We start from the raw sequence: 112,477 nt of genomic DNA, 5'->3' as shown, positions 1-112,477 counted from the left end.
CAGCGCGAACTCGTGCACCTGCCGTCCCGGGGCCCGCATCGCGGCCAGCAGCCGCCGCTCGATCTCCTCGGCGTCCGCGCTGCGCACCGCCCAGCCGGCGAACCCCCGCCGCCCCACCGCCTCGGCTGCCGTCCACCCGAGGATGCGCTCCGCCTCGCGGTTCCAGTGCGTCACCACACCGTCCGCGTCGAAGGCGCACAGCGCCGCGTCCATCCCGTCCAGCAGCGCGGCCAGCAGGTCCGCGCCCTCCCGCTCGGGCTGCTCCGGCTCGTCCGGCCCCAGCTCGTCGGTGGCCCCACTACGCCGGGAAGCACTCATCCGGACCCCCCTGCGGACTGCGTCCGCCGTACGGCACGTCGGTTCACTCACTCACTGAATGCGCTCACTGGCCTTCATTCAACTCGAACGTGACCCAGCACACAGCGGGTTCCTGCAAAAATGCAGAAATCGTTGTACGGCGGAAATCAGCCCCGCCCCGTCTCCCGGGTCACAGCAAAAACGGTTGAACGGACGCCGGGGCGTTCTTAGGGTGGGCCGTACACGAGAAGGGAGGTGGTTCCGCAGATGTACGAGAACCGGACGCGTGAGGTGGCCGCGGGCTGACGGCCCGGCACCACAGCGAGTGCGGTGCCCGGCCGGCGCGTGACAGAGGCGTGCGGTCGGCCCAATCCCGACGCGGTCACCCGACCCGCGAGTCGCCGGTACGTCCGGCCGGCTCCTCCACGGAGGAACCTGACTCGCGGGTCGCCCGCGTGCGGGGGACCCGCTCGTTCAGCGGGCGATGCCCTCGTAGCCCTCGACCTCGCGCAGGTCGCGCGGGCCGGGGCCCAGGTAGCGGGCGGAGGGGCGGACCAGGCGGCCGGTGCGCTTCTGTTCCAGGATGTGCGCGGCCCAGCCGGCCGTGCGGGCGCAGGTGAACATGGACGTGAACATGTGGGCCGGGACCTCGGCGAAGTCCAGGACGATGGCCGCCCAGAACTCGACGTTGGTGGCCAGGACCCGGTCCGGGCGGCGGTTGTGGAGTTCGGTCAGGGCCGCCTTCTCCAGCGCCTCGGCGACCTCGAAGCGGGGGGCGCCCAGGTCGCGGGCGGTGCGGCGCAGGACGCGGGCGCGCGGGTCCTCGGCGCGGTAGACGCGGTGACCGAAGCCCATCAGGCGCTCGCCCCGGTCCAGGGCGCGCCGGACGTAGGCGTCGGCGTCGCCGGTGCGCTCGATCTCCTCGATCATGCCGAGCACCCGGGAGGGGGCGCCGCCGTGCAGCGGGCCGGACATGGCGCCGACCGCGCCGGAGAGGGCCGCGGCCACGTCGGCGCCGGTGGAGGCGATGACGCGGGCGGTGAAGGTGGAGGCGTTCATGCCGTGTTCGGCGGCGGAGGTCCAGTAGGCGTCCACGGCGGCCACGTGCTTGGGGTCGGGCTCGCCGCGCCAGCGGATCATGAACCGTTCGACGACGGACCGGGCCTTGTCGATCTCGCGCTGCGGCACCATGGGGTTGCCCTGGCCGCGCGCGGACTGGGCGACGTAGGAGAGGGCCATCACGGCGGCGCGGGCGAGGTCGTCGCGGGCCTGCTCGGCGTCGATGTCCAGGAGCGGTTTGAGGCCCCAGACGGGGGCGAGCATCGCCAGCGCGGACTGTACGTCGACGCGGATGTCGCCGGAGTGGACGGGGATCGGGAACGGTTCGGCGGGGGGCAGGCCGGGGTTGAAGGCTCCGTCGACCAGGAGGCCCCAGACGTTGCCGAAGGAGACGTGGCCGACCAGATCCTCGATGTCGACGCCCCGGTACCGCAGCGCGCCGCCCTCCTTGTCGGGTTCGGCGATCTCCGTCTCGAACGCGACGACTCCTTCGAGTCCGGGTACGAAGTCGGACATGAGGCGGCTCCTCGTGGTCGTGTGCGTGATGTGTGGCCGCGGTCACCCCCGTGGTGCCCCGTTCGGCCCGGGGGCGGCCGGCCGGGACGGTCTCTGCACGATATCCCTGAGTGCCATTTATGGGGAGGGTTTGCGGCACTCAGTGCCACGGAGTGAGCGGGACCACCCGTGGGCGGTCCGGATACGGCAGGATGGTCCGCGTGACCGAGCCAGACGCCGTGCCTCTCGATCTCGCCTCGATGCGCCGGCAGTACCGGGCCGCGGGGCTGTCCGAGAACGGGGCGGCCGCCACGCCCGTGGAACAGTTCGCCCGCTGGTTCCGGCAGGCGGCGACGGCGGGCGGCCTCTTCGAGCCGAACGCCATGGTCGTCTCGACCGCCGACGCCGAGGGCCGGCCCAGCTCCCGCACGGTGCTGCTGAAGCACTTCGACGAGCGGGGCTTCGTGTTCTACACCAACTACGAGTCGCGCAAGGCCCGCGAGCTGGCGGTGAACCGGCACGTCTCGCTGCTGTTCCCCTGGCATCCGATGGCCCGGCAGGTGATCGTGTCGGGGGTCGCGGAGCGCACCGGACGGGACGAGACGGCCGCCTACTTCCGGACCCGGCCGCACGGCTCCCAGCTCGGCGCGTGGGCCAGCGCCCAGTCGTCGGTGGTCGACTCCCGCGAGGAGCTGGACGTCGGCTACGCCAAGCTGGCCGCCCGCTATCCGGAGGGCGAGCGGGTGCCGGTGCCGCCGCACTGGGGCGGCTTCCGGGTGGCGCCGCGGGCGGTGGAGTTCTGGCAGGGCCGGGAGAACCGCCTGCACGACCGGCTGCGGTACGTCACCGACGAGGCGGGCGGCTGGCGGGTGGAGCGGCTCAGCCCCTGAGCGCTCCGGGCACCTGGGCCACCTGGGCCGGCCGACGGCTCAGCCGAGCGTCTCCTCCATCAGCGCGGCCCACTGGTCCACCACGCGTGCGCGGCGGACGGTGTCGTCGGTGAGGAGGTTGGCGAGGCCCAGGCCGCGGGCCATGTCCAGCAGGCCCTGGACGGTCTCGCGGACGCCGGGGCGGCGCTCGTCGGCGGTGAGCAGGTCGACGGCGATGCGGTGGGTCTCGCGGCCGACCCGGGCCTCCAGTTCGGTGACCCGGCCCCGGAGCTGCTCCTCGTTGGAGGCGGCCACCCACAGGTGCAGGGCGGCGCGGAAGAGCGGGCCGGTGTAGAGGTCGACGAGGGCGGTGACCACCGCAGGCCGGTCGGCGGCGGTGGTGCCCTCGGGGAAGAGGGCGCGCAGGGCGAGGGAGCGTTCCTCGGCGACGTACTCGACGGCGGCGGTGAAGAGGTCCTCACGGGTCGGGAAGTGGTGCTGGGCGGCGCCCCGGGAGACTCCGGCGCGTTCGGCGACGGCCGAGACCGTGGAGCCCGCCCAGCCGTGTTCGGCGAGGCAGGCCACCGCGGCGGCCAGCAGCCGCTGCCGGGTGGCCCGGCTGCGGTCCTGTTTGGGGACGCGGTCGGCTGTCGTCACAGCACCCATGGAGGTTCCCGTCGTTCGAGGAAGGCCGTCATCCCCTCGCGGGCCCGCGGGGAGGCGAACAGCCGGGCCGAGCGGGCGGTGAGGTCCGCCGCGTCCCGGTCGAATGCCTCCAGCACCCTAGCCGTGAGCAGCCGTTTCGTCTCGGCCAGGCCCTGTGGGGCGGACTTGCGCAGGCCGTCGAGGACGGGTTCCAGTACGGCGTCCACGTCGTCGCCCGCCGCCGTCAGCAGACCGGTGCGGACGGCCTCGGCGGCGTCGAAGCGGGAGCCGGTGAGGTAGTGGCGGGCGAGGGCGCGCGGGTCGGCGCGCGGGACCACGGTCAGGGAGATCACGGCCGGCGCCACCCCGATGCGTACCTCGGTGAAGGCGAACGTCGACTCGGTGGCGGCCACCGCGAGGTCGCAGGCGGCGAGGAGGCCGAGGCCGCCGGCCCGGACGTGCCCGGCGACCCGGGCGACCACCGGTTTGGGCAGCTCCACGATCTGCCGGAGCAGGCCGACCAGCGCCTCGGGCGCGGGCGGGTCGCGCAGGTCGGCGCCGGCGCTGAAGGTGGTGCCGGTGTGGGTGAGGACGACGGCGCGTACGCCGGAGTCCGCGGCGCAGTCGGCCAGCGCCCCGGCGAGTGCGTCCACCAGGGCGGCGGAGAGCGCGTTGCGGCTGCCCGGCGAGTCCAGGGCGAGGGTCTCGACGCCCCGGACGCGGGCGCGGGCTATCAGGGGGGCGGTCGTCATGTGCGCTCCCGGAGCTGTCGGCGCAGGATCTTGCCGGAGGCGGCGCGGGGCACGCCGTCGATGAAGGTGACCCGGCGGACCCGTTTGTACGGGGCCACCTGTCCGGCGACGTACGCCATGACCTCGCTCTCGGTGAGGGCGGGCGCGGTGGGCCGGCGGACGACGTGGGCGTGCGGGATCTCGTTGCCGTTCTCGTCGTACCCGCCGATGACGGCGGCGTCGGCGATGTCGGGGTGGGTGAGCAGCAGGGCCTCCAGTTCGGCGGGGGCCACCTGGAAGCCCTTGTACTTGATGAGTTCCTTGACCCGGTCCACGACGAAGAGCCAGCCGTCCGCGTCGACGTGTCCGACGTCCCCGGTGTGCAGCCAGCCCTCGGGGTCGATCATCGCGGCGGTGGCGTCGGGCCGGCCGAGGTAGCCCTTCATGATCTGCGGGCCCCGGATGAGGATCTCGCCGGACTCGCCGGGTCCGAGGTCCGTGCCGGGGTCGTCCAGGGAGACCAGGCGCATCTCGGTGCCGGCGATGAGCTTGCCGACGGTCCCGGGCGGGGCGTCGGCCGTCGCGTCCATGGGGACGACATGGGTGCCCGGGGAGAGTTCGGTCATGCCGTACGCCTGGCCGACCGGCGGCAGGCCGAGCCGCGCCGAGCAGGCGGCGGCGAGGCGGGCGTCGAGCGGGGCGGCGGCGCTGGTGACGCGCTTGAGCGACGACAGGTCGTACTGGGCGACCAGCGGGTGCTTGGCCAGGGCCAGGACGATGGGCGGGGCCACGTAGAGGTCGGTGATGCGGTGGTTCTGGATGGCGGCGAGGAACTGCTCCAGGTCGAAGCGGGGCAGGACGACGACGGTGGCGCCCTGGCGCAGCGGCCCGTTCATGAGCGCGGTGAGGCCGTAGATGTGGAAGAACGGCAGCACCGCCAGGACGCGGTCGCCGGGGCCGGTGGTGACGGCCGGTTCGAGCTGGACCAGGTTGGTGGCGATCTGCCGGTGGGTGAGCATCACGCCCTTGGGCAGGCCGGTGGTCCCGGAGGAGTACGGCAGGACGGCGATGTCCTCGACGGGGTCGATGGCGACCACCGGCTCGATCGCGGTGGAGCCCAGCATGTCGGTCAGGGAGCGGTGGCCGGGCGCGCTGTCGCAGACGAAGACCTCCCGTACACCGCCCGCGAGTTCGGCGGCCCGGCGGGCGGTTTCGAGGAGCGGTGAGACGGTGACGATCCAGCGGGCGGCGCAGTCGGTGAGCTGCTTGGCGAACTCCTCCGCCGTGGCCAGCGGGTGCACGGTGGTGACGGAGGCGCCCGCGCGGGTGGCGGCGTAGAAGGCGAGCGGGAAGGCGACGGTGTTGGGGCTGTGCAGGGCGAGGACGTCGCCCTTGCGGACCCCGGCCTCGGCGAGCCCGGCGGAGACCCGCCGGTGGAACCGGTCCACCTGCGCGTAGCCGAGGGTGGTGCCGTCGGTGCCGTCGATCAGCGCGGGCGCGTCGCCGAACTCGGCCGCCCGGCCCAGGACGGCCTCGTGGATGGGCAGGTCGACGGGGTCTACGTCTGCGTACTCGCTGCGGAACACGGTTCCTCCAGTGGCGGCTGGTAGCCGGTGCGGGCTAGTACGACTTGGGCAGGCCGAGGGTCTGGTGGGAGACGTAGTTGAGGATCATCTCCCGGCTCACCGGGGCGATCCGGGCCACCCGGGACGCGGTGATCAGCGAGGCGAGTCCGAACTCGCGGGTGAGGCCGTTGCCGCCGAGGGTGTGCACGGACGTGTCGACGGCCCGTACGCACGCCTCGCCGGCCGCGTACTTGGCCATGTTGGCGGCCTCGCCCGCGCCGATGTCGTCCCCGGCGTCGTACAGGTGGGCCGCCTTCTGCATCATCAGGCGGGCCAGTTCGAGGTCGATGTGGGCCTGGGCGAGGGGGTGGGCGATGGCCTGGTGGGCGCCGATGGGGGCCTTCCAGACGGTGCGGTCGCGGGCGTACTCGACGGCCCTGCCGACGGCGTAGCGGCCCATGCCGATGGCGAAGGCGGCGGTCATCACGCGCTCGGGGTTGAGCCCGGCGAAGAGCTGGAGCAGCCCCGCGTCCTCTCCCCCACTGCCGAAAGCGTGGGAGGGGCCCCCACCCACCAGTGCCTCGGCGGGCAGCCGTACGTCGTCGAAGGTCAGCTCGAACTGTTTCTCGGTGGCCTGGAGTTCCATGTCGATCTGGCGGCGTTCGAAGCCGGGGGTGTCCCGGGGGACGATGAACAGGCAGGGCTTGAGGCGGCCGGTGCGGGAGTCTTCGGTGCGGCCGACGACGAGGGTGGCGTCGGCGAGGTCGACGCCGGAGATGAAGACCTTGCGGCCGGTGAGCAGCCAGTCGGTGCCGTCGCGGCGGGCGGTGGTGGTGATGCGGTGGCTGTTGGAGCCGGCGTCGGGTTCGGTGATGCCGAAGGCCATGGTGCGGGTGCCGTCGGCGATCCCGGGGAGCCAGTCGCGTTTCTGCCGCTCGGTGCCGAAGCGGGCGATGACCGTGCCGCAGATCGCCGGGGAGACGACCAGCATGAGGAGGGGGCAGCCGGCCGCGCCGAGTTCTTCGAGGACGATGGAGAGGTCGGCGATGCCGCCACCGCCTCCGCCGTACTCCTCGGGGAGGTTGACGCCGAGGTAGCCGAGCTTGCCGGCCTCGGACCAGAGGGCTTCCCGGTCGTGGTTGCGGCCGTGCCGGGTACCGAGGGCGGCCACCGCCGCGCGGAGGGACTTGCGCTCGTCGGATTCGATGAGGGTGGGCATCGGGGGCTCCTTGGGGTGCGGGTTTCGTCGTGCCGGGTCGCGCGGTTCTCCGCGTTCCTGGGGCGGTGTTTCGCGCCTTGGTCGTTCCTGAGGGGGGCGCGCCCTGGTCGTTCCTGGGGGGCGCGCCCTGGTCGTTCCTGGGGGGCGCGCCCTAGTCGCCTTCGCCCCGCACCACCGCCAGCAGGGAGCCGACCGCGACCTGCTGTCCCGGCACGGCGTGCAGTGCGGTCAGCGTGCCGGTGACCGGGGCGGTGATCCGGTGTTCCATCTTCATCGCCTCCAGCCACAGCAGGGGCCGGCCGGCCTCGACGGACGAGCCCTCCCGCAGGCCCTCCGCCACCCGGACGACCGTGCCGGGCATCGGGGCGAGCAGGGAGCCGGGGGCGTGCTGGGCGGTGGGGTCGGGGAAGCGGGGCAGCGCGGTGAGGCGGGTGGGGCCGACGTGGACCTGGTCGCCGTAGCGGGCGACCTCGAAGCGGCGCTGTACGCCCTCCACTTCGAGGACGACCAGGTCGGGGGCGGTGTGCAGGACACGGACGCCGTCCGCCCGCGGGCCGGTGCGGGTGTGCCGGTAGCGGACCTCGTGCTCCTCGCCCGCCATGACGTACCGCTTGACCTGGGGCTGGGCGGGCAGGTTGCGCCAGGCGCCGCCGAAGCGGGAGCGGCTGCTCGCGTCGGCGAGGGCGGCGGCCAGCGGGGCGTACGGGTCGGGGGCCGGGGTGGTCAGGGCGGGCAGGTGGCGGCCGTAGAAGCCGGTGTCCATGCGGGCGGCGGTGAACTCCTCGTGGCGCAGGGAGCGGACCAGGAGGTCGCGGTTGGTGACCGGGCCGTGCACGGCGGCCCGTTCCAGGGCGCCGGCCAGGCGGCGGACGGCTTCCTCGCGGGTGGCGGCGTGGGCGACGGCCTTGGCGAGCATCGGGTCGTAGTGGACGCCGATGTCGTCGCCGTCGGTGTAGCCGGTGTCCAGGCGGACGCCGTCCGGGAGGTCGAGGCGGTGCAGGCGGCCGGTCTGCGGGGCCCAGCCGGCCGCCGGGTCCTCGGCGTAGAGGCGGGCCTCGACGGCGTGGCCGCGGGCGCGGGGCGGTTCCGGGCCGAGGGGGCGGCCCTCGGCGACGCGGAGCTGGAGGGCGACCAGGTCGATGCCGAAGACGGCCTCGGTGACGGGGTGTTCGACCTGGAGGCGGGTGTTCATCTCCAGGAAGTGGGCGCGGCCGTCGGCGACGAGGAACTCGACGGTTCCGGCGCCGGTGTAGTCGACGGCGCGGGCGGCGCGGACCGCCTGGTCGTACAGGTCCCGGGTCAGCTCCTCGGACAGGCCGGGCGCCGGGGCCTCCTCGATGACCTTCTGGTGGCGGCGTTGCAGGGAGCAGTCGCGGGTGCCGAGCGCCCACACCGTGCCGTGGGTGTCGGCGAGGATCTGCACCTCGACGTGGCGGCCGTTCTCGACGTACGGCTCGACGAAGACCTCGCCGTCGCCGAAGGCGCTCTGGGCCTCCGCGCGTGCGGCGTCCCGTTCGGCGTCGAGGTCGGCCAGCCGGCGGACCACCCGCATGCCGCGGCCGCCGCCGCCCGCCGCGGCCTTCACCAGGACCGGCAGGTCGGCCTCGGTGACGGTGTCGAGGGGCGCGATGCCCAGGAGTTCCTTGGCGCGGGTCTTGGACGCCATCGCCTCGATGGCCTCCGGGGGCGGCCCGATCCAGGTCAGCGCGGCGTCGGTGACGGCCCGCGCGAAGGCCGCGTTCTCGGAGAGGAAGCCGTAACCGGGGTGCACGGCGTCGGCGCCGGCGGCCAGCGCGGCCTTCACGATCGCCTCGCCGCGCAGATAGGTCTCGGCGGGCGTCGACCCCGGCAGCCGTACCGCCGCGTCGGCCACGCGCGCGTGCAGCGCGTGTTCGTCGGCGTCGGAGAAGACGGCGACCGTACGGATGCCCAGCTCACGGCAGGTACGGAAGACGCGGCAGGCGATCTCGCCCCGGTTGGCGACGAGTACGGAAGTGATCACTGGTCCCTCACACCTCACATTCGGAAGACGCCGAAGCCGCCGCGCGCGCCTTCGTAGGGGGCGGTGTGGATCGCGGACAGGCACAGGCCGAGGACGGTGCGGGTGTCGCGCGGGTCGATGACGCCGTCGTCGTAGAGCCGCCCGGACAGGAACATCGGCAGCGACTCGGACTCGATCTGCTGCTCCACCATGGCGCGCAGCGCCGCGTCGCCCTCGTCGTCGTACGGCAGTCCCTTGGCGGCGGCCGACTGGCGGGCGACGATGGACAGGACACCGGCGAGCTGCTGCGGGCCCATGACGGCGGACTTGGCGCTGGGCCAGGCGAACAGGAAGCGCGGGTCGTAGGCGCGGCCGCACATGCCGTAGTGGCCGGCGCCGTAGGAGGCGCCGAGGAGGACGGAGAGGTGCGGGACGCGGCTGTTGCTCACCGCGTTGATCATCATCGCGCCGTGCTTGATGATGCCGCCCTGCTCGTACTCCTTGCCGACCATGTAGCCGGTGGTGTTGTGCAGGAAGAGCAGCGGGACGTCGCGCTGGTTGGCGAGCTGGATGAACTGGGCGGCCTTCTGCGACTCCGCGCTGAACAGGACCCCCCGGGCGTTGGCGAGGATGCCGACGGGGTAGCCGTGCAGCTCGGCCCAGCCCGTCGTGAGACTCGTCCCGTAGAGCGGTTTGAACTCGTCGAAGTCGGAGGAGTCGACGATCCGGGCGATCACCTCGCGCGGGTCGAACGGTGTCTTCAGGTCGCCGGGGACGATGCCCAGCAGTTCCTCCGGGTCGTACTTCGGTGGCGCGGCGGGTCCCGGGTCGGGGTGGGCCTTGCGGTGGTTGAGGCGGGCGACGACCCGGCGGGCCTGGCGCAGCGCGTCGGGCTCGTCGGCGGCGAAGTAGTCGGCGAGGCCGGAGGTGCGGGCGTGCATCTCGGCGCCGCCGAGGGACTCGTCGTCGCTCTCCTCGCCGGTGGCCATCTTCACCAGCGGCGGGCCGCCCAGGAAGACCTTGGCCCGCTCCTTGACCATGATGACGTGGTCGGACATGCCGGGGATGTACGCGCCCCCGGCGGTGGAGTTGCCGAAGACGACGGCGACGGTGGGGATGCCGGCCGCCGAGAGCCGGGTGAGGTCCCGGAAGATCGCGCCGCCCGGGATGAAGATCTCCTTCTGGGACGGCAGGTCGGCGCCGCCCGACTCCACCAGGCTGACGCAGGGCAGCCGGTTGGCGAGCGCGATGTCGTTGGCGCGCAGGGCCTTCTTCAGGGACCAGGGGTTGCTGGCGCCGCCGCGCACGGTCGGGTCGTTGGCGGTGATCAGGCACTCCACGCCCTCGATCGTGCCGATGCCGGTGACCAGGGAGGCCCCCACGGTGTACTCGCTGCCCCAGGCGGCCAGCGGGGACAGTTCCAGGAAGGGCGTGTCGGGGTCGAGGAGCAGTTCGACGCGCTCGCGGGCGAGCAGCTTGCCGCGCTCGCGGTGCCGGGCGACGTACTTCTCGCCGCCGCCCGCGAGGGCCTTGGCGTGCTCGGCGTCCAGCTCGGTGAGCTTGCCGAGCATGGCCTCGCGGTGCGCGCGGTGCTCGGCGTCGGCCGGGTCGAGGGCGCAGGACAGGACCGTCACCGAAGGGCCTCCGGTATGTCGAGGTGGCGGGCGCGCAGCCATTCGCCGAGCGCCTTGGCCTGCGGATCGAAACGGGCCTGCGCGGCGACGCCCTCGCCGAGGATGCCCTCGACGACGAAGTTCAGGGCGCGCAGGCGGGGCAGCGGGTGCCGGGTGACCGGCAGGTCGCGGGTCTCCGGGAGCAGCTCCCGGAACCGGTCGACGGTCAGCTCGTGGGCGAGCCACCGCCAGGCCGCGTCGGTCCGGACCCAGACGCCGACGTTGGCGTCGCCGCCCTTGTCCCCGCTGCGGGCACCGGCGACGAGACCGAGGGGGGCGCGGCGCGTGGGTCCCGGGGGCAGCGGGCCGGGCAGCGGCGGTTCCGGCACCGGACCGGGTACGGCGGTCTCCTGGGCGGGCGGCACGGGGACCCGGCGGCCGTCGGGCAGGACGGCGACGTGGGCGACGGCGTCCTGCGGGACGTAGGCGCTCTCGAAGACCCCGTAGGGCGCGCCCTTGCCCGGCGGGGCCGTCACGTGGAAGCCGGGGTAGGAGGCGAGGGCGAGTTCGACGGCGGCCCCGCTCAGCGCCCGCCCGACGACTTTCTGGTCGGCGTCGCGGACGACGAGCCGCAGCAGGGCGCTGGCCGTCTCCTCGGTCGGGGCGTCGGGCCGGTCGGTGCGGACCAGGTCCCAGCGGACGTCCGCGGCCTTCTTGAGGGTGCCTTCCATCTGCTCCCGCACGAGCGCCGCCTTGGCCTCGATGTCCAGGCCGGTGAGGACGAAGGTGACCTCGCCGCGGAAGCCGCCGAGGCGGTTGCGGCCGACCTTGAGGGTGGGCGGCGGGGCCTCGCCGCGCACGCCGGTGATCCGGACCCGGTCCGGGCCGTCCTGGGTGAGGGTCACGGTGTCCAGGCGGGCGGTGACGTCCGGCCCGGCGTACCGGGCGCCGCCCGTCTCGTACAGCAGTTGCGCGGTGACCGTGCCGGTGTCGACGAAACCGCCGGTGCCGTCGTGCTTGGTGATGACGCTGTGGCCGTCGGCGTGCAGTTCGGCCAGCGGGAAGCCGGGCCGCCGCACGTCGCCCTCGCCGAAGAAGGCGTAGTTGCCGCCGGTGGCCTGCGCTCCGCACTCCAGGACGTGCCCGGCGACGACCGCGCCCGCGAGCCGGTCGTACTCCGTCGGCGCCCAGCCGAAGTGCGCGGCGGCGGGCCCGGTGACCAGGGCCGCGTCCGTCACCCGCCCGGTGACCACGATGTCGGCCCCGGCGCGCAGGCAGGCGGCGATGCCGAAGCCGCCGAGGTAGGCGTGGGCGGCGAGCGCGCCGGGGTGGTCGGCGGTGAGGTCGTCGCCCTCGACATGGGCGACGCGGACGGGGATGCCGAGCCGGTCGGCCAGCTTCCGTACGGCGTCGGCGAGTCCGGCCGGGTTGAGCCCGCCCGCGTTGGCGACGACCTTGACGCCCCGCTCGTGGGCGAGGCCGAGGCACTCCTCCAACTGGCGCAGGAAGGTGCGGGCGTACCCCGCGTCCGGGTTCTTCAGCCGGTCCCGGCCGAGGATGAGCATGGTCAGCTCGGCGAGGTAGTCGCCGGTGAGGACGTCCAGGGGGCCGCCGGTGAGCATCTCGCGCATCGCGTCGAAGCGGTCGCCGTAGAAGCCGGAGGCGTTGCCGACGCGCAGCGGGCCGGGCCCGGTCATCGGGCCTCCCCCTTCGGCGCGCGGCCGGCTCCGGGCGGCCCGGCGAACGCCTGGGCGATCTCCAGCCAGCGGCCGGCGTCCGGACCGACCGCGCACAGGGCGACGTCGGCGCGGTGGACGCGCTGGGTGACCAGCAGACAGAAGTCGACGGCGGAGCCGGTGACCCGCTGGGCCGCGTCCTTGGGGCCGTACTCCCATACGCCGATGCCGTCGGGGGCGGTGAGTTCGACCCGGAACTGCTCGGCGGGCGGGGTGAGTCCGCGGGCGGCGAAGGCGAAGTCGCGGGTGCGGGTGCCGATGCGGGCGATGTGCCGGAGCCGGTCGGTGGGCGGGCGGCGCACCCCGAGGGCCTCGGCCACGTCCAGGCCGTGCGCCCAGGTCTCCATCAGCCGGGCGGTGGCCATGGAGGCGGCGGCCATCGGCGGCCCGTACCAGGGGAACCGGGCCCCGGGCGGGGCCTCGCGCAGCGCCTGGTCGAGGGCGGTACGGGTCCGGCGCCAGGCCGTCAGCAGTTCGGCGGGCGGCAGCAGCGCGCCCTCCTCGGCGCCCTCGTCGACGAAGGTGTCGGGGGCGGCGAGGGCGCCTTCCACCAGGACGCGGAAGCCGTCCTCGTCCGTGACGGCCAGCAGGGCCGAGCGGTCGGTCCAGGCCAGGTGCGCGATCTGGTGGGCGACGGTCCAGCGCGGCGCGGGGGTGGGCAGCGCCCACTGCTCCTCGCTCAAGTCGGCGACCAGCGCGTCGAGTTCCTCGCCCTCCTCGCGCAGGTCGTCGATGACGGGCGTCGGATCGGACACGGAACGCTCCCCTCGGGCACGGTGGCGCGCGGCGGTGTGGCGGTGACGTACGGCGGTGGCGCGGTGACGATGTGGTGAGGAGCATGGCAGGGGACGTAATAACAATCAAGCACGCTTGCATGATTTTATGGCCGAGGCCGCCGGGTCGTGGTCGGGGTCGGGGTCACGTGGTCGTGGAGACGGTCGCCCCGTCCGTGCGGCCGCCCTGGGGATGCGGGGGCGGGAACCCGGCAACAGAATCGGCCTCGGAGGGACACCGCGCCCCCGCGAGAGGAGACCTGTCGTGAGCCCGAGCCCCGCCGCCTCGCAGACCTCGGTCGACCACCCCGAGCCCGAGCAGGATCTGTCGCCGTTCGTGGGCAACCACTTCATCTACACGTACGCCAACGGCTGGCAGTACGAGTGGTACGCCCGCAACGAGAAGGAGTGCGACTACCGCATCCACCACGGCCTGGTCGGCGGCCGGTGGGTGACGAGGCAGGCCGTGTCCGTCGTCCGGATCGCGGAGGGCCAGTACAAGACCGACTGGCACGAGCCCACCGGCACCTGCGTGAGCCTGTTCTTCGACCTCACGCGCCGCCTGGTGCACGGCACGATCTTCTTTCCCCAGTGGATCGCGGGCGAGGGGCAGCACCCGGAGAAGACGATCTGCTACCAGAACGACTTCCTGGACAGCATGCGCGACTTCCGGGACGAGGGCCCCGCCTACCCGTACGTGATCATCCCCGAGTTCGCGAAGATCACGTTCATCGAGCAGTGCGGCCGCGACAACGACACGGTCATCGACCTGGCCCCGGGGCAGCTCCCCGACGGCTACGCCGACCGCACGAACTGACGGGACCGTCCCGGTCCCGGGGCCTGTCCGACCGGTCCCGGGCCCGTCTGGCGAACCCTAGGGAAGGGGCTGCGGGAGTGCCTTGGCGCGGCGGCGTCCCATCTGGGTCCGGACCGCTCCCATGCTGGCCACGATGACCAGGGCGATGGCGGCGGACTGGGTGGCGGTCAGGGCCTGGTCGAGGATGAGGAAACCGGCCGCCGCGGCGATGGCGGGCTCCAGGCTCATCAGGATGGCGAAGGTGGGCGCGGGCAGGCGGCGCAGGGCGAGGAGTTCCAGGGTGTAGGGCAGCACGGAGGAGAGCAGGGCGACCCCGGCGCCCAGCCCGAGGGTCACCGGGTCGACGAGTTCCGTACCCGACTCGGCGATGCCCAGCGGCAGGAAGAGCACCGCGCCGACCGCCATGGCGAGGGCCAGCCCGTCGGCCTGCGGGAAGCGGCGGCCGGTGCGGGCGCTGAACACTATGTACGCCGCCCACATCGCGCCCGCTCCCAGCGCGAAGGCGGCGCCGGCCGGGTCGAGGCCGTCGAAGCCGCCGCCGCTGAGCAGTACGACACCGGCCAGGGCGAGCGCGGCCCAGACCAGGTTGACGGCCCGGCGGGAGGCGAAGACGGAGAGGGCCAGCGGGCCGAGCACCTCCAGGGTGACGGCGGGGCCGAGCGGGATGCGGTCGACGGCCTGGTAGAAGAGGCCGTTCATGGCGGCCATGGCGACGCCGAAGACGACGACCGTGCCCCAGTCGGCCCGGGAGTGGCCGCGCAGCCGGGGCCGGCAGACCACGAGCAGGACGACGGCGGCCACGGCCAGCCGCAGGGTCACCACGCCGAGCGCGCCGGCCCGGGGCATCAGGCTCACCGCCAGCGCGGCACCGAACTGCACCGACACGCCCCCGGCGAGGACCAGGCCGACCGGCCCCCAGGCGCCCTTCTGACCGGGGGCCGGGGCACCGCCGTCGGCGGTGGCGGTGCCGGAAGCGGTGCCGGGGGCGGGCACCGGCGGCAGGCCGGTCGCGGGGGCGGCCGGGGCCGGGGCCGGGGTGCCTGGGCGGGCGCTGGGGGTGGTCACGGGGTCTCCGGGGACGGTCGCGGGAGGGCAGGGGCGCGGGTGGGCTGGAGCATATGCGGGCAGGGGCCGTATGTCAGTCGTATAACCCTGCCATGCGACTGTCACGGGCGGGGTAGGCGGCTGTCAAAGGACGACCGGTGCGCGGACCGCCCTCCCGTGCCGGGTAGCGTCCGCAGCGGCGGAGTTCCACCCGCCCGCGCCGCGTACTTCCCGGAGGTCCCGTGAGACGACTCCTCGCCCGGCTGTGGCGCGCCCTGCGCCCGGTGCAGAACCGCCTGATGTGGTTCGTGAACGCCAAGGTCGTGGTCGGTGTGACCGGGGTGGTCCGCGACGACGAGGGGCGGGTACTGCTGCTGCGGCACCGGATGTGGCCGCCCGGCCGCCAGTGGGGCCTGCCGAGCGGCTACGCGCACAAGGGCGAGGACTTCCGGCAGACCGTGGTGCGCGAGGTCAAGGAGGAGACCGACCTCGACGTGGTGGCGGGCCGCCTGGTCATGCTCAACAGCGGCCTGCGCAACCGCCGCCTGGAGGTGGCGTACGAGGCCCGGCTGCTCGGCGGTGAGCTGCGCATCGACCCGATGGAGATCCTGGAGGCCCGCTGGTGCCGCCCGGACGAGCTGCCCGAGGACATCCAGCCGGTGTGCCACCCGCTGATACAGGGCGAGACCACGCCCTGAGTGCGCACGCCCTGAGTGCGCACGCTCTGAGTGCGCACGCTCTGAGGACGACGCCGGGCATCCGTCAGCCGTCCCCCTCCCGGGGGCGGCTCTCCAGCGCCTGCGCCAGCACCTCGGCGAGGTGCCGCCCCCGCACCCCGGCCAACTGCTCCAGTTGGGTCCGACAGGAGAACCCGTCCGCCAGGACCACCGCCCCCTCCGGGGCCTCGCGCACCCCGGGCAGCAGCCGGTCCTCCGCGCATGCGGCCGAGATCTCGTAGTGGCCGTCCTCGAAACCGAAGTTGCCGGCCAGTCCGCAGCAGCCGCCGCTCAGTTCGCCGGTGAGGCCGGCCGCCGTACGCAGCCTGCGGTCGGCCGCGTCGCCGAGTACCGCGTGCTGGTGGCAGTGGGTCTGGCCGGCGACCGGGCGGTCCAGGACGGGCGGGCGCCAGCCGGGGGCGTGCCGTTCCAGGGCCTCGGCGAAGGTGACGACCCGGGCGGCGAGGCCGGCCGCGCGCGGGTCGTCGTGGAGCAGCTCGGGCAGGTCGGTGCGGAGTGCGGCGGCGCAGCTCGGTTCCAGGACGACGACCGGGGCGGTGCCCGCGAGCACCGGCGCCATCAGGTCGAGGGTGCGGCGCATGACCCGGCGGGCCCGGTCGAGCTGGCCGGTGGAGACGTACGTCAGTCCGCAGCACACCCGGCCGCGCCGGGCCGCGAGCAGGGCGGCCGGGGTCCGGGTACGGCCGTCGGCGAGCGCGCCGCGCGGCAGCCGCAGCGTGGGCGGCAGCGTCACCCGCAGCCCCGCCGCCTCCAGCACCCGCACCGCCGCCCGGCCGACCTCCGGCGAGAGGTACTCGGTGAAGGTGTCGGGCCACAGGACGACCAGGGGGGCGGGGATGGGGGCGGGGGCGAGGCCGAGGTCGGGGATGGGGCCGGAGCCGGAGCCCGAACCGGCGGGTGGGCGGCGCGTACGCCACCAGCGGCTGAACGTGCGGCGGGCGAGGCGCGGGATGTCCCGCTCGGCCGCGAGTCCGCCCGCCCGCTTGGCCAGGGCGGCGAGCGGCCGCACGGAGGCCAGCGCGTTCAGGACCGGGACCGCTCCGGTGCGCGCGGCCCAGCGCAGCCACACCGGCAGCCACCCCATGGCGTAGTGGGCGGCCGGGCGGCGCCGCCCGGCCCAGTGGTGGTGGAGGAACTCCGCCTTGTACGTCGCCATGTCCACCCCGACCGGGCAGTCCGACCGGCAGCCCTTGCAGGACAGGCAGAGGTCGAGGGCGTCACGCACCTCCGTGGACCGCCAGCCGTCGGTCACGAGTTCCCCCGCGAGCATCTCGTGCAGCAGCCGGGCCCGGCCGCGCGTGGAGTGCTCCTCCTCGCCGGTCGCCCGGAACGACGGGCACATGACGGCCGCGTCCGCCGCCGACGCCGTACGGCACTTGGCGACCCCGACGCAGCGCCGGACCGCCGCCGCGAAGTCGCCGCCGTCGGCCGGGTAGCCGAAGGCGACGTCGACCGGGCGGCGGGGCAGGACGGCGAAGCGGAGGTTCGCGTCGAGCGGGGCCGGGCGGACCAGCATGCCGGGGTTGAGCAGGTCGTCCGGGTCCCAGACGGCCTTGACGCGCTCGAACAGGGCGACGGTCCCGGCGCCGTACATCCTCGGCAGCAGCTCGGCGCGGGCCTGTCCGTCGCCGTGCTCGCCCGACAGCGACCCGCCGTGCGCGACCACCAGGTCCGCCAGCTCCTCCGAGAACCGCCGGAACCGGCCGACCCCCGCCGCCGTCAGCAGATCGAAGTCGATCCGGACATGGACGCAGCCCTCCCCGAAGTGCCCGTACGGCGTGCCGCGCAGCCCGTGCGCGGTGAGCAGCCCCCGGAACTCCCGCAGATAGGCCCCGAGCCGGGCGGGCGGCACCGCGCAGTCCTCCCAGCCCGGCCACGCCTCCGACCCGTCCGGCATCCGCGTGGCCGTCCCCGCCGCGTCCTCCCGCATCCGCCACAGCGCCCGCCGCGCGGCCGGATCGGTGACGACGAGGGAGCCGGCCGTTTCGGCGCCGGCCGCGCGCACCACCGCCTCGGCCCGCGCCCGCGCCTCGCCGTGCGACTCCCCGCCGGTCTCCACGAACAGCCAGGCCCCGCCCCTCGGCAGCCCGGACGGGTCCGGCACCAGGTCCGCCGCCATGCCCTCGACGGTCAGCGGCCCGAGCGGCAGCAGACCGGCCGCCGCCTCGGCCGCCGCGCTCTCGTCGGCGTGACCGAGCACGGCCAGCGCCCGCGCGCGCGGCGCCTCGACCAGCCGTACGACCGCTTCCGTGAGGATGCCCAGCGTGCCCTCGGAACCGCAGAAGGACCGGGCCACGTCGGCACCGTGCTCCGGGAGCAGGGCGTCCAGCGCGTACCCGGAGATCCGGCGCGGCAGCTCGGGGAACGTGGTGCGCAGCCGTGCCGTCTCCCCCTCGACGAGCGCCCGGAGCCCGTCCGGGGCCCCCGCCCACTCCCGCCCGAGCCGCAGCCGCTCACCGCGCGCGGTGCGGACCGACAGCCCGGCCACGCTGTCGGCGGTCGTCCCCCACGCCACGGAGTGCGGGCCGCAGGAGTTGTTGCCGATCATGCCGCCGAGCGTGCAGCGGCTGTGGGTGGAGGGGTCGGGCCCGAAGCGCAGACCGTACGGGGCGGCTGCCTCCTGGAGCCGGTCGAGCACGAGCCCCGGCTGCACGACGGCGGTCCGCGCCCCCGGGTCCAGGGACACCAGCCGGTTCATGTGCCGGGTGAAGTCCAGGACCACACCCGTACCGGTCGCCTGCCCGGCGATGGAGGTGCCCCCGCCGCGCGCCACCACCGGCACGCCGTGCGTCCGGCACACCTCCAGTACGGCCGCCACGTCGTCCGCGTCCCGCGGGGCGACCACCCCGAGCGGAACCCTCCGGTAGTTGGAGGCGTCCATCGTCGTCAGCGCCCGGGATGCCGGGTCGAACCCGACCTCACCCCGGACGACCCGGCGCAGCGCCACGTCCAGCTCCGCGCCCGCACCCGATCCCCCACCCGCCCCCGGACTCGCACCCGCACCCGCACCCGTAGCCGCCATGCGTCCAGCAAACCAGCAGCGGCGGCTCGGTGGCCCGGAGGCGGTGGCGGAGTGCGGCGCGGTGGACCTCCGTCTCACCCGACGGACGATGTTTCGCCCGGGTTTCCCCCAGCGGCTAGGCTCCGTGCGTGGCTGAGATCCGGATTCCCCTTGACATCAAGCCCGCCGACGGACGTTTCGGCGCGGGTCCCTCCAAGGTGCGGACGGCGGCGCTGGACGCCCTGGCCGCCACCGGTACGTCCCTCATGGGCACCTCCCACCGCCAGGCCCCGGTGAAAAACCTGGTCGGCAAGGTGCGTGAGGGCATCGGCGAGCTGTTCCAGCTCCCCGACGGCTACGAGGTGGTCCTCGGCAACGGCGGTTCCACCGCGTTCTGGGACATCGCGACGCACGGTCTCATCGAGAACAAGTCGCAGCACCTGACCTTCGGCGAGTTCAGCTCCAAGTTCGCGAAGGCGGCGAAGCTCGCCCCGTGGCTGGCCGAGCCCACCGTCATCTCCTCCGACCCGGGCACGCACCCCGAGGCGCGGGCCGAGGCGGGCGTCGACGTCTACGCCTTCACGCACAACGAGACCTCCACCGGTGTCGCCATGCCGGTCAAGCGCGTGGCCGGCGCCGACGAGGGCGCGCTCGTACTGGTCGACGCCACGTCCGGCGCGGGCGGCCTGCCGGTCGACGTCGCCGAGACCGACGTGTACTACTTCGCCCCGCAGAAGTCCTTCGCCTCCGACGGCGGCCTGTGGATCGGCGTCTTCTCCCCCGCCGCCATCGAGCGCGCCGAGCGGCTGCACGCCTCCGGCCGCCACGTCCCGGAGTTCTTCTCGCTGCCGACGGCGATCGACAACTCCCGCAAGAACCAGACCTACAACACCCCGGCCCTCGCCACGCTCTTCCTCCTCAACGAGCAGGTGGAGTGGATGAACGGCCAGGGCGGCCTGGAGTTCACCACCGGCCGCACGGCCGCCTCCGCGCGGGCGCTCTACGGCTGGGCCGAGGACGTGAAGTTCGCGACCCCGTTCGTCACGGACCCCGCCAAGCGGTCCCAGGTCATCGGCACGATCGACTTCTCCGACGAGGTCGACGCCGCCGCCGTCGCGAAGGTACTGCGCGCCAACGGCATCGTCGACACGGAGCCGTACCGCAAGCTGGGCCGCAACCAGTTGCGCGTCGCGATGTTCCCGGCGATCGACCCGGCGGACGTCGAGGCCCTGACGAAGTGCGTCGACTATGTGATCGAGAAGCTCTGACTTCTCCGACGTCGCTGGCTTCTCGCGTACGGCGGTGACTCGCGTACGACGGTGACTCGCGTACGACGGTGAAGGGCGCCCGGTTCTCCGCCGGGCGCCCTTTCGCTCGTCCGGAGGGCGTTCAGCCCTGACCGAGACAGGCGTGAGTAAGCAAGTGGCGGGTGGTGGGTGGCCGCCGCGGGGCGCTGCCGCCCGTCCTCATCCTCGCCCTCTCCCGGACCGGCTGGAGTGCTGCCGGCCGCCGCTGGAGGGACCGGCGGAAGGCCCCGGCGAAGGGCTCCTGTCCCTCGCGGCGGGCTGCACGCCGGACCGCTGGAACTGGAACGCGGAGGTGTCCCACCGCGAGTACGCCACATTCGAGTCCTGCCCCGCCGGAGCATAGGAACCAGGGGCCGGGAGAGCCGGACCGGTGACCGAGGGCGCCCCCATCGCCGTCGACCACGGATCAGCCCCCTGCACGGGAACACCCCCATAAGACCTGGCCGGCGGCAGGTAACTCGCCGCATACGACCCGACAGGATTGGCCACACCGCCGTAGCCCTCGGCCATCGCACCCCCGACACCGAGGTGAGACCCGGAACGCGTCAGATCGTTCACATCCACCCCGCCGAACGACTCCGCAGACCCGTGACCGTACTCGTAGTCATTGCCGTAGTCGTAGTCGTGGCCGTACTGTTCCTCGTTCTGGCCCTGCCCGGGAGGGAACGCGGCGTCCGCCCCGAACTCCTCCACCCGCAGCACATCCAGCAGAACACCCTGCGCACTCTCCGCCGCCCGATAGATCCCCGCGTCGGCCCCCGCGGCGAATATCCGGGACCGCACCCCGACATTCGCCAGATCAAGCGAAGGATCAGCCACCAACGTGGGCACCGGGGTCCCCGACAGGCCCTGCGACCCCGGCACGTCCAGCCGCACCACGACCGCCTCCCGGCCCACCACACCGGCCGACCGCCCGTCCACCGCCACACGCAACCCCGCCGGAGGCACCTCCGGCCAACCAGGCGACCGCTCCTGATAACTCCGGTACACCTCCAACGCCACAATCTCCGGCACCAACGAATCCGACACAGCCACCGCCACCGCGGCCGCCCGCCGCTCCCGGTCCCGCCGCTCCTGCCGCTTCCTCTCCTCCACCCGCCGGTACGCCGGATCGCTCCGCCGCAACCGATCCCGTGCCCGCTCCCGCTCCCGCTCCCGCTTCCGCCGTTCTGCGTCGTCCAACGGCATAACGCTCCACATCCCTTGTCGTCTTCAGATCCATCCGTCGTACCACCACTACTCACCCACCCGCCCTTCGGTTCACCGGCTCGCCCACCTTTTGCCGACCCGCCCCCCGCGATCCGAACAAACGGCACCGCTCACCATGACCGTCGCACCAGAACCACCAACCCCCCACAACAGACGGCCGTTCGCACCTCCACGGCCTGCTGGACCGCACCGGCCCGGCCGGAGAGGTCCCCTCACGGCAGACATTCGTCTCCGACCAGGCCCAGGCGCCGCACGGCACTCAGCCGAACTGACGTCAGCGACCCAAGCCGCCACCCGCTCCGGAGCCGCCGCCCGTCCTCAGCGCCCCCTCTTGGAATGGCCGGTCCGGCTGGACTGGCTGGAGTACTGCCGGCCGCCGCTGGAGGGACCGGCGGAAGGCCCCGGCGAAGGGCTCCTGTCCCTCGCGGCGGGCTGCACGCCGGACCGCAGGAACGCGGAGGTGTCCCACTGCGAGTACGCCACATTCGAGTCCTGCCCCGCCGGAGCATAGGAACCGGCGGCCGGAAACGCGCGAGCGGAGACCGCGAGCGCCTCCATCACCGTCGACAGTGAATCGGCCCCCTGCGCGGGAACACCACCGTAGGTCCCGGTCGGCAGGTAACTCGCCGCATACGACCCGACAGGATTGGTCGCACCGGCCCAGCCCTCGGCCATGCCCTCCCCGGCACCGAGGTGAGGCCCGGAACTCATCAGCTCGTTCACATCCACACCGCCGAACGACTCCGCGGGCCCGTACCCGTAATCGTCGGCGTACCCGTACCCGTACCCGTACTGTTCCTCGTTCTGGCCCTGCCCGAGAGGGAACGCGGCGTCCGCCCCGAACTCCTCCACCCGCAGCACATCCAGCAGAACACCCTGCGCACTCTCCGCCGCCCGATAGCCGCCCTCGTCGACCCCCGCGGCGAATATCCGGGACCGCACCCCGACATCCGCCAGATCAAGCGAAGGATCAGCCAGCAACGTGGGCACCGGGGTCCCCGACAGGCCCTGCGACCCCGGCACGTCCAGCCGCACCACGACCGCCTCCCGCCCCTCCACACCGGCCGACCGCCCGTCCAACGCCACACACAACCCCGCCGGCGGCAGCACCGGCCACGTCCCCGCCGACCGCTCCTGATAACTGCCATACACCTCCAACGCCACTATCTTCGGAAATAACGGCCCCCGCTCAGCCTCCGCGGCCCTCCGCTGTTGCCGTCGCTGCTCCCTCCGCTGCTCCCTCTGCTCCTCCCTCCGCTCCCGCTGACGTTCCCGCTCATGCTTCTTAAAGGTCGGATTCGCCCGCCGCCTCCGCTGTCCGTCCATTTTCTCCTTCTTGTACTCCGCAGTATCCCGCTTGTACTGCGGAGTATCCCGGCGCACCTTGTCCCGCTCCCACTTCCACCGGTCTGCTTCGTCGCCGTTCGGCATAACGCTCCACATCCCTTGTCGTCTTGGGGTGCATCCGTCGTACGACCACTACTCGCCGACCCACCCTCCGGTTCACCGGCTCGCCCGCCTTTTCCCGCCCCGCCCCCGCGATCCGGACAAGCGGCACCGCCGGCCCTCTCGGGGAACGGCGGGCGTAGCCGAGTTGGATGTCCGCGCTCGCGTGGACCGAGCCACTACGCTGAGCGCCTTCGCGCCTCGGGGGGTTGTGTTGGTACGGCGGAGCACGCTCGGGCGGGACTTCCGGCGGTTGTGGGGCGCCTCCGCGGTCAGTGCGGCGGGCAGTGCCGTCGGTATGGGGGCGTTACCGCTGATCGCCCTTCTGGTGCTGCGTTCCTCGGCGTTCCAGGTCTCCCTGCTCGCCGCGTTGTCCGCCGTGGCCAGCGCGGTGATCGCCCTGCCGCTCGGGGTGCGTATCGAGCACCAGCACAAGCGGCCGGTCATGATCGCCGCCGATCTGGCCCGCTGCGCGGTGCTGGCGAGCATCCCGGCCGCGATGGCCTTCGACAGGCTCACCTTCATCCATCTGTGTGTCGTCGGCATTCTCCAGACCGCCGCGTCCGTCGCGTTCGACGCGTCGAGCGGAGCCCACCTCAAGGCACTCGTCCTGCCCGAGCACCGCCTCCGTGCCAACAGCATGTTCGAGACCACCAACTGGATCTGCGTCAGCGCCGGTCCGCCTGTCGGCGGGCTGCTGGTCGGAGTGCTGGGCGCTGCCGCCACGGTGCTGGTCGACGCCGTGTCCTTCCTCGGATCGGCCTTCGGCATCCGTCGCATCCGGCGGCCCGAACCCCCGCCACCCGGCCGCGCCGCCGGCTCTCACCTGGGCCGCGACATCGCCGCCGGGTGGCAGTACCTCCTGCGGCATGCGGGACTGCGCCCGCTGTTCTTCAACGCCCTGCTCTTCGGCGGCTCCCTCATGATGGCGTCCCCGCTGATGGCCGTCCTCATGCTGCGGGACCTCGGTCTGGCGCCGTGGCAGTACGGGCTCGCTCTGGGGCTGCCCTGCCTGGGCGGGGTGCTGGGCTCCCGGCTGGCCCCGCGGCTCACCCGGCGATTCGGCCCGCGCCACGTCCTGTTGCTGTCCGGTGTCGCGCGCACGCTCTGGTTGATCCCGCTGCCGCTCACGCCTTCCGGCGCCCTCGGCGTGTTCGTCATCGTGGCCGCCGACTTCGGCCTGCTCTTCTCCGCCGGCGTCTTCAATCCCTCGTTCACCACCTACCGCATGGCGGCCACACCGGACGCGTTCATGTCCCGCGTCGGCACCTCCTGGTCGGTCGGTTCGAAGACCTGCCAGGCCGCCTTCATGATCGCCGGTGGCCTCATCGCCGCTACGGCGGGCGTACGCGGCGCACTCCTCATCGCCGGTCTGCTGTGCCTGGCCAGTGCGCTGCTCCTGCCCTGGAGGAAGGCGCACACCTCCGCCGGGCGCCCTTCGCTTTCGCCTGCCGCCCATGTGCTTGACTCCGCCTCACGATCCAGGACTTACGAGGTGGACGAGTGATACGTGGGGCGGGGGCGGCCATGGCCGCGTGCGTGACGGCGACAGTGACAGTGGCAGTGACGCTGTTGGCGGGATGTGGGAGTGGCGGCGGCAGCGAGGGCGCCGACCCGCAGCCGGGCGGTGAGGCGTCGGGGAGCGTGGCCGCCCGGGTGGCGGTGACGCAGGCCGCGGCGAAGGGAGACCTGCGTGCGGCGGCTGCCGCCGGGCATCTCGGACGGTTCACGTTCACGGATGCCGAACTCACCGCGCACGCGGGGCCGTGCATGGTGAACGGTTGGTCGCGGACGCCGAAGCAGCCGGACCTCGACGCGGTTCGCGTCTTCATCGGCGTGCTGGAGAAGCGCGGTTGGCGGCAGGACGCGGAGCCGTTGCCTGACGGCGGCGGCGGCGAGGGCTACGTGCTGGAGAAGGACGAATGGACTCTCGCCGTGGCGGCGGGCGCAGAGTCGATAGGCATGCTCGCAGCCGGTGAGCCGGCGCCCACGGGGGCGCCGGGGGACGGTGAGTTCCAGGGCCTGTTCGTGTCGGGGATGAAGAACGGCTGCGGCGCCGGGAGCGCCACTCCTTCGGGCTGACGCGGCAGTCCCCGAGTGCCTGCGGCCACGCGAGCCGCAGGCGTGCAGCCGCCCGGTTCCCTCAGAACTGCCGCAGGAACGCGGTCCAGCTCTCGCGGGAGACGGTGAGGAGGGGGCCGGCCGCGGTCTGCTGCTTGCTGTCGCGGACGGCTCGGCCGTTGGAGGCGGTGCGGGCGACCTCTACGCAGTTGCTCTCGGCCTGCGAGTAGGACGACTTGCGAAAGGTGCCTACAGCCTCGGTCACGATCAGTCTTCCTTGATGCTCCGCAGTATGTTCCGGATGAGCTTCGCGCTCGCTTCCGGCGCCGACGCTGCTGATCGTAGTTGGTCGTACATATTGGCGTAAGCGGCAAGGTCCTCAGAAGCTTCGAGGACCGAAGTCCCTCTCAGGTTTTCAAGGGTCACCGCTTCGACCGCCGGCTCGGAGTCGAAGCTGAAGGTGGAGAAGGCGGAGGTCACCGCGCCGAGTACACCCGCACTGAACGGCAGCACCTGCACCGTGACGTTCTTGCGCTGCCCGATGTCCAGGATCGCGGCGAGTTGCTCGCGATGGATGTGCGGACCCACCAAGGGCTGTGTGATTACGGATTCCCAGACGATGGCGGTATAGGAGGCCCCACCGTCAGCGATCTTCGACTGCCGCCCCTCCCGCACCTTGAGTAACTGGGCAACCCGCTCCGAAGCGATGCGGTTGGGACTGCCCGTGGTGATCGCCTCCGCGTAGGCCGGAGTCTGAAGGAGTCCGGGAACGAGCACTGGCTGCCACTCCCGGATGTACGTCGCGTCGTCTTCCAGAGCGATGTGGTCGAGATAGTCCGGACGCAGGTGCGCCGCATGCTCCAGCCACCAGCCTCGGTTCTTGGAATGCCTGGCCAATTCCTCCAATTTGGCGCGCACATCCGTATCGGTGACGCCATACGCGTCCAACAGCAACCGAACCTCGATGACTCGTGGGGTGGCGTGTCCGCTTTCCACGCGGCTGATCCTGGCCTGGCTCGAAGCGATGACCTCCGCAGCCTGCGGCTGATCGAGCTTCGCCGCCTGCCGGTACTGCCTCAACGCCGTACCCAGGCGCCTACTGCGCACCGTCGGCCGTCCACCTGCGGGCATGGTGCCTCCCCTCTCCGCAAGCCACCTTGTCACGCACACCGTCTCGCCCGGCTTCGGATAACACGATCGAGTGATACCTCTGCATACATTTCGCAGTCTCGATTTTGTCGGTGTCGAATAACTCCCATGCCCTCGACGGAAACCTTCCGCATCCCCAAGCACAAACGGCACGTGCACGCCGCCCGGCAGCACGTACGCAAAGCCCTCGCCGACTGGGGGATCACCGACGATCACGCCGACCTCGTCACCCTGCTCGCCAACGAACTCGTCACCAACGCCGTGACCCACTGCCGGGTCTCCTACGCCGAGGTCAGAGTCACCCTGACCCTGGACGGGACCGCGCTGCTCCTGGAGGTCTCCGACCCCGACCGGGACAGGCTCCCCCGCGTCCACCACTCCGGCCCCGACGAAGAACACGGACGCGGCCTCGCCCTCGTGGAGGCGCTCGCGGACTCCTGGGGATGCCGGCAGGAGCCGTACGCGAAGTGTGTGTGGGCGAGGTGGGAGACCCGTGTTCCGGCGCATTCGTGACGGGCTCGTCCGCCGACGCCCGCGCGACTCAGCGGACCTCGGTGAGGAGGTCCGCACCCCGGACCCGTACGTCTGGCGACTGCCCGACCTTCGCGAAGCGCGCTGGCGGCGCTGGCACAGGCGGTGCCGGGCGGCGGGCCGCTATCTCCCATTCCCGCTGGAGGAGACCCAGCCTCAAGCACCCATGCGCCCCCTGTGGCGGAGCGAGGGTGACGACGTGGTGCGGCCGTACGTCCTCAGACCTTGATACTCCGGCGGACCCGGGCGATCACCTGCTGGGCGTCGGCGCCGAAGACGGCCGACTCGGCGAAGGTGTCCCAGACGCGGCGGTAGAGGTCGATCGACTCCGGGTCGTCCAACCAGAGTTCGGCGTGCCAGTCCTCGGCGACGACCAACCGGTCGTCCAGTATGCAGAACGGATTCGCCGGCGGAATCCGCAACACGGTGTCCAGGGGAACGATCCCCAGGTGGACGGTGTCCATGCCGACCACCCCGAGGAGACGGTCCAGTTGGGCCGCCAGCACATCCGCCGGACAGACCTGGGCCCGCAGAGCGCCCTCCCACATCAGCAGCTTCAACTGCCGGCCGGGACGGTAGAGCCATTCCTGCCGCTTCATACGGGCTCGCACCGCTTCCTCGGTATCGCGTGGGGAGCGTTGCAGTTCCGCGTAGCGCTCGAAGATGTTCCGGGCGTAGTCGGCGGTCTGGAGCATGCCGCTGACCGTGTTGTTCTCCCACATGTGCAGGGTTCGGGACTCCGCGACGAGGGTGTTCCAGGTCTCCTGCACAGGGCGGTGCCCGGCGGCCAGTTGCCTTCGCCAGGAGCGGATCTGGCTCTCGAAGCCCCGAAGTCGAGCCCGCAGTTCACCGAAGACGGCAGGCTGGCCGGTGGCCTCGGCCCACTCGCGCAGATCCTCGTCAGTCGGAGTCTGCCGGCCGTTCTCCAGCTTGCTGACCTTCGACTGCTGCCATCCCAGCCGCTGCGCGAGACGGACACCGGTGAGCCGGCCCTCGGGGCTTTCGATACGCAGCTCACGCAGCCTGCGACCGAGTTCCTCACGTGCCCTCTGATAGTCCGTACTCACCGGTGTCCATTCCGCCGCCTACATCTCGGCCATGAAATCCCGCCACTGTACGGCGTGATGCCAGGCAGCATCTCGAATCATCGAGCAGCGCACCACTTCGGCGGGCTCCGTGATCAGGTCGACGTGGGTGAGCTGGTCGTCGTCATCGAACTTGAGGAGCGCGATGAGGCGGCTGTCGAACAGCCAGAAGTCCTCGGCGGGGAGCCGCAGCCGGTCCGCGTCGGCGCGCCGCATCTGCCGGATGTCCTCACCCTGCGCGATGTTCCACTTGGCGCTCTCGAAGAGGTAGCGCTGACCGGTGGTGGCGGGCTCGTCCACGATGCGCACCCGCTCGAACCGCTTGCCCTGAGCCGTCTGCGAGCGGACCGTCTCGGCGAACCAGGTGACCACCGAGCCTTCCATCCAGTCCGCGTCGAGGTGCCCAGCCTCGGTGAACTGCCGCCACCGGTCGGTGCTTTCGTCACTCGCGTACCGGCGGCGGGTTTCCAGGCGCCATGCGGTGTGCTCGAACGTCTCGAAGAGGGTGTGGAACTCGTCCAGATCGATCGTGCGCACCTGGCGCGTCTGCTCCTTCGGGGCCCAGTCGACGAGCAGGCTCCGCGGGACCACGACGGCGACCTCACCCTCCGAGAGGTGCTGGAGTTGCGCGACATCCTCCGCGTCAGTGAGCGGAGGGCCGTGCACGATCACCTCTCCGCTGTCCACATCCTCGTGCACGGACGGGCACCCCGTGACACCACTGCCGGTCCCGTTGAACCGCAACCTGCGCGCCATGCGCAACCACCCCTTGAGTCTCAGACACTTCTTTGCCCGCACAGCATCTCGGCGTCGCTGAGTGAATGTCCATGCATTCAGAGTGACGGCAAGAGAATAATCGAGAATACCTGCGTTCTCGGCCCCGCCTCCGCGCCTACGGTCGTCACCCACAGCAACACGTCAGGCACATTCAGGCGCACCGGAAAGGCACCCATGCCGAACGAATCCAACCTCTACGCCCTCGACATCACCTCCGCCTACTTCGTCCAGGCCCAAGCCTGCGGAGGCCCCTGCCCGGAAGGCTGCGTCACCCTCGCCCGCATCGGTGACGGCGTCTGGGCCCTCGGTGACAGCAAGCGTCCCGACAAGGACCCGCTCCGTTTCACCACGGCCGAGCTGGACGCCGCCGGGATCGACCCCGCCCGCTTCGGACTGGCCCTCTGACCGACCCGTCCCCGGGCGGTTCCGGCGTCGGCCGGAACCGCCCGGACCACCCACCGAACAGGAACCCCCGTGCATCACCACGGCTACCTGTGGACCGGCCCGAAGTCCCGTTTCGACCAGGACGCGCTGCGGCGACCGCCGCACCCCGAGCCGCCCCCGCCCGGCAGCCGGCCCGAGCTGATCCAGCGCCACCGGGAGGTCTCCGCCGCCTTCCCCACCTCGAACCTGCCCCCGCTGGAAACGGCGTACTGGCTGATCAAACCGCGGTCGCTGATCCGGGGTACCTGGGACGAGGCGAGGGACGCGGCGGAGTGGCTCGGGGAGCGGGTGGCCGAGTACGTGCCCCGGTCCGTGCGCCGGGCCCACTGGGGCACCGGTCATATCGCCTCCGCCGTGGAGCGGCGGCTCGCGGCGGGCGGGGACGTGACCCTTGGCGTCTACCTCGAACGCCCCGGCTATCTCTCGCTGGCCCTGGTGGGCTGCTCCCCGCACCGGGGGCGGCCGGAACTTCCCTGTCCCCTGACCACATGAGGGCGCGCCGGCCCTCACCCCTTCCGGAACAGCCGCCGCAGTCCGAACAGGGCCAGCAGCGCGACCAGTACGGCCGCCCCGCCGATCTTCAGGGTGTCGCCGCCCGCGTCGTCGTCCCCGGCGGCGGACGTGCCCGAGCTGCCCGCTGCCGAAGGGGACCCGCCCCCGCCCCCGGGCGCGTCCTCCGCCTTCACGCGGCTGCCCACGCCCTCGCTGCCCAGGAGCAGCTTCTCGCCGTCGATCGTGTAGGTGGCGGACTCGCCCTGGCCGAGCGGGACGCTGATGCGGTCCCTCCGCTTGATCTTGCCGCCGTTCCAGTCGTACCAGAGGCCACCGAAGTAGCCGCGTACGGCGAGGCGTTCACCGTCCGGGGAGAATGCCGCGTCGGTGGCCCACAGGTCGACGGCGGCGGTGGGGCGGAAGACGTTCGGGCCCGAGGCGGACAGCTCGGCCGGGCCCTCGTAGAGATGGCCGCCGTCCTCCTGCTTGTCGATGAGGTAGACCTGCCCGGTCTTCGGGTGCACGACCATCGACTCGGCGTCGCGCGGCCCGTCCTCGTACTTCACGACGTACTGCGTGGCCTCGACCGTCTGGTCCTTCAGCTCGGTCGGCTCGGGCAGCTCGTAGATCCACACGTAGGGCCAGGTCACGCCGTCGTTGTCGCCGATGTCACCGACGAAGAGGCGGTTGTCCGGGCCGATGGAGATCGCCTCGACGTCGCGCGGCGTGCCGATGCCGGAGAGGGCGACCCGGGCGACCGTCTTCCCGGTCGCGCCGTCGACGGCGTAGAGGTACGGGCCGGTGTCCTGGTCGTTGTGGGTCCAGTAGATGCCGGGGTGGAGCCTGGAGGCGGCCAGTCCGCTGGACTCGGTGATCCGGGGGTCCGCGATCGTGAATCCCTGGTCGCCGTCGACGGCGTGGGCGGGGACGGCGAAGGCACCCACGAACAGGGCCGCGGCGAGAAGGGAAAGAGATCGGCGCATGGGCCAAGACTGCCATCACGCACGGCCGTTCACGGCGGTGGCCGGGCTCACACCGCACGGCGGCGCACGCGTCCACCCCGATCGTCCATGATGAGCGGATGCTCAGGTTGATGCCCGTAGGTGACTCCATGACGATCGGGAGCGCCGGCGACCACACCTGGCGCTACCGGCTGTGGCGGCACCTGTGCGCGGCGTACGACGGCCCGTTCACCTTCGTCGGCCCGCGCGAGGCGCTGTACGAGCAGTCCACGGACTCCGCCACCTCCTACGGCTACGCCGAACCCGGCTTCCCGCGCGGCCACCTCGCGGGGTGGGGCGAGGGCTGGCACCACCTGGCTCCGCTGATCGGCGAGGCGGTACGCGCCCACCGCCCGGACGTCCTGCTGGTCTCCCTCGGCCTGATAGACCTCGGCTTCTACACCAACGCCGAGCAGACGGCGGAGAACGTCCGCGCCTTCGTCGCCGCGGCGCGCGCGGCCCGCCCCCGCGTCCGGGCGGTCGTACTGCCGGTGCTGCCGAACATCCGCGTCGAGGCGGACGCGTCCTTCGCCGAGCAGGTCACCCGCTTCAACGACCTCCTGGCGAAGACGGTCGTCGACCTCACCACCCCCCACTCCCCGCTGCTCCTGGCCCCGCCCCCGGCCTCGTACGACTTCCGCACCGACACCTACGACGGCACCCACCCGAACGCCACCGGCGAGCACCGGATGGCCGAGGCGTTCGCGGCGGCGCTGTACGGGGAGTGGGGAGTGGGCGGGCCGTACGCGGAGTAGCTCCGCATGCCGTCTGTGACCCGCACGCCGTGCGTATCGTTGTACCGCGCGGCTGCCCCGCATCGGAGAGGCGGCCGGGGAGGAGCGCCACGATGACCGTCGTAGACGACAGGATCGCCATGGCCGACGTCAGCACCGAGAGCCTCGACGAGTGGTTCGAGCGGCTTGAGAAGATGCCCGTCCCCGAAGGATTCAGGGTCGAGATCGTCGGGGGCAGCGTCCACATGACGCCACAGCGGGACACGCACTGGCACATCATCCGCCGGATCGTCCGGGCCATGGAAGACAGGTTCGGGATGGACGTCGAGGTCTTCTCCGACGTCCGCATCGACTTCCCCGGCCACAAGAACGGTTTCTGCCCCGACGTCGCCAAGCTCCGCGACGGCGCCGAGAAGGACGAGACCGGTCACTGGCGTCACGAGGACGTCGAGTTCGTCGCCGAGGTCATCTCCCAGGGCACCGCCGCCAACGACTACGGTCCGAAGAAGACCGCGTACGCCGTCGCCGAGGTCCCCGTCTACCTCGTCGCCGACCCGTACCAGGGCAAATGCCACGTCTACACCCAGCCGAAGGACGGCGACTACGTCACCGAGACCACGGTCGGCTTCGGCCACGACCTGGACCTCACCGGCACCCTCCTCGGCCTCACCCTCAAGACGGCCGGCTTCCCCCGCGACTGAAGCGCGGCTCCCCGCTTGCCTGGAGCGCACTCCACGTCGTTGGCTTGGGGACCATGAAGTACACGCAGCTCGGACGCACAGGACTCAAGGTCGGCCGGCTCGTCCTCGGCACCATGAACTTCGGTCCGCAGACCGACGAGGCCGACAGCCACGCCATCATGGACGCGGCGCTGGACGCCGGCATCAACCTCTTCGACACCGCCAATGTCTACGGCTGGGGCGAGAACAAGGGCCGCACCGAGGAGATCATCGGCAACTGGTTCGCCAAGGGCGGCGGGCGCCGCGAGAAGGTCGTCCTCGGCACGAAGGTGTACGCCGACATGGGCGCCGGGGGCGAGCCGTGGCCCAACACGGACCGGCTCTCCGCGGTGAACATCCGGCGGGCCGTCGACGCCAGCCTCAAGCGGCTGCGCACCGACCACATCGACCTCTACCAGTTCCACCACATCGACCGGGCCACCTCCTTCGACGAGATCTGGCAGGCGATCGACGTCCTGGTCCAGCAGGGCAAGGTCGTCTACGCGGGCTCGTCCAACTTCCCCGGCTACAAGATCGCGCAGGCCAACGAGACGGCCGCCCGCCGCGGCGGCACCATCGGCCTGGTCAGCGAGCAGTGCCTGTACAACCTGGTCGAGCGCCGCGCCGAGATGGAGGTGATCCCGGCCGCCCGAGAGTACGGCCTCGGCGTCATCCCCTGGTCGCCGCTCCAGGGCGGACTGCTCGGCGGCGTGCTCCGCAAGCAGGTCGAGGGCGGGCGCCGGGCGAGCGGCCGGGCCGCCGACGCGCTCGCCGACCCCGTGCTCAAGGGGAAGGTGCAGGCGTACGAGGACCTGCTCGACACGCACGGCATCGAGCCGGGCGAGGCCGCGCTGGCGTGGCTGCTCACCCGGCCGGGCGTGACCGGCCCCATCGTCGGTCCGCGCACCGCCGACCAGCTCGCCTCCGCGCTGCGCGCCGTGGAGCTGGAGCTGTCGCCCGAACTGCTGACGGGGCTGGACGAGATCTTCCCCGGCCCCGGCCCGTCGCCGGAGGCGTTCGCCTGGTGAGGCGGGTGGTGCGGCAGGTGGTGCGGCGGGCGCGCGGGTAGCGCGCGGCGGGGCAGGTGGCGGGGCGGCCGGCTATCCCAGCGCGGCCGCCATCGCCACCACCACGAGCATCAGTACGAGCACACCGGCCATGATCCGGTTACGGGTCTTCGGGTCCACGCCACCGAGCCTAACCGGCCCCGCCGACCGGCAGCCGAGCGACCACCTCGTAGCGGGGCCGCGCCCCCCGGAGCCCCCGACACCGGCGGTTCGGTCTCAGGCCGGCCCCTTCTGCCCGGCGTGTCCCAGTCACCGTGCGTATCGTTGTACTGCGCGGCTGCCCGTATCGATCGGCGGCCGGGGAGGAGTGCCACGATGACCGTCCTTGCAGACAGGATCGAGATGGCCGAGGAGAGCGACGAGCTGACGCTGGACGTCCTGTTCGAGTGGCTTGAGAAGCTGCCCGTCCCCGAGGGATACAGGACCGAGATCGTCGGGGGTCACATCTTCATGACGCCACAGCGGGACACCCACTGGGACATCATCGCGGACATCTACGACCAACTGCGCGGCAGATATGCGCGTAAGCGCGTCAAGTCCGACGTCCGCATGGACTACCCGGGCCGCCTCAACGGATTCGCCTCGGATGTGGTGGCCCTCGCGGAGGGCGCCGAGAAGGACGGAAGGGGCCAGTGGCGTCACCAGGACGTCGAGTTCGTCGCCGAGGTCATCTCCAGGGACACCGCCCGCAACGACTACGGTCCGAAGAAGGACACCTACGCCGCCGCCGAGGTGCCGGTGTACCTGATCGTCGATCCGTACACCGGCGAATGGCACCTGCACACGCTGCCGAAGGACGGCAGCTACCACAGCAGCGTCAGCTTCGGGTTCGGCGAGGACATCGATCTGACGGGGACCGCCGTCGGACTCGTGCTCAAGAGCGACGGCTTCCCCCGCGACTGACGCCCCCGGCGCTCACGCCGCCGGCGCCAGTTCCTCCCGGTGGTTTCTGGGGACGAAGCGGACCTGGGGGTGGCCGTGGTGCCAGGCGAGGGTCAGGCGGAGATTGCCGAGGCGGCCCAGGACCACGCCTATGACGGCGGCGGCGACGAAGGCGATCGCGCCGCCGGTGGCGAAGCCGACCCGGGCGCCGTAGGTGTCCGTGACCCAGCCGACGATCGGCGCGCCGACCGGTGAGCCGCCCAGGAACACCATCATGTACAGGGACATCACGCGGCCCCGCATGGCCGGGTCGGTGGACATCTGGATGCTGGTGTTGGCGGTGACGTTCACCGTCATGCTGAAGAGTCCGATCGGGACCATGAGCAGCGCGAACATCCACAGCTCGGGCGCGGCAGCGGCCGCGATCTCCAGGGCGCCGAAACCGAGGGCCGCCGCGATCAGGACCCGCAGCCGGGACGTGCCGCGCCGGGCGGCGAGCAGCGCGCCGGCCACCGAACCGACCGCCATCAGCGTGTTGAAGAGGCTGTAGGAGCCCGCCCCGGCGTCAAAGATGTCGTCGGCGAAGGCGGAGAGGAAGACCGGGAAGTTGAAGCCGAAGGTGCCGATGAAGCCGATCAGGACGATGGTCCAGATCAGCTCGGGGCGCCCGGCGACATAGTGCAGCCCCTCCCGCAACTGGCCCTTGCCGCGCGGTGCGCGCTGGACGGCGTGCAGTTCGCGGGCGCGCATCAGCACCAGGCAGGTGAGCGGCGCGACGAAGGAGAGGCCGTTGGCGAGGAACGCCCAGCCGGTGCCCACGCCGGTGATCATCAGACCGGCGACGGCCGGGCCGACCAGCCGGGCGGACTGGAAGTTGGCGGAGTTGAGACTGACCGCGTTCTGGAGCTGGTCACGGCCGACCAGCTCGGAGACGAAGGACTGGCGGGCCGGGTTGTCCAGCACGGTCGCCAGGCCCATCGCGAAGGCGGCGACGTAGACGTGCCAGACCTGGACGTGGCCGGTCAGGGTGAGGACGGCGAGGGCGAGCGCGGTCAGGGCCATCGCCGACTGGGTGGCCAGCAGCGTGGGCCGCTTGCGCAGCCGGTCGACCAGGACGCCGCCGTACAGGCCGAACAGCAGCATCGGCAGGAACTGCAGGGCGGTGGTGATACCGACCGCGGCCGAGGAACCGGTGAGGCTGAGGACCAGCCAGTCCTGGGCGATGCGCTGCATCCAGGTGCCGATGTTGGAGACGACCTGACCCATGAAGAACAGGCGGTAGTTCCTGACCCTCAGGGAGGCGAACATCGAGGTCTTGCGGGCGGAGTCCGGGGCGGGCCCGGACGGGTCGTCGTAGCGGTCAGGTGCGGGGGCGGAGTCTGCTCCGGATCCCGTACTCAAGAAATTCGCCTCCTCGGGACGTACTGCTCACAGGTGGGCGAGCTTCTCCAGCACGGGGGCCGCCGCGCGCAGCTTCGCCCATTCGTCCTCGTCGAGCCCGTCGACCAGCGTGGCCAGGAACGCGTTGCGTTTGCGGCGGCTCTCGTCGAGCATCACCACGGCCCTCTCGGTCTGGGTCACGACCTTCTGGCGCCGGTCCTCGGGGTGCGGTTCCAGGCGGACCAGCTCCTTGGCCTCCAGCAGCGCCACGATGCGGGTCATCGAGGGCGGCTGGACGTGTTCCTTGCGGGCGAGTTCGCCCGGGGTGGCCTGACCGCAGTTGGACAGGGTGCCCAGCACCGACATCTCGGTGGGGCTGAGCGACTCGTCGACTCGTTGGTGCTTGAGCCGACGCGAGAGCCGCATCAGAGCGGATCGCAGGGAGTTCACGGCGGCCGCGTCGTCGCCATGGGTGAGGTCCGGCATGTCCTTAGCTTAGGTCATTAGTCTGGCGAAGTACCACCACATGCGGGCGCCTGGGCCCGTGACGCGCGCCACTGGGGCGATTCCTTCACCCTTACGAGTGAGCCGGACGCGGAAACGGGCACGTCACCCCGGGCCCTGCGGTGACCCTCGTCCCCATGGGGACCAGCGTGCTCAGCCTGCGGATGGACGGGGAGCTGCTCGAACGGCTCCGGGACCATGCGGCCAAAAGGGGAATGAGCGTCCAGGACTATGTCGTCCGGACGCTCATTCGCGATGACTTCGACGAGCGGTTCCAGTCCGCCGTGGAGGAGACGGAACGCTTCTACGGGGTCCCTTGAGGCGGCGGCCCGCGTGGTGCGGGCGGGGTCAGGTCAGGTCAGGCCGAGGGCCGGCATCAGGTAGTAGAAGGCGAAGACCGCCGAGACGACGTACATCGCCACCGGGACCTCACGGCCGCGGCCGGCGGCCAGGCGCAGCACCGAGAAGGTGAGGAAGCCCATGCCGATGCCGTTGGTGATCGAGTACGTGAACGGCATCATCAGCATGGTCACGAAGGCCGGGACGGCGATGGTGAAGTCCGACCAGTCGATCTCCTTGACGGAGCCGGACAGGATCAGGAAGCCGACCGCGACCAGCGCCGGGGTGGCCGCCTGCGAGGGGACCATCGTGGCGACCGGGGTGAGGAAGAGCGCCACGGCGAAGAGCAGACCGGTGACGATGTTGGCGAAACCGGTGCGCGCGCCCTCGCCGACCCCGGCCGTGGACTCCACGAAGCAGGTGGTCGCCGAGGAGGAGCTGGCACCGCCCGCCGCGACCGCGACACCGTCGACCAGCAGGACCTTGTTGATGCCCGGCAGCTGCCCCCGGGCGTCGGTCAGCTTGGCCTCGTCGCCGACGCCCATGATCGTGCCCATGGCGTCGAAGAAGCAGGACAGCAGCACGGTGAAGACGAACAGGACGCCGGTCAGCACGCCGACCTTGCCGAACCCGCCGAACAGGCTGACCTGCCCGACCAGACCGAAGTCCGGGGTGGAGACCGGGTTGCCCGGCCAGGTCGGGGTGGTCAGGCCCCAGGAGGGGACCTCCGCGACGGCGTTGATGATCACCGCGAGGACGGTGGTCACGACGATCGAGATCAGGATCGCGCCGGAGACCTTGCGCACGATCAGCGCGAAGGTCAGCAGCACCCCGAGGACGAAGATCAGGACCGGCCAGCCGAGCAGGTGACCGCCGGTGCCGAGCTGGAGCGGGACGGTGGTCTGGGCGGCGTCCGGCATCCGGGTGACGAAGCCGGAGTCGACCAGGCCGACGATGAGCACGAACAGGCCGATGCCGATCGAGATCGCCTTGCGCAGACCGTGCGGCACGGCGTTCATCACGCGCTCCCGCAGCCCCGTGGCGACCAGCAGCATCACGACGAAACCGGCCAGCACGACCATGCCCATGGCGTCCGGCCAGGACATCCGCGGGGCGAGCTGGAGGGCGACGACGGAGTTGACGCCGAGCCCCGCGGCGAGCGCGATCGGGACGTTGCCGATCACCCCCATCAGCAGGGTGGTGAAAGCCGCCGTGAGGGCGGTCGCGGTGACCAGTTGACCGTTGTCGAGCTGGTGGCCGTACATGTCCTTCGCGCTGCCCAGGATGATCGGGTTCAGCACGATGATGTAGGCCATCGCGAAGAAGGTGGCGAGACCGCCGCGGACCTCGCGGGCGAGCGTGGAACCGCGCTCGGAGATCTTGAAGTAGCGGTCGAGGGCGCCGCCCGGGGGGCGCGCCTGCGGCTGCTCGGGCAGGGGGACCTTGGCGGAGGCCGAGGTGGACATTGCGGACCTCATCACCAAAGGACTCCCCCACGGCCCATTTGGTGTTTTCTACGAATGAAAGTGGTCAAGGACAAACGACTTCAGTATGAACATATGAGGGAGATAAAGCTATCTCCGCGCGTAGACCCGCGCGGCGCCCGCACCGCGGGACCCGCCGGGCGCGCCTCGTAAGCTGTGCGCATGGCGAAGTGGACACCGAAGCACGAGGCGCCGGAGCCCCTTGAGGGCCCCGTGGTCGCCACCATCACCGGCCTTACCGTCCTGTGGTTCGTCCTCTTCCTGGCCCAGCTCCCCTTCTACGGCTGGTTCGACGACCGCGACCGCACCTGGTGGGTGTGGACCTGCCTGGCCGGAGCCGGGCTCGGCCTGATCGGCATCTGGTACGTGCGCAAGCGGGACGCGGCCATCACGCGGGCCCGCGCCGCCGCGCCCGCCGCCCCGGACACCGCCGGCGGCTCCGGCGGTCCCGGCGCCCCGGAGGGGACCACGTCCGCGTAAAGCCGCGGTTTCACCGTGTGAAGCCCCCGTTCCGCACGTACCGTCGAACGCATGACGCACATCGACGCGGGCGCCGAGCTCGATCCCGTGCACCCCGTCCCGCTGCCCGCCTCGGCGGCCGGGCTCACCTCCGGCGAGGTCGCCGAACGGGTGGACCGGGGCGAGGTCAACGACGTGCCGGTGCGCAGCAGCCGGTCCGTGCTCGACATCGTCCGCGCCAACGTCTTCACCCGGTTCAACGCGATCATCGGCGTGCTCTGGGTGATCATGCTGATCGTCGCGCCGATCCAGGACAGCCTGTTCGGCTTCGTGATCCTCGCCAACACCGGCATCGGCATCGTCCAGGAGTGGCGGGCGAAGAAGACCCTCGACTCGCTCGCCCTGATCGGCGAGGTCCGCCCGACCGTACGGCGGGACGGGACGGCCGCCGGGATCAGCACCTCGGAGCTGGTGCTGGACGACGTGATCGAGATCGGGCCCGGTGACAAGGCCGTCGTGGACGGGGTGTGCGTCGAGGCGGACGGCCTGGAGATCGACGAGTCGCTGCTCACCGGCGAGGCCGACCCGGTGGTCAAACGCCCCGGCGACCAGGTCATGTCCGGCAGCTTCGTGGTGGCCGGCGGCGGCGCCTTCCGGGCGACCAAGGTGGGGCGCGAGGCGTACGCCGCCCAGCTCGCCGAGGAGGCGTCCCGCTTCACCCTCGTCCAGTCCGAACTGCGCTCCGGCATCTCCACCATCCTGAAGTACGTCACCTGGATGATGGTGCCGACCGCGATCGGCCTGATCATCAGCCAGCTCGTCGTCAAGGACAACGACCTCAAGGACTCCATCGCCCGGACCGTCGGCGGCATCGTGCCGATGGTCCCGGAGGGCCTGGTGCTGCTCACCTCCGTCGCCTTCGCGATCGGCGTGGTCCGGCTCGGCCGCAGACAGTGCCTGGTGCAGGAGCTGCCCGCGATCGAGGGCCTGGCCCGCGTCGACACCGTCTGCCTGGACAAGACCGGCACGCTGACCGAGGGCGGCATGGACGTCACCGAGCTGCGCGTGCTGAACGGCGGCGGCGGCCCCGAACCCGAGCGGGACGAGTCGTACGTACGGCGGGTGCTGGGCGCTCTCGGTCAGGCCGATCCGCGGCCGAACACCTCCCTGAAGGCGATCATCGACGCCTACCCCGGGGGCGACGGGGACGGCGACGGCGGCGGCTGGCGGCGCACCGCCGCGCTGCCCTTCTCCTCCGCCCGCAAGTACAGCGGCGCCTCCTTCGAGGAGACGGCCGGGGGCGCGGCCCGCACCTGGCTGCTCGGCGCCCCGGACGTGCTGCTGGCCGAGGACGACCCGGCGCTCGCCGAGACCGGCCGCCTCAACGAGCAGGGCCTGCGGGTACTGCTGCTGGCCCGCGCCGCCGGTCCGCTGGACGACGCCGGGGTGGCCGAGGGCGCGCGGCCCATCGCCCTGGTCGTGCTGGAGCAGCGGCTGCGGCCCGACGCCGCCGACACCCTGCGCTACTTCGCCGACCAGGACGTCCGCGCCAAGGTCATCTCCGGGGACAACGCGGTGTCGGTCGGGGCGGTCGCCGGGAAGCTGGGGCTGAGCGGCGACGCGGTCGACGCGCGCCGGCTGCCCGCCGACCGGGAGGCCATGGCCGAGGCGCTCGACGCGGGCACGGTCTTCGGCCGGGTCACCCCGCAGCAGAAGCGGGAGATGGTCGGCGCGCTCCAGTCCCGCGGGCACACGGTGGCGATGACCGGCGACGGCGTCAACGACGTCCTGGCGCTGAAGGACGCGGACATCGGGGTCGCGATGGGGTCCGGGTCGGAGGCGACCCGGGCGGTGGCGCAGATCGTGCTGCTGAACAACAGCTTCGCCACCCTGCCGTCGGTGGTCGCCGAGGGCCGCCGGGTGATCGGCAACATCACCCGGGTCGCCACGCTGTTCCTGGTCAAGACGGTCTACTCGGTGCTGCTCGCCGTCCTGGTGGTGTGCTGGCGGGTGGAGTACCCGTTCCTGCCCCGCCACCTCACCCTGCTCTCCACCCTCACCATCGGCGTGCCCGCCTTCTTCCTCGCCCTCGCGCCCAACCGGGAGCGGGCCCAGCCCCACTTCGTGAAGCGGGTGATGCGGTACGCGATCCCGGGCGGGGCGGTGGCGGCGGTCGCGACCTTCGTGACGTACCTGGCCGCGGGGAACCACTACAGCGGCGCGGGCGCGCTGGACGCGGAGACCAGCGCCGCCACACTGACGCTCTTCCTGATCTCGATGTGGGTACTGGCGATCGTCGCCCGCCCCTACACCTGGTGGCGGATCGCGCTGGTGGCGGCGATGGGACTGGCGTTCCTGGTGGTGCTGGCGGTGCCGTGGCTCCAGGACTTCTTCGCGCTGAAGCTGGTCGGTACGACGATGCCGTGGATCGCGGTCGGCATCGCGGCGGTGGCGGCGGCCGCCCTGGAACTCCTGTGGAGGTGGGTCGGCCGCCGCTTCCCGGTCGGGCCCTGATCCCTACTTCACGTCGACGTGGTCGCCGGCGGCGGTGGCCTTGCCGCCGGTGGGGGAGCCGTTGAAGACGAAGCGGTAGTAGCCGTCGGCGCTCGCCTTGACGGTCGTCTTCAGGGCGCCCGCGGCGGTGGACTTGATGCCCTTGACGTTGGTGTAGGCGGTGGAGTCCGCCGGGCGGTACTGCAGGACCACGGACTGGGTGCCGTAGCCGACGTACTTGTTGGTGTCCCAGTCGGCGCGGGTCAGCTTGCCGGTGACCGTGAGGGTCGCGCCCTTCTTCACCGGCTCCGGCGCGGCGTCGACGGTCACCTTGGAGGTGCGCAGGACCTTGCGGGTGCCGACGTTCTCCAGCATCGTCTCCTCGTCCACGGTGGCCACGGCGACGCCCACGCGCCAGGTGCCGGCATCGATGTTGAGCAGCTCGGCCGGCAGGAAGGTGAAGTCGGCCGAGCACTTCGAGGCGGTCGCGGAGACCTCGGTGCAGGTGGCCACGGCGTCGGACGCGTAGCCCCAGGTCGAGGTGTCGATCGTGGAGCCGTGGTAGATCACCGGCGCGGAGCCGAAGGCGCCCAGGTCGGCGGCGTGGTTCACGGTGTACGTGATCGGCACGTGGTAGCTGCCGGTCGCGCCGACGACGATGTCCTTGCTGTTGTTGACGGTGACACCGGAGACGGTGACGTCGATCGCGGCCGCGCCCTTCGCGGCGGCGCCGCCGCGGGCGGCGGGGGCGTCGGCCCGCACATCGGCCCGGAGGTCGGCGACGGTGTCGCGCACGGTCGAGGCGAAGGACGGCCGGTCGGCGGCCTGCGCGGCCGGCGCGACGAAGGCGGAGAGGGCCAGGGCGCCGGAGACGGCGGAGACGGCGGCCACGGTGGCGCGTATACGCATGTGTTCGTTCCCCCACAGGGTGACAGTGAGTCTGGTGACTCGCCTGATCAGATCCGCGGTGGGGAGAGCTGGTTGTACGCCTCATGAAGGCTTGGCGCACCCGCCACCGGCAGTTCACCTGAGCGGCCCGGAGGTGAACTGCCGGTACTGTGCGACGAGTTACTTCACGTCGACGTAGTCACCCGTGGCGACGGACGCCGCGGTGCTGGTGATGCCCGTGTAGTTGAAGCGGTGGTAACCGTCGGAGGCCGCCTTGACGGTCGTCTTCAGGGCGCCGCCCGAGGTGGTCTTGATGCCCTTGACGTTGGCGTAGGTGGAGCTGCTGGCCTTGCGGAACTGCAGCGCCACGGACTGGCCGCTGGGGATGCCGGCGTACTTGCCGGTCTCCCAGTCGGCACGGGTCAGCTTGCCGGTGACCGTGAGGGTGGCGCCCTTCTTCACCGGCTCCGGGGCGGCGTTGACCGTCAGCTTGGACAGGCGCTGGACCTTGTGGGTCTTGTAGGTGAGGTCGCTGAAGACGTTGCCGTCGTTCGCCAGCACGGCCACGTTCACGTTCCAGTTGCCGGCCAGGGCGTTGTCGTAGAGGGAGCCGATCACCTCGCCGTCGTAGCCGGGCCGGGCCGTGATGGTGAGCTTGCAGGTGGACTTCGTGGTGGTGACGGCCGTGCAGGTGGCGACCTCCTGGTCGGACCGCAGGATGCCGTTGGCGGCTTCCGGGTCGGTGCCGTTCCACAGCTCGATGAAGGCGTCCGCGATGCCGCTCGTGTGAGTGGCGGTCACCGACACGGTGAAGCTCTTGGGCGTGGTGGTGCCGACGGCCACGTTCTTGTTCCCGTTCACCGAGACGCTGGTGACGGTGGGCACGGCGGCGGCGCTGAAGCCCGAACGGCCGGAGGCGGCGCCGAAGACGTCGGCGGCGGTCGACGCCCGCAGGGTGGTGTCGTCCGTCGAGACGGCCTGGGCGGCCGGGACGGCGAGCGCGGAGAGAGCGAGGGCGCCGGTGACGGCGGCCACGATGGGACGGATACGCATGCGTTCCCCATGTGGAGAAAGGGGCCCCGGCGGTCGTCGCCCCCCAACGGCTCGCGTCACGCCGGGACCCAAGTGATCATGGAGCCTGTTGACTCAAGTGATCAGATACCTGCCGGGGACGAATGGTTGTACGGCAGATGAAGAAAACGTGTGTGAGATCCACGTCACCCGCCGGGACGCGGACCCGCGCTCAGTCGAACCAGCGGTCCCGGGCAAGCTCCTCCGTACGGGACGGGTCCTCCAGCAGCGCGGCGACCTCGAAGCGGCGCGGCCACTGGCGAGCCGCCCAGGCGAGTGCGGCGGCGACGCCCTCCAGGGTCGCCGCGTGCGGCACCCCGTCCTCGGTGAGCCGCCAGTCGATCTCCACGCCGTCCACGACGAGTTCCTCGTGCTCGACATAGGTCGCCGGGGTCCGCGCGCCGAGCAGCACCCGCACCGGCTCCGGCACCTCGTGCCCGGTGCCCTCGGAGTCGACCCGGCCCGTGACGGACCGGCTCAGCCGCCGCACCTGGAACAGCTCGGCCAGCCCGGCGGCCCGGGACGGGCGCACCGGCAGCAGCGGCACCCCGGCGGTGAAGGGCAGCAGATCGGGCGAGTCCACGACCACCGCGTCGGCGGCGTCCACGACCCGCACCTCCCCGTCGACGACCGCGCGCAGCTCGTCCGGCAGGGTCACCCGCTCGGGGTCGAGGTCGGCCAGCTCGGTGTAGAGGGCGTGGAGCTGGGCGCCGGTGACGGACCGGCCGGGGTCGGCGAGGCGGTCGAGGAGTTCGGCGGCGCCGCCCGGCTCGTCCAGGAGGGCGGCGACCGTGGTGCGTACGCCGAGCGCCCGCAGCACCTGCTCGTCGTCGAAGCCGGTCGCGTCGGCCTCGTCGTACAGGCCGCGCAGGCGCGGGTCGCCGCCGGCCGCACGCAGCCCGGCCGGGCGGCGGCCGCCGAGCACCGGGTGGCCGCGCAGCCACCACGCCGTGTACGGCCGTACGGTCTCGTGGGTGCCGTCGGGCAGCAGCATCCGCACCGGCTGGACCAGCGCGTCGCGCAGCGGCGGCCGGGAGAGCAGGGCGAGCGCCTCGGGCCACTTGTCGTCGTCCACCAGGTCCAGGTCGCGCACGGCGACGATCTCGGTGGCGACCGGCGGGACCGGCGTGTCGGGGAAGCGGTCGAGGATGTCCTCGCACCACACGTCCACGGCGTCCAGCAGGCCCGCGTCGTCGGGTTCGGCGAAGTCGCCCTCGTGCGGGTCGAGTTCGTCGGGGTCGAGGACCACGTCGGCGGCCCGCACCAGGGCGAAGGTGACGAGGACGCCGCAGGCGGCGAGCGGCTGCGGGCCCCAGCGTTCGGCCAGTTCGCCGTCCACGGCGGCGAGTTCGCCTTCCCGCATCACCTGGGCGAAGGGCCCGCCGGGGTAGACGAGTTCGCAGGCCGGGGAGAGTTCGCCGTCCTCGTCGGGCAGGGCGAGCGCCCCGAGCCAGGGCTCCTCGCCGGTGTCCAGACCGGCGTCCCGGACCAGGCCGAGAACGGTGTCGGCCAGCTCCTCGGCGTCGAGGGAGTCCTCCTCCCAGTTCACCGCCCCCTCGTCGTCCAGGGAGGCGGCCACGGCGGCCCGGACCTGCGGGGTGGTGAGGACCGCGCGGGGGGTGGCCGGGAGGGCGCCGAGCTTCTCCAGCAGCGGGTGCGCGGCGTCCGGGTGGGCGACCTTCAACCCGAGCCGGGCGAGGACCTCCGGGTCCAGGGCGGTGGTGTCCGCGGTGGGCAGCAGGACCTGCCGGGGCCCGATGACCGTACGTCCGTCGGCCAGCGGCACCGGCAGCCCGGAGAGCCGGTCGGGGTCGACACCGGCCAGGCTGTCGTAGAGCCGCCGCCACCAGCCGGGGTCCTTCTCCAGCCCGGCCAGCCGGTCGATCACGTCGGTCAGCGGCAGCCGGGCCACGCCGAGCGTGCGCAACTCCACCCGGCGCTCCAGGCCGGCCGGCAGCAGCGTGGGCAGCACCTCGGCCAGCACCCGTACGGTCTCCGCGCCGGCGCCCTCGACCACCTCGGCCTCGCGGGGCCGCAGCGAGACGGGCTGGTCGAAGGCCGGGGCCGGGCCGAAGTCGGGATCGGGAGCGGGGGCGGGGGCGGCGTCCTCGGGCGGCTCGGCGGCGGGCGGCAGGAAGGCGGTGCGCGGCAGCCGCTCCAGGATCGCCTGGCGCAGGGTGCCGTCCAGTTCGCCCTTGCCCAGCGGGCCGGGCACCAGGCCGATGATCCGGTCGGTGACCGGCTGCCAGTCGGCGAGCAGTCCGGCGTAGGCGTCGGCGGCGCGCCGCACCAGGAAGTCGGTCAGCGGACCGGGGGCGGCGTGCCGGCGGGTGGAGTCCAGCGGGAAGGAGGCGATGAGCAGGGCGGGGACACCGAGGGGCTCGTCGCTCGGGGTGGGGGCGTGTACGACGGGGCTGGTGCGGGGCCGCTCCGGGCCGCCCTCGGCGTCGACCGGGACCGCCCAGGTCACCGACCAGTGGGGGCGCAGCCGCTCCTCGACGGGCCGGTCGGCGAGCAGTTCGGGGGCGAGCCGCCCGTGCGCGGCGGCGGTACGCCAGCGGGTGGTGCCGTCCCGGGAGTCCTCGACGACCGTCTGGCCGTCGCCGTCGCCGTCGGTGCGGCGGCGCAGGGTGCGCACGTCGCCGTCCGCCCGCTCGACCACCACCTCCTCCAGGCCGGGCAGGGCCAGCAGCAGGGCGTCGTCGACCGTCCGCAGCAGCCGTTCGGCGAGATCGGCGGCGGCGGTGTCGCGCAGCGGGAGGATGACGGCCGTGTCGTACGGGTCGGGGGCGGTGCCCTCGGCGGGGAAGGGCAGCCGCAGCAGCGGTACGTGCCCGTCGCGGCGGCGGACCTCGTCACCGAGGCCGGGGCTGTGCCGGGCGGTCCCGGCGGCGAGGTCGCGGGCCTCGGCCAGGGCCCAGCGCACGCCGCCGTGCCGGCCGACGACCGCGGGTTCGTCGGTGACGGCGAGTACGGCGGCGAAACCGACGCCGAACCGGCCCACCGCGCCCTGCTCGGTGTCCCGCTTGGCGGAGGCGCGCAGGGTGGAGAGCGACTCGACGCCGGTCGCGTCCAGCGGGGCGCCGGTGTTCGCGGCGACCAGGACGCCGTCACGCAGGGTGAGCCGGAGCCGTCCGGGAACGCCCGCGCGGGCGGCGGCGTCGGCGGCGTTCTGCGCCAGCTCCACGACCAGCCGGTCCCGGTAGCCGCCGAGAACGAGGTCCTCCTCGGCGTTGGCGTCCTCACGGAACCGGGCCGGGCTCGTCGCCCAGGCGTCCAGCACCCCGCGGCGCAGACGTGCCGTACCGAACGGGTCCGCGCCCTCGGCGGCGGGCCGCACGAACTTGCTCACGGTGACTCTCCTCATCGACGGATGACGAAGGTACCGCGAGGACCCGCTCGACCCGGCCGGCGCTCACCTCGCGGGCCGGGAGGCGCTCACCTCGCGAGGCGGGCGGCGCTCACCTCGCGGGACGGCCGGCGTTCACGCGGGACGAACGGCGTTCACGCGGGGCGGCCGGGGGCCGTCTCGACGCCCCTACGCGTGTCCCAGTTCGGCCGAGGACCCGTCCTCGCCCCCGGGCGGCGGACCGAAGTCCACCCCGGGCCGCAACGGGAACGGATCCACCCGGTTCTCGTCGATCACCGGCGGAGCCGGCTGCGGCGGGCGCGGCATCACCGCGGCCTCGGAGTGCCCTCCGCACCCGTACGCCAGCGACACCACCCGCCCGTCCGCCGGCGAGAACTCGTTCGCACAGACACCGAACGCCTGACCGAGCGAACCGCCGAGCCGTGCCAGGAACCCGCACGAGACGCAGGTCGCCGGTGCCGCCTGGGCCATCGGCGTCTTGGGTCCGAACTCCTCTTCCCAGCGGTCCGCGGCGGTGTGCAGGCCGTAGCGGGAGAGCACCCGGGCCCGGCGCAGGCCCAGCTCGTCGGCGACCGACGCGATCGACCCGCGCGGCGGCGCCACGGCCAGTTCGGCGGGGGGCCCGGCGGTGACCTCGGCGTCCTCGGCCTCCACCAGGTCGGCCATCTCGTGGGAGACGATCGAGTTCGGCGGCGGCTCGTCCTCGCCGGTCCACCCCGGCTCCAGACGCAGGTCCTCCGCGTCGGTGGGGAGCAGATCGCCGGGGCCCATGTCGCCGGGGCGCAGCCGTTCGCTCCACGGCACCCACTCGGGGGCGAGGACGGCGTCGGGGCCGGGCAGCAGTACCGCCTCGTTGACCGTCACCACCTTGGCGCGCGAGGCGCGGGCCACGGTGACGGCCCAGCGCCAGCCGCGGTACCCCAGCTCCTTGCAGGCGAAGAAGTGGGTGACGACGCGGTCACCCTCCGAGACGGTGCCTTCGTGCTCGCCGACCACGCCGGGTGCGGCGGCCTCCTCGGCCGCGGACCGTGCGAGGTCGACGGCCTCGGCGCACAGGCGGTCAGGGGTGCGGCTTCGCGTTGTCGCTGCGCTCACAGGTATCGCTTCTCTCCATACGCCGTCTCTCGAGTGCGCCACTGCCGGCGCGGGGCGGACGGAGCGGACCGGGGGACCGCGTCGACGTCCGCGCCCGACGCGCTCGGGCGCACCTACGTCATCCATTCTGCGGGATGGCCGTACGGCGCGCGGCCGAGAACGTTCGCCACGGCGCGCTACGCACGCTACCTGCTCATGTGCGCTGGGCCTACACCGACGGGAGTTTCCCGGAGAACCGTCCACCGACTCCGCACCCGGCCCGCACCCGACCCGATCAGCTCCATCCGTGCTGTAACGGCGCTATACCCCCGGCTCTCGGGGCACTATGACGGGGTGGCAGCCGCACGGACGGATTTCAAGGGCGGGGGGCCGGGACAGGGTCCCGGGCGTTTCCGCGCGGTCGGCCGCGCGCTGCGGCTGCCGGTGACGGGCACGGCCCGGGGCATCAGAAAGGCGACGCACGCGCACGGCGCGGGCGAGTCGGGCCTGGGCAAACTGATCGAACTGCACGGCGTGAACGGCGCCGGCGACGTCATGATCACCGTGGCGCTCGCCTCCACCGTCTTCTTCTCGGTCCCCACCGACGAGGCGCGCGGCCGGGTCGCGCTCTACCTCGCGATCACCATGGCCCCCTTCACGCTGCTGGCCCCGGTGATCGGCCCGCTCCTCGACCGCATCCCGCACGGGCGCCGGGCGGCGATGGCGACCGCGATGGCCGCGCGGGCGCTGCTCGCGCTGGTCCTCTCCGGTGCGGTGATCACCGGCTCGATCGAGATGTACCCGGCCGCGCTCTGCGTCCTGGTCGCCTCCAAGGCGTACGGCGTGGTGCGCAGTGCCGTGGTGCCCCGGCTGCTGCCACCCCGGTTCTCCCTGGTGAAGGCGAACTCGCGGGTGACCCTCGGCGGGCTGCTCGCCACCGGGGTCGCCGCCCCGATCGGCGCGGGGCTCCAGCAGATCGGGCCGCGCTGGCCGCTCTACGGCGCTTTCGTGATCTTCGTCGCGGGAACGTTCCTGTCCTTCTCGCTGCCGCGCGAGGTCGACTCCGCCAAGGGCGAGGACACCGCGTTGCTCGCCGCCGACGAGGCCCATCTGCACGGGCCGCACCTGAAACCGCCCAAGCGTCCCGGGCTGCGCACGGTCGGTACGGCGGTCACCCACGCGCTGGGCGCCAACGCGGCCATCCGCTGTCTGACCGGCTTCCTGATCTTCTTCCTGGCGTTCCTGCTGCGCGAGCATCCGATGACCGGCCAGAGCGCGGCCGTCTCGCTGGGCGTGGTCGGCGTCTCGGCCGGTGCGGGCAACGCGCTCGGCACGGCGGTCGGGGCCTGGCTGCGGTCGCGCGCGCCGGAGATCATCATCGTGACGGTGGTGGCGGGCGTGCTGGGCGCGGCGGTCGTCGCGGCGGTCTTCTTCGGGGCGGTACTGGTGGCGGCGCTGGCCGCCGTCGCCGGTTTCGCGCAGGCGCTGGCCAAGCTGTCCCTGGACGCGCTGATCCAGCGGGACGTGCCCGAGCTGGTGCGGACCTCGGCGTTCGCCCGCTCCGAGACGCTGCTCCAGGTGTCCTGGGTGCTCGGCGGCGCGGTGGGCATCGCGATGCCGCTCAACGGCACGCTGGGGCTGTCGGTGGGCGCCGCGATCGTCGCCGCCGGCTGGCTGGCCACCGTACGGGGGCTGATCGGTACGGCCCGGCACGGCTCGGGGCGGTCCCGGGTGGCGTGAGGCGCGTGGCGTGAGGCGGGGGGGGCGTGAGGCGCGTGGCGTGAGGCGGGGCGAGTGGCGGGCGGCGGGCGGCATGACGCGGGCGGCGGGCGGCGGGCGGCATGGCGCGTGCCGCGTCACGTGAGATACGGCACGCCGTACCCAGGTGGGGGGCGAGCCTCGGCGGCCCGATAACCTTCGCCCATGACCACGTTGCCCCGCGGCGCAGCCGCTCTCGGACACCGCGCTGTGCGACGCCGCCGTGCCGTCGCCGCCGTCGGCGCCGTATCCGCCGGACTGCTCGTCCTGTCGGCCTGCGACAAGCCGACGCCCCTGTCGACGGTGACCGTCGGCAGTGACTCGATCAGCTCCGAGGCCACCTGCGGCGGCGAGGGCGAGGCCCTGAAGACCGCCGACCTCACCAAGTGCCTCCAGGACAAGGACGCCGAGACGATCACGGTCGACCCGGACGAGACGGTGCGGTTCGGGGTGGACCCCGAGGTCGCCGACAAGCGCTGGACGATCCTGATGAACGGCCAGCCGCTGACCGAGGACAGCGCCAAGACGTACCGCACCGTGCCGGGCAGCGTCTTCTTCAACGCCCAGTACGGCGCCCAGGGCGACTCGACCAAGGTCGCGATCGTCGCGGGCAACGGCAAGGAGGGCGGCCAGACGTTCACCGGCGTCTGGGCGTTCGAGCTGAAGAAGGGCGACTGACCACGTCCCCCCCTCGTGTCCTCGTCGCCACCGCGGTCCCCGCCGAGCGGGACGCGGTGGCCCGAGCCTTCCCCGGCGCGGTCCGCAAGGCGCTGCGCCCCGGGGTGACGCTGCACCGGACGGCGGACGACGGCTGGGACCTGATCGCCGCCGGTGTGGGGCCCGCGCTCGCCGCCGCCTCCACCGCCGCCGCGCTGACCGCCGCCGCCCTCGACCGCGTCCCCTACGACTTGGTCGTCTCGGCCGGCATCGGCGGCGGCTTCGCCCCCGAGGCGCCCGTCGGGTCGCTGGTCGTCGCCGACGCGATCACCGCCGCCGACCTCGGCGCCGAGACCGCCGACGGCTTCCTGCCGGTCACCGAACTCGGCTTCGGCACGGTCACCCACCATCCGCCGGCCGGCCTGGTCGCCGAGGCCGCCGCCGCGACCGGGGCCCGCCCCGGCACCGTACTGACCGGCTCCACCGTGACCGGCACCGCCGCCCGCGCCGGGCTGCTGCGCGCCCGCCACCCCCGGGCCCTGGCCGAGGCGATGGAGGGCTTCGGCGTCGCCGAGGCCGCCGCCGCGCACCAGGTGGCCGTGCTGGAACTGCGGGCCGTCTCCAATCCGGTCGGCCCCCGCGACCGCGCCGCCTGGCGCATCGAGGACGCCCTCGCCGCCCTCACCACCGGTTTCGGGAAGCTCGCCCCCGTCCTTCGGAGTTGGAACCCACATGAGTGACACCCTGCGCATCGCCTACTCCCCCTGCCCGAACGACACCTTCGTCTTCGACGCCCTCGCCCACGGCCGGGTCCCCGGCGCCCCCGCGCTCGACGTGACCTTCGCCGACATCGACCTCACCAACGGCATGGCCGAGCGCGGCGAGCACGACGTGCTGAAGGTGTCGTACGCGGTGCTGCCGTACGTCCTCGACGAGTACGCGCTGCTGCCCTGCGGCGGTGCGCTGGGGCGGGGCTGCGGCCCGCTGGTGCTGACCCGGGAGGCCGGTGCCGACCTGCGCGGCAAGACGGTCGCCGTGCCCAGCGAGAAGTCGACGGCGTACCTGCTCTTCCGGCTCTGGGCGGCGGACACGGTGCCCGGCGGGGTCGGTGAGGTCGTCGTCATGCCGTTCCACGAGATCATGCCGGCGGTGCGGGACGGGAAGGTGGACGCGGGCCTCGTGATCCACGAAGCCCGCTTCACGTACCAGAACTACGGCCTGCACAAGCTCGCCGACATGGGCGAGCACTGGGAGCGCACCACCGGGCTGCCGATCCCGCTCGGCGCGATCATCGCCAGGCGGTCGCTGGGCGCCGAGGCGCTGAACCGGCTCGCCGACGCGATCCGCGCCTCCGTCCGCGCCGCGTGGGACGACCCCGAGGTCTCCCGCCCGTACGTCATGGAGCACGCCCAGGAGATGGACCCGTCCGTCGCCGACCAGCACATCGGTCTGTACGTCAACGAGTTCACCGCCGATCTCGGCGAGGACGGCTACGCCGCCGTCCGGGGCCTGCTGACCCGCGCGGCGGCCGAGGGACTCGTCCCGCCGCTCGCCCCGGACGCGCTCGCCTTCCCCTGACCCGGCCGCTGCCGACAGGGCCGGCCGCTCCCCTACGTCTACAGGTCGAGTACGTCTATACGTCGAGTTGGTCGGCGACCGCGCGGAGCAGACCGGCGATCTTGCTGCCGGAGGTCTTCTCGGGGTAGCGGCCCTTCTCCAGCATCGGGGTGATGTTCTCAAGGAGGGTCGTCAGGTCCTGGACGATGGAGGCGAGTTCGTCGGGCTTCTTGCGCGCGGCCGCGGCGAGCGACGGGGCCGGTTCCAGCAGGGTGAGGGAGAGCGCCTGGTCACCGCGTTGTCCGGCGACCACGCCGAACTCCACGCGCTGGCCCGGCTTCAGCGCCTCGACTCCGGCGGGGAGGACAGAGGAATGGACGAAGACGTCGCCGCCGTCGTCGCGGGAGAGAAAGCCGAAGCCCTTCTCGCTGTTGAACCACTTGACCTTGCCAGTCGGCAAAGCACACGCTCCCTCGTCGGGCCCCGGAGACTCGGGCCGCCGCTCTTGAACTGCCGTTGACCACCTTACTGGGGCTCTCCCCAGGGACACACGGCCTTAATCACGCCTGGAAACGCGACAGATGCCCGGTCCGGTGACCCGTCCGGTGACCTGTCCGGTGGCCCGTCCGGAGAGCGCTCAGCCGGCCGGCACTACCCTGGTCGGGTGCGTGACATCAACCGAACGAACTTGGCCGCGCCCGGTGACCGACTGATCCGGGCCGGTGCGATCGTCTTCTTCCTCGGCACCGTGGCCACACTGGTCACGGTGGCCCCGCTGTTCCTGGGTACGACGCCGTTCCCCACCTACATGTTCGGTCTGAGCATGCTGATGGGGGTCGGTTTCCTGATCGCCGGCGCGGGGGTGTTCCAGTCGATCGCGGCGGGCCGCCGTCAGGCGCGCGGGGCGGTGGAGCCCTCCCGGTAGGCGGTGAGCCACGCCGGGAATCCGGTCAGGTCGGCGAGGACGGTGTCGGCGCCCGCCGCGCGCAGCTCCCCGGCGGTGTACGGGCCGGTGGCCACGGCGAGGGCGTGCGCCCCGGCGGCGCGGGCGCCGCGGATGTCGCCGAAGTGGTCGCCGACGTAGATCTCCGCGCCGTGCTCGCGCAGCGCGACGGCCTTCTGCTCGGCCCACAGGTCACCGACGACCGCGTCCGGCTCGATGCCGAGGTGCTCCAGGTGGAGCTTGGCGTTCGGCTCGTACTTGGCGGTGACGACGATCGCCCGGCCCCCGGCCCGCCGTACGGCGGCGACGGCGTCCCGGGCCCCGGCCAGCGCGGGCGTGGCGGCGATGGCGTACTCCGGGTACAGCGAGCGGTAGAGGCCGGCGGTCTCCACGAGCCGCTCCGCGGGGAACCAGTGGGCCAGCTCCTGCTCCAGCGGCGGCCCCAGCCGGGTGACCGCGAGGTCGGCGTCGACATGGGTGCCCGTCCGCTCGGAGAGCGCCAGGTAGCAGGCGCGGATGCCGGGGCGGGAGTCGATCAGCGTCATGTCGAGATCGAAGCCGACGGTCGGAGCGGGACGGGTCATCAAGGCCATGCCACCCATTGTGCCGGGCCGACGGCCGGCCGTACCGGCCGGCCGGGGCCCACCGTTCGTGGCCGGCCCCGGGGGTCAGCCGCTGAGGCGGCGGGCGCGCCAGAGGAGGTAGAGGGCGGAGGCCACGGCCGCGCCGCGCAGTACCCAGGGCCAGGTCTGGGCGAGGGCGTCGTTCATGTGGCCCTCGGCGATCGGGTCGCCCCAGCGTCCTTCGGTACGGCCCCACAGCCAGACCAGTCCGGCCGCGACCGCCGTGCCCGGCAGCCCCAGCACCGCCCACTTGGCCTGGGCGGGGGTCAGGCGGCGGGAGAGGAAGGCGAGGAGCCAGCCGAGGGCGAGCGGCAGCAGGTTGCCGAGTACGGCGCCCGCGACGAGGAGCAGCGCGGCGAGGAGCAGCAGCGGGTTGGGCCGGCCGCCCTCGGGCCACAGCCGGGGGAGCCGGCGGACGGCGACGACCGGTTCGGCGGCCGCGGCGGCGGGTCTGGCGGGCGCGTCGGCCTTGCCCGTCCGCCCGGCCTTCCTCAGCGTCGCGAGCAGCCCGGCCCGTACGGGGGGCTCGGCGGGCTGCTCGGCCGCCGCCGGTGCGGGCTCCTTCTCCGGGGCCTGCTCCGGGGCCTGCTCCGTCCCGGGTCGCGGCGGAGGTTTGAGGAGTTCGGGGATCTCCACGCCGCCGACGAACCCCGGCACGCTGTCGCCGCCCCCGAACGGGCCGGTGTCCGCCTGCCACCAGTCGGGCCGGGGGCCCGCGGCGCCGGTGCCCTGCTCGTGCGCGGGGGCCAGGTGCGGTCCGGTGGGCGGGGCGGGCGGGGCGGCCTCGGGTGCGGCGGGCGGCGGGCCGGCCGGGCGGGGGCGCGGCACGACCCGGCGCAGCCCCTTGCGCCGCTCCGTGTCGCGCCCGTTGTCGCGCTCCTCGTCACGCCCCTTGTCCCGCCCCTTGCCGGGGGCCGTGCTGTCCGGCCGCACCGGCACGGTGGCCGCCGCTTCCCAGGGCGCCGGGGCCGGGGTGCCGCCGACGGCGCCGACCACCTCGTCGGGGCTGCCGATCCGGTCCAGGATGCGGCGGACGGCGGCGGGCGAGTCGACGACGGTCTTGGACCGGCGCCGGTCGATCTCGTTCCGCAACTGCGCGACCAGGCGCATGCGGTCGCCGGACGGCAACTGGCGCTGGTGCGCCACGTCGCCGACGCGGCTCAGATACTCGTAGACGACCTGGTCGCTCTCGATGCCCACGAACCCCTCCGGGGCGGTGTGTTGGTGATACCCCGTCGCTTGACGGTACCGCCTGCCGCCGCCCGCGAAGGCCCCGCGCCGCCGGTCGGGTCATGATCGGCACACCCCGCGCGCCGATCCGCCCGGCCGCCCGCCGACGGCCCGGCCGCCCGGGACGACCCGCTACCGTGGTGCGGATGAGCACCGAGGAGAAGCCCGCGGCCCCCCGGTCCCTCGCGGAGGCGCTCCGTGCCAGGGACGACGCCTCCCTGGCCGCCCTCCTGCGCAGCCGCCCCGACCTCATCACCCCCGTCCCCACCGACCTCACACAGCTCGCCACCCGGGCCGGCACGCGGGCCTCCGTGGTCCGGGCCCTGGAGCGGCTGGACCGGTTCGCGCTGCAGACGGCCGAGGCGCTGGCCGTGGCGGCGGAACCGGCGCCGTACGGCGAACTGCTCGCCCTGCTCGGCGGGGACGACGCCGACCCGGACGTCGCCGCCGCCCTGCCGCCCGCGCTCGGTGTGCTGCGCACCCAGGCCCTGGTGTGGGGCGACGACGACCGGCTGCGCCTGGTGCGCACCGCCCGCGAACTGCTCGTCCCCTCCCCGCAGCACCCCTCCCCGACCGGCCTCGGCCCCACCGTGCGGGAGGCCACCGCCGGGATGTCCCCGGGCCGCGTCCAGGAGATCCTCACCGCCGCCGGACTGCCCTCGACGCACGACCCGGTCTCCGCGGTGGCCGCGCTGACCGACCTGTTCGACGACCGTACGCGGATGGCGGCACTGCTCGCCGACGCGCCCGCCGAGTCCCGCGAGGTGCTCTCCCGCCTGGTCTGGGGCCCGCCCTACGGCCAGGTCACCCACGACCCCGCCGCCCACCTGCGCTGGCTGCTGGACCGCGGCCTGCTGCTGCCGACCGCGCCCGGCACGGTCGTCCTGCCCCGGGAGGTCGCCCTGCATCTGCGCGCGGGCCGGGCGCACCGCACGCCGGAACCGGTACCGCCGCCGGTGGCGGCCGCCGCCGCGCACTCACCCAAGGTGGTCGACGCCACCGCCGCCGGCCAGGCGCTGACGGCGCTCGACACGGTCGAGGAGCTGCTGAAGGACTGGCACGAGGGCGGCCCGGCCGTACTGCGGGCCGGCGGGCTGAGCGTGCGGGACCTGAAGCGGACGGCGGTCGCCCTGGACGTCCCCGAGCCGGTCGCCGCCTTCTGGGTCGAACTGGCCTACGCGGCCGGACTGCTGGCCTCCGACGGCGAGGCCGACGAGCGGTACGCGGCGACCCCGGCGTACGACGAGTGGCGCGAGCTGCCCGCCGCCGAGCGCTGGGCCCGGCTCGCCGAGGCATGGCTGCGCACGACCCGCGTCTCCGGACTGGTCGGCGGGCGGGACGCGAAGGACCGGACACTGTCCGCGCTGGGTCCGGGCCTGGACCGGTCGGCGGCCTCGGAGGTACGGCACCGGGTGCTGGCGCTGCTGGCGCGACTGCCCGAGGGCGCCGCGCCGGACACCGCGTCGGTGCTGGCCCGGCTGGCCTGGGAGCGTCCGCTGCGCGCCCCCCGGCGGGAGGAGCGCGTCGAACGGGGCGAGGACCCGCGGGCGCGGCTCGCCCGGTGGGCGCTGTCCGAGGCGGAGCTGCTGGGTGTCACCGGGCGCGGCGCGCTGTCGGCGCCCGGCCGGGCACTGATCGGCGCGCCCGCGCCCAGACCTCCGGCGGACGCGGCGCAGGCTGCGCAGGCGGCCTCGGAGTCGTCGGCGCCGGTCGCCGGGCCCGGTGACCGGCTCCCCGTCCACCGCCGCACCCCGCCCGCCGCGGCGCCGCTCTCCGCCGCCGAACAGGCCGCCGCCGCCGGGTCCGCCGCCCGGATCCTGGCGCCCCTGCTCCCCGAACCCCTCGATCACGTCCTGCTCCAGGCCGACCTGACGGCGGTGGCGCCGGGGCCGTTGCGGCGGCCCCTCGCGGACCTGCTGGGCGTGCTCGCGGACGTGGAGTCCAAGGGCGGCGCCACCGTGTACCGGTTCACGCCCGGGTCGGTGCGCCGCGCCCTGGACGCCGGCCGGACCGCCGCCGACCTGCACGCCTTCCTCGCCGCGCACTCCCGCACGCCGGTGCCGCAGCCGTTGGCGTACCTGATCGACGACGTGGCCCGGCGCCACGGGCGGCTGCGGATCGGGGCGGCCTCGGCGTACGTGCGCTGCGACGACGACGCGACGCTCAGCGAGATCCTCGCCGACAAGCGGGCCGCGGGGCTCGGGCTGCGCCGCCTCGCGCCGACCGTGCTGGCCGCCGAGTCCGACCCGGGCGGGCTGCTGGAGGGGCTGCGCGCGATGGGGTTCGCGCCGGCCGCCGAGTCCGCCGGGGGCGATGTGCTGATCGCCCGCGCCGACGCCCACCGCACCCCGCCGCGCACCGCCCCGGAGCCGGTCCCGGACGGCCCGCCGGTGCCCGACGACGCCCTGCTGACGGCCGCGATCCGGGCCGTGCGCGCCGGTGACCTGGCCGCCACCGCCCCGCGCAAGGCGGGCCCCGGCGACACCGGCGCCCCGCCGGCCGGCGGCGGACTGCCCCGCACCGGCGCCGCGGAGACCCTCGCCACCGTGCAGGCCGCGGTGCTGACCGGCGAGTCGCTGTGGATCGGCTACGTCAACGCCGAGGGCGCCGCCAGCCAGCACGTGATCGCCCCGGTCCGCGTCGAGGGCGGCTTCGTGACGGCGTACGACCACACGGCGGACGAGGTCCGCACCTTCCCGCTGCACCGCGTCACGGGGGTCGCGGAGCTGGCGGACTAGGACCGGACCCCCAGACCCCCTGCGGCGAGCCAGGAGCCTCCCGGGGACTTACGCGGCCGGTCCCCGTTCCCCGGCCGCTCCCGCACTTTCGGGTGTACGCGGCGGTTCATGCACGCCACGCCGGGGGTTCCCACGCCAGAGGGAGCTTTCCGCCGCTGCCGCATCGGCCAGCCGGTACCCGGGCAGCCACCGGGTGTCCTGTACCGAAGCGAAAGGAAGTATCCGATGCGTGCCGTCCGTCGTGTCGCCGCCGTCCTGACCTCCACCGTCGCGCTCCTCGGGGTGTTCGCCACCGAGGCGTCCGCGATCGGTATCGACCTCGGTGGCGGTCTTACCCTCTGACCCCTGCGTCACCGGGGCGGGCCGGACCCAGCGCCCCTGGGCCCGGCCCGCCGGTCGCTGCACTCCCCCTCTCCTCCGCTCCCCTTCCCTGGTTGACCTGGTTGACCTGGTTGACCTGGTTGACCTGGTTTCCCTGCTCGCCGCCCCGCCGCCCCGCCCCCGAAAGGCCGTTTCCTCATGCGTACGAAGCTCTCCCTGCCCGCGCGTAACGCCGTCGCCGTCTCCTTCGCCGCCCTGCTCACCGGCGCCGCGCTGCTCGGCGCCCTCGCCCCGGACGCCGGCGCGCAGCCGGAGCCCGTGGCGGTGCTCCCCGAGGGAGTGAGCGTCGAGGGGCCGCTGATCAACACGATCAGTCTGCCCACGCTGCTCTAGCGTGCCGGGTGCGGTAGCTGTCCGCGTCCAGGCGCACGATCTCGGCGTGGTGGACCAGGCGGTCCGCCATCGCCGGGACCGACGGCCCGCTGAAGACCTCGGTCCAGCGGGCGGGGGGCCGGTCCGCGGTCACGATCAGCGAGCCGCGTTCGTAGCGGTGCGCCACGAACTGGAAGAAGAGGGCCGTGGCCGCGGGGTCGAAGGGGGTGTAGCCGACCTCGTCGACGATCAGCAGGGGGTAGGCGTCGAGGGCGGTCAGCTCCTCGGTGAGCCGGCCGGCCGCGTGGGCCTCGGCGAGCCGGGCGGCCCAGGCCGCGGCGGTCGCGCAGAGCACCCGGTGACCGGCCTGGCAGGCACGGACCCCGAGCCCCACGGCCAGATGCGTCTTGCCGGTGCCGGGCGGGCCGACGAACACCGCGTTGTGCCGGGCGGTGACGAAGTCCAGCTTGCCGAGCCGGGCCACGGTGTCCCGGTCGAAGGCCCGGGGGTGGCTCTCGTCGAACTCCTCCAGCACCTTGCGCACGGGGAAGCCGGCGGCCCGCATCCGCTCCTCGGCGCCGGCCGCCTCGCGCGCCTCCGGATCCTCCGCCCGGCGCTGGGCCGGCAGCGGGAAGGGGGTGGGCAGCGCGGCGGGGGCAGGGGCGGACACCGGGACGGGGGCGGGAGGGGGCCCGGGGGCGGGAGGGGGCTCGGGGGCGGGCGTCGCGGTCGTGGGCTCCGCCCGGCGCGGTGCGGGCGGGTGCTCCGACCGGCGGGCCATCGGGCCCGACATGTACGCCAGGATCGCCGCCGAGAAGATGAACGCCATGTGGATGACCGTGCCCCACAGCAGGGCGTGGCGGGAGGTGTGGTGGACGTCCACGAACATCTGGAGCAGATGGACGGAGGAGATGCCGACGATGGCGGTGGCCAGCTTCACCTTCAGCACGTTGGAGTTGACGTGCGAGAGCCATTCGGGCTGGTCGCGGTGGCCCTGGAGGCCGATCCGGGAGACGAAGGTCTCGTACCCGCCGACGATGACCATGATCAGCAGGTTGGCGATCATGACGACGTCGACCAGTTTGAGCACCGCGAGCATGACGTACGTCTCGGTCGCCCGCCCGCTCACACAGCGCAGGATTAAGGCCCACAGCTCGTTGAAGAACTTGTAGACGTACACGCCTTGGGCGGCCACCAGGCCGAAATACAGGGGGGCCTGCAGCCAGCGGGTGGCGAAGAGGGCGTAACCGAGCGTAGGCATCGGGGAGTTCTGCACGGTGGGCACAATCACGTATTTTCCCGGAGCGATCTGGAAAAGCTGACTTCACACCACACGTTGGGATGAAAAGACATTCAGTAGGACGGGACGTCACGGAACACCGTGAACACCTGGCCGCACCTCCGCGATCAGGCACACTGGACGTTTGGCCGAGCCGTCCGGCCAGACGCGAAAGGGTGCCGCCCGTGAATGGTCCGCTGATCGTCCAGTCCGACAAGACGCTGCTCCTGGAAGTCGACCACGAGCAGGCCGACGGCTGCCGCCGCGCCATCGCCCCCTTCGCCGAGCTGGAGCGGGCGCCGGAGCACATCCACACCTACCGGCTGACGCCGCTGGGCCTGTGGAACGCGCGCGCGGCCGGGCACGACGCCGAGCAGGTCGTCGACGCGCTCGTGGAGTACAGCCGCTACCCGGTGCCGCACGCGCTGCTCGTGGACATCGCCGAGACCATGGACCGCTACGGCCGGCTCACCCTGTCCAAGCACCCGGCGCACGGCCTGGTCCTGACCACCACCGACCGGCCGGTCCTGGAGGAGGTCCTGAAGTCGAAGCGGGTCGCGCCGCTGGTCGGCCACCGCATCGACGCCGACACGGTGGCCGTGCACCCCTCCGAGCGCGGGCAGATCAAGCAGACGCTGCTGAAGCTGGGCTGGCCCGCCGAGGACCTCGCCGGTTACGTGGACGGCGAGGCGCACCAGATCGAGCTGACCGAGGACGGCTGGGCGCTGCGGCCGTACCAGAAGCAGGCGGTGGAGAACTTCTGGCACGGCGGGAGCGGGGTCGTGGTGCTGCCCTGCGGCGCGGGCAAGACGCTGGTCGGGGCCGGGGCGATGGCCCAGGCGAAGTCGACCACCCTGATCCTCGTCACCAACACCGTCTCCGCCCGGCAGTGGAAGCACGAGCTGATCAAGCGGACCAGCCTGACCGAGGAGGAGATCGGCGAGTACAGCGGGACCCGCAAGGAGATCCGGCCCGTCACCATCGCCACCTACCAGGTGCTGACCACCCGGCGCAAGGGTGTCTACCCGCACCTGGAGCTGTTCGACTCCCGGGACTGGGGGCTGATCCTCTACGACGAGGTGCATCTGCTGCCCGCCCCCGTCTTCAAGTTCACCGCCGACCTTCAGGCGCGGCGGCGGCTCGGCCTGACCGCGACCCTGGTGCGCGAGGACGGCCGCGAGTCGGACGTGTTCTCGCTGATCGGCCCGAAGCGGTTCGACGCGCCGTGGAAGGAGATCGAGGCGCAGGGCTACATCGCGCCCGCCGACTGCGTGGAGGTCCGCGTCAACCTGACCGACTCCGAGCGGCTGGCGTACGCCACCGCCGAGGCCGAGGAGAAGTACCGCTTCTGCGCCACCACCGCGACCAAGCGGAAGGTGACCGAGGCGATCGTGCGCCGGTTCGCCGGGCAGCAGATCCTCGTCATCGGGCAGTACATCGACCAGCTCGACGAGCTGGGCGAGCACCTGGGCGCGCCGGTGATCAAGGGCGAGACGTCCAACGCGCAGCGGGAGAAGCTCTTCGAGGCGTTCCGGCAGGGCGAGATCAACGTCCTGGTGGTCTCCAAGGTCGCGAACTTCTCCATCGACCTGCCGGAGGCGACGGTCGCCGTGCAGGTGTCGGGGACGTTCGGGTCGCGGCAGGAGGAGGCCCAGCGGCTCGGCCGGGTGCTGCGCCCGAAGGCCGACGGCCACCAGGCGCACTTCTACTCGGTGGTCGCCCGCGACACGCTGGACCAGGACTTCGCCGCCCACCGCCAGCGCTTCCTGGCGGAACAGGGCTACGCGTACCGGATCATGGACGCGGACGAGCTGCTGGCCGACGGCTGACCCGCGGGGCCGGCGGTCACCTGCGGCGGACGCCGGCCTCCTCGCCGTACTCGCCGAGGATCACCACGTCGAAGGCGGCGCCCGCGAAGACCCGGACGGCGCGCAGGGCGTCACCGATCCGGTGCCGGTGGTGACCGGCCGACACGGGCGTGGCACCGGACGCGCGGCCCGGTCCCCGGGCGGGGGAGGTGATTGCTGCGCTCATGTCTCCATAGTGCGAGCCGGGACATAAGGGCCGCATCGGTCTTCCGACCGAACCCGTTATCCGCTGGCCCGCGCCGGGCCGGCTCGCCTACACTCTCCGCTCTTGCCCGCCTCCCCCATGGAGTGCCGCCGCCCGGACGGAAACCGGACGGCATCCGCGGTCGCCACCGGTCCGAACGGTCGGCCGTCCACCCGCAGGTCCTCCGGAGGCACTCCCTTGTCCACGCCCGTCCACGACGACCCGCTCGCACGAGAGCGCTCCCACCTCGGCGCGTCCCGCTCCGCCCTGCGCGCCATGCGCGAGGACGTGGAGTCCCTCGACATCAAGGACGTCACCGCCAACTGGGTCAACGCCGCGGTCCTGGAACGCCAGATCGAGGACCGCGTCAAGGCGCTCGCCGACCTCAGCCACACCCCGCTCTTCTTCGGCCGGCTCGACTACCTGCACCCGCCGGGCGCGGCGGGCGCGGAAGGGGCGGAGGGGGAGCGCTTCTACATCGGGCGGCGGCACGTCCACGACGCCGACGGCGACCCGATGGTGATCGACTGGCGGGCGCCGGTCTCGCAGCCGTTCTACCGGGCGTCGAAGAAGGAACCGATGGACGTCGGGCTGCGCCGCCGCTTCGGCTACACCGGGGGTGAGCTGACCGCCTACGAGGACGAGCACCTCTCCGACCCGGCCGAGGCGGAGGCCACCAGCCGGCTGCTCCAGCGGGAGATCGAGCGGCCCCGCGTCGGTCCGATGCGCGACATCGTGGCGACGATCCAGCCCGAGCAGGACGAGATCGTGCGGGCCGGGCTGGCCGGTTCGGTCTGCGTGCAGGGCGGCCCCGGCACCGGCAAGACGGCCGTCGGCCTGCACCGGGTGGCGTACCTGCTGTACGCGCACCGCGAGCGCCTCGCCCGTACCGGCACCCTCGTCATCGGACCGAACGCGTCCTTCCTGCGGTACATCGAGCAGGTGCTGCCCGCGCTGGGCGAGCTGGCGGTCCGGCAGGCCACCGTGGACGACCTGGTGGCCCATGTCGAGGTGCGCGGCGCCGACGAGGCGGCGACGGCCGTCGTCAAGGGCGACGCCCGGATGGCCGAGGTGCTGCGCCGGGCGCTGTACTCCCATGTGACGCCGCCCGCCGAGCAGGTCGTCGTGGTGCGCGGCTCGCGCCGCTGGCGGGTGCCGGCCGACGAGTTCCAGGAGGTGGTGACGGAGCTGCTGGAGCGCGGCATCCGTTACGGCGCCGCCCGCGAGGCGCTGCCCCGGCGTCTGGCGCACGCGGTGCTGGTGCGGATGGAGCGGGCCGGTGAGGCGCCGGACGACCGGGTGCAGGACGCGGTGGCGCGGAACCCGGCGGTGAAGGCGGCCGTGAAGCAGGTCTGGCCGGCCGTCGACCCCGCCAAGCTGGTACTGCGGCTGCTGACGGACGCCGGTTTCCTCGCCGCGCACTCCGCGGGCGTCCTCACCGAGGAGGAGCGCAAGGCGATCCTGTGGCGGAAACCGGCGCGGTCGGTGCGGTCCGCCAAGTGGTCGCCGGCGGACGCGGTGCTGATCGACGAGGCCACCGACCTGATCGAGCGCACCCACTCCCTCGGGCACGTGGTCCTGGACGAGGCGCAGGACCTCTCCCCCATGCAGTACCGGGCGGTGGGCCGGCGCTGCACCACCGGTTCGGCGACCGTCCTCGGCGACCTGGCGCAGGGCACCACGCCCTGGGCGACCCGGAGCTGGGCCGAGGCCCTCGGTCACCTCGGCAAGGAGGAAGCGGTGGTCGAGGAGCTGACGGCCGGTTTCCGGGTGCCGACGGACGTGATCGCGTACGCCTCCCGGCTGCTGCCGCACATCGCGCCGGGGCTGACGCCGGTGGCGTCCGTCCGGGAGAACCCCGGCTTCTTCGAGATCCGTGCCGCGGCCACCGCCGCCGACGTGGTGGCGGGGTGCCGGGAGCTGCTGGGCCGGGAGGGGTCGACCGGGCTGATCGCCGCGGACGCCCGGGTGCCGGAGCTGGCGGCGGCCCTCGCGGCGGCCGGGATCGGCCATCTCGCGCCCGGCGAGGAGACCACCCGCGAGACCCGGCTCACCCTGGTCCCCGCCTCACTGGCCAAGGGCCTGGAGTACGACTACGTCGTACTGGACGAGCCGCGGGCCGTGGTCGACGGCGAACCGGACGAGCGCACGGGCCTGCGGCGCCTTTACGTCTGTCTGACCCGTGCGGTGTCCGGCCTGATCGTCACGCACGCCACGGAGCTGCCGGAACAGCTCACGTCGGAGCTGCCGGAGCAGCCCGCGTAGGAGGCTGCCGGGGCAGCCCGCCCCCGGCGGTGCCCGGTCCCGGTTCTCAGTCGCCCAGTACCGTCCGCCACTGGGCGACGGCCGCCGCCGAGACCGGGCCGGCCCAGCCCCGGGGGCGGGCCGCGCCGCCGATGTGGAAGGCGTCGATACCGGCGTCCAGCAGGGTCGGGACGTGGTCCAGGCGCAGCCCGCCGCCGACCAGGAGCCGCTGCTCGTAGCCGGGCTCGCCGCGCCGCCGGGCCTCGCCGAGCAGGGTGGGCAGGCCGTCGTCGACGCCGGTGGCCGAGCCGGCCGTCAGATAGGTGTCGAGGCCGGGGAAGTCCGCGAGCCGCTTGCGCAGCGAGTTGCGGTCGGCGGCGCGGTCGACCGCCCGGTGGAACGTCCACCGGCACCCGTGGAGCACCTCGGCGAGCCGCTCCACCGCCGCCAGGTCGACATCGCCGTGCGGGTCGAGGAACCCGAGGACGAACTCCTCGGCGCCCGCCTCCCGCAGCTCCCGCGCGACCCGCACCAGTCGCTCCACGTCCCCGGCGGCGAAGCCGTCCGCCAACCGCAGCATCACGCGTACGTCGATGTCGACGGCCGCGCGGATCGCGGCGACGGTGGCGACCGGCGGGGTGAGCCCGTCGGAGGCCATGTCGGTGACCAGTTCGAGGCGGTCCGCGCCTCCGGCCCGGGCGGCGACCGCGTCCTCGACGTCGAGGGCGATCACCTCCAGGACTGCACGCTTGCTCATGGGACCCCATTCATCGGCGGCTACAGGTGGAGCTGGAGCTAGAGCCGGAGCCATAGCTGGACCAAGAGGTCTAGTCCATTCCAAGCCTACGCTGCCGGGCCCCCCGAGGTCCCGCCGACGCCGCTCGCCGGACCCGAGGATGTCCGGTTCCCCCTCCCCCGCCCCGGCCCGGCCGGCCGGCCGGGACAATGGGCGGATGGCCGATCCCGATCCCGACGTCCTGCGTTCCCGCTTCGCCCGTGCCCTGGAGGGCGCCCGGCACCCCGGCTCCGGCCCGGACCCGGCGCCGTACGCCGACGCGCTGCTGCGCCGCTGGCGGGAACCGCACCGGCGCTACCACACGGTCGCCCATCTGACGGCGGTCCTCGACCACGTCGACCTCCTCCAGGAGCACGCCGCCGATCCGGACGTGGTCCGGCTGGCCGCCTGGTTCCACGACGCCGTGTACCTGCCCGACCGCTCCGAGAACGAGGAGCGCTCCGCCCGGCTGGCCGAGCGGGCCCTGCCGGAGGCCGGGGTGACGGCGGAGCGCACCGCCGAGGTGGCCCGGCTGGTGCGGCTGACCACCGGGCACCACCCGGCCGCCGGCGACCGCGACGGCGAGGTGCTCTGCGACGCCGACCTGGCCGTCCTCGCCTCGCCGCCGGCCGCGTACGCCGCCTACACCCTCGCCGTGCGCGAGGAGTACCACTTCGTGCCGGGCGACGCCTTCCGCGCGGGCCGGGCCGCGATCCTGCGCGAACTCCTGGGCCTGCCCGGCCTGTTCCGTACCCCGTACGGGCGGCGGGAGTGGGAGGCGACCGCGCGCCGCAACCTCACCGGCGAGCTGGAAATGCTGTCGCTCGGCGACCGTCCGGCCCCGTAGCCTGCCCGCCATGCGGAACATGGGCGGGGACCGGGTGGAGGAGGCCGTCGCGGGCGCCGTTTCGGCACTGCGCGCGGCGGTCGGCGCGGACTGGGACGAGGTGCGCGGCCAGGGCCTGGACTGGAGCGTCCGCGAGACGGCGGTGCATGTCGCTGAGTGCCTGGTCGCTTACGCCGGCCAGCTCACCGGACGCGCCACCGACAGCTACGTCCCGTTCGAGCTGCGCCTGGAGGAGGACACCGACAACACGGGCGTCCTGCGGGTGGTGGAGGCGATGGGCGGGCTGCTCGCCGCCACCGTGCGCACCACGCCGCGCGGGGTCCGCGCCTTCCACCCGTACCCCTTCCGCAGCGCCGACCGCGAGGGCTTCGCCGCGATGGGCGTCGCGGAGGTACTGCTGCACACCCACGACATGGCCCGCGGCCTCGGCGTCGCCTACGAGCCGGACGCCGAGGTGTGCGCGTACGTCCTGACCCGGATCTTCCCGCACGTACGGCCCGGCCCCGGCCACTGGCGCACCCTGCTGTGGGCCACCGGCCGCGGCGACCTGCCCGGCCGGGCCCCGGTGACCGACTGGCGCTGGCACAACAACCTGGTGATCCCCGCCGAACGGCTCGTCCTGACGGGTGTCACCCCGGCCGCCGCGACCGACCTGGGCCTGGGCGGCGACGGCGGCTTCGACTGGATCGAGGGCGGGCCCATCGAGGGCACCCGGGAGGGCGCGGGGCTGGTCGCGAAGGGGTACGAGGCGGGCGTGCACCGCCCCGAGTGGGGGATGTACGCGCTGGTGCGCCGCACGGACGCGCGGGCGGTCGGCGCCATGGGCTTCCACGGCGTACCGGACGAGGAGGGCCGCGTCGAGGTCGGCTACGACCTCGTGGCGGGCGCCCGCGGCCAGGGGTACGCGACCGAGGCGCTGCGCGCGCTGTCCGCGTGGGCGCTCGCCCGCGAGGAGGTGACCCGCGTCTTCGCGACCGTCGAGCACGGCAACCTGCCGTCGCGGGCCGTCCTCGGCCGGGCGGGTTTCACCCTCGTCGCCGCCGAGGACGAGGGACACCTCGCCTACGAACTGCGCGAGCCGCGCGGCTGAGGGCGGCCCTTCGGGCGGCGCAGCCCCGCGTCCGTGAGCCTGCGCACCAGTTCCTTCGAGCCGATCTCGACCGCCCCGGCCGCCACCGCGTCCGCGTACCGGTGGGAGGGGAGGTCGTAGTGGTCGCGTTCGAAGGCGCGGCGGGGCACCCCGAGGCCGGCCGCGAACGCGTGGAGTTCGGCGAAGGAGTCGTCGCTGACCAGGTGCGACCACATCCGGCCGTGACCGGGCCAGGTCGGCGGGTCGAGGTAGACGGTCACCGCGGGGCCTTCGCGCGGGCGCTCACGAGGAGGCCGGGCCGGGAGCCGCTCCGCCGGTGGCCGCGCCCAGCGAGCCGACCGCCGCGACCTGCACACCCGCCTCGGAGCAGACCCAGTGCGGGTCGGGGCCCAGCTCCGGTTCGACGTCCAGGGCATGGGGCTCGCCGGAGCCGCAGACCGGGCAGAGCGGCCAGCGGCCGTACCGCTCCAGCAGGGCGTCCTGTACGTCCTGGGCGACCAGCCCCGCCACGAACGCCGCGCCCTCGGGCCACTGCTCCACCCACCACCGCCGCTGTGTGACGGCCTCCTCGACCAGCGAGACGACGTCCCGCTCGGCGACCTCGCCGGCGACCAGGTCGGCGAGAACAAGGGCGCGCGCGGCATGCAGTGCCTGCTCCAAGGGGCTGATGGGGTTCATGCACCCATTGTGCGCACTCTTGACCCGAACGCCGAAACGAAAATATCTTTCACGCGTGAGCGAGAACGTGAAGGAAACTTTCCGCACGCCGGGCGGCCGCGGGGGCGGGGACGGCCGGAGCGACGGCCGAGGTGACCGGAGTGACGGCGGAGATGGCCGGAACACGCCGCCCGTGCCCGCCGCGCTCGCCGCCAAGGTGCGCACCCTGGCTCCGTCGATGACCCGTTCCATGCAGCGGGTAGCCGAGGCCGTCGCCCGCGATCCGGCGGGCTGCGCGGCCCTCACGGTCACCGGCCTCGCCGGGCTGACCGGCACCAGCGAGGCGACCGTGGTGCGCACCGCGCGGCTGCTCGGCTACCCCGGCTACCGCGACCTGCGGCTCGCCCTGGCCGGACTCGCCGCCCAGCAGCAGTCCGGGCGGGCGCCCACCCTCACCACCGACATCGCGGTGGACGACCCCCTGTCCGACGTCGTCGCCAAACTCGCCCACGACGAGCAGCAGACCCTCGCCGACACGGCGGCCGGTCTGGACACCGCGCAGCTCGGCGCGGCCGTCACCGCGCTGGCCGCCGCGCGCCGCACCGACGTGTACGGGATCGGCGCGTCCGGTCTGGTCGCCCAGGACCTGGTGCAGAAGCTGCTGCGGATAGGGCGCATAGCCCACGCGCACAGCGATCCGCACCTCGCCGTCACCAACGCGGTGCAACTGCGCGCCGGGGACGTGGCGATCGCGATCACCCACTCCGGTTTCACCGGGGACGTCATCGAGCCGTTGCGGGTCGCCTTCGAGCACGGGGCGACGACCGTCGCGGTGACGGGGCGGCCGGACGGTCGCGTGACGCAGTACGCCGACCATGTGCTGACGACGTCGACCTCCCGGGAGAGCGAGCTGCGGCCCGCGGCGATGTCGTCCCGGACCAGTCAGTTGCTGGTGGTGGACTGTCTGTTCGTGGGGGTGGCGCAGCGGACCTACGAGTCGGCGGCGCCGGCGCTCTCCGCGTCGTACGAGGCGCTGGCTCACCGGCACGGGGCGTACCGCGGGAGAGCGTAGGGGTGTGCCCCGTGCCCCGCGGCGCTCCGCCGGTAACGGCCGCGTGCCCGTGACGGCCTCCTGCCCGTGACGGCCTCACACTCACCGAAGTCGAAAAGAGTCGCACCCTGATGACTGCCACTCCTCCCCGGCCCGACCTCCGTTCCCAGTTGGAGACGCTCACCACCGAGGCGTTCCGGCCCGAACTCGCCGAGATCGACCGGTTGCCCACCCTGGACCTCGCGCGGCTGATGAACGGCGAGGACGCCGGTGTGCCCGGCGCGGTGGCCCGGCGGCTGCCGGAGATCGCCGCCGCGGTCGACGCCGTCGCCGACCGGATGGCCCGCGGCGGACGGCTGGTCTACGCGGGCGCCGGTACGGCGGGCCGGCTGGGCGTGCTGGACGCCGCCGAGTGCCCGCCGACCTTCAACACCGCACCCGGGCAGGTCGTCGGCGTGCTCGCGGGCGGGCCGGACGCCCTGGTCAGCTCCGTCGAGGGCGCCGAGGACTCCGCGGCGCTGGCCCGCGCCGACCTCGACGCGCTCGGGCTCGGCCCCGAGGACACGGTGGTCGGCGTCTCCGCCTCCGGCCGCACCCCGTACGCCGTCGGCGCCGTCGCGCACGCCCGCGCGCTCGGGGCGCTGACCGTCGGCCTGTCGTGCAACGAGGGCAGCCCGCTCGCCGCCGCGGCCGACCACGGCATCGAGATCGTCACCGGACCCGAGCTGATCACGGGCTCGACCCGGCTGAAGGCCGGCACCGCACAGAAACTCGTCCTCAACATGCTGTCGACGATCACGATGATCCGGCTCGGCAAGACGTACGGGAACCTGATGGTCGACGTCCGCGCCTCCAACGAGAAGCTGCGGGCCCGGTCCCGGCGGATCGTCGCCCTCGCGACCGGCGCCCCGGACGCCGAGATCGAGGCCGCGCTGGACGCCACCGGCGGCGAGGTCAAGCCCGCCGTCCTGGTGGTGCTGGCCGGTGTCGACGGCCCGGCGGCCGCCCGCCTTCTGGAGGACTCCGGCGGCCATCTGCGCGCCGCGCTCGCCGCCGCGCACGGCTGAGCGGCACGCTCGGGGGATGCGCCCCGACCCCCGCTCCGCGGCCGCCGCCCTCCTCCCCCTGGTCGGCGGCCCCGCGAACGTCGTCTCCGTCGCCCACTGCGTGACCCGCCTGCGCCTGGTCCTGGCGGACCGGTCCCGGGTGCGGGAGGCGGAGCTGCGGGCCCTGCCCGGCGTGCTCGGCGTGGTCGAGGACGGCGCGTCGTACCAGGTGGTGCTGGGGCCCGGGGTGGTCGGCCGGGTGACGGCGGCGTTCGAGGGGCTGCTGGCGGCCGCCGACGACGGCGGGACCGGCGGCGCGGGCGGGACCGGCGGCGCGGGTGCGGGCGGCGCGGGTGCGGGCGGCGGGACGGCCGAGGTCCTGGCCCGGCGCGGCGCGGAGCTGAAGGCGCGGCAGAAGCGGCGCGCCGCCACCCCGCTGAAGACCGCCCTGCGCCGCGTCGCGGGCATCTTCGTGCCCCTCATCCCCGCTCTGATCGGCTGCGGCATCATCGCCGGGGTCGGCGGCCTGCTCACCAACCTCGGCCTGCTTCCCGGCCTCACGCCCGCGCTCGCCGCGCTCGCCGCCGCCTTCATGGCGCTGATCGCGGTGTTCGTCGGCTACAACACGGCGAAGGAGTTCGGCGGCACCCCGGTACTGGGCGGCGCGGTCGCCTCCGTCGTCGTCTACCCGGGCGTGGCGAAGGTGACGGTGTTCGGCTCCGCGCTCGCCCCGGGACAGGGCGGCGTCCTCGGCGCGCTGGCCGCGGCGCTGCTCGGCACGTACGTGGAGAAGTGGTGCCGCGCCCGCCTCCCCGGCACCGCGGACGTCCTGCTCACCCCGACCCTCACCGTGCTGGTCCCGGGCCTGGCCACCCTCTACGTCCTGATGTACCCGGCCGGTGAGATCGCGGCCGCGACCGGCACGGCGGCCACCTGGCTGCTCGCCACGACCGGCGCCTTCGCCGGACTGCTCCTCGGCGGACTCTTCCTGCCCCTGGTGATGCTGGGCCTGCACCAGGCCCTGATCCCCCTGCACACCACCCTGATCGAGCAGCAGGGCCACACCGTCCTGCTGCCGCTCCTCGCCATGGCCGGCGCCGGCCAGGTCGGCGCGGCGGCGGCGGTGTACGTCCGGATGCGCCACGACACCACCCTGCGGGCCACCATCAGGTCGGCGCTCCCGGCGGGCCTGCTCGGCGTGGGCGAGCCACTGATCTACGGCGTCTCGCTGCCGCTCGGCCGCCCGTTCCTGACCGCCTGCGTGGGCGGCGCGGCCGGCGGCGCCTTCGTCGGGTTCTTCGCGATGCTCGGCACGGAGGTCGGGTCGACGGCGATCGGCCCGTCGGGCTGGGCCCTGTTCCCCCTCCTCGCGGGCGACGCGGGCCTCGCGGTGACGGCCGGGGTGTACGGCGGCGGACTGCTGACCGGGTACGCGGTCGGCTTCGCGGCGACCTACCTCTTCGGCGGGCTGCTCGGGACCGGCGCTGTCGGTGCCGTGTGCGATTCTGAGGAGCATGAACCACGCCCAGCTAACCGCCCTGGGCCGCGCCCTGCGTCTTCTCGGTGAGCACGGCGAGGCGCTGGCCGGCGACACCCCCGACACCAAGCTGCACGAGGTCGGGGCGGACCTGCGCCGCGCCCTGGCCCTGCTGGACGAGAGCGTCTCGACGACCGCGCCCAGCACCCGCTGCCCCGAACATCCCAACGGGCCGGTCGACAAGTCCGCGCCCGACCTGTGCCTGCTGTGCGAGACCCGCCGCCGCTCCGCCCGCCGCGCCGAGTACGGCGGCGGCCCGGTCCGCACCGGCCCCGTCGAGCCGGTCCAGTCCCGCTACGGGGTGCGCGCCGACCGTCCCCAGCCGCAGCAGCGCTGGCTGCCGGAGCTGTGGAACGGGCAGGAGTGGCAGCTCTGCGGCACCCCGCGCCGCGACCGCCGCGAGGCGGAGCTGTACCTCAGCGCGCAGCGGCGCGGCCCCCGCCAGGCGATGGCCTACCGGCTGGTCCACGAGTTCACCGACTACGAGGTGCTGCGGGTGTGGGGCACACCGGTGCGGGTGGACATCGAGCCGATGGGCGGCATCTGAGGTTCCCGCCGGGGGTGGCCCTATAACTTTCCAGGTTCCGGTGAGCGCGCCGTCATGTCAGCGTGTGCTCGCCGGAACGCCCGGAGCGGGACCGGCGGCGTCACACCACAAGCCGCTCCATGACCCATAGGGGGAACCATGCGCTCGACCACCCTGAAACGGACCGCCGTCGCCGTCGTCGCCGCGGCGGGTATCGCCGCCGGGAGCCTCGCGGGCGCGACCGCCGGCGCCGCCGCACCCGGCACGGGTGCCCCGCAGACCGTGGTGACCGGCGAGGCCGGCGTGCTCGCGGTGCACAACTTCGGCCTCAGCTCCAGCCAGGCCAAGGGCGTCCAGCGCTGGCTGGCGGCGCGCTGGAGCTACAACGACTCGATCGACGGGCAGCTCGGCAGCAACAGTTGGAAGGCGTTCCAGCGGCACCTCAAGGCGGACTGGGGCTACGGCGGCGCGATCGACGGCATCCCCGGGTCCAACACGGTCAAGGCGTTGCAGCGCAAGCTGAGCCAGTCGCCGTACGGCTACAACGGCGCGATCGACGGCATCGCCGGGTCCGGGACCCAGGCGGCGTTCAAGAAGTTCGCCGACTGGGCCGCCGGCGCCTACTGATCCGCTCCGGCCGCGCTCGCGCGACGGCGCCGGGGACGAGCCTCAGGGGCGCTGGAGGAGCGGCAGCGCCCCGAACTCGTGCTTCGCCCACAGGCCCCGTGCCGTCTCCTCGGGGTACGGCACGACGGCCGGCTCCGCGTCCAGTACCCGCACCAGGCGCCGTTCGGTGTCGTAGGCGGGCCAGCCCGGGTCACCGGTCCTCGCGAACGCCGTCCAGGACGCGCGGAAGCGGGCGGACAGCTCCTGGGCCACCGGGGTGGGCGCCGCCCCGTCGAAGAGCAGTATGCCGAGGTCGGCGTCGAAGGTGCCGAAGAGCAGCGGCAGGTCGAGGCCGTGGCAGGCGCCCAGGACACCGCCGTTGCCCGGGGCCGGCCAGGTCAGCTCGTAGGCGTGCGCCCGGCCGCCGCCCGCGAGGTGGGCCTCGGCCAGCTTCATCGTCGGCGCGGCGAACAGCCAGTCGCTCTGGACCCGCTCGTACAGCTCGCCGGCGCTCGCGTCGGGAAAGGCGGCGCGGTAGCCGGTCTCGCCGTCCGGGCCGGGGGCGTACAGCCGCAGCGCGGCCGCCGCCCGCTCGTCGGTGATCTTCCCCAACTGTCCGGCCATGGCGATGAAGAGGCGGAACTCGTCCCGGTTGTGCCCGGCGACCAGGTCGACGCCGGCCGACGCCCCGGCCGCCAGCGCCTGCCAGGGCGCGGTGGGCAGCACCTCACCGTCCACGACCGGCGAGTACGGCGTCACCGTCGGCGCGGCCTGCCCCCAGCGGTCCACGTACCGGGGCATCTTCGCGGCCAGCGTCCGGCCCGCCTCGACCAGCCGGTCCGGGGCCACGGCCGACAGGTCGGCGACGGTCGGGCGCAGGCCCGCCTCGGCGGCGAGGGCGGTGCCGATGTCCCGGGCGAGCGCGTCGGAGAAGAACGTGCCCGGCACGCTCTGGACGATCGCCCGCCGCAGCAGCCCGGCGGCCCGGTCCATGGCCAGCAGCGAGGCGATCGACCCGGCACCGGCCGACTCGCCGAACACGGTGACCTGGTCCGGGTCGCCGCCGAACCCGGCGATGTTGTCCCGTACCCACTCCAGCGCGGCCACCTGGTCGAGCAGCCCGCGGTTGGCGGGCGCGCCCTCGATGTGGGCGAAGCCCTCCATGCCCAGGCGGTAGTTGAGGGTGACGACGACGAGGTCGCCGTCGGCGGCGATGTGCCGGGCGTCGTAGCCGGGGCTGCCGCCGTGGCCGAGCTTGTAGGCACCGCCGTGGATCCACACCATCACCGGGCGGCGCGCGGCGGGATCGGCGTCGGGCGTCCACACGTTGACGGTCAGCCAGTCCTCGCCCGCCGAGGCGCGCGGCGGGACGGTCTGACCGGCCAGGCCGAGGTCCTGCGGGGGCGGCGGACCGAAGGCGTACGCCTCCCGTACGCCGTCCCAGGGCTCGGCCGGGCGCGGTGCGGCGAACCGGGCCGGGCCGACCGGCGGCGCGGCGAACGGGATGCCGCGGAAGACGGCCAGGCCGTCCTCCCGGCGTCCGCGCACCGCGCCGGCGGCGGTACGCACCACGGGTGCGGGGTTCTCGTGCTCCGTCATCGGTCACTCCTCGCTGGACGCCGGTTCGTGATCCAACGGACCCTACGCGGTGGTGCGATCCGGGCTCAGCTGAGGGTCTGTGCCGCCGCCGGGTCGTACGGGGTCAGCTCGTCGAAGCGGCCGGAGAGGACCTTGGCCGCCCACTCGGGGTCCTGGAGCAGCGCGCGGCCGATCGCGACGAGGTCGAACTCCTCGCGTTCCATCCGGTCCAGGAGGTCGTCGAGGGCGGCGACGCCGGCGCCCTCGCCCTGGAAGGACTTCAGGAAGTCACCGCCGTCCAGGCCGACCGAACCGACCGTGATGACGGGCCGGCCGGTCAGCTTCTTCGTCCAGCCGGCGAGGTTGAGGTCGGAGCCGTCGAACTCCGGGCGCCAGTAGCGGCGGGTGGAGGCGTGGAAGGCGTCGACGCCGGCCGCGGCGAGCGGGGCGAGGATCGCCTCCAGCTCCTGCGGGGTCTCGGCGAGCCGGGCGCGGTAGGCCTCCTGCTTCCACTGCGAGAAGCGGAAGATGACGGGGAACTCGGCGGAGACCTTCTCCCGCACCGCGGCCACGATCTCCGCGGCGAACTTCGTACGGGCCACGGGGTCGCCGCCGTAGGCGTCGTCGCGGCGGTTGGTGCCGGCCCACAGGAACTGGTCCACGAGGTAGCCGTGGGCGCCGTGGATCTCCACGCCGTCGAACCCGATGCGCTCGGCGTCGGCGGCGGCCTGGGCGAACGCGGCGACGACGTCGTCGATGTCGCCCTGGGTCATCGCCTTCGCACTCGGCTCGTCCTGGCCGAGGCGCAGGCCGGAGGGGCCGACCGAGGGGGCGTCGGGGAACGGGTCCTGCCCGTCCTCGCGCACCGTCCCGATGTGCCAGAGCTGCGGCACGATGGTGCCGCCCGCCGCGTGCACCGCGTCGGCGGCCTTCGCCCAGCCCGCGAGCTGCTCCTCGCCGTGGAACCGCGGCACGCGGTCGCTCTGCCCGGCGGAGGGATGACCGACGTACGTCCCCTCCGTCACGATCAGTCCGACCCCGGCGGCGGCCCGGCGCGCGTAGTACGACACCACGTCCTCACCCGGGACACCGCCCGGCGAGAACATACGGGTCATCGGCGCCATCGCGATGCGGTTCGGCACGGTGAGGCCGTTGAGCGCGATCGGACGGGAGAGGATCTCGGCGGCGCGGGAGGCGGCGGTGGCCTCGGGGGAGGTGCTGGTCACGTGGGGGGCTCCTCGGCGGTTCGGCGGTCCGGTGGTACCGGGCAGTATGTGCACACGCATACACCCTCCCCAACCCCCCTGCCCGACACCCGATTCCGACCCCCGGGCAACCGTGACCCGGGTCACACCCCCGCGCGTCCCCTCTCGGCCCCTCTCGGCCCGGCGGTCCGGCGGTCCGGCGGTCCGGGAAACGCCCGAGGGCGGCACCCCCGGCCTCGGCCAGGGGTGCCGCCCTCGGATACACGGGACGGTCGATCAACCCGGAGGTCGATCAGAAGTCCATGTCACCGCCCGGCATGCCGCCCGGAGCGCCCGCCGCGGCGGCCTTCTCCGGCTTGTCGGCGATGACGGCCTCGGTGGTGAGGAACAGCGCGGCGATGGAGGCCGCGTTCTGCAGGGCGGAACGCGTCACCTTCGCCGGGTCGATGATGCCCTCGGCGATCATGTCGACGTACTCACCGGTCGCGGCGTTGAGGCCGTGGCCGACGGTGAGGTTGCGGACCTTCTCCACCACGACGCCGCCTTCGAGACCACCGTTGACGGCGATCTGCTTCAGCGGAGCCTCCAGCGCGAGCTTCACGGCGTTGGCGCCGGTCGCCTCGTCACCGGTGAGCTCCAGCTTCTCGAAGACCTGGGTGGCCTGGAGCAGGGCCACGCCGCCACCGGCGACGATGCCCTCCTCGACGGCCGCCTTCGCGTTGCGAACGGCGTCCTCGATGCGGTGCTTGCGCTCCTTGAGCTCCACCTCGGTGGCGGCGCCGGCCTTGATGACGGCCACGCCGCCGGCCAGCTTCGCCAGTCGCTCCTGGAGCTTCTCGCGGTCGTAGTCCGAGTCGCTGTTCTCGATCTCGGCACGGATCTGGTTGACCCGGCCCGCGACCTGGTCGGCGGAGCCGGCACCGTCGACGATGGTGGTCTCGTCCTTGGTGATGACGACCTTGCGCGCCTTGCCCAGCAGGTCGATCGAGGCGTTCTCCAGCTTGAGACCGACCTCCTCGGAGATGACCTCGCCGCCCGTGAGGATGGCGATGTCACCGAGCATGGCCTTGCGGCGGTCGCCGAAGCCCGGAGCCTTGACGGCGACGGACTTGAAGGTGCCGCGGATCTTGTTGACGACCAGGGTCGACAGGGCCTCGCCCTCGACGTCCTCGGCGATGATCAGCAGCGGCTTGCCCGACTGCATGACCTTCTCCAGGAGCGGGAGCAGGTCCTTGACGTTGGAGACCTTGGAGTTGGCGATCAGGATGTACGGGTCGTCGAGGACGGCCTCCATACGCTCCATGTCGGTGGCGAAGTACGCCGAGATGTAGCCCTTGTCGAAGCGCATACCCTCGGTGAGTTCCAGCTCCAGACCGAAGGTCTGGGACTCCTCGACGGTGATGACGCCTTCCTTGCCGACCTTGTCCATGGCCTCGGCGATCAGCTCGCCGATCTGGGTGTCGGCGGCGGAGATGGAGGCCGTGGAGGCGATCTGCTCCTTGGTCTCGACGTCCTTCGCCTGCTCCAGCAGGGCGGCGGAGACGGCCTCGACGGCCTTCTCGATACCGCGCTTGAGGGCCATCGGGTTGGCGCCGGCGGCTACGTTGCGCAGGCCCTCCTTGACCAGGGCCTGGGCGAGCACGGTCGCCGTGGTCGTACCGTCGCCGGCGACGTCGTCCGTCTTCTTGGCGACTTCCTTGACCAGCTCGGCGCCGATCTTCTCGTACGGGTCCTCGAGCTCGATCTCCTTGGCGATGGAGACGCCGTCGTTGGTGATCGTGGGCGCGCCCCACTTCTTCTCGAGGACGACGTTGCGGCCCTTCGGGCCGAGCGTCACCTTCACGGCGTCCGCGAGCTGGTTCATGCCGCGCTCGAGGCCGCGCCGCGCCTCCTCGTCGAACGCGATGATCTTGGCCATGTGAAGTGGTCCCTCCAGGACTGGGGGTGATTCCTTCGGACCGCGCCCGCGCCCGCGACGGACGGCTCACCGGCCTGTGGGTTCCTTCCCCACCCGGCCTGTGGGCCTCACCGACCCGGTCCTTCGTTGTCACTCTCACCATCAGAGTGCTAACGCCAATGATTAGCACTCGCCCCCTGCGAGTGCAAGCGCCTCCCCCGGATCGGGCCCCCGCTCAGCCACCCGCGAACAGGCTCGCGGACCGCCCCGGCCGGGCTCCCGGACGCCCCCGGGGCGTCCCGGGACGTCCCGGGACGTCCCGGGACGTCCCGGGATCCGGGCATGCCGAAGGGCCCGTGCCCCGGATCGAGGCGCGGGCCCTTCGGAGAAAGACCGTTCGCTGCGGGTGGTCGCGCGTATCAGGCAGAGACGCGGACCATGTCGGCCTGCGGGCCCTTCTGGCCCTGCGAGATCTCGAACTCGACCCGCTGGCCTTCTTCAAGGGTGCGGTAGCCGTCCATCTGGATCGCGCTGTAGTGGACGAAAACATCCGCACCACCGTCGACCGCGATGAAGCCGTACCCCTTCTCCGCGTTGAACCACTTGACGGTGCCCTGAGCCATGCCTAACTCCCCTATTACTGGCCCTTGCACAGACCCGCACTTCGCGGATCCGGGTCAGACCTCGCCCTCTCCGGAACGGTCGGGGCGTGCGCCGGAACGCGTCGACCGCGGCTGAATGTATCTGTCCAACTGCCGTCTGCAACAGGTCACCCGGACGAGAAATCTGGACGGGAGAGGTCCGTAATCTGCCAGGAATTCGTGAAGATTCAGGGCAAGTCGGGCCACATAAAGGGAACAAGAGGCGCGAAAGGGGCTCACACTTTGGCTACATCTTGTCGGGTGTACGGCAGAAATTCAGTGATTCCGGCCTTGCGATCATCGACGCGTTCCCCAACTGTACCCCGCTCAACCACATGGAATTGCCCCCTCCGCTTCGCTTGCGGAGGGGGCAATTCCGAAAACCGGGCGCGCGTGCGATTACCGCCGGTAATCGCCCGGACGGGTCAGCCGCCGGCGACGGCCGGGATGATGGAGACGCCGGCCCCGTCGGGGGTCGGGGTGTCCAGGCCCTGCTCGAAGCGGACGTCGTCGTCGTTGACGTACACGTTGACGAAGCGACGGAGCTTGCCCTGGTCGTCCAGGACGCGGGCGGCGATGCCGGTGTGGTTCTTCTCCAGGTCGGTGATGACCTCGGAGAGGGTCGAACCCTCGGCGCTCACCTCGGCGGTGCCGCCCGTGTAGGTGCGCAGGATGGTGGGGATGCGGACGGTGACGCTCACGTGGAGACCTCCGGTCGGGTGGGGTGTCTGGGGGTGCGGGGCGCTCGACCGCTACGCGAGACCGGCCTCGCGGAACGAGTCGAGGTTCGGGCGGATCGTCGCGGTCAGCCCGGTGCCCGCCACCGCGTCCAGGGTCTTGAGGCCGTCACCGGTGTTCAGGACGACGGTGGTGAGCGCCGGGTCCAGCAGACCGGCCTCGATGAGCTTCTTCGTGACACCCACCGTCACCCCGCCCGCGGTCTCCGCGAAGATGCCCTCGGTCCGCGCCAGCAGCTTGATCGCGTCGACGACCTGCTCGTCGGTGACGTCCTCCACCGCGCCGCCGGTGCGGCGGGCGATGTCCAGGACGTAGGGGCCGTCGGCCGGGTTGCCGATCGCCAGCGACTTGGCGATGGTGTCCGGCTTCTGGGGGCGCACCACGTCGTGCCCCGCCTTGTAGGCGGTGGAGACCGGCGAGCAGCCCTCGGCCTGGGCGCCGAAGATCTTGTACGGCTTGTCCTCGACGAGCCCCAGCTCGATCAGTTCCCGCAGCCCCTTGTCGATCTTGGTGAGCTGGGAGCCGGACGCGATCGGCACCACGAGCTGGTCCGGGAGCCGCCAGCCGAGCTGCTCGCAGATCTCGTACGCCAGGGTCTTGGAGCCCTCGGCGTAGTACGGCCGCAGGTTGACGTTGACGAAGCCCCAGCCCTCGCCGGCCGGGTCGCCGATCAGCTCGGAGCAGAAGCGGTTCACGTCGTCGTAGTTGCCCTCGATGCCGACCAGCTCGCCGCCGTAGACCGCGGCCATGACGATCTTGCCCTGCTCCAGGTCGTGCGGGATGAACACGCAGGAGCGGAAGCCGGCCCGGGCGGCGGCGGCGCCGACGGCGCCGGCCAGGTTGCCGGTGGAGGAGCAGGACAGGGTGGTGAAGCCGAAGGCGCGGGCGGCCTCCAGGGCCTGGGCGACGACGCGGTCCTTGAAGGAGTGCGTCGGGTTGCCGGAGTCGTCCTTGACGAACAGCTTGCCGGCCTCGACGCCCAGCTCACGGGCGAGGTTGTCGGCCGCGACGAGCTTGGTCCAGCCCGGGTTGATGTTGGGCTTGTCCGCCACGTCGGCCGGGACCGGCAGCAGCGGGGCGTAGCGCCAGATGTTCGCGGAACCCGCCTCGATCCGCCGGCGCAGCTCCTCGGTGTCGTACGAGGAGTAGTCGTAGGCGATCTCCAGCGGGCCGAAACACTCCTCGCAGGCGAAGACCGGGCCGAGCGGGACGCGGTGCCCGCACTCGCGGCAGGACAGCGCGGCGGCGGGGCCCAGGTCTACGGGGGAGGCGGTGGGGGCGTGGAGGGTGTCCGCGGCGTCTGCGGTGTCCGTGGTGTTCGCGTTGCCCGTGGTGTTCGCGACAGTCTGCACAGCCATGTGAGGCGAGGCCCTTTCTCCTCATCTTCCCCACGACGCGTTTCGTCGTGAGACGGATTTGGCACCTTCCCGAGCCGGGAGCCTCGCCACGTCAACGTGACAAGACCGGCTGGAGGGTTGCCGGGGCTTCATCGGGCCGTGTCCCTCTGCCCCTCTGGATGAGCTGTATGTGGTTGTGGTGGGCGTCGACCCCGACATGCGATGGTCACGCCTGTTGTTCAAGACTGTAACCGAAGGCCCTGACAGTGGAGACAGTCGTCCGATGCGCGAGATGGATCACATGTGGGTCACCGTGGTCCGCTCAGGGAGGAGGCAGACGGTGCTGGAAGAAGTCGAGCGCTGGCTCAGCGCACGCTCCTGGTCCGTGACCGACCGCCCGCTGCACCAGGTCATGGCGGCCAAACGGGCCACCGGGCAGTCGGTCAGCGTGGTGCTGCCCGCCCTGAACGAGGAGGCGACCGTCGGCGACATCGTCGCGGTCCTGCGCCACGATCTGATGCGGCGGGTCCCGCTGGTCGACGAGATCGTCGTGGTCGACTCCGGCTCGACCGACCGCACCTCCGAGGTGGCCGCGGCGGCGGGCGCCCGGGTCGTCCACCGCGACGTGATACTCCCGCGCCTGCCCGCCGTCCCCGGCAAGGGCGAGGTGCTGTGGCGCTCCCTGCTGGTCACCAGCGGTGACATCGTCTGCTTCATCGACTCGGACCTGCGCGAGTTCTCCTCGGACTTCGTCACCGGGATCGTCGGCCCGCTGCTGACCGAACCGGACGTGGACCTCGTCAAGGCCATGTACGACCGGCCGCTGGCCGGTGCGACCGGGCAGGGCGGCCGGGTCACCGAGCTGATGGCCCGCCCGCTGCTGAACATGCACTGGCCGCGGCTGGCCGGTTTCGTGCAGCCGCTGGGCGGCGAGTACGCGGCCCGCCGCTCGCTCCTGGAGCGGCTGCCCTTCCCGGTCGGTTACGGGGTGGAGCTGGGGATGCTGGTGGACGCGCTGCACCTGGTGGGCCTCGACGCGCTCGCCCAGGTCGACGTCGGCGTGCGCAAGCACCGGCACCAGGACGGACAGGCGCTGGGCCGGATGGCCGCCGCGATCTACCGCACCGCGCAGCTCCGGCTGGCCCGGGGCCATCTGATCCGGCCCTCCCTGACCCAGTTCGAGCGCGGTACGGACGGTTTCGTGCCGCACACCTTCCCGGTGGACACCGAGGAGCGGCCGCCGATGCGGGAGATCACCGAGTACGCGCGGCGGAAGGTGGCGTGAGCGGTGTGCCGCACGCGCCGGCCGCGCCCGGCAGAACGCACGTTTGAGCTGGTCGTGGCCGGGCTAGAGTGAGGCGTATGGCTTCCACGTTCGGTGCTGCTCAGGTGCTGGTGGCCTCCAATCGGGGCCCCGTCTCGTACGAGGTCCGTGAGGACGGTTCGCTGCACGCGAAACGGGGCGGGGGCGGGCTCGTCTCCGGCCTGTCGGCGATCGGGCCGGACGCGGACGCGCTGTGGGTCTGCTCGGCGCTCTCCGACGGCGACCGGGAGGCGGTGCGGCGCGGGGTCGGCGAGGACGGCGTGCGGATGCTGGACGTCCCGGCCGACGTGCACGCCGACGCGTACAACGGCATCGCCAACTCCGTGCTGTGGTTCGTGCACCACATGCTGTACCAGACGCCGCTGGAGCCCGTCTTCGACGCCGAGTTCCGCCGGCAGTGGGCGTCGTACGAGGCGTTCAACCGGGCCTTCGCCGAGGCGCTGGCCGAGGAGGCCGCCGAGGGCGCGGTCGCGATCGTGCAGGACTACCACCTGACGCTGGTGCCGGGCATGCTCCGCGAGCTGCGCCCGGACCTCAGGATCGGCCACTTCTCGCACACGCCGTGGGCGCCGGTGGAGTACTTCCGGATGCTCCCCGACGACATCGCCGAGCAGGTGCTGCGCGGCATGCTGGGCGCCGACCGGCTCGGTTTCCTCACCCGCCGCTGGGCGGACGCGTTCACCGGGTGCTGCAAGGCGCTGGTGGGCGGGCTCGGCGACACCCGGATCGGGGTGCACGGTCTCGGCGCGGACGCGGACTTCCTGCGCCGGCGGTCGCACGAGGCCGACGTCGACGAGCGGATGGCGGCGCTGCGCGAGCAGATCGGCTCGGGGCCGGACGGAAACCTCCGCCGCACCGTGGTCCGGGTGGACCGGACCGAGCTGTCCAAGAACATCGTGCGCGGGCTGCTGGCCTACCGGCAGTTGCTCGCGGACCGGCCCGAGTGGCACGAGAAGGTCGTCCACGTCGCCTTCGCCTACCCGTCCCGGCAGGACCTCGCGGTCTACCGGGACTACACGGCCGAGGTCCAGCGGGTGGCCGACGAGATCAACACGGAGTACGGGACGGACGGCTGGACGCCGGTCGTCCTGCACGTCCAGGACGACTTCGCCCGCTCGCTGGCGGCGTACCGGCTGGCCGACGTGGCGCTGGTCAACCCGATCCGGGACGGGATGAACCTGGTCGCCAAGGAGGTGCCGGTCGTCTCCGACGCGGGCTGCGCGCTGGTGCTCTCCCGGGAGGCCGGGGCGTTCGAGGAACTGGGCGAGGACGCGATCGTCGTCAACCCGTACGACGTGACGCGGACCGCCGAGGCGCTCCACGAGGCGCTGGTGATGCCGGCCGGCGAGCGCGTCGAGCGCGCGAAGCGGCTGGCCGCGGCGGCGACGGCGCTGCCGCCGGCCCGCTGGTTCCTGGAGCAGTTGGAGGCGCTGCGGGGCTGAGCCGCACCCGGCCCCGGGCGGCCCGCCGCACCTCACCCCTCCTGGACGGGCGGGCAGTGGCCGGTGTCGCCAGGAAAGGACATGTCTGTGACAAGGCGGGGGACCGGCCGTGACGTCGTCCGCCGCAGGTCCGGTCCCCGCTCGGTCGCGGCTCAGGTCAGGTGTCGCGCCAGGGCGTGGAGCAGGGCCACCACCCCCGCCGGACCGTCCACCTCCACGTCGGCGCGCTCCTTGAGCTGCGGGCTGACCTCGTCGCCGCCGCTGCAGACGAGGAGGCCGGGGGTGCCGGTGACGCGGAGCTTCTCCACGGCGGTGTAGGCGGGGAGGTCGCCGAGGTCGTCGCCCCCGTAGAGGACCGCGCGGGCGCCGGTCTCGGTGACGAACTTCTCCAGGGCGACGCCCTTGTCCATGCCGGGCGGGCGCAGCTCCAGGACCAGCCGGCCGGGCTCGACGATCAGGCCGCTCTCGGTGGCGAGGCCGGTGAGCGGGGCGCGCAGCGCGTCGAAGGCGGCCTGCGGGTCGGCGGCGCGGCGGGTGTGGACGGCGACGGCGTGCCCCTTGTCCTCCACCCACGCGCCCTCGACCGGCCGGAGGATCTCCGGCAGCGCGGCGCGGGCGGCGGCGACGCCGGGGTGCGGATCGGGGGTGGTGACGCGGCCGGTGGCGGCGTCCCAGCGCTCGGCGCCGTAGTGGCCGAGGACGACCAGGTGGTCCAGTCCGGCGGCGCCCGCGAAGCCGCCGTAGGCCACGGCGACCTCGGCCGGCCGGCCGGTGACGACCGCGACGGCGGCCACCTTCGGCGCGAGCGCGGCGAGCGCGGCCAGGGCGCCGGGGTGCGCCCGGGCCTGCTCCGGGTCGGCGACGATCGGCGCGAGGGTGCCGTCGAAGTCCAGCGCGATCACGGTGTCGCCGGGGTGTGCGAGTAGCGCCCGGAGTCCCTCGCGGCCCTGCGGGGTCGCCGGTTCGGGGAGGTCCGTCGCGTGTGTGTCTGGGCTGCCCATACGGCGAACCTATCCCGGCGGGCCGGGGTCCACGCCTGCCCCGCCCGCCCGGTCCGGTGCCGCTCAGCGCTCCGTGCGGCGGGCCTCGCGCACCCGGCGCAGCCGGTTCACCGTCACCGGGTCGGCCGCGAGGGCCCGCGCGTCGTCCAGCAGGGCGTTGAGGAGCTGGTAGTAGCGGACGGGCGCGAGGCCCAGTTCCTCGCGGATCGCCCGTTCCTTGGCGCCGGGACCGGTGAAGCCGCGGCCCTCCAGCGCGAGGATGCTCCGCTCCCGTGCCCCCAGCCCCTGTCCCTGCCCCTGCCCCTGCCGGTGGGACCGCCGCTCGTCGTCCATCCCCGCACCGTAACCCCCGGTACCGACAGGGGACCTATCCGGCCGAGGCGGCGTTCTCCGCCCGCAGCGCCGTGGACTGGAGCTGGGCGAGGACCGTCTCCGGGTCGTCGCCGGGGGCGACCGCCCGGCCGATGCGCTTCTTGAGCTGCGCGGCGACCGCGGCCCAGGAGGTCTCGCCGACCGGGTACAGCTCGGAGAGCGGCATCTGGTCCAGGAACGGCTTGAGGTCCTTGTCCTGCTCGGCGGCGCCCATCGTCCCGGAGGCGGAGGTGGTGACCGGCAGCAGGTCGTAGCGGCGGGAGAAGTCGAGCACGTTCTCGTCGTCGTAGACGAAGTCGAGGAAGTCGCCGACCGCCTCCTGGTGGCCGTTCTTCTTGAACGCCGTCATCCAGTCGGCGACCCCCAGCGTGGAGCGGCTCTGCCCGTCCACGCCCGGGGTCGGCACCATGCCGAACTTCACGCCCTTCTTCTCGGCCGCCTTCATCAGGGACGGGTGGCCGTTGAGCATGCCTACGTCACCGGCGGTGAAGGCGGCGAAGGCGGCCGCCCGGTTGAGCTTGCCGGGCGCGACCGGGCCGGTCAGCTCCTTGCCGACCAGTTCGTCCTTGAGCCAGGTGAAGGTGTCGACGTTCCGCGCGGAGTCCAGGCCGTAGGTGCCGACCGTGTCGAGGTAGCCGCCACCGCCGCTGAGCAGCCACTGCATGGTCTCCGCCTGCGCCTCCTCGGGGCCGAGCGGCAGGGCGTACGGGTACTTCACGCCCTGTGCCTTCAGCGCCCGGGCGGCCTCGGCGAGGTCCTCCCAGCTCTCCGGCGGGGTGATCCCGGCCTTGGCGAAGAGGGTCTTGTTGTAGAACAGCACGCGCGTGGAGGCCGCGAACGGCAGGCCGTACTGCACGCCCTTGACCTGGCCCGCGGTGGCCAGTTGGGAGACGAAGTTCGCCTGGGTGGGGATGGAGAGCAGGTCGTCGGCCCGGTAGAGGAGGTCCTTGGCCGCGTAGTCGGCGTAGGAGCCGATCTGCGCCATGTCGGGCGCCCGGCCGGCGTCGACCAGTTCGCGCACCTCGCGGTCGACGTCGCTCCAGGAGTGGACGGTGACGTCGACGGTCACGTCCGGGTGCCGCGCCTCGTACGCCTCGGCCAGCGCGTCCCAGTACCGCTGGGAGCTGTTGGACCCGCTGTCGCCGTAGTCGGCGGCGACCAGCCGCAGCGTCACCGCGTCGGAGCCGGTGCCCACCCCGCAGCCCGCCAGGACCGCCGTCATGCCCAGTGCGGAGACCACCGCGCTCGTTCGTGTCCTGCCCCGCTGCACCGTGCCGCCCCGCCCTGCTGAATGTGTGGTTCCGTTTGTTCGTTTAACGGATCAAGGTCTACACCACCGCAGTGGACTAGACCTCTCGCGGGTCGGCGGTCCACACTGTCCCCGTGAGACATGTCATCGCCCTGGACGTGGGCGGCACCGGGATCAAGGCCGCCCTGGCGGGGCCGGGGGGCGAGCTGCTGCACCGGACCCGCCGGGCCACCGGCCGCGAACGCGGCCCCGAGGCGGTCGTCGCGGGCATCCTGGATCTCGCCGCCGAACTGCGCGCGGAGGGCGCCGACCGGTTCGGGGTCCCCGCCGAGGCGGCCGGCGTCGCCGTCCCCGGCATCGTCGACACCGATCGGGGCCTCGCCGTCTACGCCGCCAACCTCGGCTGGCGCGACCTCCCGCTGCGGGCCCTGCTCGGCGAGCGGCTCGGGGTCCCCGTCGCGCTCGGCCACGACGTGCGCACCGGCGGACTCGCCGAGGGCCGGATCGGGGCGGGCCGGGGCGCCGACCGGTTCCTCTTCGTCCCGCTGGGCACCGGCATCGCGGGCGCCATCGGCATCGACGGGCGGGTGGAGGCCGGCGCCCACGGCTTCGCGGGCGAGATCGGCCACATCGTCGTACGCCCCGGCGGCGACCCCTGCCCGTGCGGGCAGCGCGGCTGCCTGGAGCGGTACGCCTCCGCGGCCGCCGTCGGCCGGGCCTGGGCGGCGGCGGCCGCGGACCCGGAGGCGGACGCCACCGACTGCGCGAGAGCCGTCGGGTCCGGCGACCCGCGGGCCGGGCGGGTGTGGCGGGACGCGGTGGACGCGCTCGCCGACGGCCTGGTCACCGCGCTCACCCTGCTGGACCCGCGGGTCCTGATCATCGGTGGCGGACTCGCCGAGGCGGGGGAAACCTTGTTCACACCGCTCCGGGAGGCGGTGGCACGCCGGGTCACCTTCCAGAAGCCCCCGACGATCGTTCCCGCCGCGCTGGGGGACAGCGCCGGATGCCTGGGCGCGGGCCTGCTCGCCTGGGATCTCCTCGACCACACCGACCGTACGGAGGTAACCGCCTGATGGCAGCCGACCCAGGAGCGCGGGACAGCGCCGACACGCGGCGGGGCCGCGCGGCGCGACCGGCCACGACCGACCCGCGTCCCGCCACCGGCGCGGCCCCCCTGGTGCTCTCCGGCGCCACCGCGGTCCTGCCCACCGGACCGGTCGAGGGCGCCCAGGTGACCGTCGACGGCACCCGCATCGCGGCCGCGGCCCCGGAGCACGCCCGCGTCATCGACCTGACCGGCCACTGGCTGATCCCCGGCTTCGTGGACCTGCACAACCACGGCGGCGGCGGCGCCTCCTTCACCTCCGGCACGGCCGAGGAGGTCCTCCAGGGCATCCACACCCACCGGCTGCACGGCACGACCACCCTGGTCGCCTCCACCGTCACCGGTGAACTGGACTTCCTCGCCCGGCGCGCCGGGCAGCTCGCCGAGCTGGCCCAGCAGGGCGACCTGGCCGGCATCCACTTCGAGGGCCCCTTCATCTCCCCGTGCCGCAAGGGCGCCCACTCCGAGAGGCTGCTGCGCGCCCCCGACCCGGCCGAGGTCCGCAAACTGGTCGACGCGGCCCAGGGCCACGCGCGGATGATGACCCTCGCCACCGAGCTGCCGGGCGGCCTGGACTCGGTGCGGCTGCTCGCGGAGCACGGGGTGATCGCGGCGGTCGGGCACACGGACGCCACCTACGAGCAGACGGTCGAGGCCATCGACGCCGGTGCCACGGTCGCCACCCACCTGTTCAACGCGATGCCGCCGGTCGGCCACCGCGCGCCGGGGCCGATCACCGCCCTCCTGGAGGACGAGCGGGTCACGGTCGAGCTGATCAACGACGGTGTCCATCTGCACCCGGCCGCCCTGCGACTGGCGTTCCACCACGCGGGTCCCGCGCGGGTCGCCTTCATCACGGACGCGATGGACGCGGCCGGCTTCGGCGACGGCCGCTATCTGCTCGGCCCGCTGGAGGTGGACGTCGTCGACGGCGTGGCCCGGCTGGTGGAGGGCGGTTCCATCGCGGGCTCCACCCTCACCCTGGACCGCGCCTTCAAACGGGCGGTGACGGTGGACGGGCTGCCGGTCGGCGACGCGGTCGCGGCCCTCTGCGCCAATCCGGCCCGCCTCCTCGGCCTGGCCGACCGGGTGGGCTCGCTGGAGCCCGGCAAGGACGCCGACCTGGTGGTGCTGGACGCCGCGTTCGACGTGGTGGGTGTGATGCGGCGCGGGGCGTGGGTGGTCGATCCCGGACCGAGCGGACCGGCGCCGGGCTGACCGGCGGGGCGGCGCCGTGGCGGGCAGCGGTGACGGCGTGCCGCCGTCACCGCGCGTGCCTAACGCTTGACCTGGCCTTCCTTCAGCCAGAGCTGGTCCAGGAGGACGTTGCACTTGTCGCCGTCCGCGCAGGAGACGGAGATGGTGTTGCTGCCCTTGTGGAGGGTCGGGTAGGCGTAGGTCTCGGTCCAGCCCTTGGTGAAGTCGCCGTCCTTGGCGCCGGCGAAGTTGCCGAGGTTCAGCTTGCTGCCGAACGCCTTGCCGTTGATGGTCAGCGTCATGGACTGGTCCTCGTCGACCGCGCTGTAGCGGGCGAAGAGGGTGTAGGCGCCGTCCTCGGGGACACCGTCCACGTTCCAGGTGACCGACGCGCCGGGCGCGTTCATGCCGACGTAGGAGCCGCCGTCGCTCTGGGCGCCCGCCACGTCGGAGGCCGCGGCGGCACCGCTGAGCTGGAGGCCGGCCGCGTCGGCGGTGGGCAGCTCCGTCTCGCTCTGGCCGGCGGTGCTGCCGGCCGACGGGCTCGCCTCGGCGCTCTGGGACTGGGTGGGGGTGGCGCCGGCCTGGTCGCCGCTCTTGTCGTCCTCCCCGCCGCTGGCGGTCATCGCCACGGCGATGCCGACGACGACGGCGGCGACGACCGCGATCGCGCCGATCAGCAGGCCCTTGGTGTTCGGGCCGCGACGGCCACCGCGGTTTCCGCCGCGGCTGCCGCCGTGCCCCGGCTGCGGGGAGACGGTGGTGGTGACGCCGCCGCCACCGGGCAGCGTCTCCGGGGCGGCGTAGTACGCGTTCGGCCGGCCGTAGGCGCCCTGCTGCGGCGGGGCGGTCGGCGCGGCGGCGGCCTGCTGGCCGTACTGCCGGGTACCGACCGGGCGCACGCGGTTGACCGAGTTCGGGTAGCCGTAGCCACCGGACGGCGGCTGGGCCCCGTTGGCCTGCCCGTCGGCGTACAGATAGCCGAACGGGTCGTCGTCCTCGGGCGTGCTCGCGCCGTTGTTGCCGGGCGTCATCCCTAGGTCTCCTAACCAGGTGCGGTACGTGTGCGGTACGTGCGGTGAGACGCCGAGCCTACCCGCTTCCGGTGACCCGGTCGGGTGACCCGTACCGCGTCAACTCGCTGACCTGGGGATCATCCCGCACGCCGGTGCTGTTTGGGACGAGATCGTTTCTCGACGTACATCCGTTCGTCAGCCGACTTCAGCACCTCGTCGGCCGTCATGCCGCAGTGGGCCCAGCCGATGCCGAAGCTGGCGCCGACCCGGACGGCCCGTCCCTCGGCCCGGATGGGCTGGATGATCTCGTTGCGCAGCCGTACGGCGAGGTCCTCGGCGTCGGCCCGGCCGAGCCCGTCGGCGAGGATCACGAACTCGTCGCCGCCGAGCCGGGCCACGGTGTCGCCGTCGCGGACGCACTGGGACAGCCGCCGGGCGACCTCGATCAGGACGGCGTCGCCCGCGTTGTGCCCGAACCGGTCGTTGATCGACTTGAAGCCGTCGAGGTCGCAGAAGAGGACCGCGAGCCCCTTGGCGCCGTCGTCGCGGTCGTCCTCGGGGGCGACGGTGTGCACGTGGTGGTCGTGGGTGTCGTACGGCTCGGGGGGCGGGAAGTCGAAGAGGTGGCCGCCGGAGTCGAGGACCGGGTCGGGGGCCTGGGCCGGGACCCGTACCGGGTCGCCGTAGGCGCTGTCCATCGCGTCGATGGCGTCGATCGCCGAGTGCGCGCCCCGGGGGCGGCGACAGAGCCGGGCGGCGAGGCGGGAGCGCAGCTCGGCGGAGTTCGGCAGGCCGGTGAGGGAGTCGTGGGAGGCGCGGTGGGCGAGCGCCAGCTCGCGGCGTTTGCGTTCCTCTATGTCCTCGACGTGGCTGAGCAGGAAGCGGGGTCCGTCGGCGGCGTCGGCGACGACGCTGTTGCGCAGCGAGACCCAGACGTAGGTGGTGTCGCGGCGGCGCAGCCGCAGCTCGGCCCGGCCGCCCTCGGCGGAGGTGCGCAGCAGGGTGGTGATGTCCTCGGGGTGGACGAGGTCGGAGAAGGAGTAGCGGCGCATCGCGGAGGCGGGGCGGTCCAGGAGGCGGCAGAGGGCGTCGTTGGTGCGCAGGATGCGGCCGTGCTGGTCGCCGCCCATCTCGGCGATGGCCATGCCGGAGGGGGCGTACTCGAACGCCTGCCGGAAGCTCTCCTCGCTGGCGCGCAGGGCCTGCTGCTCGCGTTCCAGGCGGACCAGGGCGCGCTGCATGTTGGAGCGCAGGCGGGCGTTGCTGATCGCTATGGCGGCCTGGAAGGCGTACATCTGGAGGGCCTCGCGGCCCCAGGCGCCGGGCCGGCGGCCGTTGCGCGGGCGGTCCACGGAGAGGACGCCGATCAGTTCGCCGCTGGTGCCGCCGCCCTGCGGGCCGGGGGCGTACATCGGGGCGAAGAGGCGGTCCGAGGGGTGCCACTCGTCCTCGAAGCGGGGGGCGGGCCCGTCGGTGTACCACTGCGGTACGTCGTCGTCGTCGAGTATCCAGCCCTCGGTGTGCGGGATGAAGATCAGGTCGCCCCAGCGCTCGCCCATGCCCAGGCGGCGGTCCCAGGACGGGCGCGGGCCGACGCGGCCGGTGATGAGGGCCTCGGCGGCGGAGTTCCCGGCGAAGGCGGCGACGACGAGGTCGCCGTCGGGGCGGACGAGGTTGACGCAGGCCAGCTCGTAGCCGAGGGCGTTGACCACGCCGTCCGCGACGGTCTGCAGTGTGTCGGCCAGACTGCGGGCCGTGTTCATGTCGGCCATGGCCTGGTGCAGTTGCCGAAGGGACGCAAGGCGGACGTACGGCTCCGACTCGGTCTCCATGCTCGCCCTCCCCCCGAGACCTCGCTGCGAATCAAGGGTTCTCTTCGGCGCCATTGCCGGATGGTGCACGATGATGCTCTTGCAGCTTCCCCGCCACTGAATCACAGCGCGCTGCCCACTCGGTACACAGGGTCAACAATTCTCGCTCCTTGTGACTCAAGTCACAGCGAAACGTGAACAATTGAGGGGTCTTTCCGCGTTCCCGGCGTGCGCTTCCCGAACGCTGCGCCCACTCTCCCGCCGCGCTCTCGCCGAGCGGCGCGGGCACAACCCTCGCGGCTCGTCACGAGTCAAAGACGTCATGGTGGGGCGGGGTCCGCGCACAGCACGGCCACAGGAATGACATACGATCCGCAGGCCCCGCATAAAGATCACTTAAGAGGATGTACACGTCATGACCCGCCGTACCCCGTATCGCTCCCTTCGCGGCATATCCGCCGTTGCCGCCCTGCTCGCGATCGGCGCGGTGGGATGCTCGGACGTCTCCGACGCCGTCGACAGCGCGACCGACAGCGCCAAGAAGGTGGCGCGCCAGCGCTCGGTGTTCTCGCTGGACATCGGTGACTGCTACAACCCGTCCGGCAAGGCCGAGGGGACGGCGTACGCCGTCGAGATCGTGCCCTGCGACGAGGCGCACGAGGGCCAGGTCGTCGGCGAGTTCGCGATCGACAAGGGCAAGGAGTACCCCGGCGACGACGAGATCTCCACGGTCGCGGACAACCGCTGCCCGGTCGAGGCACAGAAGTACGCCCCCGACACCTGGGCGCTCGACAAGGGCGTCTCCCTCTTCTACTACACCCCGACCAAGGAGAGCTGGGCGACCGGCGACCGCTCGGTGAGCTGCACCTACACCGCGGGGAAGGGCACGTTCAGCGGCTCGCTTGACACCACGAAGACCCTCAAACCCGCGCAGGTCACGTACCTCAAGGGTGCGAACGCGATCTACGAGGCCCTGTGGGCGAACCAGCCCGAGAAGGACACCGTCGAGGCCGACCTGCCCGGCTACAAGGCCCAGGCCAAGGCCGTCGAGGCCGCGCTGAACGCCCACGTCGAGGGCCTGGAAGGCATCGAGGGCACCGAGGTCGGCAAGCTCCGCGCGACGCTGACGGAGGCGGCCGGGAACTGGAAGAAGGCCGCGGCCGCCGCCGACGCCGACACGTTCTACCTCGCCTACGACTCGGCGTTCACCGGCATCGACCCGAACAAGTCGGTCGCCGCCCGTGAGGAACTGGGCCTGGCCACCACCGTCCCGGCCGACGAGGCCGAGGTCTGGGCGGGCTGACCGCGGCGCCGGCCCCGCTTCGGGGCAGGACCTAGGTCCCGGACCGGGACCTAGGTCCGATGCGGGCCCGGCGGGGCGGCGATTAGCGTGACGACGTGCCGAACACTCCGCCTGTCGCCGCGTCCCCCACTCCCCTCCCCGCCCCGCTCCCCGCCGATGCCCCCGAACCCGCCCCCTCGCCGTCCCCGGCGTCCCCGTCGTCCCCGTCGTCGCCGGCCGCCGCCGGGCATGCTGAAGGGGTGAGCAATGACGCGTTCCGTGCCGCGATGTCCCACCTGGCCTCGGGGGTGGTCCTGCTGACCGCGCACGAGCCGCCGCTCGACCCGGACGACCCCGGGGCGCCGCTCGGCGAGAACGCCGGGATGACGGCGACGGCCTTCCTGTCGGTCTCCCTGGACCCGCCCCTGGTCCTGGTCAGCCTCCGCGAGGGCTCCCGCATGGACGACCTCCTGGACGAGCAGCCGCTGTGGGCGGTCTCGGTGCTCTCCGAGAGCCAGCGGCACATCGCCGGCCGCTTCGCGATGAAGGGCCGGCTCAGCGACCGGCTGCTCTTCGAGGACCTCCCCTACGTCCCCGGCCCCCTGACCGGAGCGCCCCTGGTCGGCGGCGCCCTGGCGACCCTGGAGTGCCGCACCGAGCGGCGCGTGCCGGCCGGCGACCACACCCTGGTGATCGGCCGCGTCCTGAACACGGAGGTGCCCGGCGCGCAGGCCGGCCCGCTGACGTACTACCGGGGGCGCTACCGGCAGCTCGGCTGACCCGGAAACCCGCTCGCCCGGGTGCCGTCGCCGTACCTAGGGGTACGGGCGCTTCGCCGTGGAGTCGGTGGCCGCGGAGCTGCGCCGCCGCGGGACGAAGGAGTTCTGCGTCACCTGGCACCCCGGCCCCGCGGGCCCGGAGAACTTCTACCTGGGGCTGGGCTTCCGCCCGAACGGGGAGTGGTCCGAGGAGGAGCGGGTGGCCGTCCTGGAGCTGGACGGACATCCGTAGGAGCAGCCCGCCCCGGGTCCGCTCAGTCCCAGTTCTTCGGGGAGCGGCCCTGCTTGGTCTGGCCGCGCTGCTTCTTCTCCCGCAGCCGGCGTTCGTTGATGCCGCGGGGGATGCGGGTGGGGCGGCGGGCCTTGGGCGGGGGCGCGGTCGCCTCGGCGAGCAGGGACGTGAGGCGCACGGCGGCGCTCTCGCGGTTGCGCCACTGGGAGCGGTGCTCGGAGGCACGGACGGTGACGACACCGTCGGCGAGGCGGCCGGCCAGCCGCTCCAGCGCCCGCCGCTTCCACACCTCGGGCAGCGCCTCGGTGCGGGCCAGGTCGAAGCGCAGCTCCACCTGCGAGTCGGTGGTGTTGACGTGCTGTCCGCCGGGCCCGGACGACCGCGAGAAACGCCACATCAGCTCGGCCTCGGGCAGGAGGACGGAACCGCGGATGACATGGGGACCGGACATGCCGTCCATGTTCCCGCCACCGGCCGGTCCACGTCACCCGAATAACGTGGGTAAAGAAAGTAAAGACACCTGGAACCTTGCGTACCCCTCTCGTCGTTCGTAGGGGTAGCTGTAGCTTTTTGCCGTACATACACGAGGGAAGGGACTCCCAACAATGGCTGTAAGCCTGTCCAAGGGTGGCAACGTCTCGCTCACCAAGGAGGCTCCGGGCCTGACCGCCGTCACCGTGGGCCTCGGCTGGGACGTCCGCACCACCACCGGCACCGACTTCGACCTCGACGCCTCCGCGATCGCGGTCAACCCCGAGGGCAAGGTCTACTCGGACGGTCACTTCGTCTTCTTCAACAACAAGCAGACGCCGGACCAGACCATCGTCCACACCGGTGACAACCGCACCGGTGAGGGCGCCGGTGACGACGAGGCGATCAACGTCAACCTCGCGGGCCTCCCGGCCGACATCGACAAGATCGTCTTCCCGGTCTCGATCTACGACGCGGAGAACCGCTCGCAGAACTTCGGCCAGGTGCGCAACGCCTACATCCGCATCGTCAACCAGGCGGGTGGCGCCGAGATCGCGCGCTACGACCTGTCGGAGGACGCCGCGACCGAGACCGCCATGGTCTTCGGCGAGCTGTACCGCAACGGCGCGGAGTGGAAGTTCCGGGCGGTCGGCCAGGGCTACGCCTCGGGCCTGGCCGGCATCGCCCAGGACTTCGGCGTGAACGTCTAGAGTCAGGCCCCTGACCTGGTCAAACACCGTGCCGAGGGGTGCTGAGTCAGCACGGAATCAGCACGGTACTAGGGCCTGGTCAGCACGAAGACCCCCCGGACTTACCTTCGGGGGGTCTTCTTCATGTGCGGGACAGCCCTTAGGCGGCCTGCGCCATCTCTTCCGGGCCGTTCGGCGCTCCGCCCTTGATGGCCGTGATCTGTGGCCGCATGGCGTCTTCCATGGCCTTGCGGCCCGGCCCCGATTCCAGGAGTCGGGTACGAGGTGTCCGTACGTGTCGGCTGTGACGCGGAGGGACCTGTGGCCAAGCCAGCGGCTCACCTCCAGCAGGGGCACACCTGCGGCGAGCATGGTGGAGGCGAAGAAGTGGCGTAGGGCGTGGGGCTCGTACTTCAGGCCGAGCTGAGGCGAGGTGAGCTACCGATTCGCCAAGGTCTACCGGCCCGAGCACTCGAATCCGGCGATCGGCAACGCCGTGCTGCACCTGGCAACGCGCAGGTGGCTGCTGGCCCTGGACCGGGTGCAGCGAGGCGGGCACGCGCCTTTGGGTTCCGGTGGGCTGCAACTGATCCTGACCAACGAGAAGGGGGAGCCCCACACCCCGAGCCGCTACCGGCAGGCTCGCGGCAACCTGATCGAAGCGGGGATGCCGGCCCCTTCGGCGTCGGCACGATGCCTGCTGATTCCGTCAACGGTGGCGTCGACGGACGTGCCGCCGAAGAAGCGCCTGGAGGAGTGCGACAACATCGCCAAGGGGCGGGAGCCCGTTTCCCTCCGGGGCATGGGCGCATGGTGTGGGGTGTTCGGGTCTCCGGCCGGGGGCCGTCGATACGGTGACCTTGCCTCAGCCTTGCTCAGCCGCTGCGTATTTTCCCTCCCAGGCCGGGTGAGGGAGGGACACCCCTCGCGTCGGAGCGCGGCTGCGGCTGGCGCGACGGGCCCCTCCCCTCACGTCACGTGACCCCTTGCTGAGGAGCGCCACGGTCGTCCAGCTCGACGCCTACCGCCCGGCCCCGATTCCGGCCCCGGCCCCCCCGTGAAGCGGTCGCCTGCTCCCGTTCCCGCTCTGGCCGACAACCCGTTACACGCTCAGCTCTGAGCGTTCGAATCGAACCAAGAACGCCCCCGCCGATTTCCGGCGGGGGCGTTGTTGCCTGGCTCACCTCACCTCACCTCACCACAGCACGAGCGCTCAGAGTCCCGATGTGGTCAGGCTCGGGGGCGTTGAGAACCCGCACTTCCGCCTTCTCGAACCCGGCCCGCAGGAGGAGGCTTTCCCACTTCCCAGGGGTATAGCTGTAGCGGTAGGTGAATAGTGCCCTTCCCGCGAACCCACCCTTGTACATGCCTTGTGGTCCGTAGGCGCCCGGGATAGCGGGGGGCTGTGAGAAGGCGAAGACTCCACCGGGGGTGAGCCGCTGCGCCACCAGGGGGAAGAGTCGCGCGGGATCGGCGAACCAGGCGGCCCCGAAGATCGAATAGATCGCCTCGTACGACTCCGGGTTCTCGCGCAGATGCTCCAGCACCTCCGCGCAGACGAACCGCGCGCCGAGCGAGCCCCACCGCTGGGTGACGTTGTCCACCATGACGGGCGAGAGATCGACGCCCGTGACCTTGACGCCTTGCTCGGCGAGGAACGCTGCGGCCCGTCCGGTACCGCATCCGATCTCAAGAGCGGTCGTCGGCTGCCCCAGCACTTCGGGCCCCGGCCCATGCCCCTGGTACTGCGTCCAGCAGAAGACCGGGGGCGAGTCGTTGACGGAGCCCTGCACGCTCTTGCTGTTGGCGTACTGGTCCCAGAGCTCGCGTTCGTTGTCGATGTTGTGCCGTGCAGCCAACAGAGCTTCCTTTGCGCCTGGTCGAGGGCGGGCCCCCTGCCCCACACAGGGCGGGGCAGGGGACTCTAGCGGGATTCAGTGACTGTCGGGCACCTTGTCGTCGCACGGCGAGCAGTCCGGGTCGTCCATGGCCCACAGTTCCTCGTCCACGGCGAACCCGTTCGCTCGGATGACTTCGGCCGTGCGGCCCACGAGCCCGTCCCTGCGGCGTTCGATCAGTGGCGCGTGGTGCTTGTACTTGCCGCCGTTGTAGACCTCGCAGAGTGCGAAGTACACGGGCGTGTCGAGGATGAGCTGATGGACGCCGATGTCCACGGTCTTGCCCACGCCGATGTGCACGTCTCGGCGCTCCATGGCCGTGAGGGTGTAGGCGACCGCCTGCCCGAGGACGCGTTCCGCCATGTCACGCACCATGACGTTGTCCCGCATCAGGAGCTTGATTTCGCGCTCCCAGATGGTGACGCCCACCGAGCCGGGGCTTTCCAGCACGTTGTACGTGTACTCCCTGATGTGCGGGTGTGTCGCGTTGAGGAGCGTCACCGGGTCGCGGAGCTGCGTCCGCGTGGGGCTGTCCGGTACGACAGTCATCGCTTCCCTTCCTTCGGTGGTGGAGGCAGCTAGGCCGAGTGGCCGGGCCGTACCGCACTTGCTGACCCGACCGGCCGACTTCGCTTCACGGGGCGTGCGGCCGGCCGGGCGTTGTGCCCCGCTCCCCGCTGGGAGCCTCACCTAGCCGGCGGGGAGCGGAAACTTATGGATGCGCCGGGGTGAGCTTCCCGGCAGCCGCCATGACCAGGAGCGCAACGACAGTGCCCCACGTCAGCAGGGCCGAGACTCCGCCCCAGAACCAGCCGCCGCGGCTGACCTTCCCACCCTGCAACCGGCTCATCGCTTGCCGCCGATGGTGGCGGGACCACGCGCGTTGCGGTTATGCCTGGCCGATGCTTTGAGCATCTACACACAGTCAACACCTGTGCGCGGAGCGGAACTTGCACGGAGTTTGCACATCGGGTGTGCGGGCATCCGTACCGCCTGTGACGATGGCTGACAGGACCATCTCCGCGAGGAAGACTGAGCCCATGAGCACTGATCTCCCCCCCCTGGTGCCAATCTGGCGGCGCTCCGAAAGGAACGCGGCTGGTCACAGGCTTGGGAACGTCAGCGGTTGCGCGACGGGCGAAGCAACCGCTGGAGGACCTGCGGGCGGCCATCAGGGACTACGACTTGCCCGACCGCGGGGCGGTCGAGGAGAGCAGGCTGAGCGCCGACATGGGTACGGCGGACCGATACCGCAAGAAGGTCGATGTCGCCAAGCTGCTTCCCATGCTTCCCCAGCTACTGAGGGACGCCACGACGCACGCACACACCGCGAACACGCCCGAGGCGTGGATGTTGCTCGCGGATGTCTACAGCACCATCTATTGGCTCGCCGCGCGGCATCGCTGGATGGACATGGCGGAGCTGGCCGTGACTCGGCAGCGGTGGGCGGTCGAGCAGCAGCCGAACCCGCTGGGAGAGGCTGTGGCAGCTCGGGACCGTGCAGGCACTTACCTGAACTTCGGCGACGTTGAGCGCGGGCTCAGCCTCGTGGACAGGGCCATTGCCAAGGCTCAGGGAGCACTCGACACTACCGACCGCGACATTGCCGTGTGCATCCTCAACCTTCGCGGCATGACTCTGGCGGGCAGGCTCAAGGACAAGAAGGAAGCGAAGCGGGAAGCGGAGCGGCACATCCGGTCAGCCCTGGCCACAGCCCAGGGGATGAGCCGCGAACTAGACGTGCACGGCCTCACGGTCGGCTCGCAGAGCGCGTTCACGCACCGACTGGCCACCTGTGTGGATCTTGGTAGGCCACGTGAAGCCCTGACCCTGACGGATGACCTTTCCGCCGCTCTGGCGGGGATGCCCGCTACCCGAGTGGCACCGACGTACATCAACGCGGCCCGGGCACAGCTCGACACAGGGGACCGTGACGGGGCTCTGGAGAGCCTGTCGATGGCGTGGAACGTCGCTCCGCAGTTCGCCCGCATTCATCCGATGGGGCGAGAGGTGTTCCGTGTGCTGTCGTCCCTGCACCGCAGGAGCAACGCGGAGCTGTTGAGGCTGTCGAAGCTGTCGGGGATCAAGGTCTAGAACTCGGCCGGGGAGGTCAGCACCAAGTCAGCACGGTCGTGCCCCGGCGGCCAGGGCACGGGCCTTCTCGGCGGTGTCGGTCGTGGTCAGAACGGTCAGGTACGCGGCCACGGTGGCCTCCTTCAGACGGCGTCCCCGGGACCGTACCCGGATCGCCCGGCGCGTGGGGCCGAGCTTCGAGTCGGTGCCGCTGCCCGCCTGCGAGCCGCTGCCGCCTCGCCTCACGGCAGCAGGCGCTGTTCCTTCGCGATCGCGACGGCTCCCGCCCGGGTGTCGACGCCCAGTTTGTCGTAGATGCGGCGGAGGTGGGTTTTGACCGTGGCCTCGCTGATGAACAGGGCGCGGGCGATGTCCCGGTTGCCGAGGCCCCGGGCGAGCTGCGTGAGGATGTCACGCTCGCGGTCGGTGAGGGTGGGGCGCGGGCTGCGCAGGCGGGCCATGACCCGGCCGGCCACCGGCTCGGAGAGCACCGTGCGGCCCCGGGCGGCGGCGTGGATGGCGGCGAAGAGTTCCTCCGGCCGCTCCGCCTTCAGCAGATACCCGGTGGCGCCCGCCTCGATGGCCCGGGTGACGTCGGCGTCGGTGTCGTACGTCGTCAGGACCAGGACGTGCGGCACGTGGCCGGGTCCGGTGGTGAGGCGGCGGGTGGTCTCCACGCCGTCCATCCCCTCGCCGAGGGAGAGGTCCATCAGCACCACGTCCGGCGTCAGTTTCGCGGCGAGCGCGAGCGCCTCCTCGCCGGTGCCCGCCTCGCCCGCCACCTCGATGCCGGGCGCGCTGTCGAGCAGGGCGAGCAGCCCGGCGCGTACGACGACGTGGTCGTCGCAGACGAGGAGGCGCACGGGGGCGGCGGGGGTGCTCATCGGGTGTGCTCCGGGTGGTCGAGGGGGACGGCGGCGGACAGGACGGTGCCCTCGCCGGGGGTGGACTCCACGGACAGGGTGCCGCCGAGCTGCCGCAGCCGCGCGCGCATGGCGGGCAGGCCGTGGCCGCGCGGGGCGGCGGGGGAGACCGCCGGGCGGGCGGGCGGGGCTGCGGGGTCGAAGCCGTGGCCGTCGTCGGTCACGTCCAGCAGGACCTGGTCGTCGAGGAGGGTCAGGGTGAGCGCGGCGTGCGTGGCGTCCGCGTGTTCGCGGATGTTGGCCAGCGCGCCCTGGGCGATGCGCAGCAGCGCCGACTGGACGGGGTCGGGCAGCAGCGGGGCCCGGCCGCCGTCCTCGACGTGGACGCGGACGGTGAGGTGCGCGCCGGCCTCCCGCTCGGCCAGGGCGGTGAGCGCCGCCGCGAGGGAGCCTTCGCGGGCCAGGTCGGCGGGGGCGAGGTCGTGGACGAACCGGCGGGCCTCGGTCAGGTTGTGCTCGGCGACGGAGGCGGCGGAGCGGACGTGGACGCGGGCCTTGCCCGGGTCGCTCTCCCAGACCCGGTCGGCGGCCTGGAGCAGCATCCGCTGGCTGGACAGGCCCTGGGCGAGGGTGTCGTGGATCTCCATGGAGAGCCGCTGGCGTTCGGCGAGGGTGCCCTCGCGGCGTTCGGCGGCGGCCAGGTCGCGGCGGGTGCGGATCAGGTCGTCGATCAGGTCGCGCTGCCGCCGCGCCTGCCGCTCGGCCCGCAGGAAGACGGCGGTGGCGAGGGCGGCCACGGCGGGCGGGGCGAGCAGCAGGTTGGGGTCGAAGCCGCCCGCCAGACGGAGTTGGGCGGCGACGACGAACACGGTGAGCGTTCCCACCAGGACGAGCGCCGCCCGCGCGGGGAGGGTGCGCAGGCCGGTGTAGAAGAGGGGGACGGCGCACCAGGAGAAGCTGGGCGCGAGGACGACGAGCACCATCCAGACGGCGAGGACGGCCGCGAGCCACAGCAGCCGGGGCGGGGCGGAGCGGTGCCCGCCGGGGCCGTCCGGGGCGGCGCCGAGCCGGGCGGGGCCGTCCGGGGTGGGGCCGTCCGGGGTGGGGCCGTCCGGGGTGGGGCCGTCCGGGGTGGGGCCGAGCGCGGAACCGAGGACCGGACCGAGGACGTGCAGCAGCGCCAGGGCGATCGACAGGCCGACGATCCACGGGGTGCGGGGCTCGCCGGGGTGGCGGAGCAGGAACCGGGCCAGGGCGCCGCCGAGCAGCAGGAAGAAGGCGGTGTGCACGACGACGCCGAGCCACCGGGCGTCCGGGTCGTACGGCTTCGGCATGCGCGGGTCCCTCCGGCTCGCCCAGGGCCTTTCGTACGGGCGTCGAACTGGACAAACACCCCCCAGTGTCGCCGGTCGGGCGGCCACCGGGGATCAACCGATCGGACGACCCCGCCGTCACCCGTACCGCCCTCCGTGAGCAGCCGGAACGGCGACGGGCGGGGACCGGTGACGGGCGGAGGGTGGAGAACGTGAGCAGCCCGGCACGCGACGGACTGCCCGCGCCCCGCAATCCCGCAATCCCGCAATCCCGCAATCCCGCAATCCACGGAGCTGACCATGAAGAAGACCCTGTCCCGGCGTGCCCGTATCGCCACCGGCGCCACCGTGCTCGCCGCCGTCGGCGCCACTGCCTTCGGCGCGGTCTCCGCCAACGCCTCCGCCCCGGCCGCGTCGAACGCCGCCCCCGCGGCCGCCGCCGCGTCGGGCACCACGACCACCTCCACGCACCTGACGGTGGACGCCGCCGCCAAGGCCGCGCAGGCCGCGCTGGACGCCGCCGAGCGGGAGAACCAGAAGGTCACCGTCGCGGTGGTCGACCGCAACGGCAACACCGTGGTCACCCTGCGCGGCGACGGTGCCGGCCCGCAGTCCTACGAGTCCGCCGAGCGCAAGGCGTACACCGCGGTCTCCTGGAACGCGCCCACCTCGGAGCTGGCCGGGCGCCTGGCGCAGGCCCCGAACCTGAAGGACATCCCGGGCACCCTCTTCCTGGCCGGCGGCGTCCCCGTCACCGCGAAGAACGCGCCGGTCGCCGGGATCGGCGTCGCGGGCGCGCCGTCCGGCGACCTGGACGAGAAGTTCGCGCGGGCGGGCGCGGCGGCGCTCGGGCGCTGACCGGGCGGGGCGGCACCCCGACCGGCCGATGCCGACCGGCCGTGCCCCCGCGCACGGCCCATAGGATCGCGGCGTGCGTCCGCCCCGCCCCCTCGCCCCGGCCATCGCCGCCGCCGTCGCCGCCGCCGTCGCCCTCGCGGCGTGCGGCGGCGTGCACGGTGGCCCCGGCGGCTCCGGGGCGGGCGATCCGTACTTCCCGAAGGCGGGCAACGGCGGCTACGACGTGACCCACTACGACCTCGCCCTCGCCTACGACCCCGACGGCCACCGCCTCACCGGCACGGCGACGCTCACCGCGCGGGCGACCGAGGACCTCTCCGCGTTCCACCTCGACCTCCTGGGGCTGAAGGTGGAGAAGGTCGAGGTCGGCGGCCGGGGCGCCCGGTTCCACCACGCCGGGCAGGAGCTGACCGTGCGCCCGCCCGGGGAGCTGCGGGCGGGCGCGGAGTTCCGGGTGCGCGTGCGCTACTCGGGACGGCCGATCACCGTCACCGACCCCGACGGGTCGAAGGAGGGCTGGCTGCGCACCGCCGACGGCGCGCTGGCGCTCGGCCAGCCCACCGGGTCGATGACCTGGTTCCCCGGCAACCACCACCCCTCCGACAAGGCGTCCTACGACCTGTCGATGACGGTGCCCGAGGGGCTGCGCGTCGTCTCCAACGGCGAGCCGCGCGGCGAGCGCACCGCGGCCGGCCGTACGACGTACGCCTGGCGCACCACCGAGCCGATGGCGAGCTACCTGGCCACCGTCGCGATCGGGAAGTGGGAGTACCGCCGCTCCCGCACCGGCGACGGTCTGCCGGTGTACACGGCGGCCGACCCGGAGCAGGCGCGGGACAGCCGGGCGGTGCTCCGGCGGATCGGCGAGGTCGTGGCGTGGGCGCGGGACGCCTTCGGCCCGTACCCCTTCTCCTCCGTCGGCGCGATCGTCGACCGCCCCGCCGACGTCGGCTACGCCCTGGAGACCCAGAACCGGCCCGTCTTCCCCGGCGCCCCCGACCTCGTGCTGCTCGTGCACGAACTCGCCCACCAGTGGTACGGCGACTCCGTCTCCCCCGAGTCCTGGCGGGACATGTGGCTCAACGAGGGCTTCGCGACGTACGCGGAGTGGCTGTGGCAGGAGGACCACGGCGGCGACACCGCCGAGGAGACCTTCGACGCGCTGTACGCCGGCCGCTACTTCGCCGGTGCCGAGGCGAACGCGTCGATCTGGGCGTTCCCGCCCGCCGACCCGCCGGACGCGGCGCACCTCTCGGCCGCCCCGGTCTACCAGCGCGGCGCGATGGTCCTGCACAAGATCCGGCAGCGGGTCGGCGACGCCGCCTTCCGCTCGCTGCTGCGCGGCTGGTCCGCCGCCCACCGGCACGGCAACGCGGACACGGACGACTTCACCGCGTACGTGGAGGAGCGAGCGCCGGACCAGGACTTCTCGGTGGTGTGGAAGGACTGGCTGTACGGGGACGGGAAACCGGAGCGGCCCTGACTCCCGTGCCGTCGTCGCACCCGCCCGGGCCCGGTCAGCTCTCCAGCGCGTCGAGCAGACCGGACAGGTCCGGCGGCCACAGGGGTTCGGGGGACTCGGCGAGTTCCCCGGGGGTGAACCAGCGCCAGGTGAGGATTCCGTCGGCGGCGTGCGCGGCGGCGAGGTGGTCGCCGGCCGGTTCACGGCGCGGGCCCCGGGTGACGTAGACGTGCTCGTGCTGGGTGACGGGGCCGACGACGAGGTGGGTGAAGTCGTGTTCCCAGGTGGTCAGCAGCGGGCCGGTCTCCAGGTCGGTCCAGCCGGTCTCCTCGCGCAGTTCGCGCAGGGCACCCGTGCGCGGGTCCTCGCCGGCCTCCAGTCCACCGCCGGGCGGTGCCCAGTGGACGCCGACCTCGATGTTGTCGTAACGGAGCAGGAAGACGGCGCCCTCGGGGTCGCGGACGACGACGCGGGCCGCCCGGCGCGGGGTGCGCACGACCTCGCCGAGGGGTTTGCGCAGCACCGTGCAGGGGCGGTCCCCCTCCCGGTCGCGGCCCCGGCCGAAGGGCTCGTAGCCGAGGGCCGTCCAGAAGGCGACGGCGCCGGTGTTGCCGTCGAGGACGGCGAGGCGTACGGCGGTGCGGCCCCCGGCGCGGAAACGGTCCTCCACGAGGGTCGCGAGCCGTCGGCCGTAACCCTGCCGGAGCAGGCCGGCGTCGACCATCAGCAGCCCGATCCACGGGTCCGGGTCGGCCGGGTCGGGGTGGCGGGCGAGGGTGACCGCGAGGCCGACCAGGCGGCCGGCGTCCCGGGCTAGCAGTACCTCGGCGCCCGGCTGGGCCAGTTCGCCGGCGAGGGCCTTCGCCACCTGATCGGGGCGGATGTCGTCCGGGTCGGGGAAGTCCCCGCCGAGGGCGTGGAAGTCGCGGTGGGCGGCGTAGAGGCTGGTGAGTTCGGTCAGGAGGGGGGCCGGGAGGTCGTGGTCGGGGCCGAGGGGCAGGGGGTCGAGACGCATGCCGGGGAACCTATCGCGCCGTGACACCATCGACCCCGTGCTCGACATCGGCTACGCCCTCTCCGCCCGCTTCCCCGACCCACCGCAGACCGACTACCGGCGGGCGGACGTGCGCGCGCTGCGGCACGACCTGTTCAGCGGGGACGTGTACCTCGCCGACACGGAGAAGGACCACGAGCTGTCCACAGCCTGGGGATGGGTGCCGGTGCTCGACTTCGCGTGGGCGCTGTGCGACATCGTGGAGCAGCTCGACCGGGACCCGGCGGGCTCCCGGGCCGCCCGGCCGCAGCGGGCGGAGCTGGACTTCACGGAGTCCAGCGACCGGCTGCTCTTCGAACGGCGCTTCGGCTGGGTCGACATCGATGCGGAGTGGCTGCCGCCGTCGGAGCCCCTGCTCTCCTTCTCCCACTCCGAGCTGCGCCGGGAGGCGCGGGACTTCCTGCACGACCTGATCGCCGACCTCACCGACATGCACGAGGACCTGGGGGACAACCCGGCGATCTGGACGCTGCAGGCCCGCTTCCCGCGACTTCCCTGACGTTCCCCGGCTTCCGTCCGGTCGCGGCCGTCAGGGCAGCACCCGCAGCCCCACCTCCGCCGCGAGCGCGGGGGCCAGGTCCAGGAGCTGGGCGGTGCTGATCGCCGCGCCGGAGAGGCGGTCCAGGCCGCGGGCGATCTCCAGGGGCATGGCCCCGCGCAGGTCGACATCGGCCAGCTCGGCCGCGCTGAAGTCGGCCCCCTTCAGCGCGCAGTCCACGAACTCCACGCGCTCCAGGCGGGCGCCGCCGAAGTCGGGCTCGACCAGGACGCAGCTCTCGAAGACGACGTCCTTGAGCCGGGCCCGGCGCAGGTTCAGATAGTCGATCTTGCCGCCGCGGACGTGGACCCGCTCCAGTACGGCCCCGTGCAACTGGGTGCCGCCGAGCCGGGCGTCGGTCAGCTCGACGTCGCGCAGGCCGGCCTCCGCGAGGTCCGTACCGACGCCGCGCACACCGCCGAGGACCGTGTCGAGCAGCCGGGCGCGGGGCAGGGAGGTGCCGTCCAGTACGCAGTCGGTCAGCGCGCAGTCCATGAAACGGGCGCCCACGCCGTCCTGCCCGGAGAAGTCCGCCGCCCTGATGTCCAGCCCGTCGTAGTCGCCGTCCGGCTCCAGCGGGCCGCCGTCGTGCGGTTCCAGCGGGGGCAGCCGCACCTCCGGCCGCCGGGCCGCCTTCATCGCCGTACCGCTCGCCGCCGCTCTCCTCGCCATGCCCCCATGCTGCACCCTGCCACTGACAGCCCGGCGGGCGCCTCTTCCGTGCCCGGGCTTCTCAGGCAGGCGGCGGGCGTGGTTCCGGGCCGTCGGTTCCTCCGCCGTCCCCGACCGGCTCGCGCCGCGGAGCGGTCAGTGGCGGCCCGCTATGCGGTCGGCCGCCCGGGCCAGGCGGGAGGGGCGGACGCCGTGGGTGGTGCGTTCGCGGCGGTCGGCCTCGCGGTAGGCCGCGTACATGCCCTGGACGCCGAGCCAGCGCAGCGGCTCCGGTTCCCAGCGGCGCACCTTGTGGCCGACCCAGGGCAGGGCGAGCAGTTCGGTACGGCCGGCCTGGCCCGAGTCCTGCTGGACCAGGTCGCGCAGCGTCCGCGCGGCGAGGTTGGCGGTGGCGACGCCCGAGCCGACGTAACCGCCCGCCCAGCCCAGGCCCGTCGACCGGTCCAGGGTGACGGTGGCGCACCAGTCGCGGGGTACGCCCAGTACGCCCGACCAGGCGTGCTCGATCCGCAGGCCGGCCAGCGACGGGAAGAGGCGGACCAGGATCTCGCGCAGCGCCTCGACCGTCGCCGCCCGCGTCGTCCCGTCGTTGTCGGTGCGGGAGCCGAAGCGGTACGGCACTCCGCGCCCGCCGAGTGCGATCCGGCCGTCGGCGGTGCGCTGGGCGTACATGTAGGCGTGCGCCAGGTCGCCCAGGGTCTGGTGGCCCGCCCAGCCGACCGACTCCCACTGCGCGTCGGTCAGCGGCTCGGTGGCGATCATCGAGGAGTTCATCGGCAGCCAGGTGCGGCGCTGGCCCTTGAGGGAGGCGGTGAAGCCCTCCGTGCAGCGCAGCACGTAGGGCGCGCGGACCGTTCCGTACGGCGTCACCGCGTGGCCCTGGCGGATCTCGGTGACCGGTGTCGACTCGTGGATCGTCACCCCGAGCCGTTCCACGGCCGCCGCGAGGCCCTTGACCAGTTTCACCGGGTGCAGCCGGGCGCCGTGCGGCGTCCAGGTGGAGGCCACCGCGCCCGCCACCCTGATCCGCTCGGCCGTCTCGCGGGCGCCGTACAGCTCCCGGTCCTGCTCGCCGAAGGCCGACTCGTTGTCGCAGAACTCCTTCAGCCGGGCCGCCTGCGCGGGCGTGCACGCCACCTCCAGCACACCGCCCTTGTGGACATCGGCGTCGATCCCCTCCTCGGCGGCGGACCGGATCACCTCGTCCACGGTGTCGTTCATCGCGCGCTGCAGACGCGTCGCCGCCTCGTGGCCGTGCAGGCGCGCGTAACGGTCGCGGCCCGCGACGCCGTTGTACAGCCAGCCGCCGTTGCGGCCGGAGGCGCCGTAGCCGCAGAACCTCTGCTCCAGGACGGTGATCCGCAGGAAGGGCGCCGCCTTCTTCAGGTAGTACGCCGTCCACAGCCCGGTGTATCCGCCGCCGACGATCACCACGTCGGCCGACGCGTTCCCGCCGAGCGGCTCCCGCACCGGCGGCAGGCCGTCGTCCGCGTACCAGAAGGAGATGCCACCGTTCACGACGCCGCTGCTCAGGCTGCTGCTCATGCGCAGGACGGTAACCCTGACGGACGGCCCCTGTCTCCTGCGGAAGGCGCGATGTCCGGGTGTCCTCGGGGGACTTGCGCCGAAACTGACCCGTCAGAAGCAGCCGTCCCGCTCGCCCCGGCCGAGCGCCGCGCGCAGCTCCCCGCGCCGCCGTATCCGCAACTTCCGGTACGCGGACGTGAGATGGGTCTCCACGGTACGCCGGGCCACATGCAGCGAGTCGGCGATCTCCGTGTTGGTCCGGCCGTCCGCGGCCAGTTCCGCGATCCGGCGCTCACTGCCGGTCAGGGCGCCGGAACCGGTACCGGGCGGACCGAGGCGGCGGGCACCGCTCTCCCGCAGCGCCTGCCGGGCCAGGGCGCGCACCCGTACGGCACCCGCGCGTTCGGCCCGGTCGGCGGCCTGGCGCAGACGGTCGCGGGCGCGCACGCGTTCGCCCGCGGCGAGGAGCTGACGGCCGTGCCCGAGCAGCGCCAGGGCCAGCTCCGTACCGGTGTCGACGGGGGCGTCCCGCAGTGTCCGTACCGCCTCCTCCGCCAGCTCCAGGCCGTGCCGGCCGCCGGTCGCGGTGCCCAGCACGCGCAGCGCGCGGCCGATCGTGCGCGGGGTGCCCCAGATCCGGGCCAGCCGCAGTTCCTCCTCGGCCAGTTCCAGCGCCTCCGTGGTGCCGCCCAGAGCGAGCCGGCACTCGGCGACGGCCGTACGCCACGGGGTGACGACGGGGCTGAACACCTCGCGGCCGGACTGGCGGCGCCCGCACTCCAGGAAGTCGTGGAGCGCGCCCGCCGGATCGCCGGTCGCGGCCCGCAGATCGCCGCGCGCGTACAGGAAACGGTTCAGCTCCCAGGAGTCCGGCGCCTGCCGCAGGTCGAAACCGCCGGCGAAGTGCCGCGCCTCCTCCAGCCGGCCGGTGTGCGTCAGGGCGGCCAGCGTGTGGGCGTCCGTGTTGCGGGGCGCGCCGCCGGCCGCGACCCCGGTGAACCGGGCGAGCAGCAGGGCGTGGTCGCCGCGGGCGGCGGCGATGTCGCCCCGGGTGCTGAGCAGGGCCTGGCGCATGGGGTGCAGCAGCGAGAGGTGCTGTCCGGCCAGGCCCCGCTCCACGAGCCGCTCCGCCTCGTCGAGTTCGTCGGCCCACTGCGCCACCGCGGCGGCCGTGCCCAGCAGGAACGGCTCCGCGAGCGGGTCGCCGGGCTCGGCGAGCAGGGCCCGTATCCGGGTCATCGCCTCGCGCGCCGAGACCAGCCCGGCCGTCGCCGCGTGCCGGACGAGCAGGGCGTGCCCGGCGGTGCCGACCAGTTCGGGTGAGCGGGCGGCGGTCTCGCCGAGCCTGCGGTACGACTCCTGCCGCTGCGCCTGGTCGTGGTCGGACAGCAGCGCGGACGCGGTCCGTACGGTACGGGCCAGGTCGGGGTGGTCGGACAGCCCGCTGCCGGTGCGGCGCAGCATCCCCACGGCGGTACGGATCTCGCCGCGGCCGGCGAGGGCGGTGCCGAGGGCTAGTGCGGTGCGGACCCGGTCGCGGGGGGCGGCGGGCAGGTGCAGGGCCTCGGCCAGGCGGGCGATGGCGGCGAGGGCGTCGGCGGAGGCGTACTCCAGCGAGCCCAGCTCGGTCAGCAGCCGCTGCCGGTGGTCGTCGGGGAGCGGTTCGGCCAGCGCCCGGCGCAGATAGCGGACGGCGTCCTCGCTGCGGCCCGCGTCGACGGCGACCGCCACGGCGTCGCGCAGGACGCGCAGCGCCCAGGGCAGGGCGACGGCCGGGGCGAGCAGCAGGTGCCGGGCGACCGCCTCGACCCGGCCGCCCCGGCGCAGCAGCGCCTCGGCCGCGACCCGGTGCGCGTCCTGCCGCCGGGCGGTCGGCCACCCGGCGAGGACCGCGTCCCGCAGCAGGGGATGGGCGTAGCGGGGCCGCCCGGCCGTGTCCGCCCGCAGCAGCCCGAGCCGCGACATCGCGGTCAGCCACCCCGCGACCCGAGCCGGATCGGCCCCGACCGCCTCGGCGACGAGATCGGCGGGACCGGCCAAGGGGTCGGAACCGGTCAGGGGGCCGGAACCGGTCAGGGGGTAGGAAGCGGTCAGGGGGTCAAGGAGGGAGTGGCTTCCGGGGCCGCCGGTGCTTCCGGGGCTACCGGGACTGCCAGTGCTGCCAGGACTGCCGAGGCCGCCAGGACTGCCGGGACTGCCGGGGAAGTCAGGGCCGCCGGGGAGGCCGGACCCCCCGGCGGACTCCGCCGGCCATGCCTCCTCCAGCGCCGCCAGCGCCCGCGCCGCCTCCGCGGTCGCCGGGCCCGCGCACTCCAGCCACCAGGCGACGGCCGCGGGGTACGCCCCCGGATACAGCGCGGCACAACTCACCGGCACCGGCCGCGGCGGACGCCGGGCGGCGACCACCGGAGCACCGGCCGAACCGCCCCCCACCACCCCGCCCGGCGTGCTGCGCCCCAGGCAGCCGCCCAGCGCGGGGACCGGCGTCCCGGCGCGTGCCGTGTCCGTGAGGTCGTCCAGCAGGGCCCGCAGCAGCAGGGGGCTGCCCGCGCCCGCGCGCACGCACTCCGCCGTCCAGGCCGGTCCGGCCGCGGGCGCGGCGGTACGCAGCAGGGACTCGGCGGCCTCGTCGCCGAGCGGGGCGAGAGTGTGGGTGCGGACGAGGGACGGGGAGAGGGCGTGGACGAGCCCGGCGGCGGGCGGGTCGATGTCGTACTGGCTGCGCTCGGTGACGACCAGCAGTACCGGTAACCGGTCGATCCGCCGGGCCGCCTCGACGAGCCAGCGGCGGGACGCCCCGTCTGCGAGGTGGACGTCGTCCACGGCGACGAGCAGCGGAGTCTGGGCGGCGTACGCGCGCAGCAGCCGCCACAGCCGGGCGGCGCTGCCCCGCTGATCGTCGCCCGGGGCGGAGTCCGCGAACTCGGGTACGGCGCCCAGGAGCTGACGTGCCGTGGCGAGCGGCACCTCCGTGTCGTCGGCGGAACAGCGGGCCCGCAGCACTTTCAGGCCGCGGGCCTCGGCGTACGCGGCGGCGGCCTCCAGCACGGCGGTGCGGCCGGTGCCGGTGGCGCCGCGCAGCAGCACGAGCCGGCCGGCGCCGGCGCGGGCGCGCTCGGTCTCGGCGGCCAGCAGCGCGTGCGCGTCGTCACGTTCGCGCAGCGGTCGGAACATGCCTGCCTCCCGTGCTGGAGAATGCGTCCCGGCCGGCAGGACGCGGGGGTACCGGCCGCGGCAACTCGCTGTGGTGAGGCTCACGATGGCGGGCGGCCGGTCCCGTCGCGGCCGTCCCACCTCCCGCGGCCCTTTCCTGACCTGCTCCGGAACTCGCTGACCGGGCCTTTCGCGCGAGCGTCGCGGCTGGTCTCGTGGTGTGCCTCGTGGTGCTCCACGATTGCGGATGCCGCGACAGTCCCAGAAGTGTGGAACAAGCCCATCCGTCTCTGGCCCTCACCGGACGGCGGACTCGTGAACATGGGGGAAACGGTTGCTCAACTCACCCCGGACCGCGGAGACACACCATCCGGCCGGTCCGACGCGTCGTACACCCGTCTCCGTCACCGCCCCCGACCCGATCAGCCGCGAGGGCGCGGTCAGCCAGTTGCGCCGGCACCCGGAGATCGAACTGCGTGAGGAGACCGGCCCCGGCACCGTCGCCCTGCTCATCGAGGACGCGCTCGACGAGGCCGGGCTGACCCGGCTGCGCCGGGTCGTGCGCAGTGAGGGCGCCCGTGCCGTGCTCGTCGTCGGCACGATCCGCGAGAACGAACTGCTGGACGTCATCGAGTGCGGCGTGGGGGCCATCGTCTGGCGCCGGGAGGCCACCGCCCACCGGCTGGTGCAGGCGGTCCTCGCCGCCTCCCGAGGCGACGGCGATCTCCCCGCCGACCTGCTCGGACGGCTGATCAGCCAGGTGGGCACCCTGCACCGGGGCGCGGCCGGCCGGCCCGGCTCCCCCTCGCTGGGGATGGCCGCCCGCGAGGTGGACGTCCTGCGGCTGGTGGCCGAGGGCCTCGACACCGGAGAGATAGCGAGCAAGTTGTCCTACTCCGAACGCACCGTCAAGAACGTCATGCACGGGCTGACCACCCGTCTGCACCTGCGCAACAGGGCGCACGCCGTGGCCTATGCCCTCCGCGAAGGCTACATCTGACCGAACGGGCAATCGAACATGCCCCCGCGGGCAGGACGACTGCCCGGCCGCCGTCCCCGGCGCGCTGCGGACCCGGGTACCCCGCGAGGCACGATCGAGACCGGGCGACGGTACGCACGGCGGTACGGGCGACAGGGCGGTGCGGTACGGGCGGCGACGAGAGCCCCGTACGCGCGGCGGCACGGGCGGATGCCCGGCGACACGGCAAGGCGGGAGCACGACGGTGATCCACGAGGTGGACGAGGTCCTCAAGGAACTGCTCGGCGGCGGCGTGCTGGCCGGTTCCGGCATCGACGTCTCCCTGGAGGCCCCGACCCGCGAATGGTCCGCCCGGCGCAACGGGCCGGTCCTCAACGCCTACCTCTACGACATCCGTGAGGACGTCGCCCGGCGCCAGCGCGGCCACCTGCCCGTGCACGACGAGCGGGACATCGTGATCAAGCGCCGCCAGCCGCCCCGCTGGTTCCGGCTGTCGTACCTGGTCACCGCCTGGACCAAGCAGCCGCAGGACGAACACCGGCTGCTCTCCGCGATCCTCGCGACGCTGCTGCCGCGCGAACTGCTGCCGCCCGCCCAACTGCCGCCCTCGCTGCGCGCGCTGGGCCTGTCGGTGCCGCTGACGGTGGCGAGCATCCAGACCGAGGCCCGTTCCCTCGCCGAGATCTGGTCCGCGCTCGGCGGCGAACTCAAGCCGTCCCTGGACGTCGTGGTCACCGCGCCCTTCCCCGCCTTCCCCGAGTACGACGCCGGGCCGCCGGTCACCGAGGGCCTCGGCGTCCGGGTCCGGTCCTTCGACGGCACGGCGGGCGACCCGGAGACCCCGTGGGAGGAGCGCACCGAGCAGGCCGTGGACGAACGCGCCCACCGGCCCCGGCAGGTGGCGGCGGCCGAGCGGAACCGGGCGCGCCGCACCGCCCGCCGGATCGCCCCCCGTGACGGCGGCCCGCGATGAACTTCCCCGACGCGGCACCGCAGTCCGGCCCCGCCACCCTCCTGGACCGGCTGGCGCACCTGCGCGAGCGGGTCGCCGCGCTGGTCGAGCACCGCTCGGCGGCCGACCCGACGGCCACCGACCCGCTGCGCGGCCTCTACCTCTCCGAGGAGGCCGTACGCCAGGTGCTGGCGCGGCCCGAGGCGGGCGCGTCCGGCGGTTCCTCGGTGCCCGGCGCGGACTCGGCCGACGACCCGCTGGCCGTGCTGGCCGAGCGGCTCCGGCTGACCGACGCGGACGCCGCCGTACTGCTGGTCGCCCTCGCCCCGGACCTGGACCGCGGCTTCGAGGCGCTGTACGGCTATCTCAACGACGACGTCAGCAGGCGCCGGGCCACCGTGGGCCTCGCCCTGGACCTGTGCGGTCTGCCCGTGCACTCGGCGGCGTCCCGGGCGGTCTTCCACCCGTCGGCCCCGCTGACCGCGCTCGGCCTGCTGACCCTGGAGGACCACGAACGCCCCTTCCTGGGCCGGGCCCTGCGCGTCCCCGACCGGGTGCTGGCGCATCTGCTCGGCGACGACACCCCGGACGCCGGGCTCGCCGCGCACGTCCGTGCCCTGCCGGCCCCCGTCGTCCCGCTCGTGCCGGACCACGGCGCCGACGAGGAGTCCGTCCGCTTCGTCCCCCGGCTCGCCGCGCTGCTCGCCGCCGGCCCGGTCACCGCCTACGTCCGGGAACGCCGCGAGGGCGACGCCCTGGCCGGTGTGACGGCCGCGCTGCACTCCGCCCGCCTGGACGCCCTGCACTTCACCGGCGCCGAGGACCGGGTCCCGGAACTGCTGCGCGAGGCCCGGCTGACCGGCCGGGCGATCGTGGTCACCGGCCTGCCGGACAAACCGGCCGACCTGGTGCGGGCGCTGACCGGCGCGGACGACGTGCGGGTGCTGATCACGTCACCGGGACCGTACGACCCGCAGTGGTGCCTGCGGGACCCGCTCGTCCTGGAGGCACCCGCCCGGGCCGCCGGGTCGGTGGACGCCTGGGCGGCGGCGCTCGGCCCGGACCCCGCCCACGCCACCTCCCACGCCACCTCCCACGCCACCTCACATGCTTCCGACCACGCCTCCGGCCCCTCCTCCAACCGCGCCTCCGACCGCGCCTCGGCGCCCGGTCCCGACCCCGGTCCCGGTATCGACCCGGGTCTCGACCTGGCGGCCACGGTCGCCCCCTACCACCTCGGCGGCGAGCGCATCGTCCGCGCCGCCCACGCCGCCCGCGCCCTGGCCGGCTTCGAGGGCACCGCGGTCACCGCCGCCCACCTGCGGCTCGCCGCCCGCCAGCAGTCCGCCTCCGGCCTGGAGCAGCACGCCCGGCGGATCCGCCCCGCGGTGGACTGGCGGGACCTGGTCCTGCCCGAAGGACCCCTCACCGAGCTGCGCGAACTCGCCCTGCGCGCCCGCCACCGCGACCAGGTCCTCGGCGACTGGCGGCTCAGCGCCGGCGGCGGACGCGGCCGGGGCGTGCTCGGTCTGTTCGCCGGCGAGTCCGGCACCGGCAAGACCCTGTCGGCGGAGGTCGTCGCCGCCGACCTCGGCCTCGACCTCTACGTGGTGCAGCTCTCCTCGATCGTGGACAAGTACGTCGGCGAGACCGAGAAGAACCTGGAACGGATCTTCTCCGAGGCCGACCGCACCGACGCCGTACTCCTCTTCGACGAGGCCGACGCCGTCTTCGGCAAGCGCTCCGAGGTGAAGGACGCGCACGACAAGTACGCCAACATGGAGAGCGCCTACCTGCTCCAGCGCCTTGAGGCGTTCGACGGGATCGCGTTGCTCACCACCAACCTGCGCGCCAACATCGACGAGGCGTTCACCCGCCGCCTGGACCTGGTGGTCGACTTCCCGTTCCCGGACGCCGAGCAGCGGCTCGCCCTGTGGCGGCACGGACTGACCCACGTACCGGCCGAGCCGGACATCGACCTGGCGCCGCTGGCCAAGGAGTTCGAGCTGGCGGGCGGCTCCATCCGCAGCGCGGTGGTCACCGCCGCCTACCTCGCGGCCGGGCGCGGCGGCGAGGTGACGGCGGCCGGTCTGCTGGAGGGCGCCCGCCGCGAGTACCGCAAGGCCGGGCGCCTGGTGCCGGGCGAAGGAGCCTGGTAGGCCCCGCCCCTCGCGGGCGGGACCCCGGGGCTCACTCCTGGTTCGGCTGGATGATCTCCCACTCCTGGTCGTCGGTGTTGAGGCAGTCGAAGAGGGTCAGCTTGGTCTCGTCCACACCGGTGCTCCAGCCGGACACGTCCAGGCACTTGTTGTTGGAGGAGTAGTTGCGGATCCAGTAGGCGCCGCTCTTCTGCTTCTCCACCCACCAGAGCTGGTTGTCGGTCTTGGTGCCGGCACAGAGCGCCTGGATGATGTCGGTCCGCACGGGCTGCGCCCCCCAGCCCGGCAGGTCGACACAGAACTGCGACTTGACGTTGCGGATCTGGAACAGCGCGGTCCCGCCGGGGCCGTCCCCGGGGTACTTGACCTCCAGGTTCCAGAGCTGGTTGTCGGCCGGGTTCTGGTCGCAGGTGAACTGCTGCACCGGACCGTTGCGTTCGGCCTTGTCCTTGCCCGGCAGGTCGGCGCACTTCTTGGTGGTGGTGTTGCGCAGCAGGATGTTCTGGGCGGGCACGACCGCCGGCGGCTTCTTCTTCACCGGCGGAGACGGCGACGCCTCGTCCCCGCCCTCGCCCCCGCCGGCCTCGGCAGACGGCTCGGTCACCGGCGGCGCGACGGCCTCGACCGGTGACTCCTCGGCACTGGGCACGGTGGCGGGGGCCGAGGGGCTCGGGCTGGGGACGAGCGCGGTGCCCGCCTCCTCCACCTGCTCGGTGGCGGCGGTGCGCACCTGCGGCTTGTAGGCGATCCAGATCATCACGAACGCGATCGCCAGGGCGAGCGAGACGCTGAGGAAGGTGGCGAGCCAGCGGGGCAGGAACCCGCGCTGCACGAAGGTGCCCTCGACGTCGAGCGGCGCGACACCCGAGCGCTGCACGGCCAGCTTGTACGGGTGCTCCTCCTTCGACCCGAACCAGATGGTCTGCCGGGGCCGCAGCACCGCGTCGACGAACACCGCCCGCCCCGGCTCCACCTGCACGTTGGCGGGGCGCAGTTCGTAGCCGAGCCGGTCACCCGTGTCACTGCCGGCGACCGACGCCGTCACCTTGGTGTTGCCCAGGTTGTCGACGGCGAGCCGGGGCTTGCCCCGGAACCGGCCCTTCACGGTCGACGGCACCAGCTCGGCGCGGACCTCGGTGAAGGGGGTGAT

Annotated in this window: 104 protein-coding genes, 1 pseudogene and 1 riboswitch (1 of these 106 cut by a window edge); of the genes and pseudogenes, 48 read left to right on the top strand and 57 right to left on the bottom strand. The window is 73.2% G+C overall.

Going from position 1 to position 112,477, the window contains the following annotated elements:
- Together ABEB00_RS21740 and ABEB00_RS21735 are read right to left on the bottom strand one after the other, a co-directional pair.
- Positions 1 to 318, bottom strand: the 5' end (the start) of a protein-coding gene (locus ABEB00_RS21740; RefSeq protein ID WP_345621657.1) for a PAS domain-containing protein. Its footprint begins 1,110 nt before the window's first position; the window shows 318 of its 1,428 coding nt (coding positions 1–318); it begins with the start codon at positions 316 to 318; the stop codon falls past the left edge of the window.
- A 453-nt stretch (positions 319 to 771) separates the two neighbouring features.
- Positions 772 to 1,872 carry a citrate synthase 2 gene (locus tag ABEB00_RS21735; protein WP_345621655.1) on the bottom strand — a complete coding sequence of 367 codons (1,101 nt, stop codon included), beginning with the start codon at positions 1,870 to 1,872 and terminating at the stop codon, positions 772 to 774.
- Positions 1,873 to 2,072: 200 nt separating this feature from the next.
- On the opposite strand from ABEB00_RS21735, the gene pdxH reads away from it, so the two are divergent.
- Entirely contained in the window at positions 2,073 to 2,741 is a 669-nt protein-coding gene (pdxH, locus tag ABEB00_RS21730) for a pyridoxamine 5'-phosphate oxidase (protein ID WP_345621654.1), read from the top strand.
- 39 nt (positions 2,742 to 2,780) lie between these two features.
- Here the strand turns inward: pdxH and ABEB00_RS21725 are convergent, their stop codons facing one another.
- The 8 genes from ABEB00_RS21725 to ABEB00_RS21690 all read right to left on the bottom strand — a co-directional run bounded on the left by ABEB00_RS21725 (position 2,781) and on the right by ABEB00_RS21690 (position 12,965).
- A complete protein-coding gene (locus tag ABEB00_RS21725) occupies positions 2,781 to 3,386 on the bottom strand; it encodes a TetR/AcrR family transcriptional regulator (RefSeq protein ID WP_345621652.1) in 606 nt (201 codons plus the stop codon).
- Positions 3,374 to 4,117, bottom strand: a complete 744-nt coding sequence (locus ABEB00_RS21720; RefSeq protein WP_345621651.1) for an enoyl-CoA hydratase family protein — start codon at positions 4,115 to 4,117, stop codon at positions 3,374 to 3,376. The genes ABEB00_RS21725 and ABEB00_RS21720 overlap by 13 nt, the downstream gene beginning before the upstream one ends.
- Positions 4,114 to 5,682, bottom strand: a complete 1,569-nt coding sequence (locus tag ABEB00_RS21715; protein ID WP_345621649.1) for a 4-coumarate--CoA ligase family protein — start codon at positions 5,680 to 5,682, stop codon at positions 4,114 to 4,116. The genes ABEB00_RS21720 and ABEB00_RS21715 overlap by 4 nt, the downstream gene beginning before the upstream one ends.
- A 34-nt stretch (positions 5,683 to 5,716) precedes the next feature.
- A complete protein-coding gene (locus ABEB00_RS21710; RefSeq protein WP_345621647.1) occupies positions 5,717 to 6,880 on the bottom strand; it encodes an acyl-CoA dehydrogenase family protein in 1,164 nt (387 codons plus the stop codon).
- 151 nt (positions 6,881 to 7,031) lie between these two features.
- On the bottom strand, positions 7,032 to 8,882 hold the full coding sequence (locus ABEB00_RS21705; protein ID WP_345621645.1) for an acetyl/propionyl/methylcrotonyl-CoA carboxylase subunit alpha: 1,851 nt from the start codon (positions 8,880 to 8,882) through the stop codon (positions 7,032 to 7,034).
- Between the two features lie 14 nt (positions 8,883 to 8,896).
- Complete coding sequence (locus tag ABEB00_RS21700; RefSeq protein ID WP_345621643.1) at positions 8,897 to 10,495, bottom strand: acyl-CoA carboxylase subunit beta; 1,599 nt, start codon at positions 10,493 to 10,495, stop codon at positions 8,897 to 8,899.
- The gene (locus ABEB00_RS21695; RefSeq protein WP_345621641.1) at positions 10,492 to 12,171 is read right to left on the bottom strand and encodes an acyclic terpene utilization AtuA family protein; all 1,680 of its coding nucleotides are present in this window, start codon (positions 12,169 to 12,171) and stop codon (positions 10,492 to 10,494) included. The genes ABEB00_RS21700 and ABEB00_RS21695 overlap by 4 nt, the downstream gene beginning before the upstream one ends.
- Positions 12,168 to 12,965, bottom strand: a complete 798-nt coding sequence (locus ABEB00_RS21690; protein ID WP_345621640.1) for a TIGR03084 family metal-binding protein — start codon at positions 12,963 to 12,965, stop codon at positions 12,168 to 12,170. Before ABEB00_RS21690 ends, ABEB00_RS21695 begins: the two co-directional genes overlap by 4 nt.
- Positions 12,966 to 13,248: 283 nt before the next feature.
- Here ABEB00_RS21690 and ABEB00_RS21685 point away from each other — a divergent pair, with 283 nt between their 5' ends.
- Entirely contained in the window at positions 13,249 to 13,800 is a 552-nt protein-coding gene (locus ABEB00_RS21685; RefSeq protein ID WP_345621638.1) for a phenolic acid decarboxylase, read from the top strand.
- A gap of 57 nt (positions 13,801 to 13,857) precedes the next feature.
- Here ABEB00_RS21685 and ABEB00_RS21680 read toward each other — a convergent pair whose 3' ends face one another.
- Positions 13,858 to 14,865 (bottom strand): EamA family transporter, encoded by a 1,008-nt coding sequence (locus ABEB00_RS21680; RefSeq protein ID WP_345621637.1) that lies wholly within the window; start codon positions 14,863 to 14,865, stop codon positions 13,858 to 13,860.
- A 221-nt stretch (positions 14,866 to 15,086) separates the two neighbouring features.
- On the opposite strand from ABEB00_RS21680, the gene ABEB00_RS21675 reads away from it, so the two are divergent.
- Positions 15,087 to 15,542 (top strand): NUDIX hydrolase, encoded by a 456-nt coding sequence (locus tag ABEB00_RS21675; RefSeq protein WP_345621636.1) that lies wholly within the window; start codon positions 15,087 to 15,089, stop codon positions 15,540 to 15,542.
- Positions 15,543 to 15,606: 64 nt separating this feature from the next.
- Here ABEB00_RS21675 and ABEB00_RS21670 read toward each other — a convergent pair whose 3' ends face one another.
- On the bottom strand, positions 15,607 to 18,603 hold the full coding sequence (locus ABEB00_RS21670; protein ID WP_345621635.1) for an FAD-binding and (Fe-S)-binding domain-containing protein: 2,997 nt from the start codon (positions 18,601 to 18,603) through the stop codon (positions 15,607 to 15,609).
- 128 nt (positions 18,604 to 18,731) lie between these two features.
- Here ABEB00_RS21670 and serC point away from each other — a divergent pair, with 128 nt between their 5' ends.
- Entirely contained in the window at positions 18,732 to 19,850 is a 1,119-nt protein-coding gene (gene serC, locus ABEB00_RS21665) for a phosphoserine transaminase (protein WP_345621634.1), read from the top strand.
- A 198-nt stretch (positions 19,851 to 20,048) separates the two neighbouring features.
- On the opposite strand, the gene ABEB00_RS21660 is transcribed toward serC, so the two are convergent.
- Complete coding sequence (locus ABEB00_RS21660; RefSeq protein WP_345621633.1) at positions 20,049 to 21,071, bottom strand: hypothetical protein; 1,023 nt, start codon at positions 21,069 to 21,071, stop codon at positions 20,049 to 20,051.
- A gap of 345 nt (positions 21,072 to 21,416) precedes the next feature.
- Positions 21,417 to 22,529, bottom strand: coding sequence for a hypothetical protein (locus tag ABEB00_RS21655; protein ID WP_345621632.1), 1,113 nt, complete (start codon positions 22,527 to 22,529; stop codon positions 21,417 to 21,419).
- Positions 22,530 to 22,758: 229 nt separating this feature from the next.
- Between ABEB00_RS21655 and ABEB00_RS21650 the strand changes: the two genes are divergently transcribed.
- Positions 22,759 to 24,051, top strand: a complete 1,293-nt coding sequence (locus tag ABEB00_RS21650; protein ID WP_345621630.1) for an MFS transporter — start codon at positions 22,759 to 22,761, stop codon at positions 24,049 to 24,051.
- 50 nt (positions 24,052 to 24,101) lie between these two features.
- The gene (locus ABEB00_RS21645; protein ID WP_345621629.1) at positions 24,102 to 24,626 is read left to right on the top strand and encodes a hypothetical protein; all 525 of its coding nucleotides are present in this window, start codon (positions 24,102 to 24,104) and stop codon (positions 24,624 to 24,626) included.
- Between the two features lie 61 nt (positions 24,627 to 24,687).
- Here the strand turns inward: ABEB00_RS21645 and ABEB00_RS21640 are convergent, their stop codons facing one another.
- Positions 24,688 to 24,870 carry a DUF397 domain-containing protein gene (locus ABEB00_RS21640; RefSeq protein WP_345621628.1) on the bottom strand — a complete coding sequence of 61 codons (183 nt, stop codon included), beginning with the start codon at positions 24,868 to 24,870 and terminating at the stop codon, positions 24,688 to 24,690.
- 2 nt (positions 24,871 to 24,872) lie between these two features.
- Positions 24,873 to 25,736: a helix-turn-helix domain-containing protein gene (locus ABEB00_RS21635; RefSeq protein WP_345621627.1), complete on the bottom strand. Its 864-nt coding sequence runs from the start codon at positions 25,734 to 25,736 to the stop codon at positions 24,873 to 24,875.
- A 126-nt stretch (positions 25,737 to 25,862) separates the two neighbouring features.
- Between ABEB00_RS21635 and ABEB00_RS21630 the strand changes: the two genes are divergently transcribed.
- Complete coding sequence (locus tag ABEB00_RS21630; protein ID WP_345621626.1) at positions 25,863 to 26,267, top strand: ATP-binding protein; 405 nt, start codon at positions 25,863 to 25,865, stop codon at positions 26,265 to 26,267.
- Between the two features lie 236 nt (positions 26,268 to 26,503).
- Here the strand turns inward: ABEB00_RS21630 and ABEB00_RS21625 are convergent, their stop codons facing one another.
- Together ABEB00_RS21625 and ABEB00_RS21620 are read right to left on the bottom strand one after the other, a co-directional pair.
- A complete protein-coding gene (locus ABEB00_RS21625; RefSeq protein WP_345621624.1) occupies positions 26,504 to 27,352 on the bottom strand; it encodes a helix-turn-helix domain-containing protein in 849 nt (282 codons plus the stop codon).
- Positions 27,353 to 27,370: 18 nt separating this feature from the next.
- Entirely contained in the window at positions 27,371 to 28,126 is a 756-nt protein-coding gene (locus ABEB00_RS21620) for a DUF6879 family protein (protein ID WP_345621623.1), read from the bottom strand.
- Between the two features lie 195 nt (positions 28,127 to 28,321).
- Between ABEB00_RS21620 and ABEB00_RS21615 the strand changes: the two genes are divergently transcribed.
- Positions 28,322 to 28,552, top strand: a complete 231-nt coding sequence (locus ABEB00_RS21615; protein ID WP_345621620.1) for a DUF397 domain-containing protein — start codon at positions 28,322 to 28,324, stop codon at positions 28,550 to 28,552.
- 69 nt (positions 28,553 to 28,621) lie between these two features.
- Positions 28,622 to 29,083, top strand: coding sequence for a hypothetical protein (locus ABEB00_RS21610; RefSeq protein WP_345621619.1), 462 nt, complete (start codon positions 28,622 to 28,624; stop codon positions 29,081 to 29,083).
- A gap of 14 nt (positions 29,084 to 29,097) precedes the next feature.
- On the opposite strand, the gene ABEB00_RS21605 is transcribed toward ABEB00_RS21610, so the two are convergent.
- Positions 29,098 to 30,066 (bottom strand): WD40 repeat domain-containing protein, encoded by a 969-nt coding sequence (locus ABEB00_RS21605; RefSeq protein WP_345621618.1) that lies wholly within the window; start codon positions 30,064 to 30,066, stop codon positions 29,098 to 29,100.
- A 98-nt stretch (positions 30,067 to 30,164) separates the two neighbouring features.
- On the opposite strand from ABEB00_RS21605, the gene ABEB00_RS21600 reads away from it, so the two are divergent.
- The 4 genes from ABEB00_RS21600 (at position 30,165) to ABEB00_RS21585 (ending at position 33,507) form a co-directional block, all read left to right on the top strand.
- The gene (locus ABEB00_RS21600) at positions 30,165 to 30,839 is read left to right on the top strand and encodes a GDSL-type esterase/lipase family protein (RefSeq protein ID WP_345621616.1); all 675 of its coding nucleotides are present in this window, start codon (positions 30,165 to 30,167) and stop codon (positions 30,837 to 30,839) included.
- 92 nt (positions 30,840 to 30,931) lie between these two features.
- Positions 30,932 to 31,519 (top strand): Uma2 family endonuclease, encoded by a 588-nt coding sequence (locus ABEB00_RS21595; RefSeq protein WP_345621615.1) that lies wholly within the window; start codon positions 30,932 to 30,934, stop codon positions 31,517 to 31,519.
- A 53-nt stretch (positions 31,520 to 31,572) separates the two neighbouring features.
- Entirely contained in the window at positions 31,573 to 32,565 is a 993-nt protein-coding gene (locus tag ABEB00_RS21590) for an aldo/keto reductase (protein WP_345621614.1), read from the top strand.
- Between the two features lie 354 nt (positions 32,566 to 32,919).
- Positions 32,920 to 33,507, top strand: coding sequence for a Uma2 family endonuclease (locus ABEB00_RS21585; RefSeq protein WP_345621613.1), 588 nt, complete (start codon positions 32,920 to 32,922; stop codon positions 33,505 to 33,507).
- 12 nt (positions 33,508 to 33,519) lie between these two features.
- Here ABEB00_RS21585 and ABEB00_RS21580 read toward each other — a convergent pair whose 3' ends face one another.
- A complete protein-coding gene (locus ABEB00_RS21580) occupies positions 33,520 to 34,887 on the bottom strand; it encodes an MFS transporter (RefSeq protein WP_345621612.1) in 1,368 nt (455 codons plus the stop codon).
- 27 nt (positions 34,888 to 34,914) lie between these two features.
- Entirely contained in the window at positions 34,915 to 35,352 is a 438-nt protein-coding gene (locus ABEB00_RS21575; protein WP_345621611.1) for a MarR family winged helix-turn-helix transcriptional regulator, read from the bottom strand.
- Positions 35,353 to 35,507: 155 nt separating this feature from the next.
- On the opposite strand from ABEB00_RS21575, the gene ABEB00_RS21570 reads away from it, so the two are divergent.
- Complete coding sequence (locus ABEB00_RS21570; RefSeq protein ID WP_345621610.1) at positions 35,508 to 35,690, top strand: ribbon-helix-helix protein, CopG family; 183 nt, start codon at positions 35,508 to 35,510, stop codon at positions 35,688 to 35,690.
- A 33-nt stretch (positions 35,691 to 35,723) separates the two neighbouring features.
- On the opposite strand, the gene ABEB00_RS21565 is transcribed toward ABEB00_RS21570, so the two are convergent.
- On the bottom strand, positions 35,724 to 37,175 hold the full coding sequence (locus ABEB00_RS21565; protein WP_345621609.1) for an NCS2 family permease: 1,452 nt from the start codon (positions 37,173 to 37,175) through the stop codon (positions 35,724 to 35,726).
- Positions 37,176 to 37,355: 180 nt separating this feature from the next.
- On the opposite strand from ABEB00_RS21565, the gene ABEB00_RS21560 reads away from it, so the two are divergent.
- Positions 37,356 to 37,673: a DUF2530 domain-containing protein gene (locus ABEB00_RS21560; protein WP_345621608.1), complete on the top strand. Its 318-nt coding sequence runs from the start codon at positions 37,356 to 37,358 to the stop codon at positions 37,671 to 37,673.
- Between the two features lie 51 nt (positions 37,674 to 37,724).
- Positions 37,725 to 40,166: an HAD-IC family P-type ATPase gene (locus tag ABEB00_RS21555; protein WP_345621607.1), complete on the top strand. Its 2,442-nt coding sequence runs from the start codon at positions 37,725 to 37,727 to the stop codon at positions 40,164 to 40,166.
- A 3-nt stretch (positions 40,167 to 40,169) separates the two neighbouring features.
- On the opposite strand, the gene ABEB00_RS21550 is transcribed toward ABEB00_RS21555, so the two are convergent.
- From ABEB00_RS21550 to ABEB00_RS21535, 4 genes are all read right to left on the bottom strand, one after another.
- Complete coding sequence (locus tag ABEB00_RS21550) at positions 40,170 to 41,054, bottom strand: hypothetical protein (RefSeq protein WP_345621606.1); 885 nt, start codon at positions 41,052 to 41,054, stop codon at positions 40,170 to 40,172.
- A gap of 159 nt (positions 41,055 to 41,213) precedes the next feature.
- Positions 41,214 to 42,086, bottom strand: a complete 873-nt coding sequence (locus ABEB00_RS21545) for a calcium-binding protein (protein WP_345621605.1) — start codon at positions 42,084 to 42,086, stop codon at positions 41,214 to 41,216.
- Between the two features lie 190 nt (positions 42,087 to 42,276).
- Positions 42,277 to 45,456 (bottom strand): sacsin N-terminal ATP-binding-like domain-containing protein, encoded by a 3,180-nt coding sequence (locus tag ABEB00_RS21540; RefSeq protein ID WP_345621604.1) that lies wholly within the window; start codon positions 45,454 to 45,456, stop codon positions 42,277 to 42,279.
- A 186-nt stretch (positions 45,457 to 45,642) separates the two neighbouring features.
- Positions 45,643 to 46,569: a DUF3027 domain-containing protein gene (locus ABEB00_RS21535; RefSeq protein ID WP_345621603.1), complete on the bottom strand. Its 927-nt coding sequence runs from the start codon at positions 46,567 to 46,569 to the stop codon at positions 45,643 to 45,645.
- 333 nt (positions 46,570 to 46,902) lie between these two features.
- Here ABEB00_RS21535 and ABEB00_RS21530 point away from each other — a divergent pair, with 333 nt between their 5' ends.
- The 4 genes from ABEB00_RS21530 to ABEB00_RS21515 all read left to right on the top strand — a co-directional run bounded on the left by ABEB00_RS21530 (position 46,903) and on the right by ABEB00_RS21515 (position 50,541).
- Positions 46,903 to 48,288 carry an MFS transporter gene (locus tag ABEB00_RS21530; protein WP_345621602.1) on the top strand — a complete coding sequence of 462 codons (1,386 nt, stop codon included), beginning with the start codon at positions 46,903 to 46,905 and terminating at the stop codon, positions 48,286 to 48,288.
- A gap of 183 nt (positions 48,289 to 48,471) precedes the next feature.
- On the top strand, positions 48,472 to 48,984 hold the full coding sequence (locus ABEB00_RS21525) for a DUF2771 domain-containing protein (protein WP_345621601.1): 513 nt from the start codon (positions 48,472 to 48,474) through the stop codon (positions 48,982 to 48,984).
- The gene (locus tag ABEB00_RS21520; RefSeq protein ID WP_425586545.1) at positions 48,981 to 49,703 is read left to right on the top strand and encodes a futalosine hydrolase; all 723 of its coding nucleotides are present in this window, start codon (positions 48,981 to 48,983) and stop codon (positions 49,701 to 49,703) included. Before ABEB00_RS21525 ends, ABEB00_RS21520 begins: the two co-directional genes overlap by 4 nt.
- Positions 49,696 to 50,541, top strand: coding sequence for a 1,4-dihydroxy-6-naphtoate synthase (locus ABEB00_RS21515; protein ID WP_345621600.1), 846 nt, complete (start codon positions 49,696 to 49,698; stop codon positions 50,539 to 50,541). The genes ABEB00_RS21520 and ABEB00_RS21515 overlap by 8 nt, the downstream gene beginning before the upstream one ends.
- A 55-nt stretch (positions 50,542 to 50,596) precedes the next feature.
- On the opposite strand, the gene ABEB00_RS21510 is transcribed toward ABEB00_RS21515, so the two are convergent.
- The gene (locus ABEB00_RS21510; protein WP_345621599.1) at positions 50,597 to 50,980 is read right to left on the bottom strand and encodes a cold-shock protein; all 384 of its coding nucleotides are present in this window, start codon (positions 50,978 to 50,980) and stop codon (positions 50,597 to 50,599) included.
- A 204-nt stretch (positions 50,981 to 51,184) separates the two neighbouring features.
- On the opposite strand from ABEB00_RS21510, the gene ABEB00_RS21505 reads away from it, so the two are divergent.
- Positions 51,185 to 51,445: a hypothetical protein gene (locus tag ABEB00_RS21505; protein ID WP_345621597.1), complete on the top strand. Its 261-nt coding sequence runs from the start codon at positions 51,185 to 51,187 to the stop codon at positions 51,443 to 51,445.
- Here the strand turns inward: ABEB00_RS21505 and ABEB00_RS21500 are convergent.
- Together ABEB00_RS21500 and ABEB00_RS21495 are read right to left on the bottom strand one after the other, a co-directional pair.
- Positions 51,412 to 52,056 carry an HAD family hydrolase gene (locus ABEB00_RS21500; protein WP_345621595.1) on the bottom strand — a complete coding sequence of 215 codons (645 nt, stop codon included), beginning with the start codon at positions 52,054 to 52,056 and terminating at the stop codon, positions 51,412 to 51,414. The two genes, ABEB00_RS21505 and ABEB00_RS21500, sit on opposite strands and share 34 nt — an antisense overlap.
- Positions 52,057 to 52,131: 75 nt before the next feature.
- Entirely contained in the window at positions 52,132 to 53,286 is a 1,155-nt protein-coding gene (locus ABEB00_RS21495) for a hypothetical protein (protein ID WP_345621594.1), read from the bottom strand.
- A 176-nt stretch (positions 53,287 to 53,462) separates the two neighbouring features.
- Between ABEB00_RS21495 and ABEB00_RS21490 the strand changes: the two genes are divergently transcribed.
- Together ABEB00_RS21490 and ABEB00_RS21485 are read left to right on the top strand one after the other, a co-directional pair.
- Positions 53,463 to 56,054: a helicase-associated domain-containing protein gene (locus tag ABEB00_RS21490; RefSeq protein ID WP_345621592.1), complete on the top strand. Its 2,592-nt coding sequence runs from the start codon at positions 53,463 to 53,465 to the stop codon at positions 56,052 to 56,054.
- A gap of 519 nt (positions 56,055 to 56,573) precedes the next feature.
- Positions 56,574 to 56,768 carry a hypothetical protein gene (locus ABEB00_RS21485; RefSeq protein ID WP_345621590.1) on the top strand — a complete coding sequence of 65 codons (195 nt, stop codon included), beginning with the start codon at positions 56,574 to 56,576 and terminating at the stop codon, positions 56,766 to 56,768.
- On the opposite strand, the gene istB is transcribed toward ABEB00_RS21485, so the two are convergent.
- A complete protein-coding gene (gene istB, locus ABEB00_RS21480; RefSeq protein ID WP_345621589.1) occupies positions 56,746 to 58,008 on the bottom strand; it encodes an IS21-like element helper ATPase IstB in 1,263 nt (420 codons plus the stop codon). The genes ABEB00_RS21485 and istB overlap by 23 nt on opposite strands.
- A 203-nt stretch (positions 58,009 to 58,211) precedes the next feature.
- On the opposite strand from istB, the gene ABEB00_RS21475 reads away from it, so the two are divergent.
- The gene (locus ABEB00_RS21475) at positions 58,212 to 59,855 is read left to right on the top strand and encodes a DNA repair helicase XPB (protein ID WP_345621588.1); all 1,644 of its coding nucleotides are present in this window, start codon (positions 58,212 to 58,214) and stop codon (positions 59,853 to 59,855) included.
- Positions 59,856 to 59,871: 16 nt separating this feature from the next.
- Here ABEB00_RS21475 and ABEB00_RS21470 read toward each other — a convergent pair whose 3' ends face one another.
- Positions 59,872 to 60,060 (bottom strand): hypothetical protein, encoded by a 189-nt coding sequence (locus tag ABEB00_RS21470; RefSeq protein WP_345621586.1) that lies wholly within the window; start codon positions 60,058 to 60,060, stop codon positions 59,872 to 59,874.
- 216 nt (positions 60,061 to 60,276) lie between these two features.
- On the opposite strand from ABEB00_RS21470, the gene ABEB00_RS21465 reads away from it, so the two are divergent.
- Positions 60,277 to 62,343 carry a HelD family protein gene (locus ABEB00_RS21465; RefSeq protein ID WP_345621585.1) on the top strand — a complete coding sequence of 689 codons (2,067 nt, stop codon included), beginning with the start codon at positions 60,277 to 60,279 and terminating at the stop codon, positions 62,341 to 62,343.
- Between the two features lie 46 nt (positions 62,344 to 62,389).
- Here ABEB00_RS21465 and ABEB00_RS21460 read toward each other — a convergent pair whose 3' ends face one another.
- Entirely contained in the window at positions 62,390 to 63,079 is a 690-nt protein-coding gene (locus tag ABEB00_RS21460; protein WP_345621584.1) for a copper homeostasis protein CutC, read from the bottom strand.
- Between the two features lie 196 nt (positions 63,080 to 63,275).
- On the opposite strand from ABEB00_RS21460, the gene ABEB00_RS21455 reads away from it, so the two are divergent.
- Both ABEB00_RS21455 and ABEB00_RS21450 read left to right on the top strand, forming a co-directional pair.
- The gene (locus ABEB00_RS21455) at positions 63,276 to 63,944 is read left to right on the top strand and encodes an HD domain-containing protein (protein ID WP_345621583.1); all 669 of its coding nucleotides are present in this window, start codon (positions 63,276 to 63,278) and stop codon (positions 63,942 to 63,944) included.
- Between the two features lie 10 nt (positions 63,945 to 63,954).
- Complete coding sequence (locus ABEB00_RS21450; RefSeq protein ID WP_345621582.1) at positions 63,955 to 65,034, top strand: GNAT family N-acetyltransferase; 1,080 nt, start codon at positions 63,955 to 63,957, stop codon at positions 65,032 to 65,034.
- On the opposite strand, the gene ABEB00_RS21445 is transcribed toward ABEB00_RS21450, so the two are convergent.
- Both ABEB00_RS21445 and ABEB00_RS21440 read right to left on the bottom strand, forming a co-directional pair.
- On the bottom strand, positions 65,007 to 65,294 hold the full coding sequence (locus ABEB00_RS21445; RefSeq protein ID WP_345621580.1) for a DUF4031 domain-containing protein: 288 nt from the start codon (positions 65,292 to 65,294) through the stop codon (positions 65,007 to 65,009). The two genes, ABEB00_RS21450 and ABEB00_RS21445, sit on opposite strands and share 28 nt — an antisense overlap.
- 22 nt (positions 65,295 to 65,316) lie before the next feature.
- Positions 65,317 to 65,712, bottom strand: a complete 396-nt coding sequence (locus tag ABEB00_RS21440) for a hypothetical protein (protein ID WP_345621578.1) — start codon at positions 65,710 to 65,712, stop codon at positions 65,317 to 65,319.
- A 55-nt stretch (positions 65,713 to 65,767) separates the two neighbouring features.
- Here ABEB00_RS21440 and ABEB00_RS21435 point away from each other — a divergent pair, with 55 nt between their 5' ends.
- The 5 genes from ABEB00_RS21435 (at position 65,768) to ABEB00_RS21415 (ending at position 70,478) form a co-directional block, all read left to right on the top strand.
- Positions 65,768 to 66,763 carry a MurR/RpiR family transcriptional regulator gene (locus ABEB00_RS21435; RefSeq protein WP_425586544.1) on the top strand — a complete coding sequence of 332 codons (996 nt, stop codon included), beginning with the start codon at positions 65,768 to 65,770 and terminating at the stop codon, positions 66,761 to 66,763.
- A gap of 110 nt (positions 66,764 to 66,873) precedes the next feature.
- Positions 66,874 to 67,809, top strand: a complete 936-nt coding sequence (murQ, locus tag ABEB00_RS21430) for an N-acetylmuramic acid 6-phosphate etherase (RefSeq protein WP_345621576.1) — start codon at positions 66,874 to 66,876, stop codon at positions 67,807 to 67,809.
- Positions 67,810 to 67,825: 16 nt separating this feature from the next.
- Positions 67,826 to 69,355, top strand: coding sequence for a PTS transporter subunit EIIC (locus ABEB00_RS21425; RefSeq protein ID WP_345621575.1), 1,530 nt, complete (start codon positions 67,826 to 67,828; stop codon positions 69,353 to 69,355).
- Positions 69,303 to 69,872, top strand: coding sequence for a hypothetical protein (locus ABEB00_RS21420; RefSeq protein WP_345621574.1), 570 nt, complete (start codon positions 69,303 to 69,305; stop codon positions 69,870 to 69,872). Before ABEB00_RS21425 ends, ABEB00_RS21420 begins: the two co-directional genes overlap by 53 nt.
- A 138-nt stretch (positions 69,873 to 70,010) precedes the next feature.
- Positions 70,011 to 70,478, top strand: a complete 468-nt coding sequence (locus ABEB00_RS21415) for a peptidoglycan-binding domain-containing protein (RefSeq protein ID WP_345621572.1) — start codon at positions 70,011 to 70,013, stop codon at positions 70,476 to 70,478.
- Between the two features lie 42 nt (positions 70,479 to 70,520).
- On the opposite strand, the gene ABEB00_RS21410 is transcribed toward ABEB00_RS21415, so the two are convergent.
- From ABEB00_RS21410 to thrC, 6 genes are all read right to left on the bottom strand, one after another.
- Entirely contained in the window at positions 70,521 to 72,056 is a 1,536-nt protein-coding gene (locus ABEB00_RS21410; protein WP_345621571.1) for a carboxylesterase/lipase family protein, read from the bottom strand.
- 65 nt (positions 72,057 to 72,121) lie between these two features.
- On the bottom strand, positions 72,122 to 73,261 hold the full coding sequence (locus ABEB00_RS21405) for an NADH:flavin oxidoreductase (RefSeq protein WP_345621570.1): 1,140 nt from the start codon (positions 73,259 to 73,261) through the stop codon (positions 72,122 to 72,124).
- Positions 73,262 to 73,532: 271 nt separating this feature from the next.
- Positions 73,533 to 75,158 carry a chaperonin GroEL gene (groL, locus tag ABEB00_RS21400; RefSeq protein ID WP_345621569.1) on the bottom strand — a complete coding sequence of 542 codons (1,626 nt, stop codon included), beginning with the start codon at positions 75,156 to 75,158 and terminating at the stop codon, positions 73,533 to 73,535.
- Positions 75,159 to 75,556: 398 nt separating this feature from the next.
- Positions 75,557 to 75,760: a cold-shock protein gene (locus ABEB00_RS21395; RefSeq protein WP_010035953.1), complete on the bottom strand. Its 204-nt coding sequence runs from the start codon at positions 75,758 to 75,760 to the stop codon at positions 75,557 to 75,559.
- Between the two features lie 443 nt (positions 75,761 to 76,203).
- Positions 76,204 to 76,479 (bottom strand): MoaD/ThiS family protein, encoded by a 276-nt coding sequence (locus ABEB00_RS21390; RefSeq protein ID WP_345621568.1) that lies wholly within the window; start codon positions 76,477 to 76,479, stop codon positions 76,204 to 76,206.
- A 51-nt stretch (positions 76,480 to 76,530) separates the two neighbouring features.
- Complete coding sequence (gene thrC, locus ABEB00_RS21385; RefSeq protein WP_345621567.1) at positions 76,531 to 77,874, bottom strand: threonine synthase; 1,344 nt, start codon at positions 77,872 to 77,874, stop codon at positions 76,531 to 76,533.
- 18 nt (positions 77,875 to 77,892) lie between these two features.
- Positions 77,893 to 78,039: riboswitch (SAM riboswitch) on the bottom strand.
- Positions 78,040 to 78,193: 154 nt separating this feature from the next.
- On the opposite strand from thrC, the gene ABEB00_RS21380 reads away from it, so the two are divergent.
- Together ABEB00_RS21380 and ABEB00_RS21375 are read left to right on the top strand one after the other, a co-directional pair.
- A complete protein-coding gene (locus ABEB00_RS21380; RefSeq protein ID WP_345621713.1) occupies positions 78,194 to 79,138 on the top strand; it encodes a glucosyl-3-phosphoglycerate synthase in 945 nt (314 codons plus the stop codon).
- Positions 79,139 to 79,215: 77 nt separating this feature from the next.
- Entirely contained in the window at positions 79,216 to 80,619 is a 1,404-nt protein-coding gene (locus tag ABEB00_RS21375; protein ID WP_345621566.1) for an alpha,alpha-trehalose-phosphate synthase (UDP-forming), read from the top strand.
- A 152-nt stretch (positions 80,620 to 80,771) separates the two neighbouring features.
- Here the strand turns inward: ABEB00_RS21375 and otsB are convergent, their stop codons facing one another.
- The 3 genes from otsB to ABEB00_RS21360 form a co-directional block, all read right to left on the bottom strand.
- A complete protein-coding gene (gene otsB / locus ABEB00_RS21370) occupies positions 80,772 to 81,620 on the bottom strand; it encodes a trehalose-phosphatase (protein WP_345621565.1) in 849 nt (282 codons plus the stop codon).
- A 63-nt stretch (positions 81,621 to 81,683) separates the two neighbouring features.
- Positions 81,684 to 81,953 carry a DUF3263 domain-containing protein gene (locus tag ABEB00_RS21365; protein WP_345621564.1) on the bottom strand — a complete coding sequence of 90 codons (270 nt, stop codon included), beginning with the start codon at positions 81,951 to 81,953 and terminating at the stop codon, positions 81,684 to 81,686.
- 34 nt (positions 81,954 to 81,987) lie between these two features.
- A complete protein-coding gene (locus ABEB00_RS21360; RefSeq protein ID WP_486389430.1) occupies positions 81,988 to 83,262 on the bottom strand; it encodes an ABC transporter substrate-binding protein in 1,275 nt (424 codons plus the stop codon).
- Positions 83,263 to 83,375: 113 nt separating this feature from the next.
- Between ABEB00_RS21360 and ABEB00_RS21355 the strand changes: the two genes are divergently transcribed.
- Together ABEB00_RS21355 and nagA are read left to right on the top strand one after the other, a co-directional pair.
- The gene (locus ABEB00_RS21355) at positions 83,376 to 84,317 is read left to right on the top strand and encodes an ROK family protein (protein WP_345621562.1); all 942 of its coding nucleotides are present in this window, start codon (positions 83,376 to 83,378) and stop codon (positions 84,315 to 84,317) included.
- A 104-nt stretch (positions 84,318 to 84,421) separates the two neighbouring features.
- The gene (gene nagA, locus ABEB00_RS21350; RefSeq protein WP_486389431.1) at positions 84,422 to 85,567 is read left to right on the top strand and encodes an N-acetylglucosamine-6-phosphate deacetylase; all 1,146 of its coding nucleotides are present in this window, start codon (positions 84,422 to 84,424) and stop codon (positions 85,565 to 85,567) included.
- A 59-nt stretch (positions 85,568 to 85,626) separates the two neighbouring features.
- Here nagA and ABEB00_RS21345 read toward each other — a convergent pair whose 3' ends face one another.
- Together ABEB00_RS21345 and cdgB are read right to left on the bottom strand one after the other, a co-directional pair.
- Positions 85,627 to 86,580 carry a carbohydrate-binding protein gene (locus tag ABEB00_RS21345; protein ID WP_345621560.1) on the bottom strand — a complete coding sequence of 318 codons (954 nt, stop codon included), beginning with the start codon at positions 86,578 to 86,580 and terminating at the stop codon, positions 85,627 to 85,629.
- A gap of 119 nt (positions 86,581 to 86,699) precedes the next feature.
- Positions 86,700 to 88,394, bottom strand: coding sequence for a diguanylate cyclase CdgB (cdgB, locus tag ABEB00_RS21340; protein ID WP_345621559.1), 1,695 nt, complete (start codon positions 88,392 to 88,394; stop codon positions 86,700 to 86,702).
- A 394-nt stretch (positions 88,395 to 88,788) separates the two neighbouring features.
- Here cdgB and ABEB00_RS21335 point away from each other — a divergent pair, with 394 nt between their 5' ends.
- From ABEB00_RS21335 to ABEB00_RS21325, 3 genes and pseudogenes are all read left to right on the top strand, one after another.
- Positions 88,789 to 89,676: a septum formation family protein gene (locus ABEB00_RS21335; RefSeq protein WP_345621557.1), complete on the top strand. Its 888-nt coding sequence runs from the start codon at positions 88,789 to 88,791 to the stop codon at positions 89,674 to 89,676.
- A gap of 239 nt (positions 89,677 to 89,915) precedes the next feature.
- Positions 89,916 to 90,434 carry a flavin reductase family protein gene (locus ABEB00_RS21330; protein WP_345621556.1) on the top strand — a complete coding sequence of 173 codons (519 nt, stop codon included), beginning with the start codon at positions 89,916 to 89,918 and terminating at the stop codon, positions 90,432 to 90,434.
- Positions 90,435 to 90,474: 40 nt separating this feature from the next.
- A pseudogene (locus ABEB00_RS21325) lies at positions 90,475 to 90,666 on the top strand (GNAT family N-acetyltransferase); the annotation flags it as partial.
- 22 nt (positions 90,667 to 90,688) lie between these two features.
- On the opposite strand, the gene arfB reads toward ABEB00_RS21325, so the two are convergent.
- A complete protein-coding gene (gene arfB, locus ABEB00_RS21320) occupies positions 90,689 to 91,126 on the bottom strand; it encodes an alternative ribosome rescue aminoacyl-tRNA hydrolase ArfB (RefSeq protein WP_345621555.1) in 438 nt (145 codons plus the stop codon).
- Positions 91,127 to 91,271: 145 nt separating this feature from the next.
- Here arfB and ABEB00_RS21315 point away from each other — a divergent pair, with 145 nt between their 5' ends.
- The gene (locus ABEB00_RS21315) at positions 91,272 to 91,847 is read left to right on the top strand and encodes a TerD family protein (RefSeq protein ID WP_345621554.1); all 576 of its coding nucleotides are present in this window, start codon (positions 91,272 to 91,274) and stop codon (positions 91,845 to 91,847) included.
- 57 nt (positions 91,848 to 91,904) lie between these two features.
- Here ABEB00_RS21315 and ABEB00_RS21310 read toward each other — a convergent pair whose 3' ends face one another.
- The gene (locus ABEB00_RS21310) at positions 91,905 to 92,198 is read right to left on the bottom strand and encodes a hypothetical protein (protein WP_345621552.1); all 294 of its coding nucleotides are present in this window, start codon (positions 92,196 to 92,198) and stop codon (positions 91,905 to 91,907) included.
- A gap of 61 nt (positions 92,199 to 92,259) precedes the next feature.
- On the opposite strand from ABEB00_RS21310, the gene ABEB00_RS21305 reads away from it, so the two are divergent.
- Positions 92,260 to 92,808, top strand: a complete 549-nt coding sequence (locus ABEB00_RS21305; protein WP_345621550.1) for a hypothetical protein — start codon at positions 92,260 to 92,262, stop codon at positions 92,806 to 92,808.
- Positions 92,809 to 93,016: 208 nt separating this feature from the next.
- Here the strand turns inward: ABEB00_RS21305 and ABEB00_RS21300 are convergent, their stop codons facing one another.
- Together ABEB00_RS21300 and ABEB00_RS21295 are read right to left on the bottom strand one after the other, a co-directional pair.
- Positions 93,017 to 93,685: a class I SAM-dependent DNA methyltransferase gene (locus ABEB00_RS21300; RefSeq protein ID WP_345621549.1), complete on the bottom strand. Its 669-nt coding sequence runs from the start codon at positions 93,683 to 93,685 to the stop codon at positions 93,017 to 93,019.
- Between the two features lie 75 nt (positions 93,686 to 93,760).
- Entirely contained in the window at positions 93,761 to 94,273 is a 513-nt protein-coding gene (locus tag ABEB00_RS21295) for a hypothetical protein (RefSeq protein ID WP_345621548.1), read from the bottom strand.
- 636 nt (positions 94,274 to 94,909) lie between these two features.
- Between ABEB00_RS21295 and ABEB00_RS21290 the strand changes: the two genes are divergently transcribed.
- The gene (locus ABEB00_RS21290; protein WP_345621547.1) at positions 94,910 to 95,818 is read left to right on the top strand and encodes an XRE family transcriptional regulator; all 909 of its coding nucleotides are present in this window, start codon (positions 94,910 to 94,912) and stop codon (positions 95,816 to 95,818) included.
- Between the two features lie 27 nt (positions 95,819 to 95,845).
- On the opposite strand, the gene ABEB00_RS21285 is transcribed toward ABEB00_RS21290, so the two are convergent.
- From ABEB00_RS21285 to ABEB00_RS21275, 3 genes are read right to left on the bottom strand one after another with little or no spacing between them, the layout of a single operon-like run.
- Entirely contained in the window at positions 95,846 to 96,043 is a 198-nt protein-coding gene (locus tag ABEB00_RS21285; protein WP_345621546.1) for a hypothetical protein, read from the bottom strand.
- Complete coding sequence (locus ABEB00_RS21280) at positions 96,040 to 96,681, bottom strand: response regulator (protein WP_345621544.1); 642 nt, start codon at positions 96,679 to 96,681, stop codon at positions 96,040 to 96,042. The genes ABEB00_RS21285 and ABEB00_RS21280 overlap by 4 nt, the downstream gene beginning before the upstream one ends.
- Positions 96,678 to 97,994 (bottom strand): sensor histidine kinase, encoded by a 1,317-nt coding sequence (locus ABEB00_RS21275; protein ID WP_345621543.1) that lies wholly within the window; start codon positions 97,992 to 97,994, stop codon positions 96,678 to 96,680. Before ABEB00_RS21275 ends, ABEB00_RS21280 begins: the two co-directional genes overlap by 4 nt.
- Before the next feature lie 279 nt (positions 97,995 to 98,273).
- On the opposite strand from ABEB00_RS21275, the gene ABEB00_RS21270 reads away from it, so the two are divergent.
- Positions 98,274 to 98,831 carry a GlcG/HbpS family heme-binding protein gene (locus ABEB00_RS21270; RefSeq protein WP_345621542.1) on the top strand — a complete coding sequence of 186 codons (558 nt, stop codon included), beginning with the start codon at positions 98,274 to 98,276 and terminating at the stop codon, positions 98,829 to 98,831.
- Positions 98,832 to 98,904: 73 nt separating this feature from the next.
- A complete protein-coding gene (locus ABEB00_RS21265) occupies positions 98,905 to 100,314 on the top strand; it encodes a M1 family metallopeptidase (protein ID WP_345621540.1) in 1,410 nt (469 codons plus the stop codon).
- Between the two features lie 34 nt (positions 100,315 to 100,348).
- Here the strand turns inward: ABEB00_RS21265 and ABEB00_RS21260 are convergent, their stop codons facing one another.
- Positions 100,349 to 101,308 (bottom strand): GNAT family N-acetyltransferase, encoded by a 960-nt coding sequence (locus ABEB00_RS21260; RefSeq protein ID WP_345621539.1) that lies wholly within the window; start codon positions 101,306 to 101,308, stop codon positions 100,349 to 100,351.
- A 37-nt stretch (positions 101,309 to 101,345) separates the two neighbouring features.
- On the opposite strand from ABEB00_RS21260, the gene ABEB00_RS21255 reads away from it, so the two are divergent.
- Positions 101,346 to 101,846, top strand: a complete 501-nt coding sequence (locus ABEB00_RS21255) for a hypothetical protein (RefSeq protein WP_345621711.1) — start codon at positions 101,346 to 101,348, stop codon at positions 101,844 to 101,846.
- A gap of 30 nt (positions 101,847 to 101,876) precedes the next feature.
- Here the strand turns inward: ABEB00_RS21255 and ABEB00_RS21250 are convergent, their stop codons facing one another.
- The 3 genes from ABEB00_RS21250 to ABEB00_RS21240 all read right to left on the bottom strand — a co-directional run bounded on the left by ABEB00_RS21250 (position 101,877) and on the right by ABEB00_RS21240 (position 107,258).
- Entirely contained in the window at positions 101,877 to 102,557 is a 681-nt protein-coding gene (locus ABEB00_RS21250) for a pentapeptide repeat-containing protein (protein ID WP_345621538.1), read from the bottom strand.
- Positions 102,558 to 102,692: 135 nt separating this feature from the next.
- Positions 102,693 to 104,102 carry an NAD(P)/FAD-dependent oxidoreductase gene (locus tag ABEB00_RS21245; RefSeq protein ID WP_345621537.1) on the bottom strand — a complete coding sequence of 470 codons (1,410 nt, stop codon included), beginning with the start codon at positions 104,100 to 104,102 and terminating at the stop codon, positions 102,693 to 102,695.
- 93 nt (positions 104,103 to 104,195) lie between these two features.
- Complete coding sequence (locus tag ABEB00_RS21240) at positions 104,196 to 107,258, bottom strand: helix-turn-helix transcriptional regulator (protein WP_345621535.1); 3,063 nt, start codon at positions 107,256 to 107,258, stop codon at positions 104,196 to 104,198.
- A gap of 313 nt (positions 107,259 to 107,571) precedes the next feature.
- Between ABEB00_RS21240 and ABEB00_RS21235 the strand changes: the two genes are divergently transcribed.
- From ABEB00_RS21235 to ABEB00_RS21225, 3 genes are all read left to right on the top strand, one after another.
- Positions 107,572 to 108,237 carry a helix-turn-helix transcriptional regulator gene (locus tag ABEB00_RS21235; RefSeq protein WP_345621533.1) on the top strand — a complete coding sequence of 222 codons (666 nt, stop codon included), beginning with the start codon at positions 107,572 to 107,574 and terminating at the stop codon, positions 108,235 to 108,237.
- A gap of 223 nt (positions 108,238 to 108,460) precedes the next feature.
- Positions 108,461 to 109,189, top strand: coding sequence for a Pvc16 family protein (locus ABEB00_RS21230; protein WP_345621532.1), 729 nt, complete (start codon positions 108,461 to 108,463; stop codon positions 109,187 to 109,189).
- Entirely contained in the window at positions 109,186 to 111,327 is a 2,142-nt protein-coding gene (locus ABEB00_RS21225) for an ATP-binding protein (protein WP_345621531.1), read from the top strand. The genes ABEB00_RS21230 and ABEB00_RS21225 overlap by 4 nt, the downstream gene beginning before the upstream one ends.
- Positions 111,328 to 111,358: 31 nt before the next feature.
- Here ABEB00_RS21225 and ABEB00_RS21220 read toward each other — a convergent pair.
- Positions 111,359 to 112,477 (bottom strand): RICIN domain-containing protein (locus ABEB00_RS21220; protein ID WP_345621530.1); only part of this gene is annotated, 1,119 nt, incomplete at its 5' end.

The organism is Streptomyces ziwulingensis (assembly GCF_039542605.1).
Taxonomy (GTDB): domain Bacteria; phylum Actinomycetota; class Actinomycetes; order Streptomycetales; family Streptomycetaceae; genus Streptomyces; species Streptomyces ziwulingensis.
This window is presented reverse-complemented; position numbering and strand designations above follow the sequence as displayed.

Excerpts from the sequence above, each read along its gene's own strand:
- ABEB00_RS21735 (WP_345621655.1), bottom strand. The coding sequence starts at position 1,872 with ATGTCCGACTTCGTACCCGGACTCGAAGGAGTCGTCGCGTTCGAGACG.
- ABEB00_RS21725 (WP_345621652.1), bottom strand. The coding sequence starts at position 3,386 with ATGGGTGCTGTGACGACAGCCGACCGCGTCCCCAAACAGGACCGCAGC.
- ABEB00_RS21720 (WP_345621651.1), bottom strand. The coding sequence starts at position 4,117 with ATGACGACCGCCCCCCTGATAGCCCGCGCCCGCGTCCGGGGCGTCGAG.
- ABEB00_RS21710 (WP_345621647.1), bottom strand. The coding sequence starts at position 6,880 with ATGCCCACCCTCATCGAATCCGACGAGCGCAAGTCCCTCCGCGCGGCG.
- ABEB00_RS21695 (WP_345621641.1), bottom strand. The coding sequence starts at position 12,171 with ATGACCGGGCCCGGCCCGCTGCGCGTCGGCAACGCCTCCGGCTTCTAC.
- ABEB00_RS21670 (WP_345621635.1), bottom strand. The coding sequence starts at position 18,603 with ATGGCGGCTACGGGTGCGGGTGCGGGTGCGAGTCCGGGGGCGGGTGGG.
- ABEB00_RS21655 (WP_345621632.1), bottom strand. The coding sequence starts at position 22,529 with ATGCCGAACGGCGACGAAGCAGACCGGTGGAAGTGGGAGCGGGACAAG.
- ABEB00_RS21635 (WP_345621627.1), bottom strand. The coding sequence starts at position 25,736 with ATGCCCGCAGGTGGACGGCCGACGGTGCGCAGTAGGCGCCTGGGTACG.
- ABEB00_RS21630 (WP_345621626.1), top strand. The coding sequence starts at position 25,863 with ATGCCCTCGACGGAAACCTTCCGCATCCCCAAGCACAAACGGCACGTG.
- ABEB00_RS21620 (WP_345621623.1), bottom strand. The coding sequence starts at position 28,126 with ATGGCGCGCAGGTTGCGGTTCAACGGGACCGGCAGTGGTGTCACGGGG.
- ABEB00_RS21615 (WP_345621620.1), top strand. The coding sequence starts at position 28,322 with ATGCCGAACGAATCCAACCTCTACGCCCTCGACATCACCTCCGCCTAC.
- ABEB00_RS21605 (WP_345621618.1), bottom strand. The coding sequence starts at position 30,066 with ATGCGCCGATCTCTTTCCCTTCTCGCCGCGGCCCTGTTCGTGGGTGCC.
- ABEB00_RS21600 (WP_345621616.1), top strand. The coding sequence starts at position 30,165 with ATGCTCAGGTTGATGCCCGTAGGTGACTCCATGACGATCGGGAGCGCC.
- ABEB00_RS21595 (WP_345621615.1), top strand. The coding sequence starts at position 30,932 with ATGACCGTCGTAGACGACAGGATCGCCATGGCCGACGTCAGCACCGAG.
- ABEB00_RS21590 (WP_345621614.1), top strand. The coding sequence starts at position 31,573 with ATGAAGTACACGCAGCTCGGACGCACAGGACTCAAGGTCGGCCGGCTC.
- ABEB00_RS21585 (WP_345621613.1), top strand. The coding sequence starts at position 32,920 with ATGACCGTCCTTGCAGACAGGATCGAGATGGCCGAGGAGAGCGACGAG.
- ABEB00_RS21575 (WP_345621611.1), bottom strand. The coding sequence starts at position 35,352 with ATGCCGGACCTCACCCATGGCGACGACGCGGCCGCCGTGAACTCCCTG.
- ABEB00_RS21570 (WP_345621610.1), top strand. The coding sequence starts at position 35,508 with ATGGGGACCAGCGTGCTCAGCCTGCGGATGGACGGGGAGCTGCTCGAA.
- ABEB00_RS21565 (WP_345621609.1), bottom strand. The coding sequence starts at position 37,175 with ATGTCCACCTCGGCCTCCGCCAAGGTCCCCCTGCCCGAGCAGCCGCAG.
- ABEB00_RS21560 (WP_345621608.1), top strand. The coding sequence starts at position 37,356 with ATGGCGAAGTGGACACCGAAGCACGAGGCGCCGGAGCCCCTTGAGGGC.
- ABEB00_RS21555 (WP_345621607.1), top strand. The coding sequence starts at position 37,725 with ATGACGCACATCGACGCGGGCGCCGAGCTCGATCCCGTGCACCCCGTC.
- ABEB00_RS21550 (WP_345621606.1), bottom strand. The coding sequence starts at position 41,054 with ATGCGTATACGCGCCACCGTGGCCGCCGTCTCCGCCGTCTCCGGCGCC.
- ABEB00_RS21545 (WP_345621605.1), bottom strand. The coding sequence starts at position 42,086 with ATGCGTATCCGTCCCATCGTGGCCGCCGTCACCGGCGCCCTCGCTCTC.
- ABEB00_RS21525 (WP_345621601.1), top strand. The coding sequence starts at position 48,472 with ATGACCACGTTGCCCCGCGGCGCAGCCGCTCTCGGACACCGCGCTGTG.
- ABEB00_RS21515 (WP_345621600.1), top strand. The coding sequence starts at position 49,696 with ATGAGTGACACCCTGCGCATCGCCTACTCCCCCTGCCCGAACGACACC.
- ABEB00_RS21500 (WP_345621595.1), bottom strand. The coding sequence starts at position 52,056 with ATGGCCTTGATGACCCGTCCCGCTCCGACCGTCGGCTTCGATCTCGAC.
- ABEB00_RS21490 (WP_345621592.1), top strand. The coding sequence starts at position 53,463 with ATGAGCACCGAGGAGAAGCCCGCGGCCCCCCGGTCCCTCGCGGAGGCG.
- ABEB00_RS21485 (WP_345621590.1), top strand. The coding sequence starts at position 56,574 with ATGCGTACGAAGCTCTCCCTGCCCGCGCGTAACGCCGTCGCCGTCTCC.
- istB (WP_345621589.1), bottom strand. The coding sequence starts at position 58,008 with ATGCCTACGCTCGGTTACGCCCTCTTCGCCACCCGCTGGCTGCAGGCC.
- ABEB00_RS21470 (WP_345621586.1), bottom strand. The coding sequence starts at position 60,060 with ATGAGCGCAGCAATCACCTCCCCCGCCCGGGGACCGGGCCGCGCGTCC.
- ABEB00_RS21460 (WP_345621584.1), bottom strand. The coding sequence starts at position 63,079 with ATGAGCAAGCGTGCAGTCCTGGAGGTGATCGCCCTCGACGTCGAGGAC.
- ABEB00_RS21455 (WP_345621583.1), top strand. The coding sequence starts at position 63,276 with ATGGCCGATCCCGATCCCGACGTCCTGCGTTCCCGCTTCGCCCGTGCC.
- ABEB00_RS21450 (WP_345621582.1), top strand. The coding sequence starts at position 63,955 with ATGCGGAACATGGGCGGGGACCGGGTGGAGGAGGCCGTCGCGGGCGCC.
- ABEB00_RS21440 (WP_345621578.1), bottom strand. The coding sequence starts at position 65,712 with ATGAACCCCATCAGCCCCTTGGAGCAGGCACTGCATGCCGCGCGCGCC.
- murQ (WP_345621576.1), top strand. The coding sequence starts at position 66,874 with ATGACTGCCACTCCTCCCCGGCCCGACCTCCGTTCCCAGTTGGAGACG.
- ABEB00_RS21425 (WP_345621575.1), top strand. The coding sequence starts at position 67,826 with ATGCGCCCCGACCCCCGCTCCGCGGCCGCCGCCCTCCTCCCCCTGGTC.
- ABEB00_RS21420 (WP_345621574.1), top strand. The coding sequence starts at position 69,303 with ATGAACCACGCCCAGCTAACCGCCCTGGGCCGCGCCCTGCGTCTTCTC.
- ABEB00_RS21415 (WP_345621572.1), top strand. The coding sequence starts at position 70,011 with ATGCGCTCGACCACCCTGAAACGGACCGCCGTCGCCGTCGTCGCCGCG.
- ABEB00_RS21410 (WP_345621571.1), bottom strand. The coding sequence starts at position 72,056 with ATGACGGAGCACGAGAACCCCGCACCCGTGGTGCGTACCGCCGCCGGC.
- groL (WP_345621569.1), bottom strand. The coding sequence starts at position 75,158 with ATGGCCAAGATCATCGCGTTCGACGAGGAGGCGCGGCGCGGCCTCGAG.
- ABEB00_RS21395 (WP_010035953.1), bottom strand. The coding sequence starts at position 75,760 with ATGGCTCAGGGCACCGTCAAGTGGTTCAACGCGGAGAAGGGGTACGGC.
- thrC (WP_345621567.1), bottom strand. The coding sequence starts at position 77,874 with ATGGCTGTGCAGACTGTCGCGAACACCACGGGCAACGCGAACACCACG.
- ABEB00_RS21375 (WP_345621566.1), top strand. The coding sequence starts at position 79,216 with ATGGCTTCCACGTTCGGTGCTGCTCAGGTGCTGGTGGCCTCCAATCGG.
- otsB (WP_345621565.1), bottom strand. The coding sequence starts at position 81,620 with ATGGGCAGCCCAGACACACACGCGACGGACCTCCCCGAACCGGCGACC.
- ABEB00_RS21365 (WP_345621564.1), bottom strand. The coding sequence starts at position 81,953 with ATGGACGACGAGCGGCGGTCCCACCGGCAGGGGCAGGGGCAGGGACAG.
- ABEB00_RS21345 (WP_345621560.1), bottom strand. The coding sequence starts at position 86,580 with ATGACGCCCGGCAACAACGGCGCGAGCACGCCCGAGGACGACGACCCG.
- cdgB (WP_345621559.1), bottom strand. The coding sequence starts at position 88,394 with ATGGAGACCGAGTCGGAGCCGTACGTCCGCCTTGCGTCCCTTCGGCAA.
- ABEB00_RS21335 (WP_345621557.1), top strand. The coding sequence starts at position 88,789 with ATGACCCGCCGTACCCCGTATCGCTCCCTTCGCGGCATATCCGCCGTT.
- arfB (WP_345621555.1), bottom strand. The coding sequence starts at position 91,126 with ATGGACGGCATGTCCGGTCCCCATGTCATCCGCGGTTCCGTCCTCCTG.
- ABEB00_RS21315 (WP_345621554.1), top strand. The coding sequence starts at position 91,272 with ATGGCTGTAAGCCTGTCCAAGGGTGGCAACGTCTCGCTCACCAAGGAG.
- ABEB00_RS21310 (WP_345621552.1), bottom strand. The coding sequence starts at position 92,198 with ATGCTCGCCGCAGGTGTGCCCCTGCTGGAGGTGAGCCGCTGGCTTGGC.
- ABEB00_RS21295 (WP_345621548.1), bottom strand. The coding sequence starts at position 94,273 with ATGACTGTCGTACCGGACAGCCCCACGCGGACGCAGCTCCGCGACCCG.
- ABEB00_RS21280 (WP_345621544.1), bottom strand. The coding sequence starts at position 96,681 with ATGAGCACCCCCGCCGCCCCCGTGCGCCTCCTCGTCTGCGACGACCAC.
- ABEB00_RS21275 (WP_345621543.1), bottom strand. The coding sequence starts at position 97,994 with ATGCCGAAGCCGTACGACCCGGACGCCCGGTGGCTCGGCGTCGTCGTG.
- ABEB00_RS21270 (WP_345621542.1), top strand. The coding sequence starts at position 98,274 with ATGAAGAAGACCCTGTCCCGGCGTGCCCGTATCGCCACCGGCGCCACC.
- ABEB00_RS21260 (WP_345621539.1), bottom strand. The coding sequence starts at position 101,308 with ATGCGTCTCGACCCCCTGCCCCTCGGCCCCGACCACGACCTCCCGGCC.
- ABEB00_RS21250 (WP_345621538.1), bottom strand. The coding sequence starts at position 102,557 with ATGGCGAGGAGAGCGGCGGCGAGCGGTACGGCGATGAAGGCGGCCCGG.
- ABEB00_RS21245 (WP_345621537.1), bottom strand. The coding sequence starts at position 104,102 with ATGAGCAGCAGCCTGAGCAGCGGCGTCGTGAACGGTGGCATCTCCTTC.
- ABEB00_RS21240 (WP_345621535.1), bottom strand. The coding sequence starts at position 107,258 with ATGTTCCGACCGCTGCGCGAACGTGACGACGCGCACGCGCTGCTGGCC.
- ABEB00_RS21225 (WP_345621531.1), top strand. The coding sequence starts at position 109,186 with ATGAACTTCCCCGACGCGGCACCGCAGTCCGGCCCCGCCACCCTCCTG.